Source organism: Acidovorax sp. LjRoot117 (assembly GCF_964252695.1).
Classification (GTDB): Bacteria; Pseudomonadota; Gammaproteobacteria; order Burkholderiales; family Burkholderiaceae_C; genus Acidovorax.
On the sequence record NZ_CAXUPO020000016.1, the window covers coordinates 56,975 to 143,229 of the forward strand.

General features: G+C 67.4%; 83 protein-coding genes and 1 tRNA gene (1 of these 84 cut by a window edge). 63 read left to right on the forward strand and 21 right to left on the reverse strand.

All coding sequences use genetic code 11. The annotated features are described in order from the left end of the window. Together ACSQ3D_RS25695 and ACSQ3D_RS25700 are read right to left on the reverse strand one after the other, a co-directional pair. Window positions 1–1,969, reverse strand: partial view of a sensor histidine kinase gene (locus tag ACSQ3D_RS25695; RefSeq protein ID WP_436128719.1) — the 5' portion only. Its footprint begins 200 nt before the window's first position; 1,969 of the gene's 2,169 nt are visible here — the first part of the coding sequence; its start codon is at window positions 1,967–1,969; its stop codon lies beyond the left edge, outside the window. Window positions 1,970–2,168: 199 nt separating this feature from the next. After that, a complete protein-coding gene (locus ACSQ3D_RS25700) occupies window positions 2,169–2,867 on the reverse strand; it encodes a response regulator transcription factor (protein WP_056420647.1) in 699 nt (232 codons plus the stop codon). A 245-nt stretch (window positions 2,868–3,112) separates the two neighbouring features. Between ACSQ3D_RS25700 and ACSQ3D_RS25705 the strand changes: the two genes are divergently transcribed. Further along, the gene (locus ACSQ3D_RS25705; RefSeq protein WP_436128720.1) at window positions 3,113–4,477 is read left to right on the forward strand and encodes an SPFH domain-containing protein; all 1,365 of its coding nucleotides are present in this window, start codon (window positions 3,113–3,115) and stop codon (window positions 4,475–4,477) included. A 2-nt stretch (window positions 4,478–4,479) separates the two neighbouring features. Beyond that, a complete protein-coding gene (locus tag ACSQ3D_RS25710; RefSeq protein ID WP_436128721.1) occupies window positions 4,480–6,042 on the forward strand; it encodes a hypothetical protein in 1,563 nt (520 codons plus the stop codon). 44 nt (window positions 6,043–6,086) lie between these two features. Here the strand turns inward: ACSQ3D_RS25710 and ACSQ3D_RS25715 are convergent, their stop codons facing one another. Both ACSQ3D_RS25715 and ACSQ3D_RS25720 read right to left on the reverse strand, forming a co-directional pair. Continuing rightward, the gene (locus ACSQ3D_RS25715; RefSeq protein ID WP_056420445.1) at window positions 6,087–6,863 is read right to left on the reverse strand and encodes a hypothetical protein; all 777 of its coding nucleotides are present in this window, start codon (window positions 6,861–6,863) and stop codon (window positions 6,087–6,089) included. Window positions 6,864–6,982: 119 nt separating this feature from the next. Next, complete coding sequence (locus tag ACSQ3D_RS25720) at window positions 6,983–7,714, reverse strand: helix-turn-helix transcriptional regulator (protein ID WP_436128722.1); 732 nt, start codon at window positions 7,712–7,714, stop codon at window positions 6,983–6,985. A gap of 645 nt (window positions 7,715–8,359) precedes the next feature. On the opposite strand from ACSQ3D_RS25720, the gene gph reads away from it, so the two are divergent. Further along, window positions 8,360–9,055, forward strand: coding sequence for a phosphoglycolate phosphatase (gph, locus tag ACSQ3D_RS25725; RefSeq protein WP_436128723.1), 696 nt, complete (start codon window positions 8,360–8,362; stop codon window positions 9,053–9,055). Window positions 9,056–9,116: 61 nt separating this feature from the next. Here the strand turns inward: gph and ACSQ3D_RS25730 are convergent, their stop codons facing one another. After that, the gene (locus tag ACSQ3D_RS25730; protein WP_436128724.1) at window positions 9,117–10,787 is read right to left on the reverse strand and encodes a methyl-accepting chemotaxis protein; all 1,671 of its coding nucleotides are present in this window, start codon (window positions 10,785–10,787) and stop codon (window positions 9,117–9,119) included. 295 nt (window positions 10,788–11,082) lie between these two features. Continuing rightward, window positions 11,083–11,673 carry a chalcone isomerase family protein gene (locus tag ACSQ3D_RS25735; protein WP_436128725.1) on the reverse strand — a complete coding sequence of 197 codons (591 nt, stop codon included), beginning with the start codon at window positions 11,671–11,673 and terminating at the stop codon, window positions 11,083–11,085. Between the two features lie 381 nt (window positions 11,674–12,054). Between ACSQ3D_RS25735 and trpE the strand changes: the two genes are divergently transcribed. The 8 genes from trpE (at window position 12,055) to ACSQ3D_RS25775 (ending at window position 18,697) form a co-directional block, all read left to right on the forward strand. Then, window positions 12,055–13,554 carry an anthranilate synthase component I gene (trpE, locus tag ACSQ3D_RS25740; protein ID WP_056420642.1) on the forward strand — a complete coding sequence of 500 codons (1,500 nt, stop codon included), beginning with the start codon at window positions 12,055–12,057 and terminating at the stop codon, window positions 13,552–13,554. Beyond that, complete coding sequence (locus tag ACSQ3D_RS25745) at window positions 13,551–13,952, forward strand: chorismate mutase (protein WP_436128726.1); 402 nt, start codon at window positions 13,551–13,553, stop codon at window positions 13,950–13,952. Before trpE ends, ACSQ3D_RS25745 begins: the two co-directional genes overlap by 4 nt. Further along, window positions 13,949–14,521: an aminodeoxychorismate/anthranilate synthase component II gene (locus ACSQ3D_RS25750; protein WP_436128727.1), complete on the forward strand. Its 573-nt coding sequence runs from the start codon at window positions 13,949–13,951 to the stop codon at window positions 14,519–14,521. The genes ACSQ3D_RS25745 and ACSQ3D_RS25750 overlap by 4 nt, the downstream gene beginning before the upstream one ends. Next, on the forward strand, window positions 14,518–15,048 hold the full coding sequence (locus tag ACSQ3D_RS25755; RefSeq protein WP_436128728.1) for a DinB family protein: 531 nt from the start codon (window positions 14,518–14,520) through the stop codon (window positions 15,046–15,048). Before ACSQ3D_RS25750 ends, ACSQ3D_RS25755 begins: the two co-directional genes overlap by 4 nt. Window positions 15,049–15,052: 4 nt before the next feature. Next, window positions 15,053–15,727: a LysE family translocator gene (locus ACSQ3D_RS25760; protein WP_436128729.1), complete on the forward strand. Its 675-nt coding sequence runs from the start codon at window positions 15,053–15,055 to the stop codon at window positions 15,725–15,727. Window positions 15,728–15,898: 171 nt separating this feature from the next. Then, window positions 15,899–16,930, forward strand: a complete 1,032-nt coding sequence (gene trpD, locus ACSQ3D_RS25765; protein ID WP_436128730.1) for an anthranilate phosphoribosyltransferase — start codon at window positions 15,899–15,901, stop codon at window positions 16,928–16,930. 181 nt (window positions 16,931–17,111) lie between these two features. Next, a complete protein-coding gene (trpC, locus tag ACSQ3D_RS25770; RefSeq protein WP_436128731.1) occupies window positions 17,112–17,912 on the forward strand; it encodes an indole-3-glycerol phosphate synthase TrpC in 801 nt (266 codons plus the stop codon). A gap of 68 nt (window positions 17,913–17,980) precedes the next feature. After that, window positions 17,981–18,697, forward strand: coding sequence for a uracil-DNA glycosylase (locus ACSQ3D_RS25775; RefSeq protein WP_396504896.1), 717 nt, complete (start codon window positions 17,981–17,983; stop codon window positions 18,695–18,697). 22 nt (window positions 18,698–18,719) lie between these two features. On the opposite strand, the gene ACSQ3D_RS25780 is transcribed toward ACSQ3D_RS25775, so the two are convergent. Further along, window positions 18,720–19,670: a helix-turn-helix domain-containing protein gene (locus ACSQ3D_RS25780; protein WP_396504897.1), complete on the reverse strand. Its 951-nt coding sequence runs from the start codon at window positions 19,668–19,670 to the stop codon at window positions 18,720–18,722. A gap of 342 nt (window positions 19,671–20,012) precedes the next feature. Between ACSQ3D_RS25780 and ACSQ3D_RS25785 the strand changes: the two genes are divergently transcribed. Both ACSQ3D_RS25785 and ACSQ3D_RS25790 read left to right on the forward strand, forming a co-directional pair. Beyond that, window positions 20,013–21,740, forward strand: coding sequence for a methyl-accepting chemotaxis protein (locus tag ACSQ3D_RS25785; RefSeq protein WP_436128732.1), 1,728 nt, complete (start codon window positions 20,013–20,015; stop codon window positions 21,738–21,740). Between the two features lie 79 nt (window positions 21,741–21,819). Next, a complete protein-coding gene (locus tag ACSQ3D_RS25790; protein WP_436128733.1) occupies window positions 21,820–23,046 on the forward strand; it encodes an HD-GYP domain-containing protein in 1,227 nt (408 codons plus the stop codon). Window positions 23,047–23,089: 43 nt separating this feature from the next. Here the strand turns inward: ACSQ3D_RS25790 and ACSQ3D_RS25795 are convergent, their stop codons facing one another. Further along, a complete protein-coding gene (locus ACSQ3D_RS25795) occupies window positions 23,090–24,001 on the reverse strand; it encodes a LysR family transcriptional regulator (RefSeq protein ID WP_436128734.1) in 912 nt (303 codons plus the stop codon). Window positions 24,002–24,251: 250 nt separating this feature from the next. Between ACSQ3D_RS25795 and ACSQ3D_RS25800 the strand changes: the two genes are divergently transcribed. Both ACSQ3D_RS25800 and ACSQ3D_RS25805 read left to right on the forward strand, forming a co-directional pair. Next, window positions 24,252–25,235, forward strand: coding sequence for a Bug family tripartite tricarboxylate transporter substrate binding protein (locus ACSQ3D_RS25800; protein ID WP_436128735.1), 984 nt, complete (start codon window positions 24,252–24,254; stop codon window positions 25,233–25,235). A 241-nt stretch (window positions 25,236–25,476) separates the two neighbouring features. After that, window positions 25,477–27,078: a gamma-glutamyltransferase family protein gene (locus tag ACSQ3D_RS25805; RefSeq protein ID WP_436128736.1), complete on the forward strand. Its 1,602-nt coding sequence runs from the start codon at window positions 25,477–25,479 to the stop codon at window positions 27,076–27,078. A gap of 60 nt (window positions 27,079–27,138) precedes the next feature. Here the strand turns inward: ACSQ3D_RS25805 and ACSQ3D_RS25810 are convergent, their stop codons facing one another. Next, complete coding sequence (locus tag ACSQ3D_RS25810; RefSeq protein WP_436128737.1) at window positions 27,139–27,831, reverse strand: hypothetical protein; 693 nt, start codon at window positions 27,829–27,831, stop codon at window positions 27,139–27,141. 78 nt (window positions 27,832–27,909) lie between these two features. Here ACSQ3D_RS25810 and ACSQ3D_RS25815 point away from each other — a divergent pair, with 78 nt between their 5' ends. The 3 genes from ACSQ3D_RS25815 to ACSQ3D_RS25825 are packed head-to-tail and all read left to right on the forward strand — an operon-like array spanning window position 27,910 to window position 29,537. After that, entirely contained in the window at window positions 27,910–28,509 is a 600-nt protein-coding gene (locus tag ACSQ3D_RS25815) for a DUF2975 domain-containing protein (RefSeq protein ID WP_235504098.1), read from the forward strand. Window positions 28,510–28,538: 29 nt separating this feature from the next. Then, window positions 28,539–28,787 (forward strand): helix-turn-helix domain-containing protein, encoded by a 249-nt coding sequence (locus ACSQ3D_RS25820; protein WP_056172504.1) that lies wholly within the window; start codon window positions 28,539–28,541, stop codon window positions 28,785–28,787. Continuing rightward, a complete protein-coding gene (locus tag ACSQ3D_RS25825; protein WP_436128738.1) occupies window positions 28,788–29,537 on the forward strand; it encodes a hypothetical protein in 750 nt (249 codons plus the stop codon). Here the strand turns inward: ACSQ3D_RS25825 and queA are convergent. Next, window positions 29,521–30,702 (reverse strand): tRNA preQ1(34) S-adenosylmethionine ribosyltransferase-isomerase QueA, encoded by a 1,182-nt coding sequence (gene queA, locus ACSQ3D_RS25830; RefSeq protein WP_436128739.1) that lies wholly within the window; start codon window positions 30,700–30,702, stop codon window positions 29,521–29,523. The genes ACSQ3D_RS25825 and queA overlap by 17 nt on opposite strands. Before the next feature lie 226 nt (window positions 30,703–30,928). On the opposite strand from queA, the gene recG reads away from it, so the two are divergent. The 5 genes from recG to ACSQ3D_RS25855 all read left to right on the forward strand — a co-directional run bounded on the left by recG (window position 30,929) and on the right by ACSQ3D_RS25855 (window position 37,256). Next, window positions 30,929–33,088 (forward strand): ATP-dependent DNA helicase RecG, encoded by a 2,160-nt coding sequence (recG, locus tag ACSQ3D_RS25835; protein ID WP_436128740.1) that lies wholly within the window; start codon window positions 30,929–30,931, stop codon window positions 33,086–33,088. A gap of 67 nt (window positions 33,089–33,155) precedes the next feature. Beyond that, window positions 33,156–34,121, forward strand: coding sequence for a LysR substrate-binding domain-containing protein (locus ACSQ3D_RS25840; protein WP_056420394.1), 966 nt, complete (start codon window positions 33,156–33,158; stop codon window positions 34,119–34,121). Between the two features lie 188 nt (window positions 34,122–34,309). Then, on the forward strand, window positions 34,310–36,049 hold the full coding sequence (locus tag ACSQ3D_RS25845) for a dipeptidase (RefSeq protein WP_436128741.1): 1,740 nt from the start codon (window positions 34,310–34,312) through the stop codon (window positions 36,047–36,049). A gap of 122 nt (window positions 36,050–36,171) precedes the next feature. After that, window positions 36,172–36,687, forward strand: a complete 516-nt coding sequence (locus ACSQ3D_RS25850) for a Dps family protein (protein WP_056420391.1) — start codon at window positions 36,172–36,174, stop codon at window positions 36,685–36,687. Window positions 36,688–36,887: 200 nt separating this feature from the next. Beyond that, entirely contained in the window at window positions 36,888–37,256 is a 369-nt protein-coding gene (locus ACSQ3D_RS25855; protein WP_056420388.1) for a response regulator, read from the forward strand. Between the two features lie 171 nt (window positions 37,257–37,427). Here ACSQ3D_RS25855 and ACSQ3D_RS25860 read toward each other — a convergent pair whose 3' ends face one another. From ACSQ3D_RS25860 to ACSQ3D_RS25875, 4 genes are read right to left on the reverse strand one after another with little or no spacing between them, the layout of a single operon-like run. After that, window positions 37,428–38,612 carry a hybrid sensor histidine kinase/response regulator gene (locus tag ACSQ3D_RS25860; protein ID WP_156370843.1) on the reverse strand — a complete coding sequence of 395 codons (1,185 nt, stop codon included), beginning with the start codon at window positions 38,610–38,612 and terminating at the stop codon, window positions 37,428–37,430. Between the two features lie 23 nt (window positions 38,613–38,635). Beyond that, on the reverse strand, window positions 38,636–39,250 hold the full coding sequence (locus ACSQ3D_RS25865; protein ID WP_056420382.1) for a chemotaxis protein CheB: 615 nt from the start codon (window positions 39,248–39,250) through the stop codon (window positions 38,636–38,638). After that, on the reverse strand, window positions 39,247–40,086 hold the full coding sequence (locus tag ACSQ3D_RS25870) for a CheR family methyltransferase (RefSeq protein WP_056172525.1): 840 nt from the start codon (window positions 40,084–40,086) through the stop codon (window positions 39,247–39,249). Before ACSQ3D_RS25870 ends, ACSQ3D_RS25865 begins: the two co-directional genes overlap by 4 nt. Window positions 40,087–40,115: 29 nt before the next feature. Continuing rightward, window positions 40,116–43,604, reverse strand: a complete 3,489-nt coding sequence (locus tag ACSQ3D_RS25875; protein WP_436128742.1) for a response regulator — start codon at window positions 43,602–43,604, stop codon at window positions 40,116–40,118. Window positions 43,605–43,855: 251 nt separating this feature from the next. On the opposite strand from ACSQ3D_RS25875, the gene ubiA reads away from it, so the two are divergent. The 6 genes from ubiA to ACSQ3D_RS25905 all read left to right on the forward strand — a co-directional run bounded on the left by ubiA (window position 43,856) and on the right by ACSQ3D_RS25905 (window position 49,824). Continuing rightward, entirely contained in the window at window positions 43,856–44,731 is an 876-nt protein-coding gene (ubiA, locus tag ACSQ3D_RS25880) for a 4-hydroxybenzoate octaprenyltransferase (protein ID WP_056420371.1), read from the forward strand. Window positions 44,732–44,783: 52 nt separating this feature from the next. After that, complete coding sequence (locus ACSQ3D_RS25885; protein WP_436128743.1) at window positions 44,784–46,016, forward strand: hypothetical protein; 1,233 nt, start codon at window positions 44,784–44,786, stop codon at window positions 46,014–46,016. 47 nt (window positions 46,017–46,063) lie between these two features. Continuing rightward, the gene (locus ACSQ3D_RS25890) at window positions 46,064–46,675 is read left to right on the forward strand and encodes a TerD family protein (RefSeq protein ID WP_056420365.1); all 612 of its coding nucleotides are present in this window, start codon (window positions 46,064–46,066) and stop codon (window positions 46,673–46,675) included. Window positions 46,676–46,728: 53 nt separating this feature from the next. Further along, entirely contained in the window at window positions 46,729–47,781 is a 1,053-nt protein-coding gene (locus tag ACSQ3D_RS25895) for a hypothetical protein (protein WP_436128744.1), read from the forward strand. Between the two features lie 18 nt (window positions 47,782–47,799). Continuing rightward, window positions 47,800–48,552 (forward strand): VWA domain-containing protein, encoded by a 753-nt coding sequence (locus tag ACSQ3D_RS25900; RefSeq protein WP_436128745.1) that lies wholly within the window; start codon window positions 47,800–47,802, stop codon window positions 48,550–48,552. 312 nt (window positions 48,553–48,864) lie between these two features. Next, a complete protein-coding gene (locus ACSQ3D_RS25905) occupies window positions 48,865–49,824 on the forward strand; it encodes a hypothetical protein (protein WP_235504097.1) in 960 nt (319 codons plus the stop codon). 196 nt (window positions 49,825–50,020) lie between these two features. Here the strand turns inward: ACSQ3D_RS25905 and proC are convergent, their stop codons facing one another. The 3 genes from proC to ACSQ3D_RS25920 all read right to left on the reverse strand — a co-directional run bounded on the left by proC (window position 50,021) and on the right by ACSQ3D_RS25920 (window position 53,461). Beyond that, window positions 50,021–50,872, reverse strand: a complete 852-nt coding sequence (gene proC / locus ACSQ3D_RS25910) for a pyrroline-5-carboxylate reductase (protein ID WP_436128746.1) — start codon at window positions 50,870–50,872, stop codon at window positions 50,021–50,023. Window positions 50,873–51,036: 164 nt separating this feature from the next. Continuing rightward, a complete protein-coding gene (glpK, locus tag ACSQ3D_RS25915; RefSeq protein WP_436128747.1) occupies window positions 51,037–52,530 on the reverse strand; it encodes a glycerol kinase GlpK in 1,494 nt (497 codons plus the stop codon). Between the two features lie 166 nt (window positions 52,531–52,696). Continuing rightward, window positions 52,697–53,461: a DeoR/GlpR family DNA-binding transcription regulator gene (locus ACSQ3D_RS25920; RefSeq protein WP_056172538.1), complete on the reverse strand. Its 765-nt coding sequence runs from the start codon at window positions 53,459–53,461 to the stop codon at window positions 52,697–52,699. 212 nt (window positions 53,462–53,673) lie between these two features. Between ACSQ3D_RS25920 and ACSQ3D_RS25925 the strand changes: the two genes are divergently transcribed. The 25 genes from ACSQ3D_RS25925 to ACSQ3D_RS26045 all read left to right on the forward strand — a co-directional run bounded on the left by ACSQ3D_RS25925 (window position 53,674) and on the right by ACSQ3D_RS26045 (window position 70,909). Beyond that, window positions 53,674–54,762 carry an ABC transporter ATP-binding protein gene (locus ACSQ3D_RS25925; RefSeq protein WP_436128748.1) on the forward strand — a complete coding sequence of 363 codons (1,089 nt, stop codon included), beginning with the start codon at window positions 53,674–53,676 and terminating at the stop codon, window positions 54,760–54,762. A gap of 1 nt (window position 54,763) precedes the next feature. Then, complete coding sequence (locus ACSQ3D_RS25930) at window positions 54,764–55,855, forward strand: ABC transporter ATP-binding protein (RefSeq protein WP_436128749.1); 1,092 nt, start codon at window positions 54,764–54,766, stop codon at window positions 55,853–55,855. A 58-nt stretch (window positions 55,856–55,913) separates the two neighbouring features. Next, window positions 55,914–56,810 (forward strand): carbohydrate ABC transporter permease, encoded by an 897-nt coding sequence (locus tag ACSQ3D_RS25935; protein WP_056420339.1) that lies wholly within the window; start codon window positions 55,914–55,916, stop codon window positions 56,808–56,810. Beyond that, window positions 56,803–57,615: a carbohydrate ABC transporter permease gene (locus tag ACSQ3D_RS25940; protein ID WP_056420338.1), complete on the forward strand. Its 813-nt coding sequence runs from the start codon at window positions 56,803–56,805 to the stop codon at window positions 57,613–57,615. Before ACSQ3D_RS25935 ends, ACSQ3D_RS25940 begins: the two co-directional genes overlap by 8 nt. 149 nt (window positions 57,616–57,764) lie before the next feature. Then, window positions 57,765–58,073, forward strand: coding sequence for a DUF2160 domain-containing protein (locus ACSQ3D_RS25945; RefSeq protein WP_056172550.1), 309 nt, complete (start codon window positions 57,765–57,767; stop codon window positions 58,071–58,073). A 111-nt stretch (window positions 58,074–58,184) separates the two neighbouring features. After that, window positions 58,185–59,915, forward strand: coding sequence for an ABC transporter substrate-binding protein (locus tag ACSQ3D_RS25950; protein WP_396504930.1), 1,731 nt, complete (start codon window positions 58,185–58,187; stop codon window positions 59,913–59,915). A 200-nt stretch (window positions 59,916–60,115) separates the two neighbouring features. Further along, a complete protein-coding gene (locus tag ACSQ3D_RS25955) occupies window positions 60,116–61,714 on the forward strand; it encodes an FAD-dependent oxidoreductase (RefSeq protein ID WP_436128750.1) in 1,599 nt (532 codons plus the stop codon). A 195-nt stretch (window positions 61,715–61,909) separates the two neighbouring features. Further along, entirely contained in the window at window positions 61,910–62,278 is a 369-nt protein-coding gene (gene rplN / locus ACSQ3D_RS25960; RefSeq protein WP_007861702.1) for a 50S ribosomal protein L14, read from the forward strand. 9 nt (window positions 62,279–62,287) lie between these two features. Next, window positions 62,288–62,608, forward strand: a complete 321-nt coding sequence (rplX, locus tag ACSQ3D_RS25965; protein ID WP_056420326.1) for a 50S ribosomal protein L24 — start codon at window positions 62,288–62,290, stop codon at window positions 62,606–62,608. A gap of 9 nt (window positions 62,609–62,617) precedes the next feature. After that, complete coding sequence (gene rplE / locus ACSQ3D_RS25970) at window positions 62,618–63,157, forward strand: 50S ribosomal protein L5 (RefSeq protein WP_005793632.1); 540 nt, start codon at window positions 62,618–62,620, stop codon at window positions 63,155–63,157. Between the two features lie 8 nt (window positions 63,158–63,165). Further along, the gene (gene rpsN / locus ACSQ3D_RS25975) at window positions 63,166–63,471 is read left to right on the forward strand and encodes a 30S ribosomal protein S14 (RefSeq protein ID WP_056420323.1); all 306 of its coding nucleotides are present in this window, start codon (window positions 63,166–63,168) and stop codon (window positions 63,469–63,471) included. Window positions 63,472–63,491: 20 nt separating this feature from the next. Further along, window positions 63,492–63,887 (forward strand): 30S ribosomal protein S8, encoded by a 396-nt coding sequence (gene rpsH / locus ACSQ3D_RS25980; RefSeq protein ID WP_056420320.1) that lies wholly within the window; start codon window positions 63,492–63,494, stop codon window positions 63,885–63,887. A gap of 26 nt (window positions 63,888–63,913) precedes the next feature. Further along, entirely contained in the window at window positions 63,914–64,447 is a 534-nt protein-coding gene (rplF, locus tag ACSQ3D_RS25985) for a 50S ribosomal protein L6 (RefSeq protein ID WP_056420316.1), read from the forward strand. Between the two features lie 11 nt (window positions 64,448–64,458). Continuing rightward, complete coding sequence (gene rplR / locus ACSQ3D_RS25990) at window positions 64,459–64,824, forward strand: 50S ribosomal protein L18 (RefSeq protein WP_007861721.1); 366 nt, start codon at window positions 64,459–64,461, stop codon at window positions 64,822–64,824. A 17-nt stretch (window positions 64,825–64,841) separates the two neighbouring features. Then, window positions 64,842–65,360, forward strand: a complete 519-nt coding sequence (gene rpsE / locus ACSQ3D_RS25995; RefSeq protein ID WP_056420312.1) for a 30S ribosomal protein S5 — start codon at window positions 64,842–64,844, stop codon at window positions 65,358–65,360. Between the two features lie 13 nt (window positions 65,361–65,373). Further along, complete coding sequence (gene rpmD, locus ACSQ3D_RS26000; protein WP_007861725.1) at window positions 65,374–65,556, forward strand: 50S ribosomal protein L30; 183 nt, start codon at window positions 65,374–65,376, stop codon at window positions 65,554–65,556. A gap of 10 nt (window positions 65,557–65,566) precedes the next feature. Next, complete coding sequence (gene rplO / locus ACSQ3D_RS26005; protein WP_056420309.1) at window positions 65,567–65,998, forward strand: 50S ribosomal protein L15; 432 nt, start codon at window positions 65,567–65,569, stop codon at window positions 65,996–65,998. Between the two features lie 24 nt (window positions 65,999–66,022). Next, complete coding sequence (gene secY, locus ACSQ3D_RS26010; protein WP_056420306.1) at window positions 66,023–67,342, forward strand: preprotein translocase subunit SecY; 1,320 nt, start codon at window positions 66,023–66,025, stop codon at window positions 67,340–67,342. 142 nt (window positions 67,343–67,484) lie between these two features. After that, window positions 67,485–67,598 (forward strand): 50S ribosomal protein L36, encoded by a 114-nt coding sequence (gene rpmJ / locus ACSQ3D_RS26015; protein WP_005793651.1) that lies wholly within the window; start codon window positions 67,485–67,487, stop codon window positions 67,596–67,598. 23 nt (window positions 67,599–67,621) lie between these two features. Then, entirely contained in the window at window positions 67,622–67,987 is a 366-nt protein-coding gene (gene rpsM / locus ACSQ3D_RS26020; RefSeq protein ID WP_035206424.1) for a 30S ribosomal protein S13, read from the forward strand. An 18-nt stretch (window positions 67,988–68,005) separates the two neighbouring features. Beyond that, window positions 68,006–68,410, forward strand: a complete 405-nt coding sequence (rpsK, locus tag ACSQ3D_RS26025) for a 30S ribosomal protein S11 (protein ID WP_005793662.1) — start codon at window positions 68,006–68,008, stop codon at window positions 68,408–68,410. Between the two features lie 90 nt (window positions 68,411–68,500). Next, complete coding sequence (rpsD, locus tag ACSQ3D_RS26030; protein ID WP_056420303.1) at window positions 68,501–69,124, forward strand: 30S ribosomal protein S4; 624 nt, start codon at window positions 68,501–68,503, stop codon at window positions 69,122–69,124. Window positions 69,125–69,237: 113 nt separating this feature from the next. After that, a complete protein-coding gene (locus ACSQ3D_RS26035; RefSeq protein WP_436128751.1) occupies window positions 69,238–70,230 on the forward strand; it encodes a DNA-directed RNA polymerase subunit alpha in 993 nt (330 codons plus the stop codon). Between the two features lie 187 nt (window positions 70,231–70,417). Next, window positions 70,418–70,810, forward strand: a complete 393-nt coding sequence (gene rplQ, locus ACSQ3D_RS26040) for a 50S ribosomal protein L17 (protein WP_056420297.1) — start codon at window positions 70,418–70,420, stop codon at window positions 70,808–70,810. Between the two features lie 22 nt (window positions 70,811–70,832). After that, window positions 70,833–70,909: transfer RNA gene (locus ACSQ3D_RS26045), tRNA-Met, on the forward strand. A 382-nt stretch (window positions 70,910–71,291) separates the two neighbouring features. Here the strand turns inward: ACSQ3D_RS26045 and nhaR are convergent. Continuing rightward, window positions 71,292–72,188, reverse strand: coding sequence for a transcriptional activator NhaR (gene nhaR, locus ACSQ3D_RS26050; RefSeq protein ID WP_396504934.1), 897 nt, complete (start codon window positions 72,186–72,188; stop codon window positions 71,292–71,294). A gap of 149 nt (window positions 72,189–72,337) precedes the next feature. Between nhaR and ACSQ3D_RS26055 the strand changes: the two genes are divergently transcribed. Beyond that, window positions 72,338–72,889: an Rrf2 family transcriptional regulator gene (locus tag ACSQ3D_RS26055; RefSeq protein WP_396504935.1), complete on the forward strand. Its 552-nt coding sequence runs from the start codon at window positions 72,338–72,340 to the stop codon at window positions 72,887–72,889. A 326-nt stretch (window positions 72,890–73,215) separates the two neighbouring features. On the opposite strand, the gene ACSQ3D_RS26060 is transcribed toward ACSQ3D_RS26055, so the two are convergent. Then, entirely contained in the window at window positions 73,216–73,629 is a 414-nt protein-coding gene (locus tag ACSQ3D_RS26060; RefSeq protein WP_056420289.1) for a VOC family protein, read from the reverse strand. Between the two features lie 205 nt (window positions 73,630–73,834). Between ACSQ3D_RS26060 and ACSQ3D_RS26065 the strand changes: the two genes are divergently transcribed. Then, window positions 73,835–74,644, forward strand: coding sequence for an enoyl-CoA hydratase/isomerase family protein (locus tag ACSQ3D_RS26065; RefSeq protein WP_436128752.1), 810 nt, complete (start codon window positions 73,835–73,837; stop codon window positions 74,642–74,644). A 172-nt stretch (window positions 74,645–74,816) separates the two neighbouring features. Here the strand turns inward: ACSQ3D_RS26065 and ACSQ3D_RS26070 are convergent, their stop codons facing one another. Next, window positions 74,817–75,455: a glutathione S-transferase gene (locus tag ACSQ3D_RS26070; RefSeq protein WP_436128753.1), complete on the reverse strand. Its 639-nt coding sequence runs from the start codon at window positions 75,453–75,455 to the stop codon at window positions 74,817–74,819. A 143-nt stretch (window positions 75,456–75,598) separates the two neighbouring features. Between ACSQ3D_RS26070 and ACSQ3D_RS26075 the strand changes: the two genes are divergently transcribed. The 6 genes from ACSQ3D_RS26075 to ACSQ3D_RS26100 all read left to right on the forward strand — a co-directional run bounded on the left by ACSQ3D_RS26075 (window position 75,599) and on the right by ACSQ3D_RS26100 (window position 81,976). After that, window positions 75,599–75,967 carry a DUF2946 family protein gene (locus tag ACSQ3D_RS26075; protein WP_200912461.1) on the forward strand — a complete coding sequence of 123 codons (369 nt, stop codon included), beginning with the start codon at window positions 75,599–75,601 and terminating at the stop codon, window positions 75,965–75,967. Between the two features lie 79 nt (window positions 75,968–76,046). Further along, on the forward strand, window positions 76,047–78,359 hold the full coding sequence (locus tag ACSQ3D_RS26080) for a TonB-dependent receptor (protein WP_436128754.1): 2,313 nt from the start codon (window positions 76,047–76,049) through the stop codon (window positions 78,357–78,359). A gap of 18 nt (window positions 78,360–78,377) precedes the next feature. Then, complete coding sequence (locus tag ACSQ3D_RS26085; protein ID WP_436128755.1) at window positions 78,378–78,938, forward strand: YcnI family copper-binding membrane protein; 561 nt, start codon at window positions 78,378–78,380, stop codon at window positions 78,936–78,938. A 101-nt stretch (window positions 78,939–79,039) separates the two neighbouring features. Next, on the forward strand, window positions 79,040–79,534 hold the full coding sequence (locus ACSQ3D_RS26090) for a copper chaperone PCu(A)C (protein ID WP_056420278.1): 495 nt from the start codon (window positions 79,040–79,042) through the stop codon (window positions 79,532–79,534). A gap of 169 nt (window positions 79,535–79,703) precedes the next feature. After that, window positions 79,704–80,594, forward strand: coding sequence for a PhaM family polyhydroxyalkanoate granule multifunctional regulatory protein (locus ACSQ3D_RS26095; RefSeq protein WP_436128756.1), 891 nt, complete (start codon window positions 79,704–79,706; stop codon window positions 80,592–80,594). A gap of 65 nt (window positions 80,595–80,659) precedes the next feature. After that, window positions 80,660–81,976, forward strand: coding sequence for an FIST signal transduction protein (locus ACSQ3D_RS26100; protein ID WP_436128757.1), 1,317 nt, complete (start codon window positions 80,660–80,662; stop codon window positions 81,974–81,976). A 91-nt stretch (window positions 81,977–82,067) separates the two neighbouring features. Here the strand turns inward: ACSQ3D_RS26100 and ACSQ3D_RS26105 are convergent, their stop codons facing one another. Next, the gene (locus ACSQ3D_RS26105) at window positions 82,068–83,390 is read right to left on the reverse strand and encodes a hemolysin family protein (protein ID WP_056420272.1); all 1,323 of its coding nucleotides are present in this window, start codon (window positions 83,388–83,390) and stop codon (window positions 82,068–82,070) included. 777 nt (window positions 83,391–84,167) lie between these two features. Here ACSQ3D_RS26105 and ACSQ3D_RS26110 point away from each other — a divergent pair. Further along, window positions 84,168–86,255: DUF6531 domain-containing protein (locus tag ACSQ3D_RS26110; protein WP_436128758.1), on the forward strand; the 2,088-nt coding region annotated here is incomplete at its 3' end.

Genomic DNA, 86,255 nt, shown 5'->3' on the forward strand with positions numbered 1-86,255 from the left:
TGGTGGAGCCCTGGTTGTGCAGCGTGGCGCTGGCCGTGGACTCGGACGCCTTGAGCGTGAGCGTGATCGCGGTGCCCGCCGGGCGGTAGCGGTCTGCGTTGCCCAGGATGTGGGTCACCACGTCCTCCAGCGCGAACTCATCGGCGCGCACGACCACCGGGCCCGTGCCGCCCTGGTAGACCACGTTGCCGATGCCAGCGAAATGCGCGTTGTCGGCCACGTGGCGCAAGAAGGCGTCCAGGTCCAGCCGGCCCTGCGGCAGGTCGGCGGCCTGCAGCGCCTCGGCCGGCGATGCCGTGCCGTACAGCACGTGCACGGCCTGTTGCATGCGCTGCACGTAGCGATGCCCCGGGTCGCCAGGCCCGCCGTGCAGCACCATGAGCGACTGCAGCGGCGACATGATCTCGTGGCCCACGGCGTGCCACATGTCGCGCTCCTGCTGGGCGCGCAGCTGTTCGCGCTGGATGTCGTCCTTCACGCGCTGCAGCAGGTCGGCCAGGCCGCCAGCCAGAATGCCCAGCTCGTCCGAACCGCGCAGGTCCGACACATCCAGGTCGCCCAGGCGCGGGCCGATGTGGCCGTCCTGCACGTTGTACGAGACGGCGGCCGCGCGCCGCGTCAGCGCGGTCACGCGCCGCAGCAGGCCGACTTCCACCGCCAGCCAGGCCAGCGCGATGGCCGCCAGCATGGCCCCCAGGTACCACGACATGCGCGTGGCCACGACCGCCAGGCCCTGCTCCACGCCACGCAGGTTGCCGGTGAAGGTGACGGCGTAGTTGCCCAGCGGTGTGTCGAGAATGTCGAGCCCTGCGGGCACCTCCTGCACCTTGGCTTCGCCCGGGCCCTGCAGGTCCAGCGGCAGCCAGCTGATCAGGCGGATCAGCCACGGCGCCGTCGGCCCCGCTTCGACTTCGGTGCCGCGCAGCGTGAGGGCGTCCTGCTCGCTGCTGCCCAGCTTGCGGATCTGCACCTTCTCGCCCGGCAGCAGCGAGCGGGCCACGTCGGCCAGCGACGCGGCGGGCTGCGCGCCGGGCGTGTTGCTGTCGAACAGCGCAGGCGTGCGGGTGGGGCCGCTGCCGGCATCGGCAGCAGGGCCGAGCATCTCGACCCGCACGCGCATGCTGCCCAGGTCCTCGGGCGGCCAGACCAGCGGTTGCTTGCCGAACAGCGCCTCGCGAAACAGCTCCACGGGCAGGCGGATCGAATAGAACGTGCGGCGCAGGCAGCCGGGCGCGGTGCCCGCCGGGTCGCGGCACGCATTGCTTTGCCACAGCCAGCCGCGGAAGTCGCGCACCGGGCGCGCGCGCACGTCGAGCGTCTCTTCGCCCACGTCCGCAAAGCCGGTCAGCCGGCCGCGGGTCTGGATGCTGCCTTGCGGGGGCAGCGCCTCGAACGGCGCCACCCAGCGCGACGTGGTGCCGCGCATGTCCAGCGTCACCCGGGCGCGGTGCACGGCGGCCAGGTCCAGCGCGCCGCGTTCGCGCGGCACCAGCTCGCCCGCATAGAAGCTGCCCACGAGGTAGATGAAGCCGCCCGCATAGGGGTTGTTGCCGATGGCCGCGCAGGCCGAGGCGCCGTCCGGGTACTGCACCGCGCAGCCCGCCATCTCCACCGCCTGCTGGGCCTTGTTCTGGTCGTCGAAGTCGATGGCCGCATAGGGCAGCAGCAGCGGCGCCAGTGGCGTGGCGCCCTGGCCCTGGATGTGTGCGTTCAGCAGCGCCAACTGGCCGGACGGATGGCGCAGGCGTGCCATCACTTCGGACTGGCTGCGCTTGAAGCCGTTCTGGTAGCTCTGCCAGGCGCGCTCCTTTTCCTCCTTGAGCAGCACCACGCTGAGCGCCACCGTGGCCGCTGCCAGCAGCAGGAACACGCTGCGCACGAGGATGCGCAGGCGAAACGCCGGCAGGCCCAGGCGGGGCATCTCGAGCCGCGGCATCTCCAGCGCCGGGCGCCGCAGCAGGCGCTTCATTGCCAGCTCCCCCCATCAAAGGCACTTGGCACGGCAGATGGCGAATGAACAGGGCGTGGCCTGGACCAGGGTCGCCGCGCAAGGGCCGCCAAGCTGCCCGGGCGGCGCTTAGCTTGCGGGCGCTGGCGACGTCCCCCTTCCCGAATGGCGCAGCCAGTCGAGAGAAGGGGGAAGCGGCGAAGCCGCTCAGGGGGATGCTTCACTGCCTTACCCAACGGAAGCCGCGCATGGGGACGTTCTCGATGCCTTCGAACGACGGATCGACCTCGCGCAGCGCCTCGCGGATGGTGCTCACATGCTTGCGCACGTTGTCGCGGTTGCGGCCGCTCTTGACCACATCGAACAGCTCGTCGTACGACACGACCTCGCCGCTGCGCTGGTGCAGCGTGGCCAGGATGCGCTGGGCGGTCAGCGGCAGGTTGATGCGCTCGCCGCGCCAGGTGGGGGTGCGCTGCCACAGCGGGTCGAGCACCAGCGCGTCGCCTGGCGCCGCAGCGGGCGCGGCCTGGGCGGGGGCGGTCTGCGTGGTGCGCAGGATGTCGAGAAAGGTCTCGATGAAGTCGGCCTCTTCGAAGGTCGTCTTCTGCAGGTAGTCCCACGCGTCCAGCGCTTTCATGATGCTGCGGTAGATGGCCGCGGGCATGGCCGACACCACCAGCACGGGCGTGCCCTGGCCGAGCTTGTTGATCGCGTTGATGAGCGCCACGCCCGCATGGCGCTCGCGCCCCAGTTCGATGTCCAGCACCACAGCGTCGTAGTGCTCGCGCGCCAAGGCGGCTTCGGCGTCGTCGCGGGTGAACCACTGGTCGATCACGATGCCGCTCTTCGCACTGGCAATCCAGCCGGCCAGCTGGTTGCTGGTGGGCAGGTCGTCTTCGATCACGGCGATGCGTGCCATGCGTGCGTTGAGGGTCATGAAAGCGCTTTGCAGTGGTGGTGGCCGGATTATCCCGGCGCGCCAGCGGGGCCGGTGTGAGTTTTTCTTCCGGGGCCGGAGCAATTGCTCGGCCGGCGGGCGGACTCTGGGCTGTGGTGCGCGTTGTTGCTTCCGGGTGTTCTCCGAAGAATCACCTACCAATGAACAGCCCGCAGGTTGTTCAGGCCAAGACAACAAATTCAACCCGTCCGAGAGAGAGAAACACCATGAAATTCACCTGGAACCGCATCGTCCAAGCCTTGCGCGGCCGCTCCGCCGCCACGCCCTCCGCCGCCGCTGACGCAGCCCTGGACGCTCAGTTCGACAGCACGGTGGGGGCCGCAGCGGCCAATCCCTGGGCCGCCGAAGACCGCCGCCCCCTCCGCTGGGCCTATTTGCTGCCCACGGCACGCACCGTGCGTTGGCTGGCCCTGGGTGCAGTGGTGGTCGCTGCGGGCGTGGCGGTGGTGCGCAACCCGCCGGTGCGCCATCTGGACCAGGGCGAGCTGGGCCTGCGCACGAACCAGTTCACCGGCTCGGTCACCCAGTGGCGCGACGGTGGCGTGTGGGTCCTGCCCGGCGTGCACAGCGTGCGGGTGCTCTCCCTGCGCGACCAGAGCTACCGCCCTGAAGCCATGCGCCAGGCCACCGGCAGCGCGCCCCTGCAGTCGGTGGAAGGCCTGTCGTTCGGCCTGGATCTGAGCGTGCGCTACGCGCTGGACCCGGCCTCCAACGCCGTGAAGTCCGGCAACCTGCCCGACGATGTGGATGGCGACGTCGTGGCCCCGGCGGTGCAGGGCCTGGTCTACAAGGTGTTCGCCCGCTACACGGTGCGGGAGATCTTCTCGTCCAAGCGTGCCGAGATCGCACAGATCATCGAGACCGAGCTGCGCACCCGCCTTGCGGCCGATGGCGTGGTGCTGCGCAGCGTGCAGATCGGCAAGGTCGACCTGCCCGCCGAATACCGCCGCGGCATGGACAGCCTGCTGGCCGAAGAGCTGGCCTCCGAGAAGATGCGCTATACGCTGGAGCTCAAGGACAAGCGCGTGAAGGAAACCGAGCTCGACGCATCGGCAGACAAGGTCCGCCGCGAAGTGGCCGCCGAAGCCGCAGCGCGCGAACAGGTGATCGCCGCGCGCGCCCAGGAAGAAGCCATGAAGCACGTGCTGCCCTTCAAGCAGCGCCAGATCGAGCAGCGCCAGCTGGAAGCCGAAGCCGAGCGCGTGGCCCGTGTGAAGGCCGCCGAAGGCAACGCCCAGGCCCGCCGCATCGAGGCCAACGGCGAGGCCGACGCCCGCCAGAAGCTGGCCGAAGCCGAGGCCTACCGCATGGACCGCATCGGCAAGGTGAACGCCGAGCAGATGGCCCGCGAAGGCGCTCTGGTCACGCGCCACCCGCTGCTCATCCAGAAGACGCTGGCCGACAAGCTCTCGGACAAGATCCAGGTCATCATCGCGCCGCCGCCCGCGAATGGCGACTTCATCGGAGCAGCGCTGCTGGGCGGCAACCGCAATGCCCAGGCCGCCGCAGCCCAGGCTGCTGCAGGCTCCGGCGCCGACGACGCATCCGCCACCCCCGCCACGGAGCAATGAACATGTTGCGCACTCTCTTCACGCTCATCACGGCCATCGCTTCGGCGGCTACCACGGTGGCCACCGCTGCCACCGCCAGCGTGCCCACCGGCGCAGCGGCCAGCGCATCCAGCAGCGCACCTGCCAGCGACTTCGGCAGTGCCATCGTGGTGCAGGACCAGGCCAGCCTGCGTGCCGCGCCGCGCGACTCGGCCCAGCAGCAGACGCTGCTGTGGCAGGGCGAGGTGCTGGAAGTGCGTGGCGAGCGCATGGACTACCTGCAGGTGTGGGACCACAAGCGCGAGCGCGGCGGGTTCATCCGGGCCAGCGACGTGCGCCGGATCTCGCTGACCGAGGCCGACGGCCCCGCGCTGCTGTCGGTGCTGCGCTTCGTGCGGGACACGCCCGGCTCCGAAGCGCTGGGCATCGGCCTGACCGCCGCCTACCTGCAGGCAGCGCCTGCGGCAGCGCTGTCGGGCGAGCGCGGTGCGCAGGCCCTGGATGCCCTGGGCACGTTCGCCGACCGGCTGGCGCGCAGGGCATCGCTGGCACCGTCGAGCACGGCGGCAGGCAAGGCCAACGGCGCCACGCTGTCCGCACATCTCGATGTAGCCAACGGCTACGGCGTGCGGTTCACCACCTACGAGGTCGAAGGCCGCATGCAGATCTGCTACGACGGCGAGGCCTTCCGCCGCGTGCTGGCCATGCCCTCGGCCGACGCCGACCAGCGTGCGCGTGCGGCGCTGGCGCTCACGCGGCCCGAATGCACCAACCCCGACCTGCCCGCCCACGAACGCGCCAAGCTGCAGGACTGGCAGGCCCAGTTGCTGGAAAAAGTCGACGTGGCCGGCCTGCCCAGCTACCTGCGCAACCGGGTGCAGATGCGCCGGACGGGGCTGTGGAGCGCCGTGGCCTTCCAGCAGGCGCGCAAGGACGGCGGCCCCGCCGCGGGCGCTGCTGCATCGCGGGCCCTGGCGGAGTTTGCGGGCGTGAGCCGCAACGATCTGCCCGACGAAGACCAGGTTGCGTACAACGACGCCGCCATGCGCGTGAGCGCGGTGCGCTGGGCGCTGGTACCCGCCGCCGCACCGGTGGCCGATGCCAAGCGGCCCGCCGTGGTGGTGCAGCCGGGTGCGCCTGGCGAGAGCTGCGTGCTGCTGGTGGATGCGCAGCGCGGCGCCAAAGACCCGCTGGTGCGCCGCTGCACCTACGGCGTGGTGTGGGCGGCGTCCGCCACCGTCAACCGCGAAGGCACTGCCGTGGCCCTGGCCGTACAACCGCTCGAAGGCTGGCGCGAACTGTGGGTGATGCGCAAGGCGGGCGATGCCTGGGTGGTGGACGTGCTGCCCCCTGCAGCCACATCGCCTGAAACCGGCTATGCCGAATTCGCCGGCTGGGTCCCCGGCGGACAGCAGATGCTGGTGGCCCGCGAGGCGCGCGGCCAGGGCCGCTACCGCAAGAGCTTCGAGGTGGTCCGCATCGACGGCCTGGCCACCGAACGGGTGACGGGTGACGTCGCATCGCTGCCCTTGTTCCAGCGCTGGCAGGACGCGGGCTGGAAGCGCCAGACGCTGAGCCTGCGTTGAACGCAACGCTCCCCTGCTGGTGCTCAGCGGGGGAGCGGGCGTTTCTACAGCCGGCTGTAGCAGGCCGACGCCGGCAGGGTGTCGAGCGCTGCGGCCACACGGGCCAGGGTCGGCAGGATGGACGGGTTTTCATCCCCCAGCAGGCACAGCGTGTTCTCGCCGCGCTTGGCCCAGATGGCCTGGCTGGTCAGGCCCGTGATCTGCCGGAACGTGCCCCAGTTGGCCGCCACGCTGGCGTTGGACTCGGAGCGAGAGAACGCCACCTGGCCCAGCGACGTGCCGCCCAGCACCGTGCCGGCACCCGAACACTGGCTGTTGCCAAAGAGCCGCAAGCCCTGCACGTGCGAGAGGGTGGTGCCGTTGACCTGCACGGGGCGCAGGTAGTTGCGGGCCCACTGGCCGCCGCCCGCGGCCACGCAGCTGTTTTGCTGCCACTCGCCCAGCAGGCCGGCGATCCCCGCGGTGATGACCGGGCCCGTGTCGCCACCGCCCGTGCCGGCCGCGCAGTTCACCTGCACATCGGCGACGGGCGCCGTGGCGGTGCCGCTGCCGTTGGCCACCTTGCAGTTTTGCCCGGCCGGTTGTGTGGCGACCTCGACCCGGTAGCCGGTGGACGGCTGGGCGAACTGGAAAGCACCGTTGGCGTTGATGCGCAAGGCATCGCCGCCGTTGTTGTTGAGCACCAGCTCGGTGTTGGCGGCCAGCCCGGTCACCGTGCCGCCGATGGCATGGGGCGCCGCGCCGCCGGTATCGTCGTCGCCCCCTCCACCGCAAGCGGTGAGCAGGGCGGCGATGCAGGCGACCACGGTCAGGCGTGGCATGAAAAGAAAGGTGGCAGGTGCAGTGCGCAAAGTGAAACTCCCCAATGAATGGCTTCACGCACAGCGCATGAAGTGGGGCGATTGCAGCGCACAGGCCCTGCGGCTTGAACTGGCTGTTCTTACAGGCCGACCAGCCCCTGCATGAGCGCCTTGACGATGGCGTGCTGCCGGCTGTGGCAGCCCAGCTTGGCCATCGCATTGCTGAGGTGAAAGTTCACCGTGCGCTCGGCGATGTTCAGCACCAGTCCGATCTCCCACGACGTCTTGCCCGCAGCCGCCCATTGCAGGCATTCGCATTCGCGCCGCGTGAGAACCGGCTCCTGCTCGGCGTTCGCACGCAACATGCGCAGCACCGCCTCGTGCGCATGCGCCGCCAGTGCAGGTATCAAGGGCGCCGTGTGCAGCACCAGGTCCTGGGCCTCGGCCACGGGCACATGGCGCAAGCTCAGGCACAGCAGGCTGAAGCGTCCGTCCATGCTGTGCGTGGGCGCGTAGATGCCCGCGCGCACGCCGAAGTCGTGGGCCTCCTGCATCATCTGCGCGGCGCGGGGGTGGTCGTACAGGTCGGCGCTGCTCCAGCGCTGCGGGGTGGTGTGGCGCGCGCAGTGGTGCACCCGCGGGTCGACCTTGTAGTAGTTCTTCTTCAGGTAGTGACTGTGCCACTTGTCGGAGATCACCGAGGTCGAGTCGACATGCAGCCCGCCCTGGCGCGAGTAGCTTTGAAGGCCCTGCACGATGCTGTCGTAACCCAGTGCCTGGCCGACGCTCGACAGCAACAGCGTGAGCTCCTGCGGCGTGCGCACGCTGTGGAATTGCTCCAGGGAGTGAAGGTAGCGGGGCAGCGTGAGCATGGCCGGTGTTCTATCCAATCGCAACGAAGCACGCACCTGGCAGATCTGACAGGGCGCATCCGAATCGTAGTCTTTCTGGCGGTGAGCGGGGCGCCATCCTGGGCAGTGGCCGCCAGCGCAAGGCGTCGCCGTGTGTGCTGTCTGCGCCTCGGCGCGTTCCACCCATGCAGAGCCCCAGTACCGCAGATCCTGCTGCCCCGAGCCTGCCATGCGGCGCTGGCGCATCCAGTCCAGATGGCGGCCTACACACCCCGACCGCTGTCCGCCTACGCGCTGGTGCCCGGCGGTCGGCGAGCCTACGGGCAACCAAAACGGAATGGTCCGGTTTGAAACTGGCTGTTCAGCCGTCGTCCATGCAAAGCCTTCAATACCAATGCTTTTCGAGCCAGTTGCTGGTCTGCGATAGCTTTCGGGCGTTGACTTCGTGCCAGAAGTCCTGCCCCCGCGCCGTCTCGGCCGCCAAAGCGCAGCAAGTGCTGTCGGGCTCCACAGCCGCACCTGCAGAGGCTGCGTCTGTTTCGGCCGGCGACGCCAAGCCGGTGATTCCCCTGCACGGGTAGCAAAGCCGGCGGCTCAGTCCGCATGGGGTGTCCGAGGGCGGCGCCCCGTTACCATCCAAGGCATTTTTCACTTCATCGTGCTGCCTTGAACTTCCTTCCCCTGAACCAGAAACAACTGGACGCCGCCATCGTCGATCTGGACGGCACCATGGTCGACACCATGGGTGATTTTGCCGAGGCCATCAACCGCATGCTGCGCGATCTGGACCTGCCGTCCATCGAGGCTGCGCGCATCGAGCCCATGGTGGGCAAGGGCTCGGAGAACCTGCTGCGTTCGGTGCTTCAGCACGTCCTTGCGCAGGATGACAACGCGCTGGCTGCTATCAAAATCGATGCGCTGTACCCCGCTGCGTGGGATAGCTACCAGCGGCACTACCTCGCCATCAATGGCCAGTACTCGGCAGTCTACGCGGGCGTGGTGGGTGGTCTGCAGGCGTTGCGCGCCGCCGGTCTGCGCCTGGCCTGCCTGACCAACAAGCCCACGGACTTCGCCGTGCCGCTGCTCCAGGCCAAGGGGCTCGACGGCTTCTTCGACCATGTGTTCGGCGGCGATGCGTTCGAGCGCAAGAAGCCCGACCCCTTGCCGCTGCTCAAGACCTGCGAGGCCCTCGGTACCGTACCGGCGCGCACGCTGATGGTGGGCGACTCCAGCAACGACGCGCAGGCCGCACGCGCGGCGGGCTGCCCCGTGGTGCTGGTGACCTACGGCTACAACCATGGCCAGCCGGTGCGTGGCGTGGATGCCGACGGTTTTGTGGATTCCCTGGCCGCGCTGCGCTAGCGTCTTTCGATCCTCAATGCCCGCGCCCGGTGATCGATCCGGGCTGCTGGGCCAGCCAGCGTCACGCCGGGAGTTGCCTCGGCGCAGCGCCGCTGCGGTAGCCCAGGCGGGCGCCGCCCGAAGGTGTCGAGGGGTCTGCAGTGGCCGACCGCGTGGGCGCACCCGAAGTGCCCGGAGTGCCCGAAGCACCCGGCGCCAGGCGGAACACCGCCACCGCATCCACCAGCAGCCCTGCCTGCGTCTTGAGGCTGTCGGCCGCTGCCGCGCTTTGCTCCACCAGCGCCGCGTTCTGCTGCGTGGTCTGGTCCATCTGCGTGATGGCTTCCCCCACTTGGGACACGCCCTGGCTCTGCTCGCCGCTGGCCGCGCTGATCTCGCCCATGATGTCGGTCACGCGGCGGATGGCGCTGACCACCTCGGTCATGGTGGCGCCGGCCTTGTCCACCAGCACGGTGCCGCGCTCCACGCGTTCCACGCTGGTGCTGATCAAGGCCTTGATCTCCTTGGCGGCCTCGGCGCTGCGGCCGGCCAGGCTGCGCACTTCGCTGGCCACCACCGCAAAGCCCCGGCCCTGCTCGCCGGCCCGGGCGGCTTCCACCGCAGCGTTCAGCGCGAGGATGTTGGTCTGGAACGCGATGCTGTCGATCACGCTGATGATGTCGGCGATCTTCTTGCTGCTGTCGTTGATGCCCTTCATCGTGTCCACGACTTCGGCGACGACGTCGCCGCCCTGCACGGCCACGGTCGACGCGGTCATGGCCAGCTGGTTGGCCTGGCGCGCGTTGTCCGCGTTCTGGCTGACGGTGGAGCCCAGCTCTTCCATCGACGCGGCGGTCTGCTGCAGGGCCGACGCCTGCTGCTCGGTGCGCGCCGACAAATCGTTGTTGCCCGAGGCAATCTCCGCGCTGGCCGTGGCCACGCCTTCGGCGCTGTGGCGCACGTTGCCCACGATGGTGGCCAGGCGCGCCTGCATGGTGGCCAGCGCCTGCAGCAGTTGCCCGGTTTCGTCGTTGCGGCCGGTGTCGATGGGGTGGGTCAGGTCGCCGTCGGCGATGTTCTCGGCGGCCCGCTGGCCGCGCTGCACCGGCCGCACGATGGAGCGGGTGACGGTGAAGGCCAGCAGCGCGCCCAGCGCCACGGCCACCAGCGTGCCCACGCCCAGCAGCACCTGGCTGGCCGTGGCCATCGTGCCGGTGTCGGCCTGGCCCTCGGCCAGCTGCGCGGCCATGGCCTTGCGCAGGTCGTCCAGGGTCTTGAGGTACTTGTCCGCCAGCGGCCGCAGGTCCTTGTCCACGAGGGCCGGCACATTGGGCTCGCCGCCGCGGTGCAGTTCGCGGATCTCGGTCAGCTTGTCGTTGTAGGCCGTGCGGGCCGTGGCGATGGCCGCCAGCAGCGTGCGTGCCTGCTCGCCCTGCGCCAGCGCCTCGATGCGCTGCACCTTGGTGTCCATGCCCTTGGCGGTGGCCGTGGTGTCGGCCGTGAGCTTGTCCATGTAGTCGCGGTCGATGGCCTTGAGGAAGGCTTCGGTGCGCACCCAGTTCAGCCGGATGTCGGCCGCCCAGTCTTCCACCAGCAGTTGCTGTTCGATCTCCTGCGTGGCCACGCGCTCGCTCGCGCGGTGCAGGCTGCCGATGCGCCACATGCCCATGGCGGCGATGAGCGCGGTGATGAGCAGGATGGCGGCGAACGAGGCGCCCAGCCGCAGGCCGACGGAGAGGTTGCTGAATTTCATGGTGGTGTCCGGCGCAGAAGAGGTCGTCGTGAAAGGCGGGAGGTCGTTGCGTTGCAGACAGCTCGTTCCGGCGCGCGGGTAGCGGGGAGGAGGCTGCGGCCCGCCGCGCTGCAGGGGATGTGCAGTAGCGGGTCGGTGTAGGTCAGTACGGGGCCGTGGGTGGTGCGGCGCTGTAAAAAAACCCTGCATGAAGGTTACGCGCCGGCAGTGCCGGCATCTGTCGGCCGCGCGACAAGAAGTGGCCTCATCGCGTGGGGGTTTGCCCGGGGCTTGACCCGGACCCTCTGGCGCGCGGTCAGCCCGCGGGCTTGCCCAGCATGGCGTCCTTGAGCTTCCAGTCCGCGGGCGCATTGCCCAGCCAGATGCCCATCAGCGCGTTGAAGAATTCGGGCTCCTTGAAAGGCTCGCCCTGCGGCTCGCCCTTGACGGTGATCACGGTGCCGGTGCCCGGAATCCAGTCGATCATGAACTGGTCGCCCGCGCGCAGCTTCTTGTGCTCCGAGAAGATCTGGCTCATGCGCAGCACACCCGGGATGAGCTTGGAGAACGCGGCCTTGTCCATGTTGTCCTCCATGCCGCGCGAGAACAGCTTGCCCAGCTCGGTGGAGTCGATCTCGCGCAGCATGGTGATGCTCACGCGCTTGGGACCCTTGAGGGCTGCGACTTCCTGCGGCGACTGCGCCTTCTTCTCCAGGTACAGGCCCGCGGTGTACACCTTGAACACGGCCTTGTAGCGCACGCCTGCGCCATTGAGCTGCAGCGTGCTGCCACTCACGGTCGCGGTCTCCGCGTACTTCACGTCGGCCACGGTCACGGGCTGGGCCATCGCGCTGGCCGCCAGTACCCAGGCAGCCAATGTCACCGCGCAACGCTTGCAGAACTTCATGCGCAACTCCTAAAAAAGAACGGTCGTTCGTTTCAAATTGTTGCTGTGCTCGGCTTTTGCCGCAACAGGGTTTTCGATTGGTTGCGGCGTTGTAGGGAGGCCCGTCGAAAATGGATCGGCAAAAAACCTTTGCTACACTTTGGCCCATGTTCATTCACCACGTGTTCATCACAGGTTGCAGCGACCGGGGAGCCTGGCCCTGGCGTCCGCCTGTCTGCCTGAACGCCTGATGGCACCTGGGCTCTTGCCCCAGCGTGCACCCGTGGCCCTCGCCCTGCAGCCTGCAGCGGCAGGCCGACCGAATGGACCGTAGCGCCCCGTTGACCTATCTGCTTGCTGACAAAGCCGGACACGCGCTGCGAAATGCTGGGAGCTCTCCCCGTGATCACAGAACTTGAATTCAAAAGCCTGGCCGGCGAAGGCTACAACCGCATTCCGCTCATGGCCGAAGCCTTTGCGGACCTCGAAACCCCTCTCTCCCTGTACCTGAAGCTCGCGCACAGCAAGGACGGCGGCAAGCACAGCTTCCTGCTCGAATCCGTGGTGGGCGGCGAGCGCTTCGGGCGCTACAGCTTCATCGGCCTGCCGGCGCGCACGCTGCTGCGCGCCAGCGGCTTCGGCGCCAATGCCAAGACCGAGGTCGTGACCGACGGACAGGTGGTGGAGTCCGCCGCGGGCAACCCGCTCGACTTCATCGAGGCCTACCAAAAGCGCTTCAAGGTGGCCCTGCGCCCCGGCCTGCCGCGCTTTTGCGGCGGCCTGGCCGGCTACTTCGGCTACGACGCGGTGCGCTACATCGAAAAGAAGCTCGAAGACACCTGCCCGCCCGACACGCTGGGCTGCCCCGACATCCTGCTGCTGCAGTGCGAGGAACTGGCCGTCATCGACAACCTGTCGGGCAAGCTCTACCTCATCGTCTACGCCGACCCGGCCCAGCCGGAGGCGTATTCCAAGGCCAAGAAGCGCCTGCGCGACCTCAAGGAGCAGCTCAAGTATTCGGTGAGTGCTCCCATCGTCAAGCCCACCGAAAGCCACCCCGCGCAGCGCGACTTCTCCAAGGCCGACTACCTCGCCGCCGTGGACCGCGCCAAGGAGCTGATCGCCGCGGGCGACTTCATGCAGGTGCAAGTCGGCCAACGCATCCACAAGCGCTACACCGAAAGCCCGCTCTCCCTGTACCGCGCGCTGCGTTCGCTGAACCCGTCGCCGTACATGTACTTCTACGACTTCGGCGACTTCCATGTGGTGGGCGCCAGCCCCGAGATCCTGGTGCGCCAGGAGAACACGCCCGACGGCCAGAAGGTCACCATCCGCCCGCTGGCCGGCACCCGGCCCCGCGGTGCCACGCTGGAGAAGGACAAGGCCGCCGAGGTCGAGCTCATCAACGACCCCAAGGAGCGCGCCGAGCATGTGATGCTGATCGACCTGGCGCGCAACGACATCGGCCGCATCGCCAAGACCGGCACCGTGAAAGTCACCGAGGCTTTTGCCATCGAGCGCTACAGCCATGTGATGCACATCGTGAGCAACGTGGAAGGCATCCTCAACGACGGCATGACGGCCATCGACGTGCTCAAGGCCACCTTCCCGGCCGGCACGCTCACCGGCGCGCCCAAGGTGCATGCGATGGAACTCATCGACCAGCTCGAGCCCACCAAGCGCGGCCTGTACGGCGGCGCCTGCGGCTACCTGAGCTACGCGGGCGACATGGACGTGGCCATCGCGATCCGCACCGGCATCATCAAGAACGGCACGCTCTACGTGCAGGCGGCGGCCGGCGTGGTGGCCGACTCGGTGCCCGAGCTGGAATGGAAGGAAACCGAGCACAAGGCCCGCGCCCTGCTGCGCGCGGCAGAACTCGTCGAGGAGGGGCTGGAATGAGCAACGCGACCCATACCGCCGACGCAGGCACCGGCGTCACGGCGCAGGCCATCGGCAAGGTGCAGCACTGCACCACCATGGCCGAGGTGCGTGCGCGCATCGACGCGCTCGACGACGTGCTCGTGCCCTTGCTCGTGGAGCGCAGCGGCTACATGACGCAGGCTGCGCGCATCAAGCAAAGCGACGCCCAGGTGCGCGACGTGGCCCGCATCGAGGCCATCGTGCGCCGCGTGTGCGCCGCGGCCCAGGCCGAAGGCGGCCAACCCGACCTGATCGAAGCCATCTACCGCGGCATCATGGAAGCCTCCATTGCCTACGAACACCGCGAGTTCGCGCGCCTGCGCGCCGGGCACGCCAGCGACGCGGCCGCACCACAGACCGCAGGGAGCGCAGCATGAAACTCTTGATGGTCGACAACTACGACAGCTTCACCTACAACATCGTGCAGTACTTCGGCGAACTGGGTGCCGAGGTCGAAGTGTTCCGCAACGACGAGATCACCCTCGAAGGCATCGCGCAGCGCGCCCCCGACCGCCTGGTGATCTCCCCCGGCCCGTGCTCGCCCGCCGAGGCCGGCATCTCGGTGGCGGCGATCCAGCACTTCGCGGGCAAGCTGCCCATCCTGGGCGTGTGCCTGGGCCACCAGAGCATCGGCGCCGCGTTCGGCGGCACCATCGTCCGTGCGCAAGAGCTGATGCACGGCAAGACCAGCGTCATCACCACCACGCAGCAGGGCGTGTTCGCGGGCCTGCCCGAAAAATTCACGGTCAACCGCTACCACTCGCTGGCCATCGAGCGCGCCGCGTGCCCCGACGTGCTGCAGGTCACCGCCTGGACGGATGACGGCGAGATCATGGGCGTGCGCCACAAGGAGCTGGCCATAGAGGGCGTGCAGTTCCATCCTGAAAGCATCCTCACCGAACACGGCCACGCGATGCTGAAGAACTTTCTGGAGCAGCGCGCATGACGGCCCCGGCCGATGCTGCGGCAGCGTCGGGCTCGTTCGCCCAACTGTTCCAGTACAAGCGCTGGGCCAACCAGGAGTTGCTCGCGCTGGGCGAGGCGTCGCAGGCGGCATTGCCCGAAGACGACCACCGGCTCTTCGTGCGCATCCTGAACCACACCTACGTGGTGGACCGCATCTTCGCGAGCCACCTGCAGGGCCTGCCGCAGACCGGCTACGCGGCGACCAACACCGACGAGACGCCCGCACTGCCCGCCCTGCGCGACGCCGTGCGCGCGTCGGACGACTGGTACCTGCAATACGCCGGCGGCCTCGGCGCGGACCAACTGGCCGAGCCCGTGCAGTTCCGCTTCACCGACGGCGACACCGGCACCATGACGCGGGCCGAGATCCTGAACCACGTCGTGGTGCACGGCACCTACCACCGGGGCGCGGCCGGCCGCATCCTGGCGGGGCATGCGGTGCCGCTGCCGCGCGACTCGCTCACCACCTTCCTGCACCGCCTGCAACCGGAACGACGCTGGTCGTAACACCATGCCCGACAGCCACCAACTGCTCATGTTCATCGCGGCCGGCTGGCTGCTGAACCTCACGCCCGGCCCGGACGTGCTGTACATCGTCTCCAACGCCCTCAAGTCCGGCACCCGCGCGGGCATCGTCGCCGGCCTGGGCATCACCGCCGGGTGCTTCGTGCACATCTTTGCGGCCGCCGTGGGCGTGGGCGCGCTGCTGGCCACCTCGGCCACGGCGTTCACCGTGCTCAAGTGGGTGGGCGCGGCCTACCTGATGTGGATGGGTGTGCGCATGCTGCTGTCCAAAACGTCGGGCGATGGCGGCAGCGCAGCGGCCATCGCGGCGGCGCAGGCGGGGGCATCGTCCGGTGCTGCTGCCACGCCGCTGTCCAAGATTTTCATGGGCGGCTTCTGGACCAACGTGCTCAACCCCAAGGTCGCGATCTTCTTCCTGGCGTTCGTGCCGCAGTTCATCGCTCCGGGCACCGAGAACAAGGCGCTGGCCTTCGTGCTGCTGGGCGTGCTGTTCAATGTGAACGCGATTCCCGTCAACACGGGCTGGGCGCTGGCTGCGGGCTGGATGGCGCGCCGCATGGGCGCGGTGCAGCGCGGCATGCACTGGCTGGACCGCATCGCAGGCGCGATGTTCATCGGCTTTGGCCTCAAGCTCGCCTTCACCGACCACCCCACACCATGAAGCACCCCCTGAGTCGCTTCGCGTCATCCCCATCTCTTGCGGGAGGAGGACGCACCCGGTGGACCGGCAAAGCCGGATCCACGGGTGCACTCGCCCTGGCAGCGCCCGTACCGTGGAATGCGCCGGCTGCCACGCGCCATTGAAGAATCAACGCAGACAGGATCTATCACCATGTCCATCACTCCCCAGGAAGCGCTGCAGCGCACCATCGAGCACCGCGAAATCTTCCATGACGAGATGCTGCACCTGATGCGCATGATCATGAGCGGCGAGCTCTCGCCCGTCATGACGGCAGCCATCGTCACCGGCCTGCGCGTGAAGAAGGAAACCATCGGCGAGATCACGGCCGCCGCGCAGGTCATGCGCGAGTTCTCCACCAAGGTCCACGTGCCGGACAGCAAGCATCTGGTGGACATCGTGGGCACGGGAGGTGACGGCGCCAACACCTTCAACATCTCCACGTGCTCCATGTTCGTGGCCGCAGCGGCGGGCGCCAAGGTCAGCAAGCACGGCGGGCGTGGCGTCTCCAGCAAGAGCGGCAGTGCCGACGTGATGGAGGCGCTGGGCATCCACATCAACCTCAAGCCCGAGCAGATCGCGCACTGCATAGCAGAGGTCGGCATCGGCTTCATGTTCGCGCCCAACCACCACCCGGCCATGAAGAACGTGGCCCCGGTGCGCAAGGAGCTGGGCGTGCGCACCATCTTCAACATCCTGGGCCCGCTGACCAACCCGGCCGGCGCGCCCAACATCCTGATGGGCGTGTTCCACCCCGACCTCGTGGGCATCCAGGTGCGCGCGCTGCAGCGCCTGGGCGCCGAACACGCCATGGTGGTCTACGGCCGCGACGGCATGGACGAAGTCAGCCTGGGCGCGGCCACCCTGGTGGGCGAGCTGAAGAACGGCCAGATCACCGAGTACGAAATCCACCCCGAGGACTTCGGCATGTCGATGTCCAGCAACCGCGCCTTGAAGGTCGAATCCCCCGAGCAGTCGCGCGAGATGCTGATCGGCGTGCTCAAGGGCGAACCCGGCGCCGCGCAGGACATCGTCTGCCTGAACGCGGGCGTGGCGCTGTATGCGGCCAACGTGGTCGACTCGGTGCCCGCAGGTCTGGCCAAAGCGCGGGCCGCGGTCGCCTCCGGCGCAGCGCTGGCCAAACTTGAGCAGATGGTCACGCGCACGCATGCGCTGGCTGCATGAAGATCAACCCCCTGAGCGGCAGTGCCGCTTCCCCCTTCTCCTGCGCAAAGGGGCGCGACACCCGCAGCCTGACAAAGCCAGCGCTGCGGTGTCCTCCGCTTCGGGCCGCGCGGGCGTTGCGCTCGCGCCATGTTTCAACGTTCAATCGCAACCCCGGCGGGGTTGAAAAGGCAGGTTTCCCATGAGCGACATCCTCAACAAGATCGTGGCCGTCAAGCACGAAGAAGTGGCCGCTGCCAAGAAGCGCACACCCCTCGACGCCATCCGCGCCGATGCCGAGAGCCGTGTGCTCACGCGCGACTTCGAAGGCGCGCTGCGCGCCAAGATCGCCAAGGGCCAGGCGGCGGTGATCGCCGAGGTCAAGAAAGCCAGCCCCAGCAAGGGCGTGCTGCGCGCCGACTTCATCCCCGCCGACATCGCGCAGAGCTATGCCGACGGCGACGGCAAGGTGAGCGCGGCCTGCCTGTCGGTGCTGACGGACAAGCAGTTCTTCCAGGGCAGCGTGGACTACTTGAAGCAGGCGCGCGCCAGCTGCCAGCTGCCCGTGCTGCGCAAGGACTTCATGGTCGATGCGTACCAGATCTATGAGTCGCGGGCGATGGGGGCGGACGCCATCTTGCTGATCGCGGCCAGCCTGGACGACGCCCAGATGGCCGACTTCGAGGCCATTGCGCGCAGCCTGGACATGGCGGTGCTGGTGGAGGTGCACGACGGCGCCGAGCTGGAGCGCGCGCTCAAGCTCAAGACGCCGCTCGTGGGCATCAACAACCGCAACCTGCGCACCTTCGAGGTCACGCTGGACACCACCCTGGGCCTGCTCAAGGATGTGCCCGCGGACCGGCTGCTGGTCACCGAGTCGGGCATCCTGAAGCCCGACGACGTGAAGCGCATGCGCGATGCTGGCGTGCACGCGTTTCTGGTGGGCGAGGCGTTCATGCGCGCGCCGGAGCCGGGCGAAGCGCTGGCAAAACTGTTCGCCTGATTGCCCGGTTACTCCTAAATCTATAGCTGGTTGCGCTTGTCCACCAAGCGATAAAGGCATTTTTGACCATGAATGACGCCGCTGCTAACCCCACCCAGCTGCAAAGCGCCGACCCGGCCGACTGGCCGGTGGCCCCAGGCTGGCAGCCCCTGGTCGATGCCTTCTTCGCCGGGGCGCGGGGGCAGTCGCTGCGCGCGTTCCTGCAGTCGCGGCTCGATGCCGGCGCGGTGATCTTCCCGCCGCGCCCGCTGCGCGCGCTGGAGCTCACACCGCCCGACGAGGTGCGCGTGGTCATCCTGGGCCAGGACCCGTACCACGGCCGCGGACAGGCCGAGGGGCTGGCGTTCTCGGTGGCGCCGGGCGTGCGCCTGCCGCCCTCGCTGCAGAACATCTTCAAGGAAATGCAGCGCGACCTGGGCGTGGCCTTCCCGCCGTTCCCGCAGCCCGGCGGCAGCCTGGTGAAGTGGGCAAAAAACGGCGTGCTGCTGCTCAACACCGGCCTCACGGTGGAAGAGGGCCAGCCCGCCAGCCATGCCGGCAAAGGCTGGGAGGCCCTGACCGACGCGGTCATCCGCCACGTGGCCGAGGGCGAGCGGCCGGTGGTGTTCATGCTCTGGGGCTCGCACGCGCAATCCAAGCGCGCCCTGATCCCCCAGGACCGCGGGCACCTGCTGCTCATGTCCAACCACCCCTCGCCGCTGTCCGCCCTGCGCCCGCCCGTGCCCTTCATCGGCAATGGGCACTTCGGCCAGGCGCGGGACTTCCGGGCGCAGCACGGCTATTGAGGGGCCGGGCAGCGCACCGCCCTCAAAGGCCCCGCGCGCGGGTTTGTGCGGGCGACTCGCCGTAGCGCTCGCGATAGAACGCCGAGAAACTGCTGGCCGTGGCAAAACCGCAGCCCAGCGCAATCTGCGCGATGCTTTGCGCGCTGCCCTGCAGCAGCAGCCTGCGGGCATGGTCCAGCCGCTGGTCGCGCAGCCACTGCATCGGCGACTGGCCGAAGCGGCTCTGAAACGCGTACTGCAGGGCCCTGACCGACAGGCCCCCCAGCTCGGCCAGCCCGCCGATGGTGAACCGGGCCCCCGGGTCGGCCAGCATGGCATCGCACACCCTGTCGATGGCGCGCCGCTCCCGCAGGCTGCCCGCGCGCGGCAGCGGGGGGGCGTCGGTCAGCCAGTCGGGCCTGAACAGCAGGACCAGCTGGCGGTACACGAAGTCCTGGAACCCGAGCTGGTGCAGAAGGTGGATGTGGTCCGCGTGCAGGTTGATGGTGGCGCCGATGTGGCGTGCCAGCGCCTCCAGGGACGGCCCGGTCGCCGCGGTGAGAAAGCGCGCGTGGCCGCAGTCCAGGTCCACCGGGTGGTCGGGCTCCAGCCCCCGCAGCGCCCGCGCCGCCGCGTGCAGCGCCTGCGGATCGATCTGCATCATGAGCACGTTCTGGTCCTGGCCGACAGCCTCCTGCGGGCCGGAGCCCACCGGCACGAAGAGGCACCGGGTGCCGTTCAACTCCAGCGTGCGGTTCTGGATGCGCAGCCGGTTGTTCCCTTGCAGCTGGAAGGCGACGGACGTGCGCGTGTTGTCGGACACGGACACCCGCAGCGATGTGAACGACGCAGCCATCACCGACATGCCGGGCAGCAGGATGGACGCGGTCCGCCCCGCAAAGCTCCCGTCGCGCGGCTTGGCATCGCAGTCCTGCAGCCGGGGCCACAGCGGCAGCACGGCGGCTCCGAATGCGGCCGGGGCGGAGAACGTCACGCAACGGTCGTCGCCGAAGAGCAAGGGGGTGGTACTGGCGTGTGAGGCAGGGAGCAATACCGCTGAATGCAAGAGGGTCGGTGCGTGAAGAGGCAGTGCCTGGGGTGTCAGGCCCGGTCCTCGGGCTTCGCAGTGTACCGCCGAGCTGCGCAGCCAACAGCGCCCAACGCACACGCATGATCACACTTTTGCGTTAAACGCGCAGGCAATTGCGCGAATCGTGTATACGCACGGGTAATCCCTTGCGGACAATCCCGCAAGGCCGGGGGCACCGGCAGCCCCCGCGCAGCGCGCAGAGCACCCCCGCTGCGCTGCCATCAACCCGGAAAAGGAAACGTCGTCGTGCAATGGTTCAAGAAACTCACGGTGGGAAGCAAGCTGATCGGAGGCTTCCTCACTGTCGCGGCCATCGGCGCGCTGATCGGTGTCAACGGCATCCAGAAGTCTTCGCAGATCAATGACCTCGCCCAGCTGATGTACGAGCGCGAGATCGCCGGCATGCTGCACGCCACCGAAGCCAACATCAGCCTCATCGCCGCGGGCCGGTCCATGCGCAGTGCGGTGCTGTCGGCCACCGAGCAGGAGCGCGCAAGGCACCTGCAGTCCGTCACGCGCCGCCTGACGCTCGCGCAGAGCGAGCTGGAGAGTTCCACCCAGTATTTCGTGAGCGACGCCGGGAAGGCGCTGGCGCGTGATGCCGGCACGGCGCTGCGTGCCTATGCCAGCGGACTGGACCAGGTGGCCGTGCTGCTGCAAGGCGAGGAGCTGAACAGCACCCGCGCCTCCATCGACAAGATGCAGGCAGTTCGCCCCCTGGCGGACCAGGCCGACGATCTGCTGGGCCAGCTGGTCGAGCGCAAGCGCGGCGACGCGAAGGCGTTGAACCAGGAAACCGATGCGATCTACGGCCACATCCGCGTGCTGCTGATCACGCTGACGGCCGGTGGCGTGCTGGTGGGCTTGTTCGTGGGCATCGCCCTGACCCGCAGCCTCACGCGGTCCCTCGGGGGGGAGCCGGCGGACGTCGCGCAGGCCGCCAACGCGATTGCCGCCGGCAATCTGTCGCTGCCGATCGATACCTCGCGCGCCGGTGCCGGCAGCGTGGTGGCGGCGATGCACGGCATGCAGCGCTCCCTGCGCGAGGTGGTCGGAACCGTGCGCGAGGCCAGCGACAGCATCGCCACGGGCGCGAGCCAGATTGCGGTGGGCAACACCGACCTGTCCCAGCGCACCGAAGAGCAGGCCAGCAACCTGGAAGAAACCGCCGCGTCGATGGAAGAGCTGACCAGCACGGTGCAAAGCAGCGCCGACGCGTCGCGCCAGGCGGCCGACCTGGCGCGCACCGCCAGCGCTGCGGCCCAGGACGGCGGCCGGGTGGTGGGGCAGGTCGTGACCACGATGCAGGAGATCAACGCCTCCTCCCAGCGCATCTCCGACATCATCGGCGTCATCGATGGCATCGCGTTCCAGACCAACATCCTCGCGCTCAACGCCGCGGTGGAAGCGGCCCGGGCCGGCGAGCAGGGGCGCGGCTTCGCCGTGGTGGCGGGCGAAGTGCGCAGCCTGGCGCAAAAGAGCGCGCTGGCGGCCAAGGAGATCAAGGGCCTGATCCACGACAGCGTGGGCCGGGTGGAGAAAGGCAGCCAGCTGGTCAACGATGCCGGCCAGGTGATGGGCACGCTGGTCACCCAGGTGCGCAGCGTGGCCGACCTGATCGGCGAGATCACCTCGGCGACGCAGGAGCAGACCGCGGGCATCGGCCAGATCAACGAAGCGGTGATCCAGCTGGACACCGTGACGCAGCAGAACGCCGCCCTGGTGGAAGAAGCCGCCGCGGCCGCGGACAGCCTGAACCACCAGGCACAGCAACTGGTGCAGGCCGTCGCCGTCTTCGACCTGGGCGATGGCGCGCCACGCGCCGCCGCCACGTCAGGGCACACGGTGCCTGCGGCGCCGCTGCGCACGGCTGCGGCCCTGCCGCGCACGCAGCAGCGCGAGGCCTCGCAGCCCGCAGTGGCAGCCGGCAATGGGCGGGTCGCGCTGGCGGCAGACGCCTGGAAGCAGTTCTGATGGAGCTGGAGGGCTCGGTGGCGCGCGTGCCGGCCGGGTGCCGCTGCGCACCGCGGGCATGGAGACGGAAAGCGGCCCCATGCTGAAAAGGATTTCCGTGGAGCAGGCCGCGCCTGGCATGTTCGTTCACGCACTGGATGCGCCCTGGGTCTCCCATCCGTTCTGGTGCAGCCGGTTCACCCTGTACAGCTCAGACGACGTGCGGTCCCTGCGCCAGAGCGGCGTCGCGCATTGCTGGATCGATGTGTCGCGGGGCGCGGATGTCGCCGCCGGTGCTGCGCCGGGGGCTGAACTGCCCAGCACCCCCGCACAGCCCGGCCCGGTCGCCGTGCCGGTGGACAGGCCGCGCGCCGCACGGCCGGCCGGGGCCCCGGCCGGCGCCGACCCCCGGCGCGCCGAACGGTTGGCGGCGCAGGCGCGCGATGCGGTCCGGGCGCTGTTCGTGCAGGCCCGCGCAGGGCAGGCGATCTGCCTAGACCACAGCCTGGCCATCGTGGACGAACTGGCGGCCCTGGTGGCCAGCCAGCCGGGCGCCCTGGTCGGCCTGGCGCGGTTGAAGAGCAAGGACGACTACACGTTCGCCCATTCCGTGGCCGTGTGCACGCTGATGATCGCCCTGGCCCGGCAGATCGGCATGGGGCCGGACCAGGTGAGGGAGGCCGGCATGTGCGGCCTGCTGCACGACGTGGGCAAGCTGCTGGTGCCCCGGCACATCCTGGACAAGCCGGGCAAGCTCACGCCTGAAGAATTCGGTGTGATGCAAAGGCATCCCCAGCAGGGCGTCGACATCCTGCGGCGCGGCGGCCATGTGCCGGACACGGTGATCGACGTCTGCCTGCACCACCACGAGAAGCTCGACGGCAGCGGCTACCCGCACGGCCTTGCCCAGGGGCAGATCAGTCTGCTGGCACGCATGGCGGCCGTTTGCGACGTGTACGACGCGGTCACCTCCGAGCGGGCCTACAAGAACGCCTGGGACCCGGCGATGGCCCTGGCCCGGATGGCGCAGTGGGAGGGGCACTTCGACCCCTCGGTGCTGCATGCCTTCGTGCGGGTCGTGGGCATCTATCCGGTGGGCTCGCTCGTGCGCCTGGCGTCCGACCGCCTGGCCGTCGTGGTCGAGCACAACCCGGGCGCGCTGACCGCCCCCAAGGTGAAGGTGTTCTTTTCGCTGCGCTCCCGGCTGCACACCGAGCAGCGGGTGGTGGACCTGTCCCGGCCTGGCGAGGCGGACCACATCGTGGCGCGGGAAGACCCGCACGCCAGCGGGTTCCCGCGGCTGGCGCATCTGTGGCAGCCGCACTGACGCGGCGGCGCGCCGGGCGCCCGGCGGATGCCTCTTGCGGCCCTCACCAGCGCCCCGGCAGCCGCTCCTTGAGCAGATCCAGAAACGCCTGCACGGCCACCGGCAGGCTGCGGCCGGCCAGGGTCTGCACCTCCAGGTCGCGCAGGTCCATGCCGGCGTCGCTGATGGGCACGGCCACCACGGCGCCGGCGGCCACCAGGTGGCGCGCAGCGATCTCGCTGGCCACCGACAGCCCGCCGCCGTGCGCCACGAAGTTGAGCACCGTCTTGGCGTGGTTGCTGATGAGCACCGCTTCGAGCTGCAGGCCCTGGCGGCTGCAGACGATGTCGATCATCTGGCGCACCGTGGTCTCGGCCGGTGGCAGGGCCAGGGGGTAGGCGGCCATCTGCGCCAGCGTGACCCTGGCCGCGCCCGCCAGCGCATGGCCGGGCGGCACGAGCGCCAGCACCGGGGCGTTTTGCCGGTAGGCCACCTCGATGTCCTTGTGCGGCGCGCGGCTGAAGCACAGGCCGATGTCGGCCGCGCCGCTGCGCACGGCGTCGGGCACCTGGGCGGTGGGCAGCGAGATCACGCTGAACTGGATGCCGGTGTGCGTGCGCTGGAACTCCACGCACAGGCGCGGCACGAGCTCGTTGGCAAACGCGTCCGATGTGGCCAGGCGCACCTGCCCCGCACGCAGGCCCTGCAGCGCACCGATCTCTCCCAGCGCGCGTTCGGCGTCCAGCACCGTGCGCCGGGCGTGCACGGCCAATATCTCCCCGGCGGCGGTCAGCACCATGCCGCGCGGGTGCCGGTCGAACAGCGGCGTGCCCAATTGCGCCTCCAGCCCTGCGATCTGGCGGCTCAACGCCGAGGCGGCCACGTGCAGGCGGACCGATGCCTCGGTGAGCGAGCCGCTGTGCGCCACCTCCAGGAAGTAGCGCAGGGCGGTGTCTTGCAGAAGCTGGGGGCGCATGGGGCAACGAGCGGGTATGGGGTTTGCAGTGTTTTGCCGTTGGGCAGCCCAAAGTATGAAGTGGTTTGCCGCCGCGGCAAAGCTGCTTGCCTATTTGGCGTTGGTGTTGCGGGCGCGGGCTTTCTAAGATGGTCGTGGGCGTTCGGGGCGTGTGCCGTGCTGCCGCCTGCTTGCCGGCCTGCCTCGCTGACACCCTGTCTGTCTTTCCGTCTGCTTGCCTGCGTCCTTTCCCTTCTTCTGGAGTACCTGTATGCGTCTTTTTCCGTGGAGCCGTCGTGTTCTGTTCATGGCCGGGCTGATGGTGTGGGGCGCGAGCGCACAGGCACAGGCCGCGTGGCCCGACAAGCCCGTGCGCGTGATCGTGCCGTTCCCGGCCAGCGGGGCGACCGACCTGGTCGCGCGCGTGGTCACCCAGCGCGTGGCGGCCGACCTGGGCCAGCAGATGGTGGTGGACAACAAGCCCGGCGCGGGCGGCACCATCGGCACGGCCGAAGCCGCCAAGGCCGCGCCGGACGGCTACACGCTGCTGCTCACCACGAGCAGCACGCACGCCATTTCGCCCCACCTGATGCCGCGCCTGGCTTATGACCCGCGCAAGGACTTCACGCCGGTGGCCCACGTGGCCGACGCACCCAGCGTGCTGCTGGTGACCAACTCCCTGCCCGTCAAGAACGTGGCCGAGCTGATCGCCTACGGCAAGGCCCATCCCGGCAAGCTCAACTACGCCACCAGCGGCAACGGCACCATCGTGCACCTGAACACGGCGGCCTTCAGCGCGCAGGCTGGCGTGGAGATGACGCACATCCCCTACAAGGGCACGGCGCTGGCCATTCCGGACCTGATCGCCGGGCAGACCCATGTGCTGTTCGATTCGCTGCCCACCGGCATGCCGCACGCCAAGGCCGGCCGCCTGCGCGCCCTGGCCGTGACCAGCGAAAAGCGCAGCACGCTGGCGCCGGAGCTGCCCACGCTGGCCGAGTCCGGCCTGCCCGGGTATTCGTCGGTGACCTGGTTCGGCGTGTACCTGCCCGCAGGCGCACCACCCGCGCTGGTCGACAAGGTGCACAAGGCCTTTGCCAAGGCGGTGCAGGCGCCCGAAGTGGCCGAGAGCCTGGCCAAGCTGGGCGTGGAGCCCGCAGTGCCGCGCACGCCCGCGCAGTTCGGTGCGATGGTGCAGGCCGACAGCAACCGCTGGGCGACAGTGATTCGGCAGCACAAAATCACGGTGGAGTGACATCTCCCCGGTACCCGTTTGCCGTCAAACAACGACAGAACCGTTCACGCCGAGCCTGTCGAAGCACCGCGCACGGCTTCGACAGGCTCAGCCCGAACGGCTTGGGCAGGAGCCGCCTTCGGCCCCTCGCCCGAGAGAACGACACCCTCGGTGCGGGGCGGGCCCTCCTCGGTGCCTCTCGCTTTGCGCCGCGCCAGTTTCAAGCGCCGCGAACCCTTGCGGGCAACCCATTCAGAACGCCATGAATAACCCAACCCTCGACTGGTCCCTTCCCTACGCCTCCCACCGCAGCGCGGTCATGGGGCGCAATGTGGTCTCCACCTCGCAGCCGCTGGCCGCGCAGGCGGGGCTGCGCATGCTGCTGGCGGGCGGCAACGCGGTGGATGCCGCCATCGCCGCCGCCATGGCGCTCACCGTGGTCGAGCCCACGGGTTGCGGCATCGGCAGCGACGGCTTTGCCATCGTGTGGGACGGCAAGGAACTGCACGGCCTCAATGCCTCGGGCCGCTCGCCGGCTGCGTGGTCGCCGGAGTATTTTGAGAAGCTGGGCGGCATCCCCGAGACGGGGTGGAATGCGGTCACCGTGCCGGGCGCCGTCTCGGCCTGGGTGGCATTGTCCAAACGCCTGGGCAAGCTGCCCTTCGCACAGCTGGCGCAACCCGCCATCGACTACGCGCGCCATGGTTTTCCGGTGTCGCCCACCATCGCCCGCCTGTGGGCGCTGGGCGGTGCCAAGCTGGGCGCGCAGCCCGGTTTCGCCGAATGCTTTCTGCCCGGTGGCCGTGCGCCGCAGGCGGGCGAGATATTCCGCAGCGAGGCGCATGCCCGCACGCTGGAGCTGATCGCCGAGACGCAGGGCGAGGCCTTCTACCGCGGCGTCATCGCCGAGCGCATGGTGGCCCATGCGCAGGCCCACGGCGGCGCGATGACGCTCGAAGACCTGGCCTCGCACCAGGCCGACTGGGTGGGCACCATCGAGCAGCGCTTCGGCGACTCGGTAGTCCACGAGATTCCGCCCAACGGTCAGGGCATCGCTGCGCTGATGGCGCTGGGCATGCTCGACGCGCACGGTGTCGGCAAGCATCCGCTCGACAGCGTCGAGACCGTGCACGCCAGCATCGAGGCCATGAAGCTCGCGCTGGCCGACCTGGACCAGTACAACGCCGACATCGACGCGATGCCGGTCACTCCCCGCGACCTGCTGCAGGCCGACTACCTGCGCAGCCGCGCGGCGCTCATCGACCCCGAGCGTGCCGGCGACCCCGGCCACGGCGCGCCGCGTCCGGGCGGCACGGTGTACCTGGCCGCGGCCGATGCGTCCGGCATGATGGTCTCGTTCATCCAGTCCAACTACATGGGCTTCGGTTCGGGCGTGGTGGTGCCGGGCACGGGCATCAGCCTGCAGAACCGGGGCCACGGCTTCAACCTCAGGCCCGGCCACGCCAACGAAGTGGGCCCGCGCAAGCGCCCTTCGCACACCATCATCCCGGCGTTTGCGATGCACGCGGACGGCACGCCGCAGATGGCCTTTGGCGTGATGGGCGGCCCCATGCAGAGCCAGGGCCACACCCAGATGGCGCTGCGCGTGCTGCGCTACGGCCAGAACCCCCAGGCCGCCGCCGACGCGCCCCGCTGGCGCGTGACCGGCGGCAAGGGCGTGGCCGTGGAGCCCGCGTTCGACCCCGCCGTGGTGGCGGCGCTGCGTGCGCGGGGCCACGAGGTCACGGTGGAAGAGGGCAACGGCGTGTTCGCCTTCGGCGGCGCGCAACTCGTGCTGCGCGAGGGCGGTCACTACATCGCCGGCTCCGACCCGCGCAAGGACGGGCACGCGGTCGCTTTCTGACCACCGGCCCTGGCGCGCAGGCGGCGGGGGCGCAGGCCGTCCACGGCCGCGGCGCGCGTGTCAGCCCGCTGCGCAGTCCGGAAAGCGCTTTTGCAGCTCGGCCGCCGGCATGGTCTCGGCCACGTCGATGTTGCGCACGAGGGGGATGTACTCGCCCGGGTCGGTGAAGCGCATCAGGGTGCTCGCCACCTGGTTCCTCGGGCCGTTCTTCATCTGGCAGCCGGCCAGCTCCAGGCCCAGGCTCAGTTCCCGCGGCCCGTCGTCGGCGGCCTTCCAGGCCAGGGCCTTGTCGCGCAGCGCCTGCAGGCGCGGCAGGGCGGCAGGCTCGATGCGCCAGACCTGCACGACGGTATGGATGGACTCGTACGGCGCCAGCGGGCTGCGTTCCGCGGTGCTGCGCAGTTCCTGCAGCGGCAGCTTTTCTTCCAGGCGTTCCACCGTGTCGCGGCCACCGGGCAGGCGCACCTTGCGCGACACGCCCACCGACAGCACCAGCGACTGACCGTGCAGCCGCAGGCTCGGGCTGTGCACCACGGCTGCGCGCAGCGCCGCGGGGTCCAGGGTTTCGATCTGCAGCTTGCGCAGCTTCCAGAGCGACGACACCGGCACGCTGCCGCATGCGGCGAGCAGCCCCGCGGCGCACACAGCCAGCAGCAAGGGTCTGCTCCACAGTGCCCGGCGGCTGCCGGAAAAAGCTGAGTGGGCAGCGCGCAGCAGTGCGGGTGCGGGCTCAGGGTTGCTCGGGGAAGACATGGAGCTGGGTTGCATGGGGCAATAATTACTGTAAAACGGCATGTTATTATTGTTTTACAGAAAATTCCAGGTGACCAGATGCCTCATTCCTTTGCTTTGCAGCGCTCATCGGTCCACAGCACCGCCTTTCGGCGGCTGGCCTGGGGGCTGCTCGTGGCCAGCTGGGCCTGTGCGCTGGTGTCCATCGGGCTGTCGTTGGCGCGCTGGGCCGCCATCGGGCATGCGATGGATTGGGGGCGCTGGCTGCCCGTGACCGTGGTGCCTGCGCAGGCCATGGTGGCGGGCGTGGTCGCCCCGGCAACGATGGACACGGCCTGGCGCTGGCTGGGCGTGGCGCTGGAGTGCATACCCGGCCTGGCCTTGTTGTACACCGTGCTGTGCGTGCACCGCATCTGCCGCGCCTTCTTGCGCGGCGAGGTGTTCGGTCCGGAGGTCGTGCGCGGTTTCAGGGGCGTGGGCTGGGGCTTTCTGGCGATGTTCGTGGCGTCGCTGGTCTACCAGGTCGGCGTCTCGGCGCTGCTGTCGTGGCTCGCGTCGGGGCAAAAGGGCGGTATGGTCGTGCTGGGCGTGAGCTCGTTCGAGATGAGTGTGGTGGTGGTCGGGCTGATGATGCTGCTGCTGGCCCACGTGCTCGCCGAGGGCAGCCGCCTGAAGGCCGAATCCGATGCGTTTGTCTGAAAACAGGTTCCGAGAGCGACTGCCACACCATGACGATTGTTGTCACCTTGGATGAGATGCTGGTGCGCCGCAAGGTCAAGTCGCGCGATCTGGCGGCCCACGTGGGCATCACCGAGGCCAACCTGTCCTTGCTCAAGAGCGGCAAGGTCAAGGGCGTGCGCTTCGAGACGCTGTCGGCCATCTGCGAGTACCTGCAGTGCCAGCCCGGCGACCTGCTGGCGTGGGTGGACAGCGGCGGCGATGGCGCCGACGACGGCGCGGTGCAAGAAGGCGTGTAAGTGCGCCAGTGGGGCTGGGGTGCCGCTCCCGTCAGCCGGCGCAGGCGCGTGGCGGTGGCCGTGGTGGCCTCCGTGCTGCTGCACGGCGTCATCCTGACCGCGTGGAATCTGCCAAGCAGCCGCATCTTCCCGTCGCCACCAGCGCCGCCATCCGCATCACCGCGACAGGCGATGGAGGTGCAGTGGATCACGCCTGCCGAGGTGCTGCAGCCCGCCACGGCGGTGCGCGAGCCGGAGCGTGCGCAGGCTCGCCCCCAGGGTTCCGTTCCCGCATCTGCATCGCGGCCGGTGCGTGCGGCAGAGCGCCCCCGCAGCGCCAACGCGCCCGCCGAGGCAGTGACCGGCACGGTCATCGGCAGCCCGCCACCCGCCGTGCAGCAGCCCCCTGCACAGGCCGCGACTGCCGCAGCGCCCGCGCCGCAGCTGCCTGCGTCCGACAGCCGGATGGCCGATGCCCCGCTGCGCTGGAGCCCCGACGCCGTGGGCCGTGCCGACCGCCAGGAGCGCGAATGGCAGCGTCGCCACGGTGAGGTTCCGGCGGCGCAACGGGCGGCCGGCGCAGGCGCAGGTGCTGCCATGCCTTGGGGTGGCGCGGTTGCGACCCGTGAATGGCGCGGGGGCGATGGGGCGCGCGTGGCGCAGGTGCAGGGCCTGGGCGGCAGCAGTTACTGCGTGCGGTTGCCATCGGCCAATCGCCTGCCCGATGTGGGCGCCGCACCGCGCGTGGCGCCCGTCACCAACTGCCCTTGATCCCGCCGATTGCCCTGGGGCCGCCGGGCCGCATCGCCGGTCCGCGCGCGGGCGTGCGCTCCAGCAGCATCGCGTCGCCGTAGCTGAAGAAGCGGTACTTCTGTGCGATGGCGTGGCGGTACAGGCCCATCACATGCGCGTAGCCGGCAAAGGCGCTCACCAGCATCATCAGCGTGCTCTTGGGCAGGTGGAAGTTGGTGATCAGCACGTCCACCACCTGAAAGGCAAACCCCGGCGTGATGAAGATGCTGGTGTCGCCCGACGCCTGGCCCGAGCGGGCCCATGATTCGAGCGTGCGCACCGTGGTCGTGCCCACCGCCACCACGCGACCGCCGCGCTGGCGGCAGCGCTCCAGCGCTGCCAGCGTGGCGTGCGGCACCTCGTACCACTCGCTGTGCATCTGGTGCTCGGCCAGGTTCTCGGTCTTCACGGGCTGGAAGGTGCCGGCGCCCACGTGCAGCGTGACGCTCGCGCGCTCGATGCCGCGCGCCGCCAGGTCGTCCAGCACGCCGTCGTCGAAGTGCAGCGCGGCCGTGGGCGCGGCCACGGCGCCGGGGTTGCGGGCGAACACGGTCTGGTAGCGCTGGGTGTCCTCGGCTTCGTCGGGGTCGTGGTCGGCGTTCTGCTGGCGCTCGATGTAGGGCGGCAGCGGCAGGTGGCCGTGGCGCTCCATCAGCTCCCAGGGCGATTCGCCCGCAGGGCCGTGCAGCGCAAAGCGGAACAGCGGGCCGTCCTCATGGGGCCAGCGCGACAGCAGCGTGGCGTCGAAGCCGCCGCCGTGGCGCCCGCCGGCCATGTGCACGGTGCTGCCGGGCAGGGGCTTCTTGCTGACCTTCATGTGGGCGACGACTTCATTGCCCGGGTTGTCGGCTTCGGCGGGCAGCACGCGCTCTATCAGCAGCTCCAGCTTGCCGCCGCTGGCCTTCTCGCCAAAGATGCGCGCCTTGACCACGCGCGTGTCGTTGAACACCAGCAGGTCGCCCGCGCGCAGCAGGCCGGGCAGGTCGCGGAAGATGCGGTCGGCAGGCTCGATGGCGCGGCCGTCGAGCAGGCGCGATGCGCTGCGCTCTGCGGCGGGGTGCTGGGCGATGAGTTCGGGGGGCAGCGAGAAGTCGAAGTCGCTGAGGGTGTAGGCGCGCGGCGCGCCGGGGTCGATGTCGGTCATGGTGCTTGAGGGCCGGACGGGCCCGTGCCAAGAAAGGCGGAGGTCGGAGAAAGAAGGGTGCCATTGTCCCATGCGCCCTCCTGCACCACGCGCTACGGTCCGTGCCGGATGGCGATGCGGCTGCGCAAGGCCCGGGACCGGGGAAAAGACGCCCGCCTTCAGGCGCTGGCCAGGGTAACCGTGGTAGCCTTTTTGATTCGATGCTTCGTTCGCACCACCCTGCTCCATGCCCGCCGCTGCCCCCCGCGTTCCCCTGAGCCCCAAAGCCGCGGCAGCGCCTGCTGGCGCGGCCAAAGGCGGCGCGTCGGTGGCGCAAAAGGCGATGCACAAGCTGGGCCTCAAGCGCGATATCGACCTGGCGCTGCACCTGCCCCTGCGCTACGAGGACGAGACCCGCATCACGCCGCTGGCCAATGCGCGCGACGGCCAGATGGTGCAAGTCGAAGCCACCGTGATCGCCAGCGAGGTGCAATTGCGCCCGCGCCGCCAGCTGCTGGTGCAGGTCGAAGACGACACCGGCACCTGCGAACTGCGCTTCTTCAGCTTCTACCCCTCGCACCAGAAGACCCTGTCGGTGGGCGCGCGCCTGCGCATCCGCGGCGAGGTCAAGGGCGGCTTCTGGGGCCGGCAGATGCTGCACCCGGCGTTTCGGCTGGCGGGCGGCGAGCTGCCCGCCGCGCTCACGCCCGTCTACCCCACCACGGCCGGCCTGCCGCAGCCCTACCTGCGCCGCGCGGTGGTCGGTGCGCTGGCCCGGGTGGACCTGTCGGACACGCTGCCCCCTGGCACCGAGCCGCCGTATGCGCGGTTCAATAGCCAAAATGGCCTCCCGCGCTTGTTCAGCCTGCGCGAGGCGCTCACTTTTTTGCACCACCCCACGCCGGACGTGGCGATGTCCACGCTGGAAGACCACAGCCACCCGGCCTGGCAGCGGCTCAAGGTGGAGGAGCTGCTGGCCCAGCAGCTGTCGCAGCAGCAATCGCGCCGCGCGCGGGACATGCTGCGTGCGCCCGTGCTGCACGTGCGTCGGCCCACCGATGGTGCGTTGCCGCTGCACGAGCAACTGATGGCCGTGCTGCCCTTCAGCCTGACCGCCGCGCAGCGCCGCGTGGGCGAGGAAATCGCCGCCGACCTGGCGCGCCAGGTGCCCATGCACCGGCTGCTGCAGGGCGACGTGGGCTCGGGCAAGACCGTGGTCTCCGCCCTGGCCGCGTGCCTTGCCATGGACGCGGGCTGGCAGTGCGCGCTGATGGCGCCCACCGAAATCCTGGCCGAGCAGCATTTCGCCAAGATGATCTGCTGGCTCGAACCGCTGCTGGCCGCGCGCGGCCGCAAGGTGGCCTGGCTGGTGGGCGGGCAAAAGAAGAAGGACCGCACCGCCATGCTCGCGCTGGTCGATAGCGGCGAGGCCGCGCTGGTGGTGGGCACCCACGCCGTGATCCAGGATCAGGTGCGGTTCAAGAACCTGGCGCTGGCCATCATCGACGAGCAGCACCGCTTTGGCGTCGCGCAGCGGCTGGCGCTGCGGCAAAAGCTGGCCGAGCACGGCATGGAGCCGCACATGCTGATGATGAGCGCCACGCCCATCCCGCGCACGCTGGCCATGAGCTACTACGCCGACCTCGACGTCTCGGTGATCGACGAGCTGCCTCCGGGCCGCACGCCCATCGTCACCAAGCTGATCGCCGACAGCCGCAAGGACGAAGTCATCGAGCGCATCGGCGCCCAGGTGCAGGCCGGCCGGCAGGTGTACTGGGTGTGCCCGCTGATCGAGGAAAGCGAGGCGCTGGACCTGAGTAACGCCACGGCCACGCACGCCGACCTGAGCGAAGCCTTGCCAGGCTGCATGGTGGGCCTGCTGCACTCGCGCATGCCCACCGCCGAGAAAAAGGCGGTGATGGCGCTGTTCACCAGCGGCCAGATGGGCGTGCTGGTCAGCACCACCGTGATCGAGGTGGGGGTGGACGTGCCCAATGCCTCGCTCATGGTCATCGAGCATGCCGAGCGTTTCGGCCTGTCGCAACTGCACCAGCTGCGCGGCCGCGTGGGCCGCGGCGCTGCGGCGTCGGCCTGCGTGCTGCTGTATGCCACCAACGACAGCGGCCGCGTGGGCGAGACCGCCAAGGAACGCCTGCGCGCCATGGCCGAGACCAACGACGGCTTCGAGATCGCCCGCCGCGACCTGGAGATCCGCGGCCCCGGCGAGTTCCTGGGCGCGCGCCAGTCGGGCGACGCGCTGCTGCGCTTTGCCGACCTGGCCACCGACACCGTGCTGCTCGACTGGGCCCGTGAACTGGCGCCGGTCATGCTGGACCGCTACCCGGACCTGGCGGCGAAACACGTGGCGCGCTGGTTGGGTGGAAAATCGGACTATCTGAAGGCATGAAGATGGCATTCCCCCGAAGCCGCCACGGGCAGGGGACTGCCATTCACCCCCAGCCCAGGAACAGACCATGACCCTGACCGAACTCAAATACATCGTCGCCGTGGCGCGCGAGAAGCACTTTGGCCATGCGGCCGATGCCTGCTATGTCTCGCAGCCCACGCTGTCGGTGGCGATCAAGAAGCTGGAGGAAGAGCTCGATGTGAAGCTCTTCGAGCGCAGCGCGGGCGAGGTATCGGTCACGCCGCTGGGCGAGGAGATCGTGCGCCAGGCGCAGAGCGTGCTGGAGCAGGCCGCGGCCATCAAGGAGATCGCCAAGCGCGGCAAGGACCCGCTGGCCGGCCCGCTGACCCTGGGCGTGATCTACACCATCGGGCCCTACCTGCTGCCCGACCTGGTGCGCCAGGCCATCGGCCGCTCGCCCCAGATGCCGCTCATGCTGCAGGAGAACTTCACGGTCAAGCTGCTGGAGATGCTGCGCACCGGCGAGATCGACTGCGCCATCCTGGCCGAGCCGTTCCCCGACACCGGGCTGGCCATGGCGCCGCTGTACGACGAGCCTTTCATGGCGGCCGTGCCCAGTTCGCACCCGCTGGCGGCCAAGAAGTCCGTCACCGCCGCCGAGCTCAAGAGCGAGACCATGCTGCTGCTGGGCTCGGGCCACTGCTTTCGCGACCATGTGCTTGAGGTCTGCCCCGAGTTCGCGCGCTTTTCCAGCAACGCCGAGGGCATCCGCAAGTCGTTCGAGGGCTCGTCGCTCGAGACCATCAAGCACATGGTGGCGGCAGGCATGGGCGTGACGCTGGTGCCGCGCCTGTCGGTGCCGCGCGATGCGCTGCTCACGGTGTCGCGCCGCCGCAAGAGCGACGAAACCTACGTGCGCTACCTGCCCATCCGCGAGGAGGACGGCGGCCCGCCGCCCATGCGCCGCGTGGTGCTGGCCTGGCGGCGCAGCTTTACCCGCTACGAGGCGATTGCCGCGCTGCGCAACGCGGTGTACGCGTGCGAGTTGCCGGGCGTCAAGCGGCTGTCCTGAACATCGCTTCGACGGCTGTTTCGATCGCCGCCTGAGCAGGGCGGCAAGGGCTACACTTTCGCCCCGCATGGCGTGCAGTCTTTCAGGGGCCCGCCACGGGCGGCGACAACGCGCTGCCCGGACTGCAGGCCGAGCGACAGGCGGCCCGCAGGCGCCGTGCGCACTCCACAACCCAAGGAAAACAAACAATGAAGAAGATTCTGATGGCCGCCAGCCTGGCCGTGGGCCTGGCCGCGTGCACCAGCATGCCCACCGACACCGCAGGTGCAGGCACCGTGAAGAAGGCCGACATGGACCGCCTGGTGGCCGTGCTGCCCGCTGCACCGCAAGGCAGCTTCACCGAGTTCCTGGCCCAGGCCGCGCGCGAGAACCCGCTGCTGCGCGCCAGCGTGGCGGCCTATGCGGCCAAACAGCCGCTGGCGGGCGATGACCTGGTCAACATCAGCCGGCTGCTGGGCCTGTACAACCGCCTGCACAACCAGGCCGCGGTGATCGACGCCACGGCGAAGATGGTGGCCATCCCCACGGTGCGCGCCGACAAGGTGCCGCCGCACGAGGACAAGAACATCATCGCCTTCGGCGCGCTGGTCGAGGGCATGGCCCGCGACTTCGGCCTGATGTACCGCAACGTGGACAACCGCATCTTCGAAGTGAAGCTGCCCGGCAGCAGCAGTGAGGAGTTCGGCATCCTCACCCACGCCGACGTGGTGCCCGTGGTGGCCGACGAATGGGTGCTGGACGACGGCACGCGCCTGGATCCCTTCAAGCTCACCCGCGTGGGCGGCAACCTGTACGGCCGCGGCTCCATCGACGACAAGGGCTCCATCGCTGCCGTGCTGTACGCCATGAAGGCCGTGAAGGAAAGCGGCCTGCCGCTGTCGCGCACCATCCGCCTCATGATCGAGACGACCGAAGAGACCGGTGGCGACGCGATGAAGTACTACCGCGCCAAGACCGCGCTGCCCGAGTACAACATCGTGCTGGACAGCAAGTACCCCGCCGTGGTGGCCGAAAAGGGCTCCGGCGCGCTGCGCGCCTCGTTCGCGCTGGGGCCGGCGGCCGGTGCTGGCGCCACCGCCATCACCGCCATGGCAGGGGCCGCATCGACCAATGCCGTGCCGCAGACCGCCACGGCCAGGCTGCAAGGCGGCAACACCGCCGATGTGGCGGCGCGCCTGAACGCTGCCAAGGCTGCGTTCGTCGAGAAGTACAAGCCGCAGGGTGGCCCCTTCAGCATCGACGTCACGCAGGACGGCGCCGCCGTGCAGGTGAAGGTGACCGGCGCATCGGCCCACGGCTCGCGCCCTGAAGAAGGCGTGAACCCGCTGCCGCGCCTGGCGCTGTTCCTCAAGGAGTCCGGCGTCGCGCTGGCCCCCAACGGTTACGCGCAGGCCGTGCGCTACCTCACCGACCTGTATGGCACCGACTACCTGGGCCGCACGCTGGGCCTGGCGTATGCCGACGACTTCATGGGCCCACTGACCATGTCGCCCAACCTCGTGCGCGAGAAGGATGGCCAGGTCGATGTGCTCGTGAACGTGCGCATGCCCCGCGGCAGCACGCCCGAGGCGCTCTCGCAGGCCACCTCGGCCAGGATCAAGGCCTGGGGCACCCAGGCCGGCGTGGCAGTGGAGGTGGACCACCAACAGGGCAACTGGATGGCGCGCGACCCCAAGGGCGCCTGGCTCTCCACGTTGCTCAACACCTTCGGCGACACCACGGGCCTCGAAGCCAAGCCCGTGCCCACGGCCGGCAGCACCACGGCCAAGCTCATGCCCAACGCCATCAACTTCGGCCCCGCCATGCCCGGCAAGAAGTACACGGCGCACAACGCCAAGGAGTTCAAGGAAGTGGTGGACCTGGACGCGGACATGCAGATGTTCACCGAGATGCTCGTGCGCATCGGGAATTTGAGCCAGATGCAGTGATGGCTTTGGCGCCTGCGCTAAAGTGATCCGTCAGCCGCCATGCGCTGCAGCTCCGGGCCCACCGGGGCCGCAGCGCACGGCGGATTCCATCGATTGACCCTCATCCAACGAAGGAGCTCCCCATGGCCAAGGCCCCCAAGACCGCCACACCTGCCACCACCGCCCCCCGCATCAACATCGGCATCAGCGACAAGGACCGCGCCGCCATCGCGCAAGGCCTCTCGCGCCTGCTGGCGGACACCTACACGCTGTACCTGACCACGCACAACTTCCACTGGAACGTGACGGGCCCGATGTTCAACACGCTGCACACCATGTTCATGGCGCAGTACACCGAGCTGTGGAACGCGGTCGACCCGGTCGCCGAGCGCATCCGCTCGCTGGGCCACGTGGCCCCCGGCTCGTACGCCGAATTCGGCAAGCTGGCCACCGTGCCCGACGCGCCCAGCCAGCCGCCCAAGGCGCTGGAGATGGTGCGCATCCTGGTCGAAGGCCATGAGGCCGTGGCCCGCACCGCGCGCAGCCTGTTCCCGCTGGCCGACAAGGCCAGCGACGAGCCCACCGCCGATCTGCTGACCCAGCGCCTTACGGTGCACGAGCAAACCGCGTGGATGCTGCGCTCTCTGCTGGAAGAATGAGAGCCGGGTAAGTAAGCCACCGCTTCGGTGGCAGCCCAGGGCCGCCGCTCCGGTGCACCGGAGCGGCCATCCCGCGTGCCGGGGGACGCCTGCAAAGTGCGTTTTGTCCTACAGAACGTGCGAGCAGTTGTACGGATGATGCGAGTTTTGATCATGCTGCCCATCGCGGCGGTGTGGCGGCTGGACCAACCCGGTGATCTATGCGAATCCTGTACGTTGAAGACAACCCCGAGCTGCGCGAAACCATCGGCATGCTGATGGAAGGCGACGGCCAGACGGTGACCTCGTGCGCCACGGCCGAAGAGGCGCTGGCCCTTGATGCCGAGGACCCCTTCGACCTGCTCGTCTCCGACGTCAGCCTGCCCGGCATGTCGGGCACGGACCTGGCCCGCAAGGTGCTGGCCGTGGACCCGCAGCGCTGGGTGGTGCTGTGCACCGGCTACGAGCTGGGCGACTATGCCTCCGCCTGGGGCCCGAACGTGCGCACGCTGCTCAAGCCCTTCGAGCTGGAAGACCTGGAGAGCCTGCTGGACTCCATCCGCGCTGCAGTCCACCGCACCGCGGCCTGACAGGCACTTCGGCGCCGCCCGCCGCCCGGACCCCGCGCCTTCGCTCTGAGCCCCGTTCCCGAGCCTTCGCCCTGAGCGGGCCTGTACCGCAGCAGTACAGGCCACCCCGACCCCCACACCTTCCCGTCCCTGTCGAGCCCCCGCCGGGTTGGCTTTGGGCCTGCGCCCGCGCTACGCCAGCCTGTCTCCCGGCCTGTCCGCCCGCCGGTCGGCGGCTGGGCAGGGCGCCACCCGCGGCAGCTCCACCCGAAAGCGCGTGGTGCCGTCCTGCGAGGACGCATGGATATGCCCGCCGTGCGCCCGCACGATCTGGTGGGCGATGAACAGGCCCAGGCCCAGCCCCTGATGGCGCCCGGGCGCGCGCTCCCGCCCGCGGAACGGGTCGAACAGATGGGGCAGCAGGTCGGGCGCGATGGTGCCGCCGTTGGCCACCTCCAGCACCAGCGTGTCGGCCAGGCGACCGTCCAGCAGCACCTGCACCGGCTCGCCTTCCGCCCCGTGGTGCACGGCATTGCCGACCAGGTTGGTCACCACCTGGCACAGCCGCTCGCCGTCCCACGTGCCTGACAGGTCCCCCTGCAGCGTGGACGCGATGGTGCGGTCCGGGTGGCCGGTCTGGATTTCACCCAGGACGCGCTGCACCAGCACCTGCATGTCGGTCGGGCCGGGCTGAAGGCCCAGCCCGCCGGCCTGGCGGATGCGGGTGACGTCCAGCAGGTCCTCGATCATGCCGGCCATGCGCTGGCTGCTGCCGAGCACGCGGTCCGCCATGGCCTCGATCTTGTCCGGCTCGGGTTGGCGCTTGAGCAGGGTGGCCGCCGCCGTGATCGACATCAGCGGGGTGCGCAGGTCGTGGCTCAGCACGGCCATGAACATCTCGTTGATGCGCAGCGCCTGGGTGCGTTCGTGCAGCTCGTGGGCCAGCGCCTGCTTGCGCCGGTGCAGGTCGAAGAACACCTGGGCCTTGGTGGCGAGCATGTGCGGGTCGATGGGCTTGTACAGAAAGTCCACCGCCCCGGTTTCGTAGCCCCGGAACTGCCAGTTCTGCTCGCGCGAACCGGCGGTCATGAAGATCAGCGGAATGTGCCGCGTGCGTTCGCTGCCGCGCATCAGCTCGGCCAGTTCGAACCCGTTCATCTCGGGCATCTGCACGTCCAGCAGCGCTAGGGCCACGTCGCTGTGGCTGAGCAGCAGCTCCAGCGCCTCGGGGCCCGACTGGGCCTTCAGGATCTCGATGCCTTCGCGCTGCTGCAGCAGGGCTTCGAGCGCGATCAGGTTCTCCTGCACGTCATCGACCAGCAGGCACTTGATGCGCTCGGTGGGCGCAGGCGGGGGGGGCGATGTCAGGGGGTTCATCGGGCGGTCCGGGTACATCATCGTCACAGCAGGCTTTGTTGGTGCAGTTGCGCAAGCAATGCTGCGATGCCCGCGGGGGGCAGGGTGTGGTCTACGGGCGTGCTGGCCAGCGCGGCCAGGGGCATCGCCGGCATGGGGGCGCTGGCCGGGTCCTGCACGATGGCCAGGCCGCCGGCCGAGCGGATGGCCGCCAGGCCCCGTGCGCCGTCTTCGTTGGCGCCCGACAGCAGGATGCCCACCAGGCGCGGGCCGTACAGGTCGGCGGCGGACTCGAACAGCACATCGATGGAGGGTCGCGAGAAGTGCACCGGTGCATCCACCGACAGCGACAGGCGTGGCCCCTCGTCCAGCAGCAGATGGTAGTCCGGCGGCGCGAAGTACACGTTGCCGGGCTGCAGCTCGTCCTTGTCCCCGGCCTCCTGCAATGGCAAGGCGCAGCGCTGGCGGAAGATGTCCGCCAGCAGGCTGCGCCGGTCGCGCGGCAGGTGCAGCACCACCACCAGGGGGGCCTGCAGCGTGGCCGGCAGGGCCGGCAGCAGGGCCACGAGGGCTTCGACGCCACCCGAGGAGCCGCCCACCACGATGGCGTCGTAGGCGGGGCGGGGGGCGGCCGCCGCAGCGGTGGTCGCGGCGCTCACAGGCCGGCCTTCTTGCGGTAGATGCGGTCTTCGAGCACGAAGTCGTCGAACGCCGGGGCCTCGGCCGAAAAGCGCAGCGACTCCTTGGAGCCCAGGCCCAGAAAGCCCCGGTGGCACAGCGCCTCGCGAAAGAGCCCGAGCGCGCGGTTTTGCAGGTCGCGCTCGAAGTAGATCAACACGTTGCGGCAGGACACCAGGTGCACCTCGGCGAACACGCTGTCGGTGGCCAGGCTGTGGTCCGAGAACACCACGTGTTCGCGCAGCGACTTGTCGAACACCACGCGGCCGTAGCGCGCGGTGTAGTAGTCCGACAGCGAGCTGCGCGCGCCGGAGCGGGCGTGGTTCTCGGTGAATGCCGCCACACGCGCCAGGTCGAACACGCCGGACTCGGCCAGGCGCAGCGCGTGGGGGTTGATGTCGGTCGCGTAGATCAGGGTGCGGTCCAGCAGGCCTTCTTCCTGCAGCAGGATGGCCAGCGAGTACACCTCTTCGCCCGCGCTGCAGCCGGCCACCCAGACCTTGAGCGAGGGGTAGGTGCGCAGCAGCGGCACCACTTCCTCGCGCAGCGAGCGGAAGTACGTGGGGTCGCGGAACATGTCGCTCACCTGCACGGTGAGGTATTCCAGCAGCGCCGGGAACACGTGGGGCTCGTGCAGCACGCGATCCTGCAACTGCGACAGGGTCTTGCACTGGAACTCGATCAGCGCCGTGTTCAGCCGGCGCTTGAGCGATGCGGGCGAGTAGCCCCGGAAGTCGTAGTGGTAGCGGTGGTAGATCGCATCGATCAGCAGGTGCTGCTCGATGTCTGCGGTCTTCGCTTTCTTCAGGAGGGACATGGGCCGGGCGTCGGGGCTCGCTGCAGGGTTTACTTCGGCATCCAGACGCGCACGAGCGACAGGAGCTTTTCCACATCCAGCGGCTTGGCGATGTAGTCGTTGGCACCGGCGGCCAGGCACTTTTCCTGGTCGTCCTTCATGGCCTTGGCGGTCAGCGCGATGATGGGCAGGCGGCGCCACGCGGGGCGGCTGCGGATTTCGCGCATGGCGGTGTAGCCGTCCATCTCCGGCATCATGATGTCCATCAGCACCAGGTCCACCGCAGGGCCGCTGGCGTCGGCGCGCTCGAGCGCCTGCAGCGCCTCGATGCCGTTGCGGGCGATCTGCAGCTTGATGCCCGTGGGCTCCAGGATGCTCGAGAGCGCGAACACGTTGCGCACATCGTCTTCCACCACCAGCACGTTGCGGCCTTCCAGCGCCGTCTCGCGGCTGCGCGCGGACTGCAGCATCTGGCGGTGCTCCGCCGACAGCTCGGACTCGACCTGGTGCAGGAACAGCGTGACCTCGTCGAGCAGGCGCTCGGGCGAGCGGGCGTCCTTGACGATGATGGATTTGGAGAAGCGCCGCAGCTGCTGCTCCTCGTCGCGCGACAGTGCGCGGCCGGTGTAGACGATGACGGGCGGGAACGACACGCCGTCCTGCTCGGTCATCTGCTGCAGCAGCTCGAAGCCGGTGAGGTCGGGCAGGTTCAGGTCCATCACCATGCAGTCGAAGGTGGAGCCGCGCAGGTGGTCCAGCGCCACCCCGGCGGTGCCGGCGCAGACGATCTCCACGTCGTCGCGGCTCAAGAGGTGGCGCACGCTCTCGCGCTGGCGCTCGTCGTCTTCCACCACCAGCACGCGGCGCAGGTTCTGGGTGAACTTGGCCTCCAGGCGCTGCAGGGCCTGCACGAGCTCGTCGCGCTTGACCGGCTTGAGCGCGTAGCCCACGGCGCCGCGGCCCATGGCCTCCTGCGAATAGTCCGCCACCGACACCACGTGCACGGGGATGTGCCGCGTGACCGGGTTGCGCTTGAGCTGGTCGAGCACGCCCAGGCCGGAGAAGTCGGGCAGGTTCACGTCCAGCACGATGGCGCTGGGCAGCAGCTGCGCGGCCATGGCCAGGCCGTCCGCCGCGTTGAAGGCCATGTGGCTCTCGAAGTCCATTTCACGGGCCAGGTCGCACAGGATGTTGGCGAAGCGCTCGTCGTCTTCCACGACGAGGATGCTGCGGGCACTCGCGCGCAGGGGCGCTGCGGCGCCGGTGGCGGCCGCCTGAGGCGCTGCGATGGCGCCCAGCGCCTGGGCCACGCCCGCCAGTTGGGGCGCGGCCGGTGCCAGGGCCGCGGGCGTCGCCATGGGGGCGGTGTGTGCGGCATGGGCGGGTTGTGCGGTGTACGGAGTGCCCGCAGCCGCTGTCGCATCTGCCTGCAGCGCTGCCAGCCGCGCCGGCAGCGTCAATGTGAACACGCTGCCTTCGCCAGGCGTGCTCTCGACCGAGATCGCGCCGCCCAGCAGCTGCGCCAGGTCGCGCGAGATCGACAGGCCCAGCCCCGTGCCGCCGTACTTGCGGTGGGTGCTGCCGTCGGCCTGGCGGAAGGCCTCGAAGATCAGCTCCTGCTGGTGCGCGGGGATGCCGATGCCTGTGTCCCGCACCGCAAACACCACCGTGTCCCCCGTGCCGCGCGACACCTGCAGGGTGATGGAGCCTTTTTCGGTGAACTTGAGCGCGTTGGACAGCAGGTTCTTGAGCACCTGGCCCAGGCGCAGCGGGTCGGTTTCCATCGTCGGCACGTCCGCGGCCACGGTGGCCGACAGTGCCAGGCCCTTTTCCTGGGCCAGCAGGCGCAGCGGCTCCACCAGCGCCTGCACCGCCTTGCCCACCTGCACGGTCTCGACCGACACGGTGGCCTGGCCGGCCTCGATCTTGGCCAGGTCGAGGATGTCGTTGATCAGCGCCAGCAGGTCGTTGCCCGCGGAGTAGATGGTCTGGGCGTACTTCACCTGGTCGCCGGAGAGGTTGCCGGGCTTGTTGTCGGCCAAGAGCTTGGCGAGGATGAGCGTGGAGTTCAGCGGGGTGCGCAGCTCGTGGCTCATGTTGGCCAGGAACTCGCTCTTGTACTGGCTGGCCGTTTCCAGCTCGCGCGCCTTGTCGGTCAGGGCGCTCTGGGCGCGCAGCATCTGTTCGCGCTGGTATTCCAGCTGCTGGGTCTGCTCTTCCAGGTGGGCGTTGGTCTGCTCCAGCTCGGTCTGCTGCACCTCCATCTGTGCCTGCGACTCCTGCAGGATGCGGCTTTGCTGCTCCAGCTCTTCGTTGTTCACGCGCAGCTCTTCCTGCTGCGTCTGCAGTTCCTCGGACTGGCGCTGTGTTTCCTCCAGCAGCGCTTCCAGCCGGGTGCGGTCCGCGCCGGAGCGGATGGCGATGGCCAGCATCTCGGAGGCACGCTCCATCAGGCTGCGCTCGGCATCGTCCAGCGCGCGGTAGAAGCCCAGCTCGATCACGGCATACACCTTGCCGTTTTCCACCGCGGGGGCCACCAGCAGCTCGGCCGGGCTCGACTGGCCCGTGCTGGACGACACCAGCAAGTGGGTGGAAGGCACGTCGCGGACGTGCAGCAGTGTGCGGGTGCGCGCTGCCTCGCCCACCAGGCCTTCGTTGGCCAGCAGCGTCTGGGTAAGCCGCTCGCGCGGCAGCGCATAGCCGCCGAACAGCGAGAACCCGCCGCCGGACTCGGCCACGTAGCCTGCGCCCACATTGGCCTTGAGGTAGCCGGCCAGGTACTCCAGCGCCAGCTTGCCGATATCTTCCAGCCGGTGGTCGCCCTGCAGGCGCTGGCCCAGGCCGGTCAGGCCGGCGGACACCCACGACTGCCGCGACTTGGAGCGGTATTCCCGCGAGGTCATGGCGGCCGAGGCGCAGATCAGCGCCAGCAGCACGATCGAGCCGCCCCACGAGTAGTAGGCCGACATCGTCGCAGCATCCACCCAGGCCTGGCGGCGGGATTCCAGTTGCTGGCTCTGCAGGGTGAACAGGTCGGACGAGAGGTCGCGCACCCGGTCCATCAGGTTCTTGCCCGCGTCGGTGCGCACCAGGGCCATGGCGGCGTCCCGGTTGCCGCCTTTGTACAGTTCGACGGTTTCGTTCAGCTCGCGCAGCTTCTGCCGCGTGAGGTCGTCGATCTGCGTCACTATGCGGCGGTGGATCGGGTCGTCGTTGGTGCTGGCCTTGAGGGCCGTCATCTGCCGGTCCAGCGACGTCAATGCCAGCTGGTAGGGCTGCAGGTAGGCCACCTCGCCTGTCAGCAGGAAGCCGCGCTGGCCGGTTTCGGCGTCCTTGAGCGCGGAGTTGAACAAATTGAGCTGGCGCATCGCCAGCGTGGTGCGGTCCATGGCCGCCACGGCGTCGCCGCGCATTTCGGACGCGCGGAAGTTGACCAGGGCAATGACCAGGGTGGCCAGTGCGGCCACGACGAAGCCCGCCATCAGCGTGCGGGGGATGGCAAAGCGTGTGGTGGCCTGTGTACTGGAGGATCTGGGCATGCGGTGCAGGTCCTTAGGGGTGGTGTGACCCGGGGACTTTACCGGGTTTGCAACGCTTGTTACAGGGAGAGCCCTGCCGGGGTGCGGCCAATCGGCGCTCACCGCTCAGGCCCGGACCCGGGTGCGGCCGGCCAGCCGGCTGCTACATTCGCACAGCCCGCGCCCCCGGCAGGCTGATCCTGCCCCCGTTGTGCCCCCGCTGTGCCGCCTGGTGCCGCGTTCCAGCCCATTCTTTCGCATCTGCCTGCCGCATGTCCACCGTCGCCCCCCGCAGCCGCTTCGCCCTGTACCTCGACCTCATCCGCTGGGACCGCCCCGCCGGCTGGCTGGTGTGCCTGTGGCCCACGCTGTCCGCGTTGTGGATCGCGGCCGACGGCTTTCCGGGCTGGCACCTGCTGGCGGTGTTCGTGCTGGGCACCATCCTCATGCGCAGCGCTGGCTGCTGCGTGAACGATGTGGCCGACCGCGACTTCGACAAGCACGTCAAGCGCACCGCGCAGCGCCCCGTGACCACCGGTGCCGTGTCGGTGAAGGAGGCGCTGGGGCTGGGCGCCGTGCTGGCGCTGCTGGCGTTCGGCCTGGTGCTCACCACCAACGCGGCGGCCATTGCCTGGTCGGTGCCCGCGCTGCTGGTGGCCATCGCCTACCCGTTCACCAAGCGCATCATCTCCATGCCGCAGGCGGTGCTGGGCATCGCCTTCAACTTCGGCATCGTGATCGCTTTCGCCGCCGTGCAGGGCACCGTGCCCGCCGTGGCATGGTGGATGTGGCTGGGCAACCTGTGCTGGGTGCTGGCCTACGACACCGAATACGCCATGGTCGATCGCGACGACGACCTCAAGATCGGCATCAAGACATCGGCCATCACCCTGGGCCGACGGGATGTGCCGGCGATCGTGGCCTTCTACCTGGCTTTCCTGGCTATTTGGGTCCTGGCGCTGGCCCCGTATGCGCTAGGTGCTATTTTTTATATAGCAATCGCCGCCGCGCTCGCCCAGGTGGCCTGGCACTGGAGCCTGATCCGCCACCGCACCCGCGAGGGCTGCTTCAAGGCCTTTCGGGTGAACCACTGGCTGGGCGCCACGGTGTTTGCAGGCATCGCGGGCAGCTACCTGGTGCGCCAGTAAACTGGCGTCCGCCGATCCATCCCCCTGTCCCCAGATCCAACATGAGATACGCATGGCCACCTCTCCCTTGACTGCGACTGTGATTGGCGGCAACGCGGTGGTACCGCAGGCTGCCGCGGCCTGGCCCGCGACCGGGCCAGATGCCACCGGAGCGCTGGTGCTCCCCGCCCACTTTCCCGTCGCCCTGAATGCCGAGCAGCAGCAACAGGTGCAGCAAAGCCTGTCGCAGGTGGACTTTCTGGCCATGCCCACCCGCGAGGTCGTCACGCTGGGGGCGGACATCGAGACGGCCCTGCACCGCACGCTCGACGGCTTTCTGGCGCGCATCGACCAGGGCAGCGACCCGAAGATCTTCAAGCTCATCGCCAGCCTCAAGGAGGCGGTCGACAAGGAAGACCTGCCGGCCCTGGCCCGCAAGATCACCCACCCCGAGCCCAGCCTGCTCTCGCGCATCGGCGGCCTGTTCAGCAAGGCCGCGGCGGCCAAGGCGCTGGCCGCCGTGTGGGAGGAAACCCGCCGCCTGGCCCAGGGCAAAACGAAGACGCTGGTCGACGTGGTGCAGAAGATGGATGTCGAACTGCGCCAGGAGCAGCAAAAGCTCGACGGCGAGATCCGCGCGCTGGAGCAGCTCAAGGACGCCTACCGGGGCCGCTACAGCGACTTCGCCGTGGTGGTGGCCTTCCTGTCCGTGTTCCTGGTGCGCTCGCGCGAGCTGGTGGCGCAGGCGGAGCAGGCCGTGCAGCCGGGCGATGCGCAAGCATCCGTGCGCCTGAGCGAGCTCAAGGACAAGCTGCAGGCGCTGGAGTCGCGCGCGCTGGCGCTGGAGGGCACGCTGAGCCGCCTGCCGGCCGACCAGCTCGTGATCCGCCAGCTGCAGAACGCCGCCATCGCCACGCTGCAAGAGACCACCACCACCGCATCGAGCCGCTTCGCCAGCATCAAGATGACGCTGCTGACCCTGCACGGCGCGCTGGTCACCCAGTCGGTACAGCAGCTGGCCGACCACGGCGCGGCGCTGGACCAGAACCTTGCGGGTGTGCGCTCGGTGCTGATGAAGGACGTGGTGACCAAGGCCGCCAACGCCCCGGGCGACAACCGCCTGGCCCAGGCGCAGCAGCTGCAGGCGATCGTCGCCGATACCGCCCAACTGGTGGGCGTGGTGGAGCAGGCCCGCGCCGACAACCAGCAGAAATTCGCGCAGGCCCGCGAGATGTTCGCCCAGGCCCGCCAGGACATGCTGGCCGTGGGCCAGCAGCTGCGCCCCGACCAGCCCCTGAAGTATTGACCCGGCGCAGCTGATCCTTCAACAGATCCAACGTCCAAAAACCCGACATGGCCCTCGAACTCAAACTCTCCAAGCCCGGCGACGCCGCCCCCAAACTGTCGCTGAACCTCGCCAAGCCCGCGCGCTTCACCGTGGAGCTGTACTGGGACTCTGCGCACGACCTGGACACCCACGCGCTGCTCGCTACCAATGGCGGCGGCGGTGCCAAGGTGACCAGCTTCGACCAGGTGCTGAGCACCTACAACGCCAAGAAGACCAACCCCCAAGGCGTGCTGACCACGCACGCCGACGGCTCGTTCTCCACCCCGGAAGGCGGCATCACCCATTCGGGCGACGCGCGCACGGGCGTGAACCTGGACGTGGACGAAACCCTGTCCATCGACGGCAGCAAGATCCCGGCCGGCGTGAACGAGATCCCGATCTTCGTGACCATCCACGCTGCCGGGGCGGCCAATTTCTCGTCGGTGAAGAATGCCGGCATCCGCATCAAGAACGACCAGGGGCTGGTGCTGGGCGAGTACCTGCTGTCCAATGAGTTCGGCCCCTTCAATGCCGTGCAGATGGGCAGCCTGCTGCTGGAAGGCAGCGGTTGGCACTACCTGGCCGCGGGCAGCGGCTTCAACGGCGATTTCAACTTCATCCTGTCGCACTTTTCCTGACATGCCGTGAGCGGCCCTCGCCAGGCCCGCCACCGCCGCGTTGCCTGCACTGGATGAAGCCCAAGGTCATCACCCACACGCCCGCCACCCCGCCACCCGGCGCCCCGTCTGCCCAGGGGCCGCAGGATGCGGGCGGCGGCCGCGTGCTGCGCGCCACGGTGATCGCGTCCGGCGCACCCGGCGCACCCGCTGCAGCGCCGGCAATGCCTGCACCGGGGGGGCTCTCCGCAGCGCCCACCACCGTCGTGTCCCCGCCAGGCAGTGCCGCCGTGGGCCGCAGGGCGCCGCCTTCGGTGGTGCCCGGCACCATCCGGCGGGGGGTGGATGTCAGCCTGCGCCAGTTGTCCGAGCGGTTTCCCGGCGCGCGGCCCGAAGTGCTGCAGCAGGCCGAGCGCCTGCTGCAGGACACGGTCATCGATACCTTGAGCGCAGCGCAGGCCGCGCGCTGGGGCGACGAGGCGCAGCGCCACTATGGCGCGCTGGTCGATGCGTCCTTGCAGATCATCCATTCCGACACGCTGCAGGCCAGCCTGCGCCACATGGCCCGGCTGCACGCCCTGCTGGGGGCGGTGGCCGAAAAATGGCAGGCCCCCGCCAAATCCTCGTTGCGCTTTTGGAAGAGCGATGCCGGACCCGGCCAGGTGCTGCAAGCCAGCCAGGGCGAGCTCGCGCAGCTGCGGCAGCACCTGTCGCAGGCCTTGCCGGCCTTGCGCACGCTGCAGGCCGAGCTGCAAGCCATCTCGGGCGAGCTTGCCCCCTTGGCGCTGCGGCTCGATGCGCTGAGCCTGGCGGCGCACTACCTGGCCGATGCGATGAGCGCCGGGCCGGGCACCGACGCCGACCCGCGCGCCTACGCTCTGGTGCAACGCGCCAGCGCGCTGGCGCAGACGGTGCTGCACATCCACAGCGGCATGGTGCTGCGCCAGGGCAGCCAGCACCACCTGGACGCATTGATCCACCGCATTCAGGACACCGTACTGATGGCCTTGCCCGCCTGGATGGAAAAGGTGACGCTAGCCACCCAGTCGCGCCCATTGAACGACACCGAGCGCTACGCGCTCGCCCAACAGCTGCAAGGCCTTCTGGGCCTGCTTCACATCTCCTGACTTCACGGACCCCACCACATGGCGTTGACCCTGGACCTGAACAAATCGCAGCAAACCCTCGTGCTGAACCTGGCCAAAGCGGGCGTGAGCGACCCACCCCAGGTGGACGTCGCCTTCGTGATGGACGTGTCCGGGTCCTTCGACGATGAACACCGCCAGGGCGTCACCAACGACCTGCTCACGCGGCTGATCCCCTGGGCTGCGCTGTTCGACCCCGACCAGAAGATGGAGGTCTACACCTTCTCCAACGGCCCCCGCAACGTGCACCACGCGGCCGACGTGAGCGCCCGCAACTACGCGGGCTACGTGCAGCGCGAAATCATCGGCTGCCCGGGCTACCAGGGCGGCACCGACTATTCGTACGTGCTGGAGCGCGTGCTGGCCGACTTTGGCTGGGCGCCCGCTGCGGCCCGGCCCCAAGGCTTCTTCGCCAGGCTGCTGGGCGCCAGCGCTGCCGCGGCGCCCGCCGTCGCGCCGCGCCAGACGCTGATCTTCTTCGTGACCGACGGCGAAAGCTCCGACGAAGCCAAGACCACCGCGCTGCTCAAGGCCTCGCAAGCCCGGGGTGATGGCGTGTACTTCCACTTCCTGGGGGTGAGCAACCAGTCGGCGAAGTTTCCGTACATCGAGCGCCTGGGCGACCAGTTCGGCAACGTGGGCTTCACCGCCGTCAACCAGGTGCGCAGCTGGGTGAAGCAGCCGGACGACGCCATCAACCAGGCGCTCATCAGCGACGAACTGGTGGCCTGGCTGAAGGGCGGCCGCGCCTGAGCGGCCGATGCCCCCTGGGCGCGCGGGCCGGTGTGCGAGGGCCTGCGGACTGACGACCACGCTGGGTCGCCGCGGTGGAAAGTGTTGCATCCCGGCCGACGGGGTTGTAAGAGTTGTGACAGGGCTGGCTCAGGGCCTGGGCGCTCCTGAGAATCTGGCCCGGGCCGGTTCAGGCCCCGCCACCCGAAGGCGAGGAACCAGGCGCTCAAATGCCTGGCGGCCAAGGGGTGGTGAATCTCTGCGCTGCGGGCCTGTGCCTGCGGCGTGTCACTCCAAAGACTCCAGGCTTGCATGAAGAATAAAACACACACTTTGCGCGCTCTGCGTTTCCTGTCGGCCGGTGCGGCCCTGTCGTGCCTTGTCGCGCCAGTGCTCGCGGCGGACTACAGCCCTTACCCCAAGGCCGGGGTGTACGAGGCGAGCGACGGCAGCTTCGAACGCCTGCTCACCGTCAAGCCCAACGGCAAATTCACGCTGGAGGTGGCTGAAAAAGGCAAACCCGGCAACCTGCGCAGTGGCTCGGGCGAAGGCAGGCTGGCCGATGCGCCGGGCGGCTGGACCTTCAGCGAAGGCCGCTGCACCATGACCTTGAAACGTGCCGCCGGCGGCATGCAGATGCGGGTGGAGGCCTGCGCCAGCGCCTGGGGCGATGTGCCGTTCGATGGCAAATACGCTTACCAGGGCGAGGAAGCCTCGGCACCAGTGGCCAAGGCAGGCCCGGCCCGCAGCGCACCGCCTGCCGCGGCGCCTGCCATGGCTGCGGCCCCTGCTGCGGCGCCCGCAACCCCGGGTGCCGCCGGCGCACCGGCGGCACCCAGCGCGGGCCTGCCGTCGCGCAAGGCGCTGAGCCAGCAGTGGACCCAGCTGTCGTCCGACACCGTGGCCGGAGGCAAAAGCGCCCGGTTCTGGGCCCAGCCCGCGCCCGGCGCTGCGGCCGGCCCGGGGCTCGAGCATTTCACCGCCGCCGGTTTTGTGATCGATGTCGGCACCGCGTACGACCGCCTGTCCGCCGCAGACATGGCCAAGCCGCCGCTCCAGCTGGTGCAGGTTCCGCTGCCGCCCGTCACGGCCAAGGAAGGGCTGGAGTTCGAGGTGGAGTGCCGCTACGGCAAGGCCGACAAGGCGGTGGCCATCAACGTCAGCAGCGTGGGCAAGGGCCAGCAGGTGACGCGCAAGCGGGCCAGCGCCTGGATGCTGGACGCCAATCTGCAGGCGGTGGAGATCAAGCCTGCGAGCAAGGCCAAGTGCCCGCAGGCCCAGGCCGGCTACTGAGGCTTCACGCGGGTTCGTTTTTACTCATCCATACCCGACACCGTTCGGGCTGAGCCCTTCGACGTGCTCAGGACAGGCTTGTCGAAGCCTTGCGCAGCGCTTCGACAGGCTCAGCGTGAACGGTCTCGTATGGATGAAAGCTGAAGGTATCAGTCCCGGCTTGGGAGCCAGGCGGCAGCGCCTGCCGCCCCTGCGCTCAGCCGCCGAACTCGTTGCCCAGCTCGTCCGCCCGCTGGCGGGCGGCTTCCATCGCGCGCTCGAACGCGGGGCCGACGCCAGCCGCTTCCATCGACTGCAGCGCCGCATAGGTGGTGCCGCCCTTGGAGGTGACGCGCTGGCGCAGCACGGCCGGGGGCTCGTCGGACCGGCGGGCGAGCTCTGACGCACCGACGAAGGTGCCCACGGCCAGCTGGTGGGCCTGCGCTTCGCTCAGGCCCATGGCGGTGCCGGCGCGGGTCATGGCTTCGAGGAAGTAAAAGACGTAGGCAGGGCCCGAACCCGACAGGGCGGTGACGGCGTCGAGCTGCTTTTCGTTATCGACCCACAGGAACTCGCCGGTGGAGGCCATGATGGCTTCGACCTGGGCGCGCTCGTCGGCACTGACGGCGGCGCGGGCGTACAGCGCGCTCATGCCTTTGCCCACCAGCGCGGGCGTGTTGGGCATGGTGCGCACGATGCGCTCGCTGGAGAGCCACTGGGCGATGCTGTCCGAGCGGATGCCGGCGGCCACGCTCAGGTGCAGGGCACTCTGCGTGTGGGCCTTGGCCTCGCCTGCGGCGTCCTTGAAGGTCTGCGGCTTGACGGCCCACACCACGATGCTGGCGCGCTGCAGGGCCGGGTCCGATGCAGGCTGCGCGGTGAGCCCGTAGTTCTGCAGCAGCGCCGCGCGCGTGGGCTCGAAGGGCTCCACCACCTCGATCTGGCCGACCGGGTGGCCCTGGCGGATCAGCCCGCCGATGATGGCGCTGGCCATGTTGCCGCCGCCGATGAATGCGATGGTGGGCAGGGCGGTGGAGGAGGGGGAGGACGCGGCGGTGTTCAGGCTCATGGTGGTAGCAATGTGGCTGCAAGGTGGCGACAACTGGGGCGATGATGGTAGCGCCCGCCCGGCTGCACCCTGCAGGTTTTAGCCAAATGGGGCGCTACCGCTTGCCCTGTCTCATAGTTTGCTATTGTTTTTGTAGTATTGCTGAGCAGGGCGATGTTCCGGGCTCATTCAGCGGTCGTCTGCCGCACCGCGTGCTCCCACTTCGCCATCAGTTCTTGCGCGCGGGCATTGCCCAGCGTGGGCACGAAGCGCCGGTCGGCGCGCCACAGCTTCGACAGCTCCGCTGTGCTGCTGTAGACCCCGCAGGACAGGCCCGCCAGGTATGCGGCACCCAGCGCCGTGGTCTCGATGACGGCAGGGCGCACCACCGGTATGCCCAGCAGATCGGCCTGGAACTGCATCAGCAAGTCGTTCACGCAGGCGCCGCCGTCCACGCGCAGCTCGCTCACCGGCGCGCCGCCTGCGGCGGTGGCGTCGCGGCTCATGCCCTGCAGCAGGGCGGCGCTCTGGTAGGCGATGCTCTCCAGCGCCGCGCGGGCGATGTGGGCGATGGTGGTGCCGCGGGTGAGGCCGGTGATGGTGCCGCGCGCCTCGGGCTTCCAGTACGGGGCGCCCAGGCCGGTGAAGGCGGGCACCATCATCACGCCGCCCGAGTCGGGCACGCTCTCGGCCAGGGACTGCACCTCGCTGCTCGAGGGAATGGCGCGCAGGCCGTCGCGCAGCCACTGCACCACGGCGCCGCCGACGAAGACGCTGCCTTCCATCGCGAACTCGGGCGTTGCGGATGCCTGCGCTGCACTGGTGGTGAGCAGTCCGTTCTGGCTCGTTTGGAACTTGTGGCCGGTGTGCATCAGCATGAAGCAGCCCGTGCCGTAGGTGTTCTTGGCCATGCCCGCCGTGAAGCACGCCTGGCCGAACAGCGCGCTTTGCTGGTCGCCCGCCACGCCACCGATGCGGATGCCGTGGCCCAGCAAGTCGGGTGCGATATCGCCGAAGTGTGAGCTCGATGGCTGCACCTGCGGCATCAGCGATCTGGGGATGCGCAGCAGCGCCAGCAGCTCGTCGTCCCACTGGTTGGTGTGCACGTTGAACAGCATGGTGCGCGAAGCGTTGCTCACGTCCGTCACATGCACCTGGCCGTGGGTGAGCTGCCAGATCAGCCAGCTGTCCACGGTGCCGAAGGCCAGCTCGCCGCGCTCGGCCGCGTCGCGCGCGCCGGGCACGTGGTCCAGCAGCCACTGCAGCTTGGTGCCCGAGAAGTACGCATCGACGAGCAGGCCGGTCTTGGCCTGGATGGTGCCCGCGTGGCCCTGTTCGCGCAGTTGCGCGCAGGCCGGTTCGGCGCGGCGGTCCTGCCACACGATGGCGTGGTGCACGGGCTTGCCGGTTTGGCGGTTCCACAGCACCGTGGTCTCGCGCTGGTTGGTGATGCCCACGGCGCGCACGGCGTCGGCCGCGATGCCCGCCTTGGCCAGCGCGTCCCGCGCGGTGGCCAGTTGCGTGCGCCAGATCTCCAGCGGGTCGTGTTCCACCCAGCCGGGCTGCGGGTAGATCTGCGGCAGCTCCACCTGGGCCTGCGCCACGATGTGGCCGCCTTCGTCGAAGACGATGCTGCGGGAGCTGGAGGTGCCTTGGTCGAGTGCGAGCAGGTAGGTCATGGCGGGCAAGGATAAGTCAGCAGCGCACTGCCGCAAAGGGGTGGCGGGGCTTGCGTTCAACTCATGAAGACCGTTCGGACTGAGCCTGCCGAAGCCTTGCGCAGCGCTTCGACAGGCTCAGCGTGAACGGTTGGTTGCTGGGTTGAAAGCAATGGGTGAGACCGGGTCAGGCCGCGACCGTGCAAAGTACCTCAGCATCCTGCAGCAGAGCCGGAAACGGCTCCGGCGGCGGCGCGTCGGTGAACAGGCGGTCGATCTGGTTCAGCGTGGCCAGTTGCACCATGGCCGGGCGGTTGAACTTGCTCTGGTCGGCCGCCAGCCAGACCTCGCGCGACTGGGCAATGATGGTCTGCGCCACCTTCACCTCGCGGTAGTCGAAGTCGCGCAGCGAGCCGTCGGGCTCCACGCCCGAGATGCCGATGAGCGCGATGTCCACCCGGAACTGGCGGATGAAGTCCACCGCCGCCTCGCCCACGATGCCGCGGTCGCGGGTGCGCACCACGCCGCCGGCCACGATGACCTCGCACTCGGGGTTGCCGCTCAGGATGGCCGCCACGTTCAGGTTGTTGGTGATCACGCGCAGGCCGCGGTGGTGCAGCAGCGCCTTGGCGATGGCTTCGGTGGTGGTGCCGATGTTCAGGATCAGGGAGCAGTCGTTGGGCACCTGGCTTGCCACGGCGCGCGCGATGCGCGCCTTGCCTTCGGCGTGCAATGTTTCGCGCTGGGTGTGGGCCAGGTTCTCCACGGTGGAGCTGGGCACGCGCACGCCGCCATGAAAGCGCGTGAGCAGGCCCGATTCGGCCAGGCGCTGCACGTCGCGGCGCACCGTCTGCAGCGTCACGCCCAGGGTGTCGGCCAGTTGTTCCACGGTGGCGGACTTGCGCGCGCGGACTTCTTCGAGGAGCAGCAGTTGTCGGGGGTTCGTATTCACGCGGTGGGGGCAGTCAGAGTGTGCTGGTACTTTAAATCGAACAAAAAGGAACCTGTTAAGGGTAAACCTTGATTCAATACGATCACAAAAGAACAAAAATGAACGCAATCGAAACCGAGAGGGTTTGCTGTGGCTGGTGCCCGGCAGCGCAGCAGCGCAGGGTTTCCATAGAACAAACGCCCTTCGGGCAACAACAACAGAAAGGTTGCGGGATGCAGCTGGCACTGGACAGCATCAGCAAGAAGGTAGGACCGCAGACCTGGCTCCATGACATGAGCCTGGCGCTGCACAGCGGCGCCGTCACGGTGCTGCTGGGCGCTACCCAGGCGGGCAAGACGAGCCTGATGCGCATCATGGCGGGGCTGGATACGCCCACTGCCGGCCGCGTGACGGTCGATGGCGTGGACGTGACCGGCACCCCGGTGCGCGAGCGCAATGTCGCCATGGTCTACCAGCAGTTCATCAACTACCCGTCGATGAAGGTCGCGGCCAACATCGCCTCGCCGCTCAAGCTGCGCGGCGAAAAGAATATCGACGCCCGGGTGCGCGAAATCGCGACCCGCCTGCACATCGACATGTTCCTCGACCGTTACCCGGCCGAGCTGTCGGGCGGCCAGCAGCAGCGCGTGGCGCTGGCGCGGGCCCTGGCCAAGGGCGCGCCGCTGATGCTGCTGGACGAACCCCTGGTCAACCTGGACTACAAGCTGCGCGAGGAGTTGCGCGAAGAGCTTACCCAGCTGTTCGCCGCCGGCCAGTCCACCGTGGTCTACGCCACCACCGAGCCGGGCGAGGCGCTGCTGCTGGGCGGCTACACCGCGGTGCTGGACGAGGGCGAGTTGCTGCAGTACGGCCCCACGGCCGAGGTGTTCCACGCGCCCAACTCGCTGCGCGTGGCCCGTGCCTTCAGCGACCCGCCGATGAACCTCATGGCCGCATCGGCCACGGCCCAGGGCGTGCGCCTGCAGGGCGGTGCCCAGTTCGCCGTGCCGCTGCCGCAGCAAGGCTTGACAGCCGATGGCCTCACGGTCGGCGTGCGGGCCAGTGCACTGCGTGTGCAGGCCCGGCCCGGCGATGTGGGTGTGAGCGGTGTGGTGGAGCTGGCCGAAATCTCGGGTTCCGACACCTTCGTGCACGTGTCCACGCCCTGGGGCGACCTGGTGGCGCAGCTCACCGGCGTGCATTACTTTGAATTGGGCGCGGCCGTCACCCTGCACCTGGACCCTGCGCAGGTCTACGTGTTCGGTGCCGACGGCCGGCTGGTCTGGGCGCCTGCGCGGCACCTCGCACAAGGAGGCCGCTGACATGGCACGCATCAGTCTGGACCTGGCGCATTCGTACAAGCCCAACCCGCAGCAGGACAGCGACTACGCGCTGATGCCTTTGAAGATGGAGTTCGACGACGGCGGCGCCTACGCGCTGCTGGGCCCCTCGGGCTGCGGCAAGACCACCATGCTCAACATCATGTCGGGGCTGCTCGTTCCCTCGCACGGCAAGGTGCTGTTCGACGGCCGCGACGTGACGCGCGCGAGCCCCCAGGAGCGCAACATCGCCCAGGTGTTCCAGTTCCCCGTGATCTACGACACCATGACGGTGGCTGAGAACCTGGCTTTTCCGCTGCGCAACCGCAAGGTGCCCGAGGCGCAGATCAAGCAGCGCGTGGGCGCGATCGCCGAGATGCTGGAGATGAGCGGCCAGCTCAACCAGCGCGCGGCGGGCCTCGCGGCGGACGCCAAGCAGAAGATCTCCCTGGGCCGCGGCCTGGTGCGTGCGGACGTGGCGGCCGTGCTGTTCGACGAGCCGCTCACGGTGATAGACCCGCACCTCAAGTGGCAGCTGCGCCGCAAGCTCAAGCAGATCCACCACGAGCTCAAGCTCACGCTGATCTACGTGACGCACGACCAGGTCGAGGCGCTCACCTTCGCCGACCAGGTGGTGGTGATGACGCGCGGCAAGGCGGTGCAGGTGGGCTCGGCCGATGCGCTGTTCGAGCGGCCTGCGCACGTGTTCGTGGGCCATTTCATCGGCTCGCCGGGCATGAATTTTCTGCCGGCGCACAGCGACGGCGCCAACCTGTCGGTGGCCGGGCACGCCCTGGCGGGCGCTGCGGGCCGCACGCTGCCCGAAGGCGCCTTGCAAGTGGGCATACGGCCCGAGTACCTGGCACTGGCCCAGCCGCAGCAGGCCGGCGCGCTGCCCTGCACCGTGGTGCAGGTGCAGGACATCGGCACCTACCTGATGCTGACCGCCAAGGTGGGCGAGCACACGCTCAAGGCGCGCTTTGCGCCAGAGGCCCGGCTGCCATCGGCCGGCGACGCAGTGTGGCTGCAGGTGCTGGGTGCACACACTTGCTTCTATCAGAACGAACAGCTGCTGACCGCGGAGGTCGCCCCATGAGCGCCGCCCGGCCGCCCGAAGGCGCTCAGCACCGCAGTGCGCAGCGCGGAGGTTTCCAATGAGCAATACCACCAAACCCGTGAACCAGAAGGCCTGGTTCCTGATCCTGCCGGTGATCTTGTGCGTGGCCTTCTCGGCCATCCTGCCGCTGATGACGGTGGTGAACTACTCGGTGCAGGACATCATCTCGCCCGAGCGCCGCGTGTTCGTGGGCACGGAGTGGTTCGTGCAGGTGATGCGCGACGAAGAGCTGCACGCCGCGCTGCTGCGCCAGCTGACCTTCTCGCTGGCGGTGCTGGCGGTGGAGATTCCGCTGGGCATCATGCTGGCGCTGTCCATGCCCGCGCAGGGCTGGAAGTCGTCCGCCGTGCTGGTGGTGGTGGCCCTGTCGCTGCTGATCCCGTGGAACGTGGTGGGCACCATCTGGCAGATCTATGGCCGTGCCGACATCGGGCTCATGGGTCGCCTGCTGCAACAGGCGGGCATCGAGTACAGCTACACCGGCAACGCCACCCACGCCTGGCTCACCGTGCTGCTGATGGACGTGTGGCACTGGACGCCGCTGGTGGCGCTGCTGGCCTTTGCCGGTCTGCGCTCCATACCGGATGCGTACTACCAGGCCGCGCGCATCGACGGCGCGAGCAAGTTCGCGGTGTTCCGCTACATCCAGCTGCCCAAGATGCGGGGCGTGCTCATGATCGCGGTGCTGCTGCGCTTCATGGACAGCTTCATGATCTACACCGAGCCCTTCGTGCTGACGGGCGGCGGGCCGGGCAATGCGACCACGTTCCTGAGCCAGTACCTCACGACCAAGGCCGTGGGCCAGTTCGACCTGGGGCCTGCGGCAGCGTTCTCGCTGATCTATTTCTTCATCATCCTGCTGCTGTGCTTCATCCTCTACAACTGGATGCAGCGCGTGGGCACCGCCAGCAACGAAGGAGCCGGCCATGAATGAAAAGCGCTTTCAGAAGCGATCGGTCTTCCTGGTCCTGTATCTGGCGTTCGCGGTGCTGCCCATCTACTGGATGGTCAACATGAGCTTCAAGACGAACGCGGAGATCCTCTCGACGTTTTCGTTCTTCCCGCAGCACTTCACCTGGGACAACTACAAGACCATCTTCACCGACGAGTCCTGGTACTCGGGCTACATCAACAGCCTGATCTACGTGGCCATCAACACGGTGATCTCGCTCACCGTGGCGCTGCCCGCGGCGTACGCCTTCAGCCGCTACCAGTTCCTGGGCGACAAGCATGTGTTCTTCTGGCTGCTGACCAACCGCATGACGCCGCCCGCGGTGTTTCTGCTGCCGTTCTTTCAGCTGTACACCACGGTAGGGCTCATGGACACGCACCTGGCCGTGGCCCTGGCGCACCTGTTGTTCAACGTGCCGCTGGCGGTGTGGATCCTGGAGGGCTTCATGAGCGGCATTCCGCGCGAGATCGACGAGACGGCGTACATCGACGGCTACAGCTTTCCGCGCTTCTTCATGACGGTGTTCCTGCCGCTGATCAAGGCCGGCGTGGGCGTGGCGGCGTTCTTCTGCTTCATGTTCAGCTGGGTGGAGTTGCTGCTGGCCCGCACGCTGACCAGCGTGAACGCCAAGCCCATCGTGGCCACCATGACGCGCACCGTGAGCGCCAGCGGCATGGACTGGGCGACGCTCGCCGCCGCCGGCGTGCTGACCATCGTGCCCGGCGCCATCGTGATCTGGTTCGTGCGCCACTACATCGCCAAGGGCTTCGCGATGGGCCGCGTTTGACGAGAGAGGGAGCAAAACGATGAACCACACCAATTCGCCGCAGAGTGCGCAGGCTGCCCCAGACCAGCAGCAGCGGTGGAACGGGCTTCGCCCGGCCACCCGCTGCGTTCCCCTGGGGGGAAGCGCCGCAGGCGCTCAGGGGGGTACCCATGTTTGACTGGATGGCCTGGACGCTGCCCGTGGCGGTGTTCTTTACATGCATCGTGCTGATGCTGGTGGGCATGACGGTGTGGGAGCTCAAGTCGCCCACGTCGATGCGCAAGGGCTTTTTGCCCCTGGAAACCACGCGTGGCGACCGGCTCTTCATCGGGCTGCTGTCGGCGGCCTACGTGAACCTGATCTTTGTCGGCATCAGCGGCAAGCTTGTCCAGTGGTTCAGCCTGTCGGCCGAACCGTCGGTGTGGATCAGCTTCGTGCTGTCGATGGCGCTGCTGGCGCTGATCCTGCGCAAGGGCTGAGCCGCCGACACGGCCACCCATCCGTAGATTCCCGTTGCGCGGCTCAACCCTTCCCCGGAGCTGCGCGACCCTTGCATCCAAAGGGGAGATGACTATGAGGAGACAGGCACTATGAAGACGCGGTACACAGCGCTGGCACTGGCAGTGGCGGTCATGACGGGGCAGTCCGCCCTGGCGGGTGAGGCGGAAGCCAAGAAATGGATCGACAGCGAGTTCCAGCCGTCCACGCTGAGCAAAGACCAGCAGATGGCCGAGATGAAGTGGTTCATCGAAGCCGCCAAGAAGCTGCAGGCCAAGGGCGTGAAGGAAATCTCGGTGGTGTCCGAGACCATCACCACCCACGAGTACGAATCCAAGACGCTGGCCAAGGCGTTCGAGGAAATCACCGGCATCAAGGTCAAGCACGACCTGATCCAGGAAGGCGACGTGGTCGAGAAGCTGCAGACCTCGATGCAGTCCGGCAAGTCGATCTATGACGGCTGGATCTCGGACTCGGACCTGATCGGCACGCACTACCGCTACGGCAAGATGATGAACCTGACCGACTACATGGCCGGTACGGGCAAGGAATGGACCAACCCGGGCCTGGATCTCAAGGACTTCATCGGCACCAAGTTCACCACGGCGCCCGACGGCAAGCTCTACCAGCTGCCCGACCAGCAGTTCGCCAACCTGTACTGGTTCCGCGCCGACCTGTTCGACCGCAAGGACATCAAGGACAAGTTCAAGGCCAAGTACGGCTACGACCTGGGCGTGCCGCTCAACTGGAGCGCGTATGAGGACATCGCCGAGTTCTTCACCAACGACGTGAAGAACATCGACGGCAAGGCCATCTACGGCCACATGGACTACGGCAAGAAGGACCCGTCCCTCGGCTGGCGCTTCACGGATGCCTGGCTGTCCATGGCCGGCACGGCCGACATCGGCGCCCCCAACGGCCTGCCGATCGACGAGTGGGGCATCCGCGTGGCCGACGACAAGTGCACCCCGGTGGGCGCCTCGGTGGCCCGCGGCGGCGCGACCAACTCGCCCGCAGCCGTCTACGCGCTGACCAAGTACGTGGACTGGATGAAGAAGTACGCGCCCAAGGAAGCCACGGGCATGACCTTCGGCGAAGCCGGCCCCGTGCCCGCCCAGGGCCAGATCGCGCAGCAGATCTTCTGGTACACCGCCTTCACGGCCGACATGGTCAAGCCCGGCCTGCCCGTGGTGAATGCCGACGGCACGCCCAAGTGGCGCATGGCCCCCGGCCCGAACGGCCCGTACTGGAAGCAGGGCATGCAAAACGGCTACCAGGACGTGGGTTCGTGGTCGTTCTTCAATGGCCATGACGCCAACAAGACGGCCGCTGCCTGGCTGTACGCCCAGTTCGTGACGGCCAAGACCACCTCGCTCAAGAAGACCCTGGTGGGCCTGACCCCGATCCGCGAGTCCGACATCCAGTCCAAGGCCATGACCGACGCCGCCCCCAAGCTGGGTGGCCTGGTGGAGTTCTACCGCAGCCCCGCCCGCGTGGCATGGTCGCCCACCGGCACCAACGTGCCCGACTACCCCAAGCTGGCCCAGCTGTGGTGGAAGAACGTGGCCCAGGCCGTCACGGGTGAAAAGACGCCCCAGGGCGCCATGGACACGCTGGCCGACGAGATGGACCAGGTGATGGCACGCCTGGAGCGCGCGGGCATGGCCCATTGCGCGCCCAAGCTCAACCCCAAGGGTGACCCCAACAAGTGGCTGAGCGACAAGCAGGCCCCCTGGAAGAAGCTGGCGAACGAAAAGCCCAAGGGCGAAACCATCGCCTACGACAAGCTGCTGCAGGCCTGGAAGGACGGCAAGGCCCGCTGATCCGGCTCTCCTGCCGCCGCACTGCGCTGCAGTGCGGCGGTCTTCACCGGCAGCCGGAGCCCACAAGGCCCCCGGCTGCCCTTTTTACTGGCGCGGGAGCATTCCGGCCGCCCCCGCGGTGCGCTGTGAATCTCTCCCCGATACGTCAAGAATTTAAGGGTTAACCCTTGAATTTTGTCCCACCCATGGACAATCGCCCTATGACCACCGCTTCTGCTTCCGCTCCCCTTGCTACCCGGCGTGCCGATCTTCTGGCGCGCCTCGCCCAGCCCCATCAATATGACCTGGCCGTGATCGGTGGGGGGGCGACGGGCCTGGGGGTGGCGCTGGATGCGGCAGCGCGGGGTTTCAGCGTGGTCCTGGTGGACTCCCACGACTTTGCCAAAGGCACGTCGTCGCGCGCGACCAAGCTGGTGCACGGCGGCGTTCGCTACCTGGCGCAGGGCAACATCGCCCTGGTGCGCGAGGCCCTGCACGAGCGCACCACGCTCTTGAACAATGCGCCGCACCTGGCGCAGCCGCTGCCGTTCGTGATGCCGTCCTACCGCTTCTGGGAGACGCCGTTCTATGGCATCGGCCTCATGATGTACGACGCCCTGGCCGGCAAGGCGGGCCTGGGCGCCACGCAGTTCCTGGGGCGCGACCGCACGCTGGCGTGCCTTCCGACCGCCCGCACCGAGGGGCTCAAGGGCGGCGTGAAATACTGGGACGGGCAGTTCGACGACGCCCGGCTCGCGCTGGCGCTGGCGCGCACGGCCGCCAGCCGCGGGGCCCTGCTGGTCAACTACTGCCCGGCGCGTTCGCTGATCCACGAAGGCGGCAAGGTGGCCGGCTTCGTCTGCGAAGACTCCGAGTCGGGCGAGCCATTCACGGTGCGCGCGCGCGCGGTGGTCAACGCCACGGGTGTGTGGGTGGATGCCCTGCGCCAGATGGACGGCGAGGCCATCGGCCGGCCGGTCAAGCCCATCGTCGCCCCCAGCCAGGGTGTGCACATCGTGGTGGACAGGGAGTTCTTGCCGTCCGACCACGCCCTGATGGTGCCCAAGACCGCAGACGGGCGCGTGCTGTTCGCCGTGCCGTGGCTGGGCAAGCTCATCCTGGGCACCACCGACAGCCCGCGCCAGGACATCGTGCGCGAGCCCCTGCCTTTCCGGGAGGAAGTCCAGTTCATCTTGCAGGAATCGGCCCGCTACCTGACCCGTGCCCCCCAACTGGCCGACATCCGGAGCATCTGGGTCGGCCTGCGCCCCTTGGTCAAACCCCAGGACGACGACGGCGACAACACCAAGAGCCTGAGCCGCGAGCACACGGTGTTGACCAGCCGCACCGGCCTGGTGACGGTGACCGGTGGCAAATGGACGACCTACCGCGCCATGGCGGAAGATGTGTTGCAAAAATGCTTCACCGCCGGGCTGCTGGTGGAAAAGCCCGCCGGGGTGACCAACCACTTGCCGCTGGTGGGCACGCCGACCACGCCCGTGCGGCACCGGATCAGCGACGCGCAAGGCCTGCACTCCTATGGCAGCGATGCGGCCGCCGTGCAGGCGCTGCCCGGCGCCGACGTGGACCTGGGCCAGGGCCTCACCGCCGCGATGGTGCGGTTTGCCGCCCGCAACGAATACGCGCGCACGGTCGAGGACGTGCTGGCCCGGCGCTCGCGCCTTTTGTTCCTAGACGCGCGCCGCGCCATCGAGCTCGCGCCTGCCGTGGCGCAGATCCTGCGCGAAGAGCTGGGCACCGATCCGGGGCTGGACGCCTTTGTGGCGCTGGCGCAGCAGTATCTGCATGCGCCGGTGTGATAGGGCCCTTGACTCCCTGGAATTGTTTTGCAATAATCGAGGGCTTCGCGTTTCCTACGTGAAGTTTCTGCCCAGCGGGAAGTGCTGCAAATGGTTTGCGGTGCGGACGACGGGCCCAAGACTGACTGGCTGATCTGCAGCCCTTGAGAAGTTCTCTGGGGCCGTGGTCTTCTGGTGCAAGTTGGGAATATTGAAATGATCCAGACAGAATCTCGGTTAGAGGTTGCCGACAATACCGGCGCCAAGTCCGTCCTTTGCATCAAGGTGCTGGGTGGCTCGAAGCGTCGCTATGCAAGCGTTGGCGACATCATCAAGGTGAGCATCAAGGAAGCCGCTCCGCGTGGCCGCGTCAAAAAAGGCGAGGTTTACAGCGCAGTGGTGGTTCGTACCGCAAAGGGCATCCGCCGCGGTGATGGCTCGCTCGTCAAATTCGACGGCAACGCAGCAGTGTTGCTGAATGCAAAGTTGGAGCCTATCGGCACCCGCATCTTTGGACCCGTGACGCGTGAACTGCGTACCGAAAAGTTCATGAAGATCGTGTCCCTGGCTCCTGAAGTTCTCTAAGGACGCGCCATGAACAAGATTCGCAAGGGCGACGAAGTCATCGTGCTGACCGGGCGCGACAAGGGCAAGCGCGGCACTGTGTCGCTGCGCAAGGACGACTCGTATCTCGTCATCGACGGCATCAACCTCGTCAAGAAGCACGCCAAGCCAAACCCCATGAAGGGTACGACGGGCGGCATCGTTGAAAAGGCCATGCCGATTCACCAGTCCAACGTGGCCATCTTCAATGCTGCCACCGGCAAGGCTGATCGCGTGGGCATCAAGTTGCAAGCTGACGGTTCGCGCGTTCGCGTGTTCAAGTCCAGCGGCGCTGAAATCAAGGCGGCCTAAGGGGTAAACATGGCACGACTCCAAGAAATCTACCGCGACAAGATCGCTCCCGAACTGACCAAGCAGTTCGGTTACACCTCGCCGATGCAGGTTCCCCGTCTGACCAAGATCACGCTCAACATGGGTGTGAGCGAGGCAGTCTCGGACAAGAAGGTGATGGACAACGCTGTGGCTGACCTGACCAAGATTGCTGGTCAAAAGCCCGTCGTCACCAAGGCCAAGAAGGCTATCGCCGGTTTCAAGATCCGCGAAGGCCAGGCCATCGGTTGCATGGTCACGCTGCGTGGCGTGCAGATGTATGAGTTCCTGGACCGTTTCGTGACCGTGGCTCTGCCCCGCGTCCGTGACTTCCGTGGTATCTCCGGTCGCGCTTTCGACGGCCGTGGCAACTACAACATCGGCGTCAAGGAACAGATCATTTTCCCTGAAATCGAGTACGACAAGGTGGATGCCTTGCGCGGTCTCAATATCAGCATCACCACGACGGCCAAGTCCGACGAAGAAGCCAAGGCGCTTCTCGCTGGTTTCCGTTTCCCGTTCAAGAACTGAGGCGAAGCATGGCTAAAGTAGCTTTGATCCAGCGCGAACTGAAGCGCGAAAAATTGGCTGCCAAGTACGCAACCAAGTATGCGGAACTGAAGGCAATCGCCGGCGATTCCAAGCGTAGCGACGAAGAGCGCGATGCAGCCCGTCTGGGCCTGCAAAAGCTCCCCCGCAACGCCAACCCCACGCGCCAGCGCAACCGTTGCGAAATCACCGGTCGTCCACGTGGAACCTTCCGTCAATTCGGTCTGGCTCGCGCCAAGATCCGCGAACTGGCTTTTGCAGGCGACATCCCCGGTGTCACCAAGGCCAGCTGGTAAGCAGGCAGGAGAGATACAACATGAGCATGAGTGATCCCATCGCTGACTTGCTGACCCGCATCCGCAATGCACAAATGGTCTCCAAGGCCACGGTGCTGGTACCTTCTTCCAAAGTGAAGGTTGCCATCGCCCAGGTGCTGAAGGACGAAGGTTACATCGACGGCTTCCAGGTCAAGACCGAAGCCGGCAAGTCGGAACTCGAAATTGCCCTGAAGTACTACGCAGGCCGTCCAGTGATTGAGCGCATCGAGCGCGTCAGCCGCCCTGGTCTGCGTGTCTATAAAGGCCGTGATTCCATTCCACAAGTCATGAACGGTCTGGGTGTGGCAATTGTCACGACGCCCAAGGGCGTGATGACCGATCGCAAGGCGCGCGCTACCGGTGTCGGTGGCGAAGTGCTCTGCTACGTGGCCTAACCCGCGGCATTGAGGAGAAAACTGAAATGTCCCGAGTAGGAAAAATGCCCGTGACCATCCCCGCTGGCGTGGATGTGTCCGTGAAAGAAGACCAGATCTCTGTCAAGGGTTCTGGCGGTACCCTGTCGCTTGCACAAAACGTGCTGGTGAAGGTGTCGAACAACGAAGGCAAGCTCAGCTTCGAGCCGGCCAACGATTCCCGCGAAGCCAATGCCATGAGCGGCACGATTCGCCAGTTGGTCAACAACATGGTGGTCGGCGTCAGCAAGGGCTTTGAAAAGAAGCTCAGCCTGATCGGCGTGGGCTACAAGGCTGCAGCGTCCGGTTCCAAGCTGAACCTGGCTGTGGGCTATTCGCATCCGGTCAACATCGAAATGCCCGCCGGCATCACGGTGGCTACCCCGACTCCCACGGAAGTGGTGATCAAGGGTGCTGACCGCCAGCGCGTCGGCCAGATCGCTGCTGAGATCCGTGCTGTTCGTCCACCCGAGCCCTACAAGGGCAAGGGCATCCGCTATGCGGACGAAAAAGTCACGATCAAAGAGACCAAGAAGAAATAAGGAGCTGCAACATGTTGACCAAGAAAGAGCAGCGTCTTCGTCGTTCGCGTCAGACCCGCATCCGCATTGCACAGCAAGGCGTGGCGCGTCTCACGGTGAACCGTACGAACCTCCATATCTATGCCAGCGTCATCTCTGGCGACGGCAGCAAGGTGTTGGCCAGCGCCTCCACCGCAGAAGCCGATGTGCGCAAGGAACTCGGTGGTTCGGGCAAGGGTGGCAATGCCGCCGCAGCCACGGCCATCGGCAAGCGCATTGCTGAAAAAGCAAAGGCAGCTGGCGTCGAGAAGGTTGCATTTGATCGCTCAGGCTTTGCCTACCACGGTCGCGTCAAGGCTTTGGCCGACGCAGCCCGTGAAGCCGGCCTGCAGTTCTAAGCGGAGCGGAATACAAAATGGCTAAATTTCAACCCAAGGTGCAGAGCGAAGGCCAGGACGACGGTCTGCGCGAGAAGATGATCGCGGTCAACCGCGTGACCAAAGTCGTGAAGGGTGGCCGTATTCTCGGTTTCGCTGCACTGACTGTGGTCGGCGACGGTGACGGCCGCGTCGGCATGGGCAAGGGCAAGTCCAAGGAAGTGCCTGCTGCCGTGCAAAAGGCGATGGAAGAGTGCCGCCGCAACCTGATGAAGGTTGCACTCAAGAGCGGCACCATTCACCACTCGGTGAAGGGCCATCACGGCGCAGCGTCGGTGGAACTCCACCCAGCACCCAAGGGTACCGGCATCATCGCTGGCGGCCCCATGCGCGCTGTTTTCGAAGTTGTGGGCATCACCGACATCGTGGCCAAGAGCCATGGTTCGTCGAACCCCTACAACATGGTTCGCGCCACCTTTGATGCGCTCGTCAAGTCGACCACCCCGTCGAGCGTGGCGGCCAAGCGCGGCAAAACGGTCGAAGACATCTTCGCCTGATAGGAAGCTGGAAATGACTACGCAACAAACCGTCAAGATTCAACTGGTGCGCAGCCCTATTGGCACCAAGGAATCGCACCGCGCCACCGTCCGTGGCCTGGGCCTGCGCAAGCTCAACAGCGTGAGCGAACTGCAGGACTCGCCCGAAGTGCGCGGCATGATTAACAAGATCAGCTATCTGGTCAAAGTCCTCTGAGAGATAGATCATGGAACTCAATAGCATCAAGCCCGCAGACGGCGCCAAGCATGCCAAGCGCCGCGTAGGCCGTGGTATCGGCTCCGGCCTGGGCAAGACCGCTGGCCGTGGTCACAAGGGTCAAAAGTCGCGCTCCGGTGGCTACCACAAGGTTGGCTTCGAAGGCGGTCAAATGCCTCTGCAACGTCGCTTGCCCAAGCGCGGCTTCAAGTCGCACCTGCTCAAGTTCAATGCAGAAGTCACGCTGACGGCGCTCGACCAACTCGGCCTGGCCGAAGTGGACGTGCTGGCCCTCAAGCAAGCTGGCCTGATCGGCGAGCTGGCCAAGGTGGTCAAGGTCATCAAGAGCGGTTCGCTCACGAAGGCTGTCAAGCTCAATGGCGTCGGCGCCACGGCAGGTGCCAAGGCAGCTATCGAAGCTGCCGGCGGCAGCGTCGCCTGAGTTTGACTTCGAAGGAAGGCATCTGTGGCTACTAGCGCGGCTCAAATCGCAAAGACCGGCAAGTTCGGCGACCTGCGTCGTCGTCTGGTTTTTCTGTTGATGGCGCTGGTCGTGTACCGCATCGGGGCTCATATCCCGGTGCCTGGTATCGATCCAGCCCAACTCCAGCAGCTGTTCAGTGGCCAGCAAGGCGGGATCCTGAACCTGTTCAACATGTTCTCGGGTGGCGCGCTGTCGCGTTTCACGGTCTTTGCTCTGGGGATCATGCCGTACATCTCGGCGTCGATCATCATGCAGCTGATGGGCTACGTGGTGCCAGCCTTCGAGCAGTTGAAGAAGGAAGGCGAAGCAGGTCGCCGCAAGATCACGCAGTACACCCGTTACGGCACGCTGGGTCTGGCTCTTTTCCAGTCGCTCGGTATTGCTGTGGCGCTGGAAAGCTCTGCTGGCCTGGTGATCAGCCCTGGGTTCGGCTTTCGCCTGACGGCGGTGGTCAGCCTGACAGCTGGAACGATGTTCCTGATGTGGCTGGGTGAGCAGATCACCGAGCGTGGTCTTGGCAACGGGATCTCGATCCTGATCTTTGCCGGCATCGCTGCCGGGCTGCCAAGCTCCATCGGTGGTCTTCTGGAACTGGTCCGTACGGGTGCGATGAGCATCCTGGCTGCGATCTTCATCGTCATCGTCGTGGGTCTCGTGACTTACTTCGTGGTGTTTGTGGAGCGTGGTCAACGCAAGATCCTCGTGAACTATGCGCGCCGGCAAGTGGGGAACAAGGTGTATGGCGGTCAGTCGTCGCACCTGCCCCTGAAGCTGAACATGGCGGGTGTGATTCCTCCGATCTTCGCGTCGTCGATCATCCTGCTGCCCGCCACGGTGGTGAACTGGTTCAGTGCTGGTGAGTCGATGCGCTGGCTGAAGGACATTTCTGGTGCGCTGACCCCTGGCCAGCCCATCTATGTGATGTTCTACGCCGCGGCCATCGTCTTCTTCTGCTTCTTCTACACGGCCCTGGTGTTCAACAGCCGCGAGACTGCAGACAACCTGAAGAAGAGCGGTGCGTTCATTCCAGGCATTCGCCCGGGTGAGCAGACTGCGCGCTACATCGACAAGATCCTGGTTCGCCTGACGCTGGCGGGTGCGGTGTACATCACCTTCGTGTGCCTGCTGCCGGAGTTCCTGATCTTGAAGTACAACGTGCCGTTCTATTTCGGTGGAACGTCGCTGCTGATCATCGTGGTGGTGACCATGGATTTCATGGCCCAGGTACAGAACTACATGATGTCGCAGCAATATGAATCACTGCTCAAGAAAGCCAATTTCAAAGGCAACGCGGGCGGTTGAGGATGAGGAAGGCAGGGATCGCACCGCGATGCACTGCCTGCAAGCTGGATATCGGTTACGTCGACGCCCCACGATTTTGCGGGCACAAATTGTGTTCCGTGCAAAGCAGCCGGGACGGATGGAAAAGTTTTAGGAGAATGCAATGAGAGTTTCGGCTTCGGTCAAAAAAATCTGCCGCAACTGCAAGATCATCCGCCGCAAGGGTGTGGTGCGCGTGATCTGCACGGACCTGCGTCACAAGCAGCGCCAAGGTTGATTGGAAAGTATTAGAGGACGCATATGGCACGTATCGCTGGCATTAACATTCCGCCGCACAAGCACGCGGAAATCGGTTTGACCTCCATTTTTGGTATCGGTCGCACCCGCGCTCGCAAGATCTGCGAAGCAACTGGTATCGCTTACTCCAAGAAGATCAAAGATCTGACGGACAGCGATCTGGAAAAAATTCGTGAGCAAATCGAACAGTTCACCATCGAAGGTGACCTGCGCCGCGAAACGACGATGAACATCAAGCGTTTGATGGACATCGGCTGCTATCGTGGCTTCCGCCACCGCCGCGGTCTGCCAATGCGTGGTCAGCGCACCCGTACCAATGCCCGCACCCGCAAGGGTCCGCGCAAGGGCGCAGCTGCACTGAAGAAATAAAGAGATTGAAAGATCATCATGGCTAAGTCTCCTGCCAATAACGCAGCCCAGCGCGTCCGCAAGAAGGTTCGCAAGAACGTTTCCGACGGCATTGCCCACGTGCACGCTTCGTTCAACAACACCATCATCACGATCACCGATCGCCAGGGCAATGCCCTGTCGTGGGCATCGTCCGGTGGCCAAGGTTTCAAGGGCTCGCGCAAGTCCACCCCGTTCGCTGCCCAGGTGGCATCGGAAGTGGCTGGCCGCGCTGCCATCGACCAAGGCATCAAGAACCTCGACGTCGAAATCAAGGGTCCTGGTCCTGGCCGTGAATCCTCGGTGCGCGCTCTGGGCGCACTGGGCATCCGCATCACGTCGATCTCCGACGTGACCCCGGTGCCCCACAACGGTTGCCGCCCTCAAAAGCGTCGCCGTATCTAATCTCTCTAAGCCCACCGCCGCCTGTGAACGCGCAAGCGCCTCAGGCGGCTCCCGCAATGGTTTGCGGTAGATGACACAAAGGAAGCTCAAGTGGCACGTTACCTCGGCCCCAAGGCCAAACTCTCCCGCCGTGAAGGCACGGACCTGTTCCTCAAGAGCGCACGCCGCTCGATCGCCGACAAGTCCAAGTTCGACTCCAAGCCGGGTCAGCACGGCCGTACCTCCGGTGCGCGCACGTCCGACTACGGCCTGCAACTGCGTGAAAAGCAGAAGGTCAAGCGCATGTACGGCGTGCTGGAAAAGCAATTCCGCCGCTACTTCGAAGCCGCTGACGGCAAGAAGGGCAACACCGGCGCCAACCTGCTGTTCCTCCTGGAATCGCGTCTGGACAATGTGGTGTACCGCATGGGTTTCGGCTCGACCCGCGCTGAAGCGCGTCAGCTGGTGTCCCACAAGGCGATCACCGTGAACGGCAAGTCCGTGAACATCGCTTCCTACCTCGTGAAGGCTGGCGACGTGGTGGCCGTGCGTGAAAAGTCCAAGAAGCAAGCACGTATCGTCGAAGCCCTGCAACTGGCGGCCCAAGTCGGCATGCCTGCATGGGTGGAAGTGAATGCCGACAAGGCAGAAGGCATCTTCAAGAAGGCGCCTGACCGTGATGAGTTCGGTGCCGACATCAACGAATCGCTGATCGTTGAGTTGTACTCGCGCTAATCGGTCGAGTCAGTAATTCAAGAAAACCGTCCCTGAACCGCGAGGCATCGCGGTTTAGGCGCTTCACCAGCCTTACCGGTGTAACGAGCTGGGGGTATTGAGAGGAAGTCTGAATGCAAACCAATTTGCTGAAACCCAAGGCTATCAATGTCGAGCAGCTTGGCCACAACCGTGCCAAGGTCGCGCTGGAGCCGTTCGAGCGTGGCTACGGCCACACGCTGGGCAACGCCATCCGGCGCGTCCTGCTCTCGTCCATGGTGGGTTACGCAGCGACGGAAGTCACCATTGCAGGCGTTCTGCACGAGTACTCGTCCATCGATGGCGTTCAGGAAGATGTGGTCAACATCCTCTTGAACCTCAAGGGCGTGGTGTTCAAGCTGCACAACCGCGATGAAGTCACGCTGAGCCTGCGCAAGGACGGCGAAGGCCTCGTGACGGCCCGTGATATCCAGACCCCCCACGACGTCGAAATCGTGAACCCTGACCATGTCATCGCCAACCTGTCGCAAGGCGGCAAGCTGGACATGCAGATCAAGGTGGAAAAGGGCCGTGGCTACGTTCCCGGCAGCCTGCGCCGCTATGCGGACGAGTCGACCAAGTCGATCGGCCGCATCGTGCTGGATGCTTCGTTCTCGCCCGTCAAGCGCGTGAGCTACACCGTGGAAAGCGCTCGCGTGGAGCAGCGTACCGACCTGGACAAGCTGGTCGTCGAGATCGAAACCAATGGTGCCATCACTGCCGAAGACGCAGTGCGCGCATCGGCCAAGATCCTGGTGGAACAGCTGGCTGTGTTCGCACAGCTGGAAGGTGGCGAGCTGGCTGCGTTCGACGCACCTGCAGGCCCACGCGGCAATGCCACGTTCGATCCGATCCTGCTGCGCCCTGTGGACGAGCTGGAACTGACCGTGCGTTCTGCCAACTGCCTGAAGGCCGAGAACATCTACTACATCGGTGACCTGATCCAGCGCACCGAGAACGAGCTGCTCAAGACGCCTAACCTGGGTCGCAAGTCGCTGAACGAAATCAAGGAAGTGCTGGCCTCCCGCGGCCTGACGCTCGGCATGAAGCTTGAGAACTGGCCACCAGCCGGTCTGGACAAGCGCTGATCAGCCGCTATAATCCTGGGTTCCCCGAACAGGGGAGCCCGGTTTCCAAGTCCTCCGCAAGGGGGACTTTTTGTTCCCTGACAGGCAAGCGGCCAAGCGGCTGAACTGCCAAAAAGGGAACAGTGCCTCGGGAAGTACCTGACACGGCTGCCCGATTTAATTACATAGACAGTAGAAGGAAAGCACCATGCGCCACGGACACGGACTCCGCAAACTCAATCGCACCAGCTCGCACCGCCTTGCGATGCTGCAGAACATGATGAACTCGATCATCGAGCACGAGGCCATCAAGACCACCGTGCCCAAGGCCAAGGAACTGCGCCGCGTGATCGAGCCCATGATCACCCTGGCCAAGGTCGACACCGTCGCCAACCGCCGCCTGGCGTTCAACCGCCTGCGCGACCGTGACAGCGTCACCAAGCTGTTCAACGAACTGGGCCCCCGCTTCAACGCGCGTCCCGGTGGCTACACCCGCATTCTGAAGATGGGCTTCCGCGTGGGCGACAATGCGCCCATGGCCCTGGTCGAATTGGTCGACCGCGCAGCAGAAACCGAAAATAATTCGGCAGCAGCTGAATAATAGGGTATAATTTATTTCTTACCGCGCGATGGAGCAGTCTGGTAGCTCGTTGGGCTCATAACCCAAAGGTCGGAGGTTCAAATCCTTCTCGCGCAACCAAATATTGGCTGATTCAGTCAGTCAAAGCAAAACGCCCACAGCAATGTGGGCGTTTTTGTTTGTGGGCTTGCTATCGGTGCCCGGTTGGCTGCGCAACGTTGGCGCAGGAAGTGCCTGGCTGCTAAGCTGGCTTGAGCGATTCCTTTCTGGCTGGCGGTGTAGCGGGTAGTTAGTTGGCTGACTGGCTGGCTGACTGTGCGGTCAATTGTTGGGTTGGCCGCGCTTGCAAGCCCCACCCAGCCTCGCGGATCGCTGAGATACGTCGCGGCCACCTTGTGTGGTCTACATGCGGTACGGCGCCGTAGCTTGGCAGCGCCGCCAAGCTCACCAAGACGGTGTTTCCGACCTGCGTACGGGTCCCAGCGACGCGCCCACCAGCATTTCATTTCCCAAACAGATCCGCCTTCGCCGCCTTGGTGATGGCCGCCACGCAGGGGTGCGTGATGCGCCGCTCCACCGAAATCGCAAAGAATTCCTCCACCAGTTCGCTCGATCGGCCGATCACCTCGACGCCGAATTGCGCCGTGGTCTCGTCGTCCAGCACTGTGGGGGAGGTGAACACGCCACGGCCTTCGCGGCCGAACGCGTTCATGAGGGCGCTGTCGTCGAACTCGCCCACCAGGCGCGGCTGCAGCTGGTATTTGTTGAACCAGTGGTCCAGCTGCTGGCGCACCGAGGACATGGGGCCCTGGATCAGCATGGGCGCGCCCTGCAGGCACTGAGGGAAGTCACCCTGCAACTCCGCACGCAGCCCGGGGGCGCACAGAAAGCTCATGCCACTGGTGCCCAACGGGTGGTTGAACGCCTTCACGCCGATCTTCCTGGACACGGGCTCGTCGGCCAGAACCAGGTCGAGCTTGTGCAGGCTCAACTGGGCGATCAGCTCCGGGAACTTGCCCTCCTGGCAGGTCATGTGCACCTGCTGCGGCATGCCGAGCGCCGGCTCCAGCAGGTGATAAGCCACCGACTTGGCGATGGAGTCGGCCACGCCCACCCGAAACTCCAGCGGCTTGGCCTGGCCGCGGGACAGTCGCACCGATTTTTCCAGCTCGTCGCCCAGTGCAAAGATCTGCTCGGCGTAGCCCAGCGCCACGCGCCCTTCGCTGGTGAGCTCCAGTCCGCGGCCACGCTTGCGGAACAGGTCGTGCCCCAGCCATTCCTCCAGCTGCTTGATCTGCCCCGATAGCGTCTGCGGGGTGGTGTGCAGCTGCTCGCCTGCGCGCATCACACCGCCCGCCTTGGCCACCGTCCAGAAGTAGCGCAGGTGCTTGAAGTTCATGTAGCGTCCTATGCTTCGAAAAAACCGATGTATTTGAATCGATAAAACGAATATACGCGAAGTGTCAAACTGTCTACATTGAACGCTTGGCCCCATTCCGTGGCGACTGCCCGGCTTGGAACTGTCGTGTTCACACAAGGAGTACAACGATGCGAATCACTACCCGAGGACAACTTGCGGTGTCGGCGATGACCGACCTCGCGCTGCGCCAGAAGATTCGCCCGGTGGCGCTGTCGACGATCAGCGCCCGCCAGGGCACCTCGCTGTCGTACCTGGAGCAACTGTTCAGCGCCCTGCGCCGCGCGGGGCTGGTGGACAGCACGCGCGGTCCCGGTGGCGGCTACACGCTGGCCCGGCGCGCCGACCAGGTGTCCGTGGCCGAGATCATCCTGGCGGTCGAGAACCTCAAGGCCGATGACCTGCAGAACCTCGGTGCCGGCCAGGCGGCGCAGGTGAAGTCGATGACGGGCGACCTGTGGTCCACCTTCAACGCACGGGTGATGGACTATCTGCAGTCCGTGACCTTGCAGGACCTGGTGGCCCAGCAGATTGAAAAGGGTGTGGTGGCGGAAGAGGCCGCAGCCCCCGCGGCCGCTCCCCGCCCCAAGCTGAGTGCCAAGCCGCGCCCGCTGATGGCACGGGTGGGTGTGCCCAACTCGGTGTTCGCGCTCGGGACCATCCCGCTGCTGCAGCGCCGCTGACCTCACGGCCCTGTCGGCAATGCAGCCTGACGGCGTGCGCCGTCAGCAGGGCATGCGGGCAGGGGAGGGGCCCCCAAGGCTGGCAGGGCGTCGAGGCAGCAGGCAGCTGCTGGCGGGACGGCCGTGCCCGCCGGAAGGCAGTTGCAGTACCCCTGGGGAGTGCCGCGCCGTGCGCAGCGTGGTGCCCGCGCTGGCCCCTGCGAGCGCCAGCAAGCGCCAACGAGCGCCGAGCGGCGCGAAGGACGCGCGGGCGGCAAAGAGGGGATTGGGAGCGCTGACGCGCAGGACGTGCCGGCAGCACGCTCCCGGCCGGGGCAGCGCGCGACTCAGGCCGCGTAGACCTCGTCCAGCGACCGGAACCCCTTCATCTCGATGGGATTGCCGCTGGGGTCGTGAAAGAACATCGTCCACTGCTCGCCGGGCTGGCCTTCGAACCGCACCTGGGGCTCCAGCGTGAAGGCGGTGCCTGCGGCCTTCAGCCGGCCGGCCAGCGCATGCCAGTCGGGCAGCTCCAGGATGGCGCCGAAGTGCGGCATGGGCACCAGGTGGTCGCCCACATGGCCGGTGCGGGCGCTGGTGAACGGCTCGCCCAGGTGCAGGGAGATCTGGTGCCCGAAGAAATCGAAGTCCACCCAGGTGTCGGTGCTTCGGCCTTCCTGGCACCCCAGCACACCACCGTAAAAGCGGCGTGCGGCGTCGAGGTCGGTGACGTGAAAAGCAAGATGAAAAAGGCTGCGCATGACGGCAGGATAGCAGCGCGGCAGCACAGGGAGCGGACACAGCGGCGCACCGGCACGGCCTGATCCGGCTGCTTCTCGGCGGCCCAATTGGTCCGGGCCTGCGCGGGGCACCGCAGTTCGCCTCCTGCGACCCACCGCGTGCCACGGCATGCCACCACGCCACAATGCTCCATCTTCCCCACCGCACTTTGCTGCGCCCACTGCCATGCCCAACGCATCGCCCGACTATCAGCGTTATGAAACCCTGCGCATCACGCGCCGCGGCCAGGACGGCGCAGTGCTGGACATTCAAATGCGCGCGCTCAATGGCAAGCTTCCCACCGCAGGGCATGTGGGCCACCGGGAGCTGTGCGAGATCTGGCGCGATGTGAACGACGACGACAGCGTGCGCTGCGCGGTTTTGCGTGGCGAGGGCGCGGGCTTTTCGGGCGGCGGCGACCTGGCCATGGTGCAGGACATGACCGAGGACTTCGGGGTGCGCTGCCGCATCTGGAAGGAGGCGCGCGACCTCGTCTACAACATCGTGCACTGCGACAAGCCCATCGTCTCGGCCATCCACGGGCCTGCCGTGGGCGCGGGCCTGGTGGCAGGCCTGCTGGCCGATATCTCCATCGCGGCCAAGGGCGCGAAGATCGTGGACGGCCACACCCGGCTGGGCGTGGCGGCCGGCGACCATGCGGCCATCGTGTGGCCCCTGCTGTGCAGCATGGCCAAGGCCAAGTACTACCTGCTGCTGTGCGACCCGGTGAGCGGCGAGGAGGCCGAGCGCATCGGCCTGGTCTCGCTGGCCGTGGACGAGCCCGACCTGCTGCCGCGCGCCTACGAGGTGGCCGACCGCCTGGCCGCGGGCTCGCAGACCGCCATCCGCTGGACCAAGCACGCGCTCAACCAGTGGCTGCGCCAGGCGGGCCCGATGTTCGAAACCTCGCTGGCCCTGGAGTTCATGGGCTTCGGCGGCCCCGACGCCCGCGAAGGCGTCGCTGCCCTGCGCGAAAAGCGCGCTCCCAAGTTCTGACCCACCAGCTGCGCGCGGCGCCCAGTGCCCGCGCCCCTGCCGTCCCGTCCGCCCCATTGCGCGGGCCCCGTGAGACTGGCGCAGCCCCATGCAGTGCCACCGTGGAGCCGGCTTTGCCGGGCCACCGGTGGCGTTCCCCTCCGGGGGAAGCCGCGCAGCGGCTCAGGGGGCTTCACTTCCTCGCGAGCATCTCCGCCGTGTTGGTCTTGCGGTCGGCGTTGACGCGCTGCACGTGCGGGCGCTCGGCCATGCGGGTGAGGTACTCGCGCACCGGCAGGTCGGCCAGGTAGTCGCGGCCGTAGATGATCTTGGTGGCCGAGCTCACCAGCGGCAGGTGCACGATGGCGGCGCAGTCGGCCAGGGTGAAGGTGTCGCCGCCCACGTAGGGGCTGAACCGGGCCAGTTGGGCAAACGCGGCGATGTTCTTCGTGAGCTGCGCACCGACCTTTTCGCGCGCGGCCTCGCTCACCGTGCCGCCGAAAAAGGCCTGCGGATACAGGTTGCGCGCCACCAGCTCCAGGTGCAGCTCCAGAAAGGTGATCAGCTCGCGCACCTTGGCAGCGGCCAGCGGGTCGGCCGGGATCAGCGGGTGTTCGGGGTGGGCCGACTCGATGTAGTCTGCGATCACCGCCGATTCGCACAGCGTGCCGTGCGGCGTGCGCAGGTAGGGCACCTTGCCCAGGGGCGATGCGCTGCGGTCGGTCTCGCCGACCCAGGCCAGTTCCTCGGTGAAGGGCAGGCCTTTTTCGAGCAGGGCGAGTTTGACCTTGTTGTAGTAGTTGCTGGCCGAAAAGCCGCAGAGCGTGAGCATGGTGGTGTCTCCGTTGTTGTCGTTGAAAGGGGCGGTGCAGGCAGGCGCCAGGCCGGATCGTAGGCCCCGCCCGCCAGGGCGCCCGTCGCCCAGATGACCTCCGTCAAGGCCGCGGCAGGTGCGGCATCTACAATCGGGCCTCCATGGTGCCGTCCCTGCAAACCCTCCGCAGCCTTCGCTGGCTCGCCCGCTGTGTGCTGGCGTGGTTTGTGGTGTCCATCGGGGTGGCGGTGGCGTCGCCGCTGGTCAGCCCGCAGGCCATGGAGCTGATCTGCTCGGGCTCGGGCGCGATCAAGCTGCTGGTCAAGACCGACGACGGCGTGCAGGAAGTGACGAGCCACGCGCTCGACTGCCCGCTGTGCGCCCATGTCGGTGCACCGCCGCCCGCCACGCAGGCCCCGCTGCCGGTCGTTCATCCTTTGGCGCACGCCCTGCGCCCCATCCCCGCCGCGCACATCGCTGCGCGCACCGCCGCGCCGCTGCCGCCGCGCGGGCCGCCTGCATTCTCCTGAATTGCTATTGATTCAATAGCTGCTAGCGCTTGTCCATCAAGCGGTAGCAGCCTGTTTGGCTTGTATTTCAGGAGTTTCCATGCGCAAAAGCCGCAGGGTGCTGGCCGTGGCCGGTGCCTTTCCTCTCGCCCTGTTCGGGGCTGCACCCGCGCAGGCTCAGGCCGCCGACGGCGCGCCCGTCAAGGAGTTGGGCGTCGTCACCATCACTGGCGGCCAGCCCACTTCGCTGCCCACGCAGATCCCCACCACCATCGAAGGCGTGACGCGCGAGGAGATCGAGCATTCGATCAACGCCACCGACAGCGAAGACGCGCTCAAGTACCTGCCCAGCCTGCTGGTGCGCAAGCGCTACATCGGCGACTACAACCACGCCGTGCTGTCCACGCGCGCCTCGGGCACGGGCAACCCGGCGCGGTCGATGGTGTTTGCCGACGGCATCCTGCTCAGCAACTACCTGGGCAACGGCCCCACCAACGCGCCGCGCTGGATGCTGGTCACGCCCGAGGAGATCGAGCGGGTGGACGTGCTCTACGGCCCGTTTTCCGCCGCGTATGCCGGCAACTCGGTGGGCGCGGTGGTGGACTACGTCACCCGCATGCCCACCCGGTTCGAGGCGCACGGCAAGGTCAGCGTGCAGCACCAGCCGTTCGACCTGTACAACACCAGCGCCAGCTACGGCGGCCAGCAGGCCAGTGCCTCGGTGGGCAACAAGAACGGCGACTGGTCGTGGTTCCTCAACTTCAGCAAGACCGACAGCGAAGGCCAGCCGCTCACCTTCCCCACGCGCCTGGTCTCTGCAGGCGCGCCGGGCAATGCGGGCACACCGGTCACCGGCGCCGTATCGGGCAACAACCGCAGCAACCAGCCGTGGTACCTGCTGGGCACCGCCACGCAATACCGCACGCAGCAGGACCACATCAAGGCCAAGCTCGCCTACGACCTCTCGCCCACAGTGCGCGCGGCCTACACCTTCGGCTGGTGGCACAACGAGTCCGAAGGCCGCCCCGCCAGCTACCTGCGCGATGCAGGCGGCAACGCGGTCTACAGCGGCAGCGTGAACATCAACGGCCGCTCGTTCATGCTCATGCCGAGCGACTTCAACGTGTCCAACGAGGCGCTCACGCACTTCATGCACGGCCTGTCGGTCAAGAGCCGCACGCAGGGCGTGTTCGACTGGGAGGTCGCCGCCAGCCGCTACGACTACCACCAGGACACGCTGCGCGCAGCCACCGTGGCCCTGCCCGCCGCACTGAACGGCGGCGCGGGCCGCATCGTCGACGGCAAGGGCACCGGCTGGACCACGCTGGCCGCCAAGGGCACGTGGCGGCCCGACGGCGTGCAGGGCGCGCACATCGTGGACTTCGGCCTGCAGCGCGACAGCTACCAGTTGCGCAGCGTCGAGAACGCGACCACGGACTGGATCAGCGGCACCGCCGGTGCGCGCAACCAGGCGTTCAACGGCGACACGCAGCTGATCGGGCTGTGGGCGCAGGACACCTGGAAGATCGCGCCCCGGTGGAAGGCCGTGCTGGGCGCGCGCGCCGAGCGCTGGAGCGCCAGCCACGGGCAGACGGCCAATGCCAGCACGGTGCTGGGCCACCCCGAGCGCACCGAGAACTACCTCTCGCCCAAGGCCGCCGTGGCCTACCAGGCCAGCGCGCAGTGGGTGCTCAAGGCCTCCACCGGCCGCGCGGTGCGCATGCCCACGGTGTCCGAGCTCTACCAGGGCGGCATCAGCGGCAGCGGGGTGCTGGTCAACAACGACCCGAACCTCAGGCCCGAAAAGTCCTGGACCACCGAGCTGACCGCCGAGCGCGACCTGGCCGGCTGGGGCGGCGAGGGCCTGCTGCGCCTCACCGCGTTCTTCGAGCGCACGCGCGACGCGCTGTACTCGCAGACCAACGTGCTCGTCACCCCCAACGTGACCAACGTGCAGAACGTGGACGCCATCCGCACCAAAGGCCTGGAAGCGTCCTACCAGGCCGCCAACGTGTTCGTGCGCGGGCTGGACATCGGCAGCAGCCTGACCTGGACCGACTCGAAGATCACCCGCAACGACAAGTTCCCGGCCAGCGTCGGCAAGTGGCAACCGCGCATCCCCGCGTGGCGCGCCAGCGCCGTGGCCACCTACCGGCCGGACGCCACCTGGTCCTACACCCTGGGCGCGCGCTACAGCGGCAAACAGTACGGCACGCTGGACAACACCGACACCAACGGCTTTGCCTACCAGGGCACGAGCCGCTACTTCACCACCGATGTGCGCGTGCGCTACCAGGTCAGCCAGCAGGTGAGCGTGGCGGTGGGCATCGACAACCTCAACAACTACCGCTACTGGAATTTCCATCCGTATCCGCAGCGGACGTACATGGCTGAACTGAAGGTCACCCCCTGAGAAAGAAAGGTTACGGAAATGAATGTGAATACTATGAAAAAGATAGCTGCTAGCGCTTTATGGATCAGCGGTAGCGCCCTTTTGGTGCCTGCATCCGCCCACGTGGTGCTCGAATACCAGGTGGCCCCGGCCGCCAGCAGCTACAAGGCGACCTTCAAGGTGGGCCATGGCTGCGGCGCGGCGCCCACGCGGCAGATCGTGGTGGACATCCCGGCCGGCATGCGCAGCGCGCGGCCCATGCCCAAGCCGGGCTGGGCGCTGGACGTGCAGCGTGACAAGCTGGCCCAGCCGTACACCAGCCATGGCCGCAGCGTCACCGAAGACGTGGTGCGCATCACCTGGACCGCCATGACGCCGGACGACGTGCTGCCAAGCGCGCACTACGACGAGTTCGTGCTGGTCGCCACCACGCCCGAGCAGGCGGGCACCGTGTACTGGCCCGTGCGCCAGGTCTGCACCGAGGGCCGCAGCGACTGGACCGAGGTGCCAAAGCCCGGCCAGAAGCTGTCGGACCTGAAGTCCCCTGCAGCCGCACTGGAGATTCTTCCCGGCGGCAGCGCGGGTGGCCACAATCACTGACAGTGGCCGCGTTCCTCATCTTTGCCTCTAGCAATCTCTCTTCTTGCCACGCCGCACCGCGCGTGGCGCTGCACCTTTTCTGAACTGAAGGACAACACACCATGACATCCACACGCTTTCACACCGCCGCCCGGGCCTGCATCCTGGCTGCCACGCTCGCTGGCGCCCATGCCTGGGCGCAGACCGCTGCCGCCGTCAAGGTCGAGGGTGCCTGGGCCCGCGCCAGCGTGCAGGGCCAAAAGGGCACCGGCGCCTTCATGCAGCTGACCGCCAAGGACGGCGCCCGCCTGGTGCGCGCCGAGTCGCCGGCCGCGGGCGTGACCGAAGTGCACGAGATGAAGATGGAGGGCGACGTGATGAAGATGCGCGCCGTCCCGTCGCTCGACCTGCCCGCAGGCAAGACGGTGGAGCTCAAGCCCGGCGGCTACCACGTCATGCTGCTCGACCTGAAGGCCCCGCTGGCCAAGGACAGCACCGTGCCCATCACCCTGGTGTTCCAGGACGCCAAGGGCGCCGAAAGCCAGCTGAACCTGAGCGTGCCCGTGGGCACGTCGGCACCGGGCGCCGCGCCTGCGGCGCACGGGCACAAGCACTGACCGGCGCAACGCACCGCGGCCGCCCATCGTGCGGCGGCTTCAGGCCGCGCACGCGGCGCGATAGCCCGGCGCGCCCCCCGGAAAAGACCGTACGCCCGCAGGGCAGGCATTGGAGTAAGCTGTGCCTCCACCACAGAATCACCCAGTCCCCACCTCTTGCGGAGCGGCCATGAGCGACACATCCAACTTCGGTTTCGGCAAATTCGTCCCCGGTTTCGACTTTCTGCAAAGCCTGGCCAAGGGCGCGTCGAGCAGCATTCCCCAACTGCCCAACCTCTCCAACTGGGTGGCCCCCACCATCAGCGTGGAAGAGCTCGAAAAGCGCATCGATGAACTCAAGGCGGTGCAGTTCTGGCTGGAGCAGAACTCGCGCGCGCTGGCCGCGACCATCCAGGCGCTGGAAGTGCAGAAGATGACCCTGGCCACGCTCAAGGGCATGAACTTCAGCATGGGCGACGTGGCCAATGCCTTCAAGCTCAAGACCGCCGACACCGTGATGAGCGGCGTGCAGAAGGCCGCCGGCACCGTGAGCGGCGCAGCCGACGCTGTGGCAGGTGCCGCAGCCCGCGTGGCCAGCCGTGCTGCCGAAGCGCAGGCCGATGAGGCCGATGACGCCGAAGAAGCCCAAGAGGAAGACGACGCCCCCGCCGCGGCCTCCAAGTCCAAGGCTGGCAAGGCTGACAAATCCAAGACCGCAAGCGCCGAGCCCAATGTGGTCGACCCCATGCAATGGTGGGGCGCGCTCACCAGCCAGTTCCAGCAGATCGCCACCAACGCGATGAAGGATGCGGCCAAGCAGACCGCCATCGACACCACCAAGAACATGGCCACCGGCCTGGCCAAGGAGGCGTTCAAGACGGCCTCCGGCATGGCCAGCCAGTTCGCGGCCAAGGGCATGCAGACGGTGCAGGGGGCGGGTAAGCGCGCGTCTGCCCCGCGTGCCGCCAAGAAGAAGGCCGCTGCCCCCGCCAAATCCGCGCCGCGCAAGGCCGCTGCCAAGCCCGCCGCCAAGAAATCCACCGCCCGCACCAGCGCCTCGCCGCGCAAGCGCGCGGGCTGACGGGGCCGGGCGCGGCGGGTGCAACAAACCCGCTCGCCGGCTGGCCTGCCCCCAGAGAGACCATGATGAAACTATTTCCCTCCGGCCATGCCACACACCCGCAGTGGCGCATGGCCGCCGCGCTGGTGCTGGCCCAGCTGCGCGCCCAGATGGCGCTGCCCGGCTACGCGCCGGCGCCCACGCTGGGCCTGCTGTACATCACCGACCACTACGCCGACGAGGCGCAGGCGCTGCTCGACTACCTGAGCGGCGAGCTGCCCGAGGTCACCGACTGGAGCGGCACGGTGGGCGTGGGCGTGTCGGCCAACAACGCCGAATACTTCGACGAGCCTGCGCTGTCGGTCATGCTGCTGGACGTGCCGGCAGACCAGTACCGCGTGTTCTCGGGCGTGGCGCCCCTGCCCACGCACCCGCCGCATGCGGCCGGCGGATTCACCGCGCACACGGCCCTGGTCCACGCCGACGGCCACACGCCCGAGCTGGCCGAGCTGATCCACGAGGTGGCCGAGCGCACCGACACGGGCTACCTCTTTGGCGGGCTGACTGCCAGCCGCAGCGCCAGCGTGCAGTTCGCGGTCGGCGGCAACGGCAACCTGGCGGGGCAGGGCGCGGCCACGGGCGTGTTCGACGGCGGCTTGTCGGGCGTGGCCTTCGGGCCCGGTGTGGCGCTGGTCTCGCGCGTCACCCAGGGCTGCCAGCCGGTGGGTGCGCTGCGCGCGGTCACTGCTGCGCAGGAGAACGTGGTGCTCGAGCTCGACGGCGAGCCCGCGCTCGACGTGCTGCTGGACACCCTGGAAGTCTCGCTGGAGGGCGACCCGCAGCCCGCGCTGCGCAAGGTGCGCGCCACGCTGGCGGGCCTGGTCAATGCAGGTGAGCAGCCGCAGGGCCAGCGCCGCACGGGCCACTTCGGCACCGACACGCGCGTGCGCCACATCGTGGGGCTCGACGGCTCGCGCCGGGGCGTGGCCCTGGCCGACCGCGTGGAGACGGGCATGCACCTGGCGTTCTGCCAGCGCAATGTGGCCGCCGCCCGCGCCGACCTCATGCGCATCTGCGCCGAGATCCGCGAAGAGCTGGAGCCCGAGGAAATGGAGCCGCTGCACGTGGTGTCGGACGCCGACAGCGACACGCAGCCCGCGTCGCTGGCGCCCAGCGCGGCCACGGGCCCGGCGCCCAAGCCCGGCCAGCGCATCTGCGGCGCCGTCTACGTGAGCTGCTCGGGCCGCGGCGGTCCGCATTTCGGCGGGCCCAGCGCCGAGCTGCAGATCGTGCGCCACGCGCTGGGCGACGTGCCGCTGGTGGGCTTTTTTGCCGGCGGCGAGATCGCGCACCACCACCTGTATGGCTACACCGGCGTGCTGACGGTGTTCGTGGGGGACTAGGGAGGAAGGCACGCCGGGCGCAGGCTCCGCAGGCCCCAAAGAAAAAGGCGACCCTCGGGTCGCCTTCGCCATGGCTACGCGCTGCGGCGCATCAACCCGCGGGCAGCCCTTCGGGTTCGTCCCGCTCTTCGTCGGTGAGCTTGGTGGCCAGGATCTTGTCGATGGTCTTGCCGTCCATGTCCACCACCTCGAGCTTCCAGTTCTCCCACTGCACCGTGTCGGTCACCTTGGGCAGGCGGCCCGTGAGCAGCATGATCATGCCGCTCAGCGTGTGGTAGCGGCCGCGCTCTTCTTCGGGCACGGTGTCCAGGTTCAGGCGGTCCTTGAGCTCGGGCACGGGGATGTGGCCGTCCAGCAGCCAGCTGCCGTCGTCGCGCTGCAGCGCCCAGGACGTTTCCGGGTCGCGCGGCTGGAACTCGCCGGTGATGGCCTCGATCAGGTCCTGCAGCGTGACGATGCCCTGCACCTCGCCGTACTCGTCGATCACGAACGCCATGTGCACGTCCTGCAGCCGGAAGTTGTCCAGCAGCTCCATGCCGGTGATGGTCTCGGGCACGTACAGCGCCGTCTGCAGCGGCTGGTCGGCCAGGCTCTGCTGGCGGTCGCGCAGCGCGCGCGACAGCCACTGGCGCGCGTTGATCACGCCCACGATGTTGTCCATGCCGCCACGCACCACCGGGAAGCGCGCGTGGTCCGATTCCTCGATGCGCGCCAGGTTCTCCTCGAACGTCGCTTCGATGTCCAGGCACACCACATCGCCGCGCGGCAGCATCAGCGAGCCGATCTGGCGGTCGTCCAGCCGGAACACGTTGCGCACCATGGTGTGCTCGTGCGACTCGATCACACCGGCCGTCGTGCCTTCCACCAGCATGGCGTGGATCTCTTCCTCGGTCACCGGGCTGCCGCTGGTTTCCTTCACGCCCAACAGGCGCAGCAGCGTGCGCGTGGACGTGGACAGCAGCAACACGAACGGCTTGGTCGCCAGCGCCAGGAAGTTGATGGGCCGCGCCACCAGGCGGGCAAAGGTCTCGGGGTAAGACTGGCCGATGCGCTTGGGCACCAGTTCACCCACCACGATCGAGAAGTACGTGATCAGCACCACCACCAGGCCGGTGGCGGCATAGTTGCCGTAGGGCTGGGGCATGCCCAGCGAATACAGCCACGACGCCAGCGGCGCGGCCAGCGCGGCCTCGCCCACGATACCGTTGAGCACGCCGATGGACGTGATGCCGATCTGGATGGTGGAGAGAAAACGCGTGGGGTCTTCGCCCAGCTTCACGGCGGCGGCGGCGCCGCTATCGCCCTCGTCTATCAGCTTTTGCAGCCGGGCCTTGCGTGCGGTGACCAGGGCGATCTCCGACATGGCAAACAGGCCGTTGAGAAAGATGAGGGCGAACAGTATTGCTATTTCCATACAAAGGGCGCCTTGCGCGCCCTTGGGTGTTGAGAAGCTGACGATTGTAGGGATACCTTGGCCCGGGAGGCTCTCCCTGGGGTTTGAAGCTTTTGCAGGTGCAGGCCAATCGACATGGAGTGTAGGTGTCATAGTGCCGACAGGCTGGTGTATTGCCTGCTTCTGTTTGTTACAGAAAGCATGATCAACGGCTGCTATCGACGGTAGAGTGGCGCCCGCGCACTAGTAGTCGCTCTGCAGCTTGATTTGATCAACACAAGAGTGTGATCAGAGGACTCGCGAGAAAGCAAATGTGGCCGGAAACTCGGCAGCCTTGACAAACAATCTGGACAAGAGGGAGAGGGAATGCAACGCTCGACTGAATCGGCGCTGGTGAGGCGCGTCACGGCCTTGCCACCGGCTGCGGCGCACAGTCGTTGGCTGGTTGTACTTCAGATATTGATGCTTTCGGTATGGTGTTTGGTGAGTGCTTCTGCACAAGCTGCACTACATCAAGAAGAGGTCGGGATTTTTCGCTATGGAAATGGCTTACTACTGCTAAACGGATACCAGCCGTATGCGCGCAGTGACGGAGAAGCGGCAGCCATTCCTAGACACAATTCGCCCAGTCAACAGGAAGATGGAAGCTTGTGGATCATTGGTGGACCGAACGTACTCGACATTTTTCAGGTCTGCGTCAAATTTCCCAACGGCCCTTCTTGTCCGGGAGCGGGGCCTACAACGGAAACTGCTGTTGGAGCCGAAGGCAACTGGTTCTACAACTATCAATGGAACCCAATGGGTCAAGGCTGTCCGCTTAATAGCGAGGCCACCGCACAAGGCTGCATCTGCAAGCGCGACTATGCAGAGGATCCTGCCGCAAATCGCTGCGTACAGTCATCGCCCGAGCCGCAATTATGTCAAGCGGGCACGCACACCACGCAGCCCATAGTCCCAGCAGCCCAAGCCAAAATCCGAACAGAGACCGACTGGGCCGGGCAAGGCCCTGCGGCCCTGTCGTTCACCCGCTATTACCGCAGCACCTGGGCGCTCCACTACGCGGAGTCCACGCGGACCATGAGCAAGGTGTGGACCCACAACCACAGCACCTACCTCAAACGCGTTGCCACTCCGGCCGGTACCAGCGTCGGCATCATCACTGGCGAAGGCTATCGGCGCAGCTTCTTCAAAGCCACCGATACGAACAACTGGGTTGCTACCAACAGCAACGACACCTTGGTGCAAGACGCTTCAGGCGCGTGGACGTACCGACGCATGGACGACGATGCAACGCTGGTGTTTGATGCTCCCGGCAAACTGTTGACCGTGACTGCACGCAATGGATGGGTCACCACGTACGCCTATGACGGAAATGGACTGCTCGCATCCGTGTCCAACGCATTCGGTCAAACGATCACCTTCTTTCACTACGGCGGCAAGCTGGTGTCGGTCACCGTACCGGGGCAAGGCGTCATTTGGTACATGTACAACGGCGAGTACTTGTATCGGATCACCTACCCCGACAACACGACCCGTTTCTTTCAGTACGAGCACGTGAGGAGCGACCAGCTCCTGACAGGTATCACCGACGAGGCGGGCGTTCGCTGGGCCACGTTTGACTACGACAGTGCTGGGCGAGCCATCCGCTCCGAACTCGCTGGCGGGGTAGAGCGCTATCAGGTCAGCTATCCAGGCCCCAACGGCGGGGCCACAACGGTCACCGACCCGTTGGGAACCACCCGAGCCTTCAACTACACCCTCAACCTGGGCAAACTGGTTGTCACTGGCGCCGACAAACCCGACGGCATCGGCCAGCCCGACGCAGCCAGCCGCGTGCAAAGCGATCTGGGCCTGATCACCGAAGAAACCGACTTCCAGGGCACCAGCACCACCTACCTCTGGAACACTGACCGCAGGCTGCCTATTGCCACCACCGAAGCCGCAGGCAAACCCGAAGAGCGCACCACCGGTATCGAATGGCACCTCCAGTGGCGCCTGCCTGTTGCGGTGTATGAACCAGGGCGGGTGACCGGCTACACCTACGACAGTCTCGGCAACCGGCTCACCCAGACCATCACCGACACCGGTGCCGGCATGGGCAGCGGCATAGCCCGCACCACCACGTGGACGTACCACCCCTCAGGCCTGGTCGCTACAGAAACCGCCCCCAACGGAGCAGCCACCAGCTACCAGTACGACAGCGCAGGCAACCTCACCAGCACCACCAACGCCCTGGGCCACGCCGACACCTACACCCATGACGCCGCTGGCCGCGTGCTCACCCACACCTCGCCCACCGGTGCGACGACCACCTACACCTACGACGCGCGCGGCCGCCTGCTGACCGCCAGCGTGGACGGGCAAGTCACCACGCTCACCTACCGCCCCACGGGCCAGGCAGCCACCGCCACGATGCCGCATGGCCACGTCGTCACCTACACCTACGACGCCGCCCAGCGCCTGACCGGCTGGAGCGACAACCGAGGCAACGCGGGCACCTACACCCTGGACGCCATCGGTAACCGAACCCAGGAAGAAATCCGCAACGCCCAGGGCCAACTGGCCTGGACGCTGGCGCGCAACATCAACAGCCTCAACCGCCTGGACAGCATCACGTTGGGCGGCCAGCAAACTACCACCCAAGGCTATGACGCCAACGGCGACACAGTGCGCAGCACCAACGGCCTGGGCGAGGCCACCCAGTACGGCCTGGACGCCCTGCGCCGCGTGCAGGCCATCACCGACGCGCAAAGCGCCACAGCCAGCCTGACCTACAACGCGCTGGACAGCGTCACCCAGGCCAAAGACTTCAAAGGCGTAAACACCACCTACTCCCGAGACACCCTGGGCAACGCCACCGGAGAATCCAGCCCGGACAGCGGCCTG

What these genes read in the sequence shown, in the direction of transcription:
- ACSQ3D_RS25840 (WP_056420394.1), top strand. Translation starts at nt 33,156, where the DNA reads ATGACCCTGACCGAACTCAAATACATCGTCGCCGTGGCGCGCGAGAAG.
- ACSQ3D_RS26060 (WP_056420289.1), bottom strand. Translation starts at nt 73,629, where the DNA reads ATGCGCAGCCTTTTTCATCTTGCTTTTCACGTCACCGACCTCGACGCC.
- ACSQ3D_RS25900 (WP_436128745.1), top strand. Translation starts at nt 47,800, where the DNA reads ATGGCGTTGACCCTGGACCTGAACAAATCGCAGCAAACCCTCGTGCTG.
- queA (WP_436128739.1), bottom strand. Translation starts at nt 30,702, where the DNA reads ATGACCGACATCGACCCCGGCGCGCCGCGCGCCTACACCCTCAGCGAC.
- ACSQ3D_RS25815 (WP_235504098.1), top strand. Translation starts at nt 27,910, where the DNA reads ATGCCTCATTCCTTTGCTTTGCAGCGCTCATCGGTCCACAGCACCGCC.
- ACSQ3D_RS26070 (WP_436128753.1), bottom strand. Translation starts at nt 75,455, where the DNA reads ATGCTCACGCTCTGCGGCTTTTCGGCCAGCAACTACTACAACAAGGTC.
- glpK (WP_436128747.1), bottom strand. Translation starts at nt 52,530, where the DNA reads ATGACCTACCTGCTCGCACTCGACCAAGGCACCTCCAGCTCCCGCAGC.
- ACSQ3D_RS25735 (WP_436128725.1), bottom strand. Translation starts at nt 11,673, where the DNA reads ATGAAGTTCTGCAAGCGTTGCGCGGTGACATTGGCTGCCTGGGTACTG.
- ACSQ3D_RS25705 (WP_436128720.1), top strand. Translation starts at nt 3,113, where the DNA reads ATGAAATTCACCTGGAACCGCATCGTCCAAGCCTTGCGCGGCCGCTCC.
- rplO (WP_056420309.1), top strand. Translation starts at nt 65,567, where the DNA reads ATGGAACTCAATAGCATCAAGCCCGCAGACGGCGCCAAGCATGCCAAG.
- ACSQ3D_RS25845 (WP_436128741.1), top strand. Translation starts at nt 34,310, where the DNA reads ATGAAGAAGATTCTGATGGCCGCCAGCCTGGCCGTGGGCCTGGCCGCG.
- ACSQ3D_RS25730 (WP_436128724.1), bottom strand. Translation starts at nt 10,787, where the DNA reads ATGAAATTCAGCAACCTCTCCGTCGGCCTGCGGCTGGGCGCCTCGTTC.
- ACSQ3D_RS25875 (WP_436128742.1), bottom strand. Translation starts at nt 43,604, where the DNA reads ATGCCCAGATCCTCCAGTACACAGGCCACCACACGCTTTGCCATCCCC.
- ACSQ3D_RS26095 (WP_436128756.1), top strand. Translation starts at nt 79,704, where the DNA reads ATGAGCGACACATCCAACTTCGGTTTCGGCAAATTCGTCCCCGGTTTC.
- ACSQ3D_RS25790 (WP_436128733.1), top strand. Translation starts at nt 21,820, where the DNA reads ATGCTGAAAAGGATTTCCGTGGAGCAGGCCGCGCCTGGCATGTTCGTT.
- ACSQ3D_RS26055 (WP_396504935.1), top strand. Translation starts at nt 72,338, where the DNA reads ATGCGAATCACTACCCGAGGACAACTTGCGGTGTCGGCGATGACCGAC.
- ACSQ3D_RS25945 (WP_056172550.1), top strand. Translation starts at nt 57,765, where the DNA reads ATGTTTGACTGGATGGCCTGGACGCTGCCCGTGGCGGTGTTCTTTACA.
- ACSQ3D_RS26105 (WP_056420272.1), bottom strand. Translation starts at nt 83,390, where the DNA reads ATGGAAATAGCAATACTGTTCGCCCTCATCTTTCTCAACGGCCTGTTT.
- rplQ (WP_056420297.1), top strand. Translation starts at nt 70,418, where the DNA reads ATGCGCCACGGACACGGACTCCGCAAACTCAATCGCACCAGCTCGCAC.
- ACSQ3D_RS25850 (WP_056420391.1), top strand. Translation starts at nt 36,172, where the DNA reads ATGGCCAAGGCCCCCAAGACCGCCACACCTGCCACCACCGCCCCCCGC.
- rpsK (WP_005793662.1), top strand. Translation starts at nt 68,006, where the DNA reads ATGGCTAAGTCTCCTGCCAATAACGCAGCCCAGCGCGTCCGCAAGAAG.
- rplE (WP_005793632.1), top strand. Translation starts at nt 62,618, where the DNA reads ATGGCACGACTCCAAGAAATCTACCGCGACAAGATCGCTCCCGAACTG.
- ACSQ3D_RS25930 (WP_436128749.1), top strand. Translation starts at nt 54,764, where the DNA reads ATGGCACGCATCAGTCTGGACCTGGCGCATTCGTACAAGCCCAACCCG.
- rpsN (WP_056420323.1), top strand. Translation starts at nt 63,166, where the DNA reads ATGGCTAAAGTAGCTTTGATCCAGCGCGAACTGAAGCGCGAAAAATTG.
- ACSQ3D_RS25870 (WP_056172525.1), bottom strand. Translation starts at nt 40,086, where the DNA reads ATGTCCCTCCTGAAGAAAGCGAAGACCGCAGACATCGAGCAGCACCTG.
- ACSQ3D_RS25795 (WP_436128734.1), bottom strand. Translation starts at nt 24,001, where the DNA reads ATGCGCCCCCAGCTTCTGCAAGACACCGCCCTGCGCTACTTCCTGGAG.
- rpsE (WP_056420312.1), top strand. Translation starts at nt 64,842, where the DNA reads ATGGCTAAATTTCAACCCAAGGTGCAGAGCGAAGGCCAGGACGACGGT.
- nhaR (WP_396504934.1), bottom strand. Translation starts at nt 72,188, where the DNA reads ATGAACTTCAAGCACCTGCGCTACTTCTGGACGGTGGCCAAGGCGGGC.
- ubiA (WP_056420371.1), top strand. Translation starts at nt 43,856, where the DNA reads ATGTCCACCGTCGCCCCCCGCAGCCGCTTCGCCCTGTACCTCGACCTC.
- ACSQ3D_RS25775 (WP_396504896.1), top strand. Translation starts at nt 17,981, where the DNA reads ATGAATGACGCCGCTGCTAACCCCACCCAGCTGCAAAGCGCCGACCCG.
- ACSQ3D_RS26100 (WP_436128757.1), top strand. Translation starts at nt 80,660, where the DNA reads ATGAAACTATTTCCCTCCGGCCATGCCACACACCCGCAGTGGCGCATG.
- ACSQ3D_RS25925 (WP_436128748.1), top strand. Translation starts at nt 53,674, where the DNA reads ATGCAGCTGGCACTGGACAGCATCAGCAAGAAGGTAGGACCGCAGACC.
- ACSQ3D_RS25800 (WP_436128735.1), top strand. Translation starts at nt 24,252, where the DNA reads ATGCGTCTTTTTCCGTGGAGCCGTCGTGTTCTGTTCATGGCCGGGCTG.
- ACSQ3D_RS25820 (WP_056172504.1), top strand. Translation starts at nt 28,539, where the DNA reads ATGACGATTGTTGTCACCTTGGATGAGATGCTGGTGCGCCGCAAGGTC.
- ACSQ3D_RS25760 (WP_436128729.1), top strand. Translation starts at nt 15,053, where the DNA reads ATGCCCGACAGCCACCAACTGCTCATGTTCATCGCGGCCGGCTGGCTG.
- ACSQ3D_RS25955 (WP_436128750.1), top strand. Translation starts at nt 60,116, where the DNA reads ATGACCACCGCTTCTGCTTCCGCTCCCCTTGCTACCCGGCGTGCCGAT.
- ACSQ3D_RS25890 (WP_056420365.1), top strand. Translation starts at nt 46,064, where the DNA reads ATGGCCCTCGAACTCAAACTCTCCAAGCCCGGCGACGCCGCCCCCAAA.
- ACSQ3D_RS25700 (WP_056420647.1), bottom strand. Translation starts at nt 2,867, where the DNA reads ATGGCACGCATCGCCGTGATCGAAGACGACCTGCCCACCAGCAACCAG.
- ACSQ3D_RS26035 (WP_436128751.1), top strand. Translation starts at nt 69,238, where the DNA reads ATGCAAACCAATTTGCTGAAACCCAAGGCTATCAATGTCGAGCAGCTT.
- ACSQ3D_RS25885 (WP_436128743.1), top strand. Translation starts at nt 44,784, where the DNA reads ATGGCCACCTCTCCCTTGACTGCGACTGTGATTGGCGGCAACGCGGTG.
- ACSQ3D_RS25895 (WP_436128744.1), top strand. Translation starts at nt 46,729, where the DNA reads ATGAAGCCCAAGGTCATCACCCACACGCCCGCCACCCCGCCACCCGGC.
- ACSQ3D_RS25720 (WP_436128722.1), bottom strand. Translation starts at nt 7,714, where the DNA reads ATGCTCACGCTGCCCCGCTACCTTCACTCCCTGGAGCAATTCCACAGC.
- ACSQ3D_RS25710 (WP_436128721.1), top strand. Translation starts at nt 4,480, where the DNA reads ATGTTGCGCACTCTCTTCACGCTCATCACGGCCATCGCTTCGGCGGCT.
- ACSQ3D_RS26065 (WP_436128752.1), top strand. Translation starts at nt 73,835, where the DNA reads ATGCCCAACGCATCGCCCGACTATCAGCGTTATGAAACCCTGCGCATC.
- ACSQ3D_RS25755 (WP_436128728.1), top strand. Translation starts at nt 14,518, where the DNA reads ATGACGGCCCCGGCCGATGCTGCGGCAGCGTCGGGCTCGTTCGCCCAA.
- rpsM (WP_035206424.1), top strand. Translation starts at nt 67,622, where the DNA reads ATGGCACGTATCGCTGGCATTAACATTCCGCCGCACAAGCACGCGGAA.
- ACSQ3D_RS26085 (WP_436128755.1), top strand. Translation starts at nt 78,378, where the DNA reads ATGAATGTGAATACTATGAAAAAGATAGCTGCTAGCGCTTTATGGATC.
- proC (WP_436128746.1), bottom strand. Translation starts at nt 50,872, where the DNA reads ATGAGCCTGAACACCGCCGCGTCCTCCCCCTCCTCCACCGCCCTGCCC.
- rpmD (WP_007861725.1), top strand. Translation starts at nt 65,374, where the DNA reads ATGACTACGCAACAAACCGTCAAGATTCAACTGGTGCGCAGCCCTATT.
- rplF (WP_056420316.1), top strand. Translation starts at nt 63,914, where the DNA reads ATGTCCCGAGTAGGAAAAATGCCCGTGACCATCCCCGCTGGCGTGGAT.
- ACSQ3D_RS26090 (WP_056420278.1), top strand. Translation starts at nt 79,040, where the DNA reads ATGACATCCACACGCTTTCACACCGCCGCCCGGGCCTGCATCCTGGCT.
- ACSQ3D_RS25935 (WP_056420339.1), top strand. Translation starts at nt 55,914, where the DNA reads ATGAGCAATACCACCAAACCCGTGAACCAGAAGGCCTGGTTCCTGATC.
- rpsH (WP_056420320.1), top strand. Translation starts at nt 63,492, where the DNA reads ATGAGCATGAGTGATCCCATCGCTGACTTGCTGACCCGCATCCGCAAT.
- ACSQ3D_RS25810 (WP_436128737.1), bottom strand. Translation starts at nt 27,831, where the DNA reads ATGTCTTCCCCGAGCAACCCTGAGCCCGCACCCGCACTGCTGCGCGCT.
- rplR (WP_007861721.1), top strand. Translation starts at nt 64,459, where the DNA reads ATGTTGACCAAGAAAGAGCAGCGTCTTCGTCGTTCGCGTCAGACCCGC.
- ACSQ3D_RS25750 (WP_436128727.1), top strand. Translation starts at nt 13,949, where the DNA reads ATGAAACTCTTGATGGTCGACAACTACGACAGCTTCACCTACAACATC.
- trpC (WP_436128731.1), top strand. Translation starts at nt 17,112, where the DNA reads ATGAGCGACATCCTCAACAAGATCGTGGCCGTCAAGCACGAAGAAGTG.
- rplN (WP_007861702.1), top strand. Translation starts at nt 61,910, where the DNA reads ATGATCCAGACAGAATCTCGGTTAGAGGTTGCCGACAATACCGGCGCC.
- ACSQ3D_RS25745 (WP_436128726.1), top strand. Translation starts at nt 13,551, where the DNA reads ATGAGCAACGCGACCCATACCGCCGACGCAGGCACCGGCGTCACGGCG.
- rpmJ (WP_005793651.1), top strand. Translation starts at nt 67,485, where the DNA reads ATGAGAGTTTCGGCTTCGGTCAAAAAAATCTGCCGCAACTGCAAGATC.
- ACSQ3D_RS25855 (WP_056420388.1), top strand. Translation starts at nt 36,888, where the DNA reads ATGCGAATCCTGTACGTTGAAGACAACCCCGAGCTGCGCGAAACCATC.
- ACSQ3D_RS26075 (WP_200912461.1), top strand. Translation starts at nt 75,599, where the DNA reads ATGGTGCCGTCCCTGCAAACCCTCCGCAGCCTTCGCTGGCTCGCCCGC.
- ACSQ3D_RS26080 (WP_436128754.1), top strand. Translation starts at nt 76,047, where the DNA reads ATGCGCAAAAGCCGCAGGGTGCTGGCCGTGGCCGGTGCCTTTCCTCTC.
- rplX (WP_056420326.1), top strand. Translation starts at nt 62,288, where the DNA reads ATGAACAAGATTCGCAAGGGCGACGAAGTCATCGTGCTGACCGGGCGC.
- ACSQ3D_RS25715 (WP_056420445.1), bottom strand. Translation starts at nt 6,863, where the DNA reads ATGCCACGCCTGACCGTGGTCGCCTGCATCGCCGCCCTGCTCACCGCT.
- trpD (WP_436128730.1), top strand. Translation starts at nt 15,899, where the DNA reads ATGTCCATCACTCCCCAGGAAGCGCTGCAGCGCACCATCGAGCACCGC.
- ACSQ3D_RS25805 (WP_436128736.1), top strand. Translation starts at nt 25,477, where the DNA reads ATGAATAACCCAACCCTCGACTGGTCCCTTCCCTACGCCTCCCACCGC.
- ACSQ3D_RS25860 (WP_156370843.1), bottom strand. Translation starts at nt 38,612, where the DNA reads ATGAACCCCCTGACATCGCCCCCCCCGCCTGCGCCCACCGAGCGCATC.
- ACSQ3D_RS25940 (WP_056420338.1), top strand. Translation starts at nt 56,803, where the DNA reads ATGAATGAAAAGCGCTTTCAGAAGCGATCGGTCTTCCTGGTCCTGTAT.
- recG (WP_436128740.1), top strand. Translation starts at nt 30,929, where the DNA reads ATGCCCGCCGCTGCCCCCCGCGTTCCCCTGAGCCCCAAAGCCGCGGCA.
- ACSQ3D_RS25950 (WP_396504930.1), top strand. Translation starts at nt 58,185, where the DNA reads ATGAAGACGCGGTACACAGCGCTGGCACTGGCAGTGGCGGTCATGACG.